We start from the raw sequence: 113,178 nt of genomic DNA on the forward strand, positions 1-113,178 counted from the left end.
GTGACCCTGGGCGGCCAGGAACGTGAAGACCATCCCGCCGCCGATCAGGAGCTTGTCGCACGTGTCGAGCAGGTTGTCGATGACGCCGAGCTTGTCGGAGACCTTGGACCCGCCGAGCACCACCACGTAGGGCCGCTCTGGAGACTCGGTGAGCCGCTTCAGCACCTCGAGCTCAGCCGAGACCAGGCCACCCATGGCGTGCGGCAGCCGAGTCGCGACGTCGTACACGCTCGCCTGCTTGCGGTGCACGACGCCGAACCCGTCGGAGACGAAGGCATCGGCCAGTGCCGCGAGCTCGTCGGCGAACGCGCCGCGCTCGGCGTCGTCCTTGCTGGTCTCGCCGGGGTTGAAGCGCACGTTCTCGAGGACCGCGACGCCGCCGTCGTCGAGACCCGCGACGATCTCCTGGGCAGAGGCGCCGACGGTGTCGGTCGCGAACGCGACGTCGGCCTCCAGCAGCTCACCCAGGCGCGTGGCCACGGGCCGCAGGGAGTACCGGTCCTCGGGCGCACCCTTCGGCCGACCGAGGTGGGCGGCGACGACGACCCGCGCACCGGCCTCGGCCAGGGCGCGGATCGTCGGCACGCTCGCCCGGATGCGGCCGTCGTCGGTGATCCGGTCGCCGTCCAGGGGCACGTTCAGATCGGAGCGGACCAGTACCCGCTTGCCCCCGACGCCCTGCTCGATCAGCTGGGCGAGGCCGGTGTACTCCCCCATCGACTCAGAGGCTCGCGCCGACGAAGTCGATGAGGTCGACGAGACGGTTGGAGTAGCCCCACTCGTTGTCGTACCAGCCGGCGACCTTGACCTGGTTGCCGATGACCTTGGTGAGCGGTGCGTCGAAGACGCAGGAGGCGGAGTCGGTGACGATGTCGGAGGAGACGATCGGCGCGGTGGAGTACTTGAGGATCTTGCCGTCGGCGGCGGCCTGGACCGCGGCGTTGACCTCCTCGACGGAGGTCTCCTTGCCGGCCTCGAAGGAGAGGTCGGTCAGCGACCCGGTCGGGGTGGGCACGCGCAGGGCGTAGCCGTCGAGCTTGCCCTTGAGCTCGGGCAGCACCAGGCCGATCGCCTTCGCGGCACCGGTGGAGGTCGGGACGATGTTGAGCGCGGCCGCGCGGGCCCGACGCAGATCCTTGTGGATGTTGTCCTGGAGGTTCTGGTCGGCGGTGTAGGCGTGCACCGTGGTCATCAGACCCTTGTTGATGCCGACGGCGTCGTAGAGGGCCTTGGCCATGGGCGCGAGGCAGTTGGTGGTGCAGGACGCGTTCGAGATGACGGTGTGCGCGGCCGGGTCGTAGAGCTCGTGGTTGACGCCCATCACGATGGTGATGTCCTCGTTCGAGGCGGGCGCCGAGATGATGACCTTCTTGGCACCGGCATCGACGTGCGCCTTGGCCTTCGTGGCGTCGGTGAAGAAGCCGGTGGACTCGACGACGACGTCGACGCCGAGGTCGCCCCAGCCGAGGTTGCCCGGCTCACGCTCCGAGGAGACCTTGATCTCCTTGCCACCCACGATGATCGCGTCGTCGGTGGCCTCGACCTCGTCGGCCATCACGCCGAGGATCGAGTCGTACTTGAGCAGGTGGGCGAGCACAGAGTTCGCGGTGAGGTCGTTGATGCCGACGATCTCGACGTCGGAGCCGGAGGCCTGGACGGCCCGGAAGAAGTTGCGGCCGATCCGGCCGAATCCGTTGATGCCTACGCGCACGGTCATGATGTCTCCTGGTCTCGGTGGTGGGCGTTCGGTCGCCCGCCTCGATCGGATGCCGGGGCGTTCAGTCGCGCCGACGCGCCACACCCTAGCCGCCGGGCGGCCCGGGTCGGGAGGGGGTCTCAGCCCTCGTCGGCCAACATCTCCGCGGTGATCGACGCCTCGGTGTCGGGGATGCCGAGATCGGCCGCGCGCTTGTCGGCCATCGCGAGCAGTCGGCGGATCCGGCCGGCGATGGCGTCCTTGGTCAGTGCCGGCTCGTGCAGCTGCCCCAGCTCCTCCAGGGATGCCTGCTTGTGTTCGAGCCGCAGCGATCCCGCTTGCTTGAGGTGGTCGGGCACCTCCTCGGCGAGGATCTCGAGCGCGCGCTCGACCCGGGCCCCGGCCGCCACTGCGGCGCGAGCGGAGCGACGCAGGTTGGCGTCGTCGAAGTTCGCGAGGCGGTTGGCGGTGGCGCGGACCTCGCGCCGCATCCGCCGCTCCTCCCAGGCCATGAGCGACTCGTGCGCGCCCAGGCGGGTCAGGAGCTGACCGATCGCGTCGCCGTCGCGGATGACGACACGGTCGACGCCGCGTACCTCGCGGGCCTTGGCCGAGATGCCCAGACGACGGGCCACACCGACGAGTGCGAGCGCCGCCTCCGAGCCCGGGCAGGTGATCTCCATCGAGGAGGAGCGGCCCGGTTCGGTCAGCGACCCGTGGGCCAGGAAGGCTCCCCGCCACGCCGCGACGGCGTCGCACGGGGCCGCGGACACCACGGCCGGCGGCAGGCCGCGCACCGGTCGGCCGCGCTGGTCGAGCAGCCCGGTCTGACGCGCGAGGGCCTCGCCGTCGCGCGCGATGCGGACGATGTAGCGGCTGCCCTTGCGGATGCCGTTGCCCTGCACCATCACCACGTCGGAGGCCGCGTTGAAGACGTCGGCGACGTCGCGCCGCAGCCGCCGTGCGGCCGCGCCGGTGTCGAGCTCGGCCTCGACCACGATCCGCCCGCCGACGATGTGCAGGCCGCCGGCGAACCGGAGGGTCGAGGCGACCTCCGCCTTGCGGCAGCAGGGTTTCGTGATGGGGGTGTTAGCTAGCTCCGCCTTCACCTGAGCCGTCATCGCCATGAGGCGATCCTCGCACGCGAGTCAACGACCCCCGTCGTCGCTCGACACCACGATCCGCTCGTACGCCGCCGCGAGCGCTCGAGCGTCGTGCCGGGCGCTGCCGTCGTCGGCCCGCAGCGCCGCGACCACGAGGCGGGCACCCGCGGCGTCCACCACTTCGTGCAGGCGGCGACCGTCGTCGGGCTCACCTGCCAGCGTGCCGGAATCGACCAGCACGGCGTCGATGCGCAGGTCGGGCGCGTGCTGGAGCAGCACCGCGAGGTGGTCGGCCGCGCCGAACCCGACCGTCTCCCCCGGCTGCTCCTCGAGGTTCAGCACCACCACCACCCGAGCCGGCGAGTCGACCAGGGCACGACGCAGCACGGGCACGAGGACGTGCGGGATCACCGAGCTGAACCACGACCCCGGACCCAGCACCAACCAATCGGCATCGGCGATCGCGGCCAGTGCCTCGCGACTGACCGGGGGGTCGCTGGGGTCGAGGGCGACGCTCTCGATCACGCCGTCGGTCGTGGCCACCTCGACCTGACCGCGCACCTCCGTGACGAGGTCGGGTCGATGGCGCACCGCGCCCCGGACGCGGGCGTGGATGTCCATCGGCGTCAGGGCCATGGGCAGCACCCGGCCCTTGGCACCGAGCAGGCGGCCGACCATGTCGAGGGCGGCGACGTGGTCGCCGAGCTTCTCCCACAGCGCCACGATGAGCAGGTTGCCGACCACGTGCCCGTTCATCTCGCCCTGCCCGGCGAAGCGGTGCTGGAGCACGGCCTCCCAGGTCGTGCCCCAGTGGTCCTCGTGACACAGCGCCGCCAGCGCCATGCGGAGATCCCCGGGTGGGAGTACGCCGAACTCGCCGCGCAGCCGGCCCGAGGAGCCGCCGTTGTCCGCGACCGTGACGACGGCCGTGAGCTGGTCGACGACGAGATCGTCGACCAGCAGGCGCAGCGCACGCAGCGAGGCGTGCAGGCCGTGTCCCCCACCCAGCGCCACGACCGCTTGAGCTCGATCACTCACGCCCGAGATCCCGGTGGGTCGTGGTCGCGTGGAACCCGTCGTCGACCAGACGGCGGGCGATCTCCTCGGTCATCGCGACGCTGCGGTGCTTGCCGCCCGTGCAGCCGATGGCCACGCGCATGAAGCGCTTGCCCTCCCGCGCGTAGCCGTCGGTGACGCCCCGCAGCACCGGGAGGTAGCCGTCGAGGAACTCCGCCGCGCCGGGTTGGGAGAGCACGTAGGCCGACACCTCGGGGTCTCGCCCCGTGCCCGGGCGCAGCTCCGGGATCCAGTGCGGGTTCGGCAGGAAGCGCATGTCGGCCATGAAGTCGGCATCGACGGGGATGCCGTACTTGAAGCCGAAGCTGATGACCCGGATGCGCAGCCGAGTGGACTCCTCGGATCCGAAGGCCTCCCTGATGCGAGCCGTGAGTTGGTGCACGTTCAAGGCGGTGGTGTCGATGACGAGGTCGGCCTCACCACGCAGGTCGGCGAGCACGGCGCGCTCGCGTTGGAGCCCGTCGAGCAGGCGTCCGGTGCCCTGGAGCGGGTGCGGACGCCGCGCGGCCTCCTGGCGGCGGACGAGTACCTCGTCACTGCTCTCGAGGAACAGCAGCGTGCTCTGGCGGCCCTCGATCCCCTCGGCCAGGGTGACCTGGAGCGACTCGAAGAAGGATCCCGACCGCACGTCGACCACGACAGCCACGGGCTGGCGGGGTCCGCGGGATCCGTCGACCAGGCGGACGACGTCGCGCAGTAGGGACGGCGGCAGGTTGTCGACGACGAAGAAGCCCAGATCCTCCAGCTCCTTGGCCGCCGTGCTGCGACCGGCGCCGGTCATGCCCGTGACAACGACGAGCGGACCGGTCTGCTCACTCATGGCTCGAGCACCTCTCCGGTGGCGGTGTTCACGATCACGGGAGCATCTTGCCCTGCCTCGTCGCCGGAGACCGGAGAGACCGCGGTCTTGATGGCAGCGGCCGTGCGTGGACCGATGCCCGGCACGGCCGCGATGTCGTCGACGTCGGCCCCGCGCAGCTTCTTCAGCGACCCGAAGTGCTTGAGGAGCGTCTTGCGGCGCACCTCCCCCAACCCCGGCACGTCGTCGAGCACGGACTCGACCATCGACTTCGAGCGCCGGTTGCGGTGGTGGGTGATCGCGAACCGGTGCGCCTCGTCGCGGACCCGCTGGAGGAGGTAGAGACCCTCGCTGCTGCGCGCGAGGATGACCGGATCCTCCTCCCGGGGAACCCAGACCTCCTCGAGCCGCTTGGCCAGGCCGCACACCGGGACGTCGTCGATGCCCAGCTCCTCGAGTGCCTGCTGGGCCGCAGCCACCTGCGGCGGGCCGCCGTCGACCACGACGAGGCCCGGCACGTAGGCGAACTTGCGGGGGCGTCCGGTCTCCGGGTCGACCAGCATCGGGCCGGACTCCGTCTCGACCGACTCCGAGCGGACCTGCTCGTCGAGCAGCCGCTTGAACCGCCGCGTGATGACCTCGTGCATCGATGCGACGTCGTTTTGACCGTCGACACCCTTGATGACGAACTTGCGGTACTCCCCCTTGCGTGGCAAGCCGTCCTCGAAGACGACCATGGAGGCCACCACCTCCGTGCCCTGGAGATTGGAGATGTCGAAGCACTCGATGCGCAGCGGGACGTCGTCGAGGTCGAGGGCGTCGGCGATCTCCTCCAGCGCCCGGTTGCGCGTGGTGAGGTCGCTGGCCCGCTTGGTCTTGTGCAACGCCAAGGACTGCGAGGCGTTCTGGGCGACGGTCTCGATGAGGGTGCGTTTGTCACCGCGCTGCGGCACCCGCACCTGGACCCGGCTGCCGCGCAGGTCGCTGAGGAGCTCCTCGATGGTCGCCGGCTCGGGCGGGAGCGCGGGCACCAGGATCTCGCGCGGGATGGAGTCGCGGTCGTCGGCGTGCGTGCCGCCGTAGAGCTGGAGCAAGAAGTCCTCGACGAGCTCGGCGGTCTCGCCGTCGTCCATCCGATCGGCCACCCACCCACGCTGGCCGCGGATGCGACCACCCCGCACATGGAACACCTGGACGGCGACCTCGAGCGGATCCTCTGCCAGAGCGACCACATCGGCGTCGGCACCGTCGCCGAGCACGACGGCCTGCTTCTCCAGCGCCCGATTCATGGCGCCGAGATCGTCACGCAGCCGAGCCGCGCGCTCGAAGTCGAGGGCGTCGGAGGCGGCGTACATCTGCTGCTCGATGCGCCGGATGAACGGGCGGGTCCGCCCCGCCATGAACTCGCAGAAGTCCTCGACGATCTCGCGGTGCTCGTCGGCGTCGACGTTGCCGACGCAGGGGGCCGAGCACTTGTCGATGTAGCCCAGCAGGCAGGGTCGGCCGATCTGGGCCGACCGCTTGAAGACACCGTTGCTGCAGGAGCGCATCGGGAAGACGCGCAGCAAGATGTCGACGGTCTCGCGAATCGCCCAGGCGTGCGAGTAGGGGCCGAAGTACTTCGTACCGCGACGCTTGGCCCCGCGGCCGACCATGACCCGCGGGAACTCCTCGCCGAGCGTGACCGCCAGCCACGGGTAGGACTTGTCGTCGCGGTACTTGACGTTGAACCGCGGGTCGAACTCCTTGATCCAGGAGTACTCCAGCTGGAGCGCCTCGACCTCGGTGTTGACGACCGTCCACTCCACCGACGCGGCTGTGGTGACCATCGTGGCGGTTCGCGGGTGCAGGTGAGCGACGTCTTGGAAGTACGACGAGAGCCGGGCCCGCAGGTTCTTCGCCTTGCCCACGTAGACCACGCGACGGTTCGGGTCGCGGAACCGGTACACGCCCGGGCTCGTCGGGATCGAGCCCGGGGCGGGCCGGTAGGAGAGCGGGTCGCGACGACTCACGCGGTGCTGATCTCCCCGTCCTTGACGTCGATGGCCACACTCGCCAACGCAGAGGGCGCTGGGCCGGCGGTGGGCGCACCGTCGCTGATGGCGAAGACGGACCCGTGGCAGGGACACACGATGCCGTCCGAGGAGATGCTGGTGACCGGGCACCCCTGGTGGGTACAGGTGACCGAGAACGCCTTGAAGTCACCCTCGGTCGGCTGCGTGACGACCACGCCTGGATCGGAGAGGATCACGCCGCTGCCGACCGGCACGTCGGAGGCGCTCACCAGCGCCGTGCCGTCACTGCCGTCGCTGCCGGAGGAGTCAGACGAGCCGGAGGAGCCCGAGGAGTCCGAGGTGGTCATACCGGTGGGAGTCGAGTCGCTCGCAGACTCGTCGCCACCCGAACCGCAGGCGGCGAGCAGAGGCAGGGCGAGGCCGGCTCCCGCTAGGCCGGAGAGGGCTTGACGACGGTTCACGGGCCGGGGTCGAGGGGCTTCGGGGTCCATGGTTCGAGGCTACCGGCGCGAACCTGCCGACCGGCTGGCTGCCGCCTTGGACCGTCGGGCCGTGGACTTCTTCGCAGCCCGCTCGTTGGCCGTGCGCGCAGCCTGCTGCCGTCGGGTGGCGCGGCCCGGTGCAGGGGCGCTCTCGGCGGAGAGCACGCCCTTCGGCTGCTCGGCCTCCTTGCCCTCGAGCAGCGGGGCGAGGAACTGGCCCGTGTAGCTGTCGGGGTGGGCCGCCACCTGCTCCGGCGTGCCCTCGGCCACCACCGTGCCGCCTCGCGATCCGCCCTCGGGCCCCATGTCGACGATCCAGTCGGCGCTCTTGATGACATCGAGGTTGTGCTCGATGACCAGGACAGAGTTGGCGTTGTCGACCAGGCGGCCGAGCACGCCGAGCAGCTTGCGGATGTCCTCGAAGTGGAGTCCGGTGGTGGGCTCGTCGAGCACGTAGACCGTGCGACCGGTCGAGCGCTTCTGGAGTTCGGCCGCGAGCTTCACGCGTTGGGCCTCGCCACCGGAGAGCGTCGTGGCGGGCTGGCCCAGCCGCACGTAGCCCAAGCCCACCTCGACGAGAGTGGTGAGGTGGCGCGAGATCGCGGGCACTGCGGCGAAGAAGTCGACCGCCTCCTCGATCGGCATGTCGAGCACCTCGGCGATCGTCTTGCCCTTGTAGTGCACCTCGAGGGTCTCGCGGTTGTAGCGGGCGCCGTGGCACACCTCGCAGGGCACGTAGACGTCGGGCAGGAAGTTCATCTCGATCTTGATCGTGCCGTCGCCCGAGCAGGCCTCGCAGCGCCCGCCCTTGACGTTGAACGAGAACCGGCCCTGGAGATAGCCGCGCATCTTCGCCTCGGGCGTGGCAGCGAACAGCTTGCGCACGTGGTCGAAGACCCCGGTGTAGGTCGCCGGGTTCGACCGCGGAGTTCGACCGATGGGCGACTGGTCGACATGGATCACCTTGTCGACGTGCTCCATGCCGGTAATGGCGCGGTGCCGGCCCGGCAAGGCGCGCGCGTTGTAGATCTGCTTGGCCAAGGCCGCATAGAGGATGTCGTTGACCAGAGTCGACTTGCCGGACCCGGACACGCCGGTCACGGCGAGGAACAGCCCGAGCGGGAACGAGACGTCGACCTGCTGGAGGTTGTGCTCGCGGGCGCCCAGCACCTTCAGCTCGCGACCCTGCGTGCGCGGACGGCGGATCTGCGGCACGGCGATCTCGCGGCGTCCGGAGAGGTACTGCCCGGTCATGGAGTCGGGGTGGGCGAGCAGGTCGGGGACCGTGCCGCTGTGCACCACCTGGCCGCCGTGCTCGCCGGCGCCGGGGCCGATGTCGACGACCCAGTCGGCGACCTTGATCGTGTCCTCGTCGTGCTCGACGACGATGAGCGTGTTGCCGAGCTCCTTGAGGCGCACCAGCGTCTCGATGAGCCGCTGGTTGTCGCGCTGGTGCAACCCGATGGAAGGCTCGTCGAGCACGTAGAGAACCCCGACCAGGCCGGCGCCGATCTGCGTGGCGAGGCGGATGCGCTGCGCCTCACCGCCCGACAGCGACCCCGAGGGACGGTCGAGGGAGAGGTAGTCGAGTCCGACATCGAGGAGGAACTGGAGTCGCTCGTGGATCTCCTTGAGGACGCGCTCGCCGATCTGCCGTTCCCGGGCCGTCATGTCGAGCTCGGCCAGGAACGCGGCCGCGTCGTTGATCGGCAGGGCACAGACCTCGGCGATACCGCGTTGCTCCCCCGAGGAGGCCACCAGTCGCACGGACTGCGAGACGGCCTTGAGGCGACTGCCCCGGCAGGTGGGGCACGGCACCTCGCGCATGAACGACTCGAATCGCTCGCGGCTGGTGTCGGACTCCGCCTCGCGATGCCGGCGCTCGACGTAGGAGCGGACGCCCTCGAACTGGGCGTCGTAGGCGCGCTCGCGGCCGTAGCGGTTGCGGGTGACGACGTGCACCTTGCGGTGGTGCCCGTCGAGGATCGACTTCTGCGCCTTGGCGGGGAGATCCTCCCAGGGGGTGTTGAGGTCGAATCCGAGCTCACCGCCGAGGGCGTTGAGCAGTCGCAGGAAGTAGTCGGCGATGTGCGCGTGCGACCACGGCTGGATCGCGCCCTCCCCCAGCGTCGCGGCCGGGTTGGGCACGACCAGCTCGGGGTCGACCTCCATGCGGGTGCCGATGCCGGTGCACGCCGGGCACGCGCCGTAGGGACTGTTGAACGAGAACGAGCGCGGTTCGAGGTCGTCGACGTCGATCGCGTGCTCGTTGGGGCAGGCCATCTTCTCGCTGAACCGCAGCTCGCGGCCCTCCGCGCCCTCGGCCAGGTCGACGAAGTCGAAGAGCACCAGGCCACCGGCCAGGTTGAGGGCCGTCTCGACGGAGTCGGTGAGGCGCCGCTTGGAGGACTCCTTGACCGCCAGCCGGTCGACCACGACCTCGATCGTGTGCTTGAGCTTCTTGTCGAGCGTGGGTGGGTTGTCGAGCGGGTGCGTCTCCCCGTCGACGCGCACGCGGGAGAAACCCTGCGTCTGGAGCTGGTTGAAGAGATCGACGTACTCGCCCTTGCGCCCGCGGACGACCGGGGCGAGCACCTGGAATCGGCGCCCCTCCTCGAGCGCGAGGACCCGGTCGACGATCTGCTGAGGCGTCTGCCGCTCGATGGGGGCGTCGCAGGTCGGGCAGTGCGGCCGGCCGGCTCGTGCGTAGAGCAGGCGCAGGTAGTCGTAGACCTCGGTGATGGTGCCGACGGTCGACCTCGGGTTGCGCGAGGTCGACTTCTGGTCGATCGAGACCGCGGGCGAGAGGCCCTCGATGAAGTCGACGTCGGGCTTGTCCATCTGCCCGAGGAACTGGCGGGCGTAGGCCGACAGCGACTCGACGTAGCGGCGCTGGCCCTCGGCGAAGATCGTGTCGAACGCCAGGGACGACTTGCCCGAGCCGGACAGCCCCGTGAAGACGATGAGGGAGTCCCGCGGCAGGTCGATCGAGACGTCCTTGAGGTTGTGCTCGCGAGCTCCTCTGATGATGAGCTGGTCGGCCACGGCCTGCTTCCTTCCCAAGGGTCGTACGTCGAGAGAGTCGAACACTCGTTCGCCATCGTACGGGGACGAGCAGCCGGGCCACTCACCTGCCCGGCAGCCTCTCACGCAGCACCGACAACCCCGCCCGGCGTCATGGCCATGGGGCAGGATGGGCCGCGTGAGCCGCACCGACGTCGTGAACCGCGTGCACGAGGCGAGCATTCCGCTGCTGCGCACGGTCGACGCACTGGCCGACGACGACTGGACCGCACCGAGCCTGCTGCCCGGATGGAGCCGCGCCCATGTGATCGCCCACCTGGCCCTCAACGCCGAGGGCCTTGCCGGATCACTGGCAGCCGCCACCGCGGGGGCGTCCGCGCCGATGTACGCCTCGCAGGAGGACCGCGACGGCGACATCGCGCTGCTCGCGCTCGCGACGCCGTCCGAGATCCGCGAACGGCTGATGACCGCCGTGACCCGCTTCACCGAGACCGCGGCCGAGGTTCCGGACGAGGCATGGGCGAGCACCGTGGCGCGGGTGCCCGGCGGTGCGACCTTCGCCGCCTCCGCCGCTCCGGCGATGCGGTGGCGCGAGGTGGAGGTCCACCACGCCGACCTCGACGCCGGGTACACGCACCACGACTGGCCGGAGCACTTCGCCGACGCGCTCGTCGATGCGCTCGCCGACCGGGTGGCCCACCGCGCGGGGTCCACGCCGCTCGGCTTCCGGGTGAGCCTCACCGATACCGGCCGCACCCGCGACGTGGGAGAGCATCTGCCGGACACGGCGCCCGTCGTCTCCGGGCCGGTGCGTGACATCGGATGGTGGCTGAGCGGTCGCCCCTCTCCACGGACCCCTCTTCGGATCAGTGTCGACCGCGGCGGCCTGCCGCAGATCGGAGCATGGTGATGAGCACGACCCAGCCCTACGACGGAGACGTGACCCCCGGCGGTGCCGCACAGACGCGCGACCTCGGTTGCCTCACCGTCGCCAAGGTCGCGGTGGACCCGGAGATGTCGAACAACTGCTACCTGCTGCGCTGCGCCGAGACCGGGGAGCAGGTGCTCGTCGACGCCGCTGCCGAGCCGGGGGTGCTGCTCGACCTCATCGGAGACGGTGGTCTCGCGGCGGTCGTGACCACACACCAGCACTGGGACCACCACCGGGCGCTCGCCGCGGTGGTGGAGGCGACCGGAGCCGACGTGCTGGTCGGCACCCCGGACGCCGATGCCGTCACCGAGCAGACCGGCGTCGAGGTGACGTGTCGGCTCGAGCAGGGCGACTCGGTGAAGGTCGGCTCGTGCACGCTCGAGGTCATCGCCATCGCCGGGCACACCCCCGGCTCGGTGGCCCTGGTGCACCGACCCGCCGAGGGCGGCCCGCACCTGTTCACCGGCGACACGCTGTTCCCCGGCGGTGTCGGCGCGACGTTCGGCGACGACGAGGCGTTCCGTCAGCTGATCGACGACGTCGAGACCAAGGTCTTCGGCACCCTGCCCGACGACACCTGGTTCTACCCCGGCCACGGCGGCGACGGCACGCTCGGTGAGGAGCGGCCGAAGATCGCCGAGTGGCGCGCACGCGGCTGGTGAGTCCCGCCGGCGGTTGAGCCGCCGGATGCCGAAGGCGAAGGCGTGTCGAAATCGACGAGCGCGTCACGCGGTGGTTGAGCCGTGAGGAGCGCCAGCGACGAGCGCGTCGAAACCCGGCGACTGTGAAGGCAGCGCTGCCTATCGCCTCACCGGGTTTCGACACGGTCTCGCCTGGCGGCTCGCCCGGCTCAACCACCGGTGGGCACGGGTCTCGGCTAGCGCCTCGCCCGGCTCCCGCGGTGGCCCCGGTGGTTGAGCCGTGAGGAGCGCCAGCGACGAGCGCGTCGAAACCCGGCGACTGTGAAGGCAGCGCTGCTTTCCGTCTCACCGGGTTTCGACACGGTCTCGGCTAGCGCCTCGCCCGGCTCAACCACCGGTGGGCACGGTCTCGGCTAGCGCCTCGCCCGGCTCAACCACCCGCGGTGGCCCCGGTGGTTGAGCCGTGAGGAGCGCCAGCGACGAGCGCGTCGAAACCCAGCAACCGTTCCTGGCAAGGCTGCTTGGCATCTCACCGGGTTTCGACACGGTCTCGCCTAGCGCCTCGCCCGGCTCGACCACCCGTGGGTCAGGAGTAGGTGGCCCTGACCTCGTCGGCGGCGGGCAGCGACTGGCACGCCAGGCGGATGCCGTCGGCGAGATCCTCGTCGTCGAGCACGTCGTTGTTGACCATCTTCACCTCACCCGAGAGCAGCCGGACGGCGCACGCCGAGCACTCGCCCTCGCGACACGAGAAGGGGGCGTCGACGCCCTTGGACTCCAAGAAGTCGAGCATCCGGGTCTCGGCGTCCCAGTCGTCGAAGCGGTGCGTCTGGCCGTCGAGCTCGACCTCGAGCACGGTGTGGGCACCCGAGGATGCCGGCGCGGCGCCGTCGGCGACCTCGACGCCCTCGGCCACCTCGATCTCGTGCTCGGCCTCGGCCTGCTCGATCGCGTCGCCGAACGGATTGCCGCCCAGGGAGACGAACTTCTCCTGGTGCCGGCGTGCCCGCGGGAAGTCCAGCTCCCGCAGGGCGGTGGTGGCGAGCTTCATGAACGGCGCCGGGCCGCAGACGAACGCGTCCCACTCGAGTCGATCGACGGCGAGAGCCTTCAGTTGCTCGCCCGTGGGCAGGCCCTGCACCGACTCCAGCCAGTGGATGACCTGGAGCCGATCGGGGTGCGCTGCGGCGAGCTCGGAGAGCTCACGGGCGAAGATCACGGAGCGCTCGTCGCGGTTGGCGTAGAAGAGCACGATGCGCCCCGAGCCCTCGGCGAGTGCGGTGCGCACGATCGACATCATCGGCGTGATGCCACTGCCGCCGCCGTAGAGGAGCAGATCGGCGTCGAGCGAGGCCGGGGTGAAGATGCCGGACGGCGGCAGCACCCTGATCGTCTCGCCCGCGACGAGGTGGTCGTTGACCCAGTTCGAGGCGTAGCCACCGTCGGTGCGTTTGACGGTGACCGTGAGCGGTCCACCGTCGTGCGGGCTGGAGGACAGCGAGTAGCACCGCGCGGCGACGCCGTCCCGGTCGCTCGGCACAGCGAGGGTGAGGAACTGGCCGGGCCGGTAGCGGAACGCCTCCCCGGCGCCCTCGGGCACGGCGAAGGAGACGGAGCGCGCGTCGGGGGTCTCGTCGACGACGTCGACCACCTCGACGACGTAGGAGTCCTGCTGGGTGCTCATCGAATGCTCAGTATCCGTCCTCTGCTCCGATCGGGAGCCGCCCCTCGCGGGCGGCCTCCTCGATGCTCGCGGTCATCCGGGGGCAGGCGTGGTGCGCCAGCCGCCCATCCTTGCTGCTCGCGCGCCGACGACTCAGGTCGGGGCAGTGCTCCATGGCCTCGCGGCTCCACTGCACCGAGGTGTGGTGGTCGCTGTTCTTCTTCACCCCGACCCGGGCCAGGCAGTCCAGGCAGCTGACCTGGGTCAGGCGCGCTTCGGTGTAGAGGCGCTGGTCCTCGAGCGTCTCGTCGCTCGTGGGCACGAAGGAGGCCATGGCTCAGGTGCCCGTCATGACGGCCGGATCGGCGTCGCCCCTCGTGGTGTCGCCCTGCTCCACGGAGTCGCGCCGGGCGAGATTGTCGGCGACCTCCTCCTGCCAGAACTCGTTGGCCTTGGTCGTGTCGACCTCGAACTCGAACCGGTCGACCATCTCCGAGGCGATGTCGGCGACGTCGACGTAGAACTGCTCGTACCAGCGACGCAGCTGGTAGACGGGTCCGTCGTCCTCGCACAGCAGCGGGTTCTGCACCGGCACCTTGTTCTGCCAGATGTGTACGTCTTGCAAGAAGCCCTCGCCGAACATGTCGGCGTACTTGGACCCGATGAACTCGGCAGTCTCGTCGTCCATCCCCTCCGGCTTGCGCACGATGATGCCGTAGTTGAGCGAGAAGGAGTCGGGGCCGGTGGGGAGGTGGGTGTTGAACAGCACCACCTCGGTCTCGAACCCCTTGTAGTCGGTCCAGAGCCAGTTGATCATGTACGACGGGCCGTAGTAGGTGGCCTCGGACTTCAAGAACAGCTGGTCGGTGCCGTAGCCGCCGGACACGTCGGGCCGCCCCTTCGACTCCATGTACTGGGTCGCCGTGGTGGCCTCGAAGACGTTGCGGAAGCTGGTCGGGAAGGCGAAGTGCACGTAGTAGAAGTGCGCCATGTCGACCACGTTGTCGATCAGCTCACGGCAGTTCGACCCCTCGATCGGCACGCTCTTCCAGACCCAGTTCGTGAACTCGTTGTCGGCGAGACCCTCGATCTCGGGCGGCAGGATGTCGTGGTCGGGCGCCGAGCCCTCGGGGTCGTGCCAGCAGAGCAGCTGCTGGTTCACCACGGTGGTGGCGTAGCGCTGCGTGCGGGCGCGGAGCGGAACGCGGCGCGTGTAGGGGATCTGCTGACACTTGCCGTCGCCACCCCAGCGCCAGTCGTGGAACGGGCAGGCCACCTCGTCGCCCTTCACGGTGCCCTGGGTCAAGTCGCCACCCATGTGCCGGCAGTAGCCGTCGAGCACCTGGAGGTCGCCTCGGCTGTCGGCCCACACGACGAGCTTGGTACCGAAGGCATGGACGGCGTGGGGCTTGCCGTCGGCGAAGTCGCGCGCCAACCCCAGGCAATGCCAGCCTCGGGCATAGCGCTGCGGCGCGATGCCGCGATCGAGCTCGCGGGCCGTGGTGGTGCCGCTCATGCGGGCCTCCTCGTCAGACGGTGGACCAAAACGAGAACAGGTTATAGTTTTCGGGGACGGAGGGCCACCTTCTCGAGGTGTGGCGCTCGCCCTCGATCCCCTCCATCATCGTCGATCGGAGCACGCATGCACCTGGGCCTGAGTCCTGAACAGAACGCGCTGCGCCAGGAGTTGCGCGAGTACTTCTCTGCCCTGGTGACACCCGAGGTGCGGGCCGGCCTGGCCGCCTCGACCGGCGAGTTCGGCGAGGCAGGCGTCTACAAGGGCGTCATCAAGCAGCTCGGCAGCGACGGGTGGCTCGGCATCGGCTGGCCCACGGAGTACGGCGGCCAGGACCGCTCGATGGTCGACCAGCTGATCTTCACCGACGTGGCCGCCGACCACGGCGTGCCGATCCCCTATCTCACGCTCAACACCGTGGGATCCACCATCATGCGCTACGGCACCGATGCGCAGAAGGAGTTCTTCCTCCCCAGGATCCTCGCCGGCGACCTGCACTTCTCGATCGGCTACTCCGAGCCCGGCTCGGGCACCGACCTGGCGTCGCTGCGGACCAAGGCGACGCGTGAGGGCGACGAGTGGGTCATCAACGGTCAGAAGATGTGGACCTCGCTCATCCAGTACGCCGACTGGATCTGGCTGGCCTGCCGCACCGACCCCGACCTGCCCCGGCACAAGGGCCTCTCGATGATCCTGGTGCCCGCCGATGCCGACGGCTTCTCCTACACCCCGGTGCACACCGTGGCCGGGGTCGGCACGTCGGCGACCTACTACGACGACGTCCGGGTGCCGGCGTCGAACCTGGTCGGCGAGCTCAACGGCGGCTGGTCGCTGATGACCAACCAGCTCAACCACGAGCGGGTGGCGCTCACCTCCTCGGCGCCGCTCGTGCAGTCGCTGGGGCTCGTGCGCGAGTGGGCCCAACAGACCAAGGATCCCGACGGCGGCCGCGTCATCGACCGTGAGTGGGTGCAGCTCGCGCTCGGGCGCGCCCAGGCCCGGGTCCGGATGCTCACGCTGGTGAACTGGAAGCTCGCCTCCGACGCCGACCTCGGTGTCGACCTCTCGCCGGCCGAGGCCTCGGCCACCAAGATCTACGGCTCCGAGCTCGCCACGGAGGTCTACCGATCCCTCATGGAGATCGTCGGACCGCACGCCGGGCTGGGCGTCGACTCCCCCGACGCCGTGGTCGCCGGACGACTCGAGCGGATGTACCGCTCGGCGCTGGTGATGACCTTCGGCGGCGGCACCAACGAGATCCAGCGCGACATCATCGGCTACGTGGGCCTCGGCCTGCCGGCGGCCAAGCGGTAGTCGCGGACACCAGGAGAGACCGACATGGACTTCACCTTCACCTCCGAGCAGGACGACGCCGCGTCACTGGCCGCGCAGATCCTCGGCGACCGCGTGACCCTCGAGCGGCACCAGGCGCTCGAGGCCGGCGGCGACCGGTTCGACGCCGACCTGTGGGCCTCGCTCGGCGAGGCCGGACTCCTCTCGCTCGTGGTGCCGGAGGCGCACGACGGCGCAGGGCTCGACCTGATCACCCTGGCCCGCGTGGTGGTCGAGGCCGGCCGGGTGCTCGCCCCCGTGCCGCTGGTCACCCACGGTGCTGCCACCCTGCTGCTGGGCGAGGCCGGCTCCGCGGAGCAGCGCGCCGCGTGGCTCGCCGGCGCGGGGACCGGCCAGCGGCTGCTCACCGTGGCGGTCTCCGAGGAGCGCGCACACCTGCCGGAGTCACCCGTCACCCGGGCCGTGGCCGCGCGTGACGGCTTTCGCGTCACCGGTTCCAAGTCCCTCGTGCGCGCCGGTTCGCACGCCGCGGCCCACCTCGTGACGGCCTCGACCGACGAGGGCACGGCGGTCCTCCTGGTCCGAGCCGACGCCCCTGGCGTCACCGCCACCACCATGCGCACCAGCGACGGCGACACGGTGGTGCGCCTCGAACTCGACTCCGCCCCGGCCGAGCTCGTCGGCGTGGCCGACGGGTCGACGGCCACGCGACTGGGTCAGCTGGTCACCGTGCTCGAGTGCGCCGAGCTGCTCGGCGTCACCGAGGGGGCGCTGGCGCTGACGGCCGCGTACGCCAGAACCCGCGAGCAGTTCGGTCGCCCGATCGGCACCTTCCAGGCCGTCTCCCAGCGGTTGGCCGACGGCTACATCGACGTGCTGGGCCAGCGGCTGACCCTGTGGTCCGCCGCGTGGCACCTCACCGAGCACGATCCCGCCGCCCCGATCGAGGTGGCCACCGCCAAGCTGTGGGCCGCCGACGCGGCGCACCGCCTGGCGCACACCACCGTGCACGTGCACGGGGGGGTCGGCATCGACCTCGAGGGTGAGGCGCACCGCTTCTTCACCACCGCCAAGCGGTTCGAGTTCGCCTACGGCTCGGCGACCGAGCAGGCGCTGGCGGTCGGGCGCGTGCTCGCCAACGAGCCTGCATGAGCACTGCTCCGACCGTCCGAGATCTCCTGCTCGGCCTCGGTGCCGCAGGCCACGACGGCCTGCGGCACGACTCCGGTACCTGCTCGTGGGCCCAGGTCGTCCAGGAGGGGGCCGACCGTGCTGCCGCCCTGCGCACCCTTCTCGACGACGACCTCCCACCGCACGTGGGCGTGCTGCTCGACAACGTCCCCGACTTCCTACTCACCCTCGGCGCCGCTGCCCTCGGCGGACTCGTCGTGGTCGGGCTCAACCCGACCCGCCGTGGTCCTGCACTGGCCGGCGACGCCCGGCGCACCGACTGCCAGGTGGTGCTCACCGACACGGCCCACCGACCCCTGCTCGAGGACCTGGACGGCGTCCGGGTGCTGTGCGTCGACGGGCCCGAGTGGCGCGACCTGCTCGCGCGCCACGCCGGCTCCTCCGTCCCCGACGTCGGCATCGGCCCCGACACGCTGCTGATGCTCATCTTCACCTCCGGCACCTCCGGCGATCCCAAGGCGGTGCGTGTGACCCACGCCAAGGTCGCCGGACCCGGCGTCATGCTGGGTGAGCGGTTCGGCCTCGGCCACGACGACGTCGCCTACCTCTCCATGCCGTTGTTCCATTCCAACGCCGTCATGGCCGGGTGGGCCCCGGCGCTCGCCCAGGGCGCGACCGTGGCGCTGGCGCGGTTCAGCGCGTCGGGTTTCATCGCCGACGCGCGTCGCTTCGAGGCGACGTACGCGAACTACGTCGGGAAGCCGCTGAGCTATGTGCTGGCCACGCCCGAGCAGCCCGACGACGCCGACAACCCGCTGCGACTGCTGTTCGGCAACGAGGCGAACGACCGGGCGATCGAGGAGTTCTCGCGTCGCTTCGGCTGCACGGTCGTCGACTCCTACTCCTCGACCGAGAACGCCGTCATCGTGCAGCGTCTCCCCGACATGCCGGCGGGCTCGCTCGGGCGGCCGCTGCCCGGCATCAAGGTGCTCGATCCCGAGACCGGCATCGAGGTACCCGATGCGCGCATCGATGCCGCCGGTCGGGTGCTGAACCCCGACGAGGCCACCGGCGAGCTGGTCAACACCGAGGGTGCCGGCGCCTTCGCCGGCTACTACAACGACCCGGACGCCGAGGCCGAGCGCATGCGCGACGGCATGTACTGGTCGGGCGACCTCGCCTACCGCGACGCCGACGGCTGGGTCTACTTCGCCGGCCGTAGCGCGGACTGGATGCGCGTGGACGGCGAGAACCTCGCAGCCGCCCCCCTGGAGCGCATCTGGCTGCGGCACCCGCGAGTGCAGCAGGTGGCCGTGTACGCCGTCCCGGACCCAGGGCCGCACGGCGTGGGCGACCAGGTGATGGCGGCCCTGCTCCTCGACGGCGACCCCGGCGACCCCGGCGACCCCGGCGACCTGAGTTCCTTCCTCGATGCCCAGCGCGACCTGCCGACCAAGGGCCGGCCGCGCTGGATCCGGCTGCTGGCCGATCTCGACGAGCTTCCGCGCACGGCCACCACGAAGATCCTCAAACGTGACCTCATCGCCCAGGGAGTGACACCCGGCCGCGGGCGACTCCTCGAACGCGAGGAGCGCGGCACCGACTACGAAACGACGACCGGAGAGCAGGGAACATGGCGGTAGAGACGGTGCAGCAGCAGCTGCGCGGACTACGCGAGGTCGACACCCCGGCGGTGTACACGACACAACGCACGCTGACCTGGCGCGAGCACCTCGACGAGGCCTCTGCCGAGGCAGCCGTTCTCGTCGCCCACGCCGCTCCCGATCGGGTGCTGCACGTCGCGACGCTGATGGGCAACCACGCCAGCATGCTGCGTGCCATGGCGGCGGCGGGCCTGGGTGGCTACGTGCTCTGCGGCATCAACACGACTCGTCGCGGCGAGGGCCTGCGCACCGACATCCACCGCTCGGAGGCGCAGGTGCTCCTGGTCGACGACCAGCACGCCCCGCTGCTCGAGGGCCTCGACCTCGGTGACGTCCGCGTCATCCGGGCGGAGTCGGCCGAGTGGGAGACCGAGCGCGCCGCGGCCGGTCCGCTCACCCCGCACCGCGAGGCCGAGATGATGGACACCTTCATGCTGGTGTTCACCAGCGGCACCAGCGGGGATCCCAAGCCGGTTCAGGTCTCCCACCTCCAGGTGCTGTTCTCCGGCACGCACCTCGTCGACCGGTACTCGATCACGCCGGACGACGTCTGCTACGTCGCGATGCCGCTGTTCCACTCCAACGCGCTCGTGGCCGGGTGGGCGGTGGCCGTCTTCGGTGGTGCCGCGATGGTCCCGACCCAGTTCAGCGCATCGCGCTTCCTCGCCGACGTGCGGCGCTTCGGCGTGACGTACATGAACTACGTCGGCAAGCCGCTGGCCTACGTGCTCGGCACCCCCGAGCAGCCCGACGACGCCGACAACACCCTGCGCGTCGCCTTCGGCAACGAGGCGAGCGACCACGACATCGACGAGTTCATGCGCCGTTTCGACTGCGAGGTCTGGGACGGCTTCGGCTCCACGGAGATGGCGATCATCATCATCCGCGAGCCCGGCACCCCCCGCGGCTCCATCGGCAAGGGCCTCGACGACAACGTGGCGATCTACCACTCCGAGACGGTCACCGAGTGCGAGGTGGCCCGCTTCGACGAGAACGGCGCGCTCGTCAACGCCGAGGCCGCCACCGGCGAGCTGGTCAACACCCAAGGTGGCGGCTACTTCCAGGGCTACTTCAACGACGAGAAGGCCAACTCCGACCGCATGCGCCACGGCATGTACTGGTCCGGCGACCTCGCCTACCGCGACGCCGAGGGGTGGATCTACCTCGCCGGCCGCACCGCGGACTGGATGCGCGTCGACGGCGAGAACCTCGCCGCGGCACCCATCGAGCGGATCCTCCAGCGGATGCCGCAGCTGAACCGGGTCGCCGTCTACGCGGTGAAGGACGAGCGCGTCGGCGACCAGGTCATGGCGGCCATCGTGCTCGACGACGACGCCGCGCTCGCACCGGAGGATCTGGAGGCCTTCCTCGCAGCCCAGCCCGACCTCTCTCCCAAGGCGTGGCCCCGGTTCGTGCGCATCGCCCCGGACCTGCCGAGCACCGCGACCAACAAGGTGCTCAAGCGCGAGCTGATGGCGCAGGGCCCGACCGCGGGCACGGGCCTGCTGTGGGTGCGTGAGGAGCGCGGCCGGGCCTACTCCCTCGCCTGAGCCACTGGCCGAGAGGACGGCTAACGCAGCAGCTTCGCGACGCCGTTGGTCAGCTTGACGTTGTAGAAGCCGGAGTTGGCGTCGGTGTACCAGACCTGCCCGCGCTTGCGGTCGTAGGCCGGGGCCGACATCGCGTAGGCACCGCCGTCCGAGACCGGCTTGGGCGTGGAACCGGGCACCATCGGCTGGTTGAAGTACGCCACCTCGCGTGGGTGGTGCACGTCGCGGATGTCGATCAGGCGCAGGCCCGAGAGGATCATCGAGCACCCGGCCACCTTCGGACGCCGATGGGTCGGCAGCGAGCAGTAGTGACCTGCGTAGCCCTGGGCCGGTGAGGCAGCGCCGGGATCGTTCTTCTGGGCTCCGGTGCGCCGCTGGGTCTCGTGCACCTGGAGGTGGATGTCGGAGACCACCTTCGGACGGTGGGCGTCGGTGACGTCGATGATCCGCGCGACCCCGACCGCCGACCCCGGATACTGCGCGATGCCGGTGAGCTCGAAGAAGTCGACGAACTCGTCGATCTCGAAGACGTAGTCGCGACCGCCGCGCTTGAAGGGCTCCGCCACCTGCGGGATGGAGTGGTTCGGCCACGTCAGCTTGGAGAGCACCGTGGGCTCGGCGCCGGGCACCCGGGCCTGCACATCGGAGACGTCGAGGATCGCGAGGCCCCCGTCGGCGACACCGGTCGGGCCGGGCTCGCCGATGTGGGCCGCGTAGAGGGTGTTCCCATCGGGCGAGAGCCGTAGCCCGTGGTAGTTCACGCCCGCCTGCGCGAACAGCACCTGGGGCGTGGTCGGGTCGCTCAGGTCGATGCCGACCAGCGTCGCCACGGTGCTGGCCGTGTAGAACGTCTTGCCGTCGCGGCTCCAACCGCTCTCGTGCCCCAAGAGCGCCGACGGCGTGGATGAAAGCAGCTCCGGGTGCCGGCAGTCCTGGCGGAGGTCGTAGACGTCGAGGATGCCCGGTGCCGTGGCCGGGTTGCCCAGGGTGCCCGCCAGCAGGCCTCTCCGGCGGTTCACGAGCAGCGACTCGTGCGGGCTGAGCATGGCCGGTGACGTCAGCGTCGCGGTCTGACGAGGCCGTCGAGGGTGGGTCATGTCGAGCACGATGACGCCCTGACCGGTGGTCAGGTTGCCGACGACATCGGTCGGGAAGAGCAGCGTGGAGTCGTAGTAGGCGCACGTGCGGCCCGCGGCGTCGGTGTAGCGCTGCACCTTGAAGCCACCCGTGCTGCCGTGATGCGCGAGCTGGCGGGTGTTGCAGGTGTAGCCCTTCGCCGCACGTCCGGTGTCGTAGTCGCGCTGGGGAACCCTGCCCTGGATCGACGTCTCGGGGCGCGACCCCGGCCCGCAGTGCGCCCGGGGCACAGCCGTGCCCGGACCCGACGGATCGGTGCCGGCGACACTGGTGGTGCCACCCAGGCTCATCGCTCCGGCCACGAGCGCCCCCGCGGCCAGCAGGGTCAGGGTCAGGCGACGCGCTCCGGGGCGCGCTGTGATGCTGCTCACAGGCGGCAGGCTACGCACTCCCATGCCGACGCGGGAGTCACCCGCTGATCTTGCCGAGCGCGTTCACGGTGGCCTCGAACTCCGAGACCAGGTCGGCCATGACGTCGGCGACGGGACGCACCTCGTTCATCCGTCCGACGATCTGGCCGACCGGCATCGAGATCACGTCAGGGTCGCCGCTGGCGTTGATGCGGTTGTGCGCGTCCGCGACGAGCAGGTTCTGCAGCGGCATCGGCAAAGGCTCCGGAGCGCCGTCCTCGGCCCAGGCCTGCGTCCATTTGGTCTTGAGCAGACGCGCGGGCTTGCCCGTGTAGACCCGGGTGCGCACCGTGTCGGCCGAGGTGGCGCGCAGGAACGCGGTCTCCCAGCCCTGGTTGTTGGAGAGGTTGCGGTACTCCTCGGTGCCGAGCCAGATCGATCCGGTCCACACCCCCTGAGAGCCGAGCGCCAGCGACGCCGCCACCTGGCGCCCCGACCCGATGCCGCCCGCGCCCAGCACGGGGACGTCAGGGCCGACGGCGTCGACGATGTCGGGGGTGAGCACCATGCTGGCGATCTCGCCGGTGTGCCCGCCCGCCTCGTAGCCCTGGGCGATGATGATGTCGACGCCGTTGGCCACGTGGCTGCGGGCGTGCTTCGGTGCCCCCGCCAGCGCACCGACCTTGAGGCCGCCTGCGTGGCACTGCTCGATCACGTCGACCGGCGGCGAGCCCAGCGCGTTGGCGATGAAGACGGGGCGGTGCTGGAGGGCTACGTCGACGTGCGAACGCGCCATCGAGTGCAGCCAGCCGAGCACGCCCTCGCGGCCCTCGCCCTCGGGCAGAGGCGGAACCCCCAGCTTCTGGAGGGTCTCGTCGACGAACCGCTTGTGCTCGTCGGGAATGTAGGACGAGAGGTCGGTCGAGGTGCCCTCGGTGGGGATCTTCATCGGCATGACGACATCGACGCCGTACGGCTTGCCGTCGGTGTTCTCGTCCATCCACGTGAGAACCCGCTCCAGCTCCTCGGTGTCGTTGAACCGCACGCAGCCGAGCACGCCGAGACCGCCGGCCCGCGAGACTGCGGCCGCCACGTGCTCGGACGGGGTGAAGGCGAAGATCGGGTGGTCGATACCGAACTCGTCGCAGAGGGGGGTACGCATCAGACGGTGCTCTCCAGGCTAGTCAGGGCGGCTTCACGGGCTTGGGCATATTGCGCCTTGCCGGTGGCATTGCGCGGGATCTGGGGCACGACGGTCAGCGTGCGGGGCAACTTGTAGCCGGAGAGGTGTGCGCGCAGGAACTCCCGCAGCTCCTCGAGCTCGACGGCCTCCCCCTCCCGCAGCTCGACGACGGCCGCGACCGCCTGGCCGTAGGTCTCGTCGGGCAGACCCACGACGAGGCAGTCGTAGACGGCCGGATGGCGCTTGATCGCCATCTCGACCTCCTCGGGGAAGACCTTCTCCCCACCGGTGTTCACACAGTTCGAGCCGCGGCCCAGCATCGTCACCCGGCCCTCGGTCTCGATGCGCGCCATGTCACCGGGGATCGAGTACCGCTCCCCGTCGATCTCGACGAAGGTGGCCGCGGACTTCACCTCGTCCTTGTAGTAGCCGACGGGCACGTGGCCGCCGCGGGCGAGCCGGCCGATCATGCCGACGTCTCGCGTGACGTCGAGCGGGCGGTTGGCGTCGTCGAGCACCAGCATGTGGGGGCCGAGGTTCACGATCGGGCCGTCGGACCCGATCTGGCCCGCCGCCTGGATGCCGGTGCCTTGGAAGCCGGTCTCCGAGGCGCCGATGGAGTCGGTGAAGATCGCGTGGGGAAAGGCGCTCATCCACCGCTCCTTGACGGCCGGGCTGAAGAGGGCGCCGCTGCTGGAGATCGCGAACAGCGAGGAGCCGTCGTAGGGAGCCCCCGAGGCGGCCTGGCGCTCGTACTCCTCGATCAGCGGCCGCCCGAGCGCGTCACCGGTGAAGAAGATCATCTGCACGTTCTCGCGCTCGATGAGCTCCCAGGTGCGCGCGGGGTCGAAGCGGGGCTCGAGGATCGTCGCGTGGCCGGCGAAGAGGTGCATCATCAGGCTGGCCTGGGCGGCACCGTGCATGAGCGGGGTCATCGGGAACGTGCTCATGCGACCCGGCAGCGCCGCCTGCTCGGCCTGGGCGCCCTCGACCACCGGCTCGCCGGTCATGAAGTCGATGCCGCCGCACAGCACGCGCCAGAAGTCCTCCTGTCGCCACATGACGCCCTTGGGGAAGCCCGTGGTGCCGCCGGTGTAGATGATGTAGAGGTCGTCGGGGCTGCGCTGGGCGAAGTCTCGCGCGTCGCTCTCGCCGGCGAGCGCGTCGTCCCAGAGCACGCCGTCGAACGAGGAGATGTCGGGTTCGGGCCCCTCACCGGGGATCGAGTCGGGCATCACCACGACGTGGTGGAGCTTGTCGTGCCTCGGGAAGGTCGTGGCCACCAGCGGGGCGTAGGTGCGCTCGGCCAGCAGGCAGGTGACGTCGGCGTTCTCGAAGAGGTAGTCGAGCTCGCCCTCGACATAGCGGTAGTTCACGTTGACGTTGACTGCGCGGATCTTGCAGATCGCGAGGATCGACACGGCGTACTCGATGCTGTTCTTGGAGTACACGGCGACGTGGTCGCCGGGCTGCACGCCCGCACCCTGGAGATGATGGGCGAGCCGGTTGGACTCGCGTTCCAGGTCACCCAGCGTGACGCGCCGATCGCCCATGATCAGGGCCAGGGCGTCGGGGGCGGCATCGACGGCGTGCTCGAAGAGATCAGCGATGTTGTGGGCCACGGCTGCGAGACTAGAACACGTTCTCGTTTTGGTCCAGGGTGCCTCGCCGGTGGTAGTTGAGCCGTGAGGAGCGCCAGCGACGAGCGCGTCGAAACCCGGCGACTGTGAAAGCAGCGCTGCTTCCACCTCACCGGGTTTCGACACGGTCTCGGCTAGCGCCTCGACCGACTCAACCACCGGCAGCCGCGCCTCAGCCGACGGCGCGGTCGCCGGTCCAGAAGCGAGCCCGCAGCGCCTTCTTGTCGGGCTTGCCGAGACCGGTGAGCGGCAGCGCGTCGGTGGCGATGACCTGCTTGGGCGACTGCACCGAGCCCTTCTTCTCCTTGACCATCTGCTGGATCTCGGCGATGACCTCGTCGGTGAGCTCCTGGCCCGCGCGCATGACCACGATGGCAGTGACGGACTCCCCGAACTTCTCGTGCGGGGTGCCGATCACGCCGACCTGGGCGATGGCGGGGTGCTGCGCGACGACGTCCTCGACCTCGCGCGGGAACACGTTGAAGCCGCCCGTGACGATCATGTCCTTGGTGCGGTCGACGATGTACCAGAAGCCGTCGGCGTCCTCGCGGGCGATGTCGCCGGTGTGCATCCACCCGTCGCGGAAGGTCTCGGCCGTGGGCTCGGGCAGGTTCCAGTAGCCGCCGGCCAGCAGCGGCCCGGCCACGCAGATCTCACCCGGCTCTCCCACGGCCACGCGGTGGCCGTCCTCGTCGAGCAGCGCCGTCCGCACGAAGGCCGAGGGCCGACCGCACGACGCCAGCCGCTCGTCGCCACCGCCGACGTGGTCCTTCTTGGCGAAGTAGGCGATCGCCATCGGCGCCTCGGACTGACCGTAGTACTGCGCGAAGATCGGCCCGAACCGCTCGATCGCCTCCTTGAGCCGCACCGGGTTGATGGCCGAGGCGCCGTAGTAGACGGTCTCGAGGCTGGAGAGGTCGCGCGTCGTGGAGTCCGGGTGGTCCATGAGGGCGTAGAGCATCGAGGGCACCAGCATGGTGGCGGTGATCTGCTGCTCCTCGATGGTGCGCAGCACCTCGGCGGGGTCGAACTTCGGCAGCACGAACAGCGAGCCGCCCTTGATCACGGTCGGGGCGAAGAACGCGGCCCCCGCGTGCGAGAGCGGCGTGCACATGAGGAAGCGCGGCTCCTCGGGCCACTCCCACTCCGCGAGTTGCACCTGGGTCATCGTGTTCATCGCCTGCGCGGTGCCGATGACGCCCTTGGGCTTGCCGGTGGTGCCGCCGGTGTAGGTGATCGACACGATGTGGTCGGGCGGCAAGACGACGGCCTCGAGCGGCTGCGGCTCGAACTCGGCCGCCTTGGCGTCGAGGTCGACGGCCACGTGGGCAAGCGCGTCGGGCACGGGTCCGATGGTGAGGACCTGGGTCAGCTTCGGGCACTTCTCGAGCAGGCCGAGAGCCCGCTCCACGAACATCGGGTTCGGGTCGATCGTGAGCGCCGTGATCTCGGCGTCGTTGATCACGTAGGCGTGGTCGTCGAGCGAGCCGAGCGGGTGCAGCGAGGTGCGCCGGTACCCCTGGGTCTGGCCCGCTCCGAGGATGTAGAGCACCTCGGGGCGGTTGAGCGCCAGCAGCGCCCCCGACGTGCCGCGGCCGGCGCCGAGAGCCTCGAAGGCCTGCACGTACTGGCTGATCCGCTCGGCGGTCTGGCCGCCGGTGAGCGTGGTGTCGCCGAGAAACATCACGGGCTTGTCGCGGTGTCGTCGCAGCGCGGCCGCCATGAGGTGGCCGTTGTGGGTGCCGGTGCGCATGTCATCGCTCATGAGGTCGACACTAGACCCACGACTAGAACGTGTTCCAGTTTTCTGCGCGAGTCAGGCGTGTGCCGAGGTTCCGCCGTCGTCCGACGCCGCCCACGAGGGCACGATGAAGACGCCCGCGGCGCGCACGCACACGGCGTCCACGGTCCCGATGGTGGCGTCGACGAGAACCTTGCGCCCCTCCTCGCCCGTGATCCAGCCCTCCAACACGACCTCACCCAAAGGCGTCGGCGCCTCGTAGCGACCCGACAGCGTGCCGGTGAGCGTGACCCGCGTGTTGCCGGCGCTGGCGACCTCGCCCATGAGGTGGTCGAGCAGGAGCATGGTGACTCCCCCGTGCACCAGGCCCGGCGGACCCTCGTACGCCGCGCCGAGGTTCAGCTGCGCGCGCAGACCACCGCCGTCGCGAGGCACCAGGTCGAGAGGCGGCGCGATCGCGTTGGCCCTCCCGACCACGGCGTTGCCCCAGTTCCAGGCGTGGAACTCGTCGTTGTAGCGCACCCCGAAGGGCCCCGGCGTCTGCTGGACGCGCAGTCGCGCGGTGAGGTCTCGGACACCGCGCTCGACATCGGCGATCTCGGTGTCGGCGACCGTGGAGCGGATCGTGGCGTCGACGAGGTCGCGCACCGCCTCGGCCAGGCCGACCCGGACGGCCTCGTGCTCGTGGACCTCGGCCGTCGGAGTGGGGTCTGGTCGGAACATCTCCATGCCCACGAAGCCCGCTGCACCGGGCGCCTGCCCGCTCACGCCAACAGCTCGGCGATCCGGCGCACCTCGTCGCCACTGGCGAGGCTGACCATCAGCGTGGTCACACCGGTCTCCTCCCACGCGGCTACGGTGTCGACGACCTCGGCGGCGGTGCCGATGATGTGCATGTCGCTCACCAGCTCATCGGGGATCAGCGCGGTCGCCTCGGCCTTCTTGCCCTCGAGGTAGAGCTGCTGCACCCTCGCCGAGAGCTCCTCGTAGCCCATGCGCACGAACACCTGGTTGTGGAAGTTCATCTCGGCGGCGCCCATGCCGCCCATGTAGAGCGCGACGACGGGCTTCATGCCGTCGATGACGCGCTGCCTCTCCTCGGCGTCGGCCACGATCTGGAGGTGGCAGGTGGCCGCGATCTCGAAGTCCTCGCGCGTGCGCCGGGCGCCGGGTCGGGCGAATCCCTCGTCGAGCCATGGCTGGTACATGCCGGCCGACTTGGGCGTGTAGAAGATCGGGATCCAGCCGTCGGCGATCTCGGCGGTCTGGGCCACGTTCTTAGGCCCCTCGGCGCCGAGCCAGATCGGGATGTCGGAACGCAGCGGGTGCGTGATCGGCTTCAGCGGCTTGCCGAGACCCAGCGACCCCTCACCGGAGAACGGCAGCGGGTAGTGCACGCCGTCGTTGGTGACCGGCCCCTCGCGGCGCAGCACCTGGCGGATGATGTCGACGACCTCGCGCGTGCGGGCCAGCGGCTTGCCGAACGGCTGGCCGTACCAGCCCTCGACCACCTGGGGGCCGCTCACGCCCATGCCCAGCACCATGCGTCCGCCGGAGAGATGGTCGAGGGTCAGCGCGTGCATCGCGATGGAGGTCGGAGTGCGGCCCGACATCTGCACGATCGAGGTGCCCAGCCGCACGCGCTCGGTCTCGCGGCCCCACCACGCCAACGGCGTGAACGCATCGGACCCCCACGCCTCGGCCGTGAAGATCGCGTCGAAGCCCGACTCGTCGGCGGCTGCGACGAGCTCGGCGTGGTTCGTGGGCGGCTGCGCCTGCCAGTACCCCAGCTGGAGTCCAAGTTTCATGGGGACACCCTGCCAGAGGCTTGCTTGTGTGTAGAACACGTTCTAGTTTCTGGGCATGGCAACCCTCCAGTCACCCGTGCGGGTGGCGTTCGACTACACCCGGTCCACCGGCCCCGTGGTGGGCCGGTTCTTCGCGGGCCTGCGCGACGGCGTCGTCGTCGCCGGGCGCACCAGCGACGGTGCGATCGTCGTCCCGCCCCCGGAGTTCGATCCCGTCACGCTCGAGCCGACCACCGACTTCGTCGAGGTCGCCGACGTCGGCACCGTGACGTCGTGGACCTGGGTGCCCGAGCCGGTGGAGGGCCAGCCGCTCGACCGCCCCTTCGCGTTCGCGCTCGTCACGCTGGACGGCGCGACGGCGCCGCTGCTGCACGCGCTCGACGTCGCCTCCCCCGACGAGGTCTCGACCGGCATGCGGGTGCGCATCCGGTGGGCGGCCGAGCGCACGGGCGCCATCACCGACATCGCCTGCTTCGAGCCGGCGCCCGAGAGCGAGCCCGCCGAGGTGACCCTCGCGCCGGCCGGTGCAGTCGACCCCGTCACCGGCATCGTCGTCCCGGTCGAACTCGACTACGTCTACGCCGCCAGCGAGTCGGAGTCCGCGTTCTTCCGTGGCCTCGCGGAGGGCAAGCTGATCGGCCAGCGCTGCCCGAGCTGCGGCAAGGTCTACATCCCGCCACGCAACGCCTGCCCGTCGGACGGCTCCCCCACCCAGGAGGAGATCGAGCTGTCGGAGACCGGCACGGTGACCACGTTCTGCATCGTCAACGTGCCGTTCCTGGGCCAGAAGATCGCCCCGCCCTACGTGTCGGCCTACATCCTGCTCGACGGCGCCGACATCGCCCTGCTGCACCTGATCCTCGACATCCCCGCCGAGGAGGTCCGCATGGGTATGCGGGTCAAGGCCGTCTGGAAGCCGCGGGAGGAGTGGGGCACCTCGGTGGAGAACATCAGCCACTTCGCACCCACCGACGAGCCCGACGCCGACTTCGACACCTACCAGCACCACCTCTGAGGAGCCACCACATGCGTGACGTCGCCGTCGTCGGGTTCGCCCAGCGGCAGATGGAGAAGTTCGAGGGGTCACCCACGTGCACCGAGTTGCTGGTGCCCCTCTTCGGCGAGTGCTACGAGCAGACCGGCTGGACCCGACGCGACGTCGGCTTCTGGTGCTCGGGCTCCTCGGACTACCTGGCCGGCCGCTCGTTCTCGTTCGTGCAGGCCGTCGACGCCATCGGCGTGATCCCGCCGGTCAACGAGTCGCACGTCGAGATGGACCTCGCCTGGGCGATGTACGAGGCCTGGCTGAAGATCCAGACCGGAGAGGTCGACACCGCACTGGTCTACGCGTTCGGCAAGAGCTCCGCGGGCACGCTGCGCCGCACGCTCTCGCTCCAACTCGAGCCCTACACGATGACGCCGATCTGGCCCGACACCGTGTCGTTGGCCGGGCTCCAGGCCCGCGCGGGCATCGACGCCGGCGCCTGGGACGAGCAGGCGATGGCCCAGGTCGTCGCCCGCTCGATGAAGGACGCCGAGGGCAACGAGCACGCGATCCGCAAGGGTGCGTCGTCCGTCGACGAACTGTTGGCCAAGCCGGTGTACGCCGACCCGCTGCGCAAGCACGACTGCGCCCCCGTGACCGACGGCGCCGCCGCGATCGTGCTGGCGGCCGACGACAAGGCGCGCGACGTGCGCGACCGGCCCGCCTGGCTGACCGGCATCAGCACCTACATCGATCCGATGAGCCTGGGCACCCGCGACCTCACCCGCAGCCCGTCGACCGCGCGTTGCGCCGAGAGGCTCGACCTCGCCGGCGTCGACACCGCCGAGCTGCACGCGCCGTTCAGCCACCAAGAGCTCGTGCTGCGCCGTGAGCTGGGCCTGGCCGACGACGTCCGCGTCAACCCGTCGGGGGGCCCCTTGTCGGGCAACCCGATGTTCGCCGCCGGCGGCATCCGGGTGGGCGAGGCGGCATCCCGCATCTGGGCCGGCGAGTCCGACAAGGCGGTGGGCCATGCGACCAGCGGCCCCGCCTTGCAGCAGAACATCGTGTGCACCCTGGAAGGACGCAACTGATGGCGCACCACAAGCAGCTCGCCGCCGTGGTCGGCATGGGTCAGACCCACCACCGGGCCAAGCGCGAAGACGTCTCGATGGCCGGGATGTGCCGCGAGGCGATCGATCGGGCGCTCGCCGACGCCGACATGTCGATGGCAGACATCGACGCCGTCGTGGTCGGCAAGGCGCCGGACCTCTTCGAGGGCGTGATGATGCCCGAGCTCTTCCTCGCCGAGTCGCTCGGCGCCGCGGGCAAGCCGCTCATCCGCGTGCACACCGCTGGCTCCGTGGGCGGCTCGACCGCCATCGTCGCCTCGACTCTGGTCTCCTCCGGCGTGCACGAGCGCGTGCTCACGGTGGCCTTCGAGAAGCAGTCCGAGTCCAACGCGATGTGGGCGCTCTCGGTCCCGGTGCCGTTCACCATGCCGGTGCACGCCGGCGCCGGCGGCTACTTCGCACCGCACGTGCGCTCCTACATCCGTAAGGCCGAGGCGCCCAACCACATCGGCGCCATCGTCGCGGCCAAGGACCGCACGAACGCCCTGAAGAACCCCTACGCCCACCTGCGCGAGGCCAAGACCGTCGACGACGTGCTCGCCTCGCAGATGCTGTGGGATCCCATCCGCTACGACGAGACGTGCCCCTCCTCGGACGGCGCCTGCGCGCTGGTGATCGGCAGCGAGGACGTCGCCAAGGCCTCGCCGAACCCGGCCTGGATCCACGGCACCGCGATGCGCTCGGAGGCCACGTCGGCGGCCGAGCGCAACCAGGTCAACCCGCAGGCACAGCGCGACGCGGTGGCCTACCTCTACCGCCAAGCCGGCATCACCAGCCCGATCGACGACATCGATGTCGCCGAGGTCTACGTGCCGTTCTCGTGGTTCGAGCCGATGTGGGTCGAGGCGCTCGGGTTCGCCGAGGAGTTGAACGGTTGGAGGCTCACCGAGGCCGGCGAGACGAACATCGGCGGCAAGATCCCCGTCAACCCCTCCGGCGGCGTCATGTCGTCGAATCCGATCGGCGCCTCCGGCATGCTGCGCTTCGGCGAGGCCGCTCTCCAGGTGCGCGGCGCCGCCGGGGAGCACCAGATCGACGGTGCGAAGCGAGCACTGGGCCACGCCTACGGCGGCGGCTCGCAGTTCTTCGCGCTCTGGGTCGTGGGCTCGCAGAAGCCGACCAGCTGACCTCCTTCTGCTCGGTCGCCGCAGTAGGCTCACGACATGGGAGACCTGCTGGCACTGCGTCCTGACCGTGCGGAGCCGTTGTGGCGCGAGGCGGTGGGAGCCGAGGTGCGGCGCGAGCGCCTCGACCAGCAGCGCACGCTGGCCGATGTCGCCGGCGAGGCCGGAGTGTCGGTGCAGTACCTCTCCGAGGTCGAGCGTGGCCTGAAGGAGCCCTCCTCCGAGATCCTCCGGGCCGTGGGCGGCGCCCTCGGTCTCGGCCTGGTCGACCTCACCTCACGCGTCGCCCGCTCCGTGACCTCACGGCCTGCCGGACCGGTCGCCCTGGCCGCCTGAGGTCTCCAGCACGCGGTCGGCCAGTCCGTAGGCCACCGCCTGGTCGGCGGTGAGGATGAGATCCCGCTCGGTGTCCTCGCGCAGTCGCTGCACCGACTGCGCGGTGTGGCGGGCCAGGATCTGCTCCATCTCCGCACGCAGCCGCACGATCTCGGCCGCCTGCACGGCCAGGTCCGGCAGCGCACCCTGGCCGCCACCGTGCGGCTGGTGCAGCACCACCCGAGAGCGTGGCAGCACCGTGCGGTGCCCCGCCTCTCCCCCGGCCAGCAGCACGGCCGCCGACGACGCCGCCTGCCCGACGCACGTCGTCCGTACCGGGCTGGCGACGAACTGCATCGTGTCGTAGACCGCGAGCATGGCCGTCACGCTGCCGCCGGGTGAGTTCAGGTACAGCTCGATCGGACTCTCCGGAGCCTCCGAGGTCAGGTGCAGCAACTGGGCGATGACGACGTTCGCCACACCGTCGTCGATCTCGGTGCCGAGGTAGACGATGCGGTCCGAGAGCAGCCGGCTGTAGACGTCGACCGCGCGCTCGCCGTTGCGGGTGCGCTCGATCACCGACGGGATCGTGTACTGGCTCATCGCGCACCGCCCGTCGTCGCGAAGGCCGCGGCCGAGCGACCCGGCACGAGCACGCGGACGTCGTCGAGCACCGCGTCGGCGAACCCGTACTCGATCGCCTCGTGGGCGGTGAACCAGCGGTCGCGCAGCGCGTCGTGGGTGACCTGCTCGACGGGTCTGCCGGTCTGCTCCGCGATGAGGCGCATCAGCACCTGCTTGGTGTGCTCGAGGTTCTCGGCCTGGATCTCGATGTCGATGGCGGCGCCGCCGATGCCTGCGGAGCCCTGGTGCATGAGCACCCGGCTGTGCGCCATGACGTAGCGCTTGCCCGGGGTTCCCGCCGACAGCAGGAACTGGCCCATGCTGGCAGCCAGGCCGAGGGCGACGGTGGCGACGTCGTTGGGCACGAGTCGCATCGTGTCGTGCACCGCCAGCCCGGCCGAGACCGAGCCGCCGGGTGAGTTGATGAGCAGCGTGACGTCGCGCTCGGTGTCCTCCGCGGCCAGGACCAGCAGCTGGTTGACCAGCCGCTGGGCGATGTCGTCGTCGACCTCCTGAGCCAGCACCAGCACGCGCTGGTGGAGCAGTCGGCCGAGCAGGTGGTCGTCGTGGGGTGTGGGTGCATGGGAACGGGTCATGGGCCGAGCCAAGCCCGGCGCAGGGCCCGGCTCCAGCGCATCTGCTCACGGCGGATCTGCCGCCGGCAGAACGGGTGGCTAGGGTCGAGTCATGATCGAGCTCCGGACCCCGACCCAGATCGACCAGATGCGCCCGGCCGGACGCTTCGTCGCGGACGTCATCACGGCCCTCGGCGAGAAGGCTGACGTCGGTGTGAACCTGCTCGAGCTCGACGCCCTGGCTCACCAGATGATCCGAGAGCGTGGGGCCGAGTCGTGCTACATCGACTATCACCCGAGCTTCGGCGCCTCCCCCTTCGGCAAGGTGCTCTGCACGTCGGTCAACGACGCCGTGCTGCACGGCCTGCCGCACGACTACGTGCTCGCCGACGGCGACCTGCTCTCGGTCGACTTCGCGTGCAGCGTCGACGGCTGGGTGTCGGACTCGGCGCTCAGCGTCGTCGTCGGGTCGCCTCGCGAGGAGGATCTGCGCCTCATCGAGACCACCGACCGAGCGCTGGCCGCGGGCATCGCGGCCGCTCGCGGTGGCAACCGGCTCGGCGACATCTCGGCCGCCATCGCCGAGGTGGCGCGGGCGGCGGGCCTCACCATCAACACCCAGTTCGGGGGTCACGGGGTCGGCCGCACCATGCATGGCGATCCGCACGTGCCGAACGACGGGCGACCGGGCCGCGGCCTGAAACTGCGACCTGGTCTGGTCATCGCCATCGAGCCGTGGTTCCTGCACACCACCGACGAGATCTACACCGACGACGACGGCTGGACGATCCGCAGCGCCGACGGCTCGCGTGGGGCCCACATGGAGCACACGATCGCGGTCACCGACGGTGATCCCATCGTGCTCACCGCACGGAGCTAGGGGTGGATGCTGCCCGGCTCGGGGGTCAGCGGTAGCCCACCTCGAGGCGCTTGATGCCGTGGATCCATGCGTGCCGTAGCCGCTCGGGGTCACTGATCGGGTGGATGTCCGGAGCGAGGTCGGCAAGCACGTCGAAGATGATGCGGATCTCCTGGCGTGCCAGGTTGGCGCCCAGGCAGTAGTGCGCGCCGTGCCCGCCGAACCCCAGGTGCGGGTTGGGGTCGCGGGTGATGTCGAAGGTGAAGGGGTTCTCGAACACCTCGGCATCGAAGTTGCCGCTGGCGTAGAACAGTGCGGCTCGCTGGCCCTTCGCGACCGGCACGCCGGAGATCTCGGTGTCCTCGAGCGCGGTGCGCTGGAAGACCGCCACCGGACTCGACCAGCGCACGACCTCGTCGACCATGGTCGCGGGGCGCTCCTTCTTCCACAGCTCCCACTGCTCGGGGTTGTCGAAGAACGCCTGCATGCCGTGGGTGATGGCGTTGCGCGTGGTCTCGTTGCCGGCCACGGCCAGCAGGATCACGAAGAACCCGAACTCGTCGTCGGTGAGGCCGCGGTCGCCCTTGTGGGCGTTGATGAGCTTGGTGACGATGTCGTCGCGCGGGTTCGCCTTGCGGTCCGCGGCCATCATCATGGCGTAGGAGAGGATCTCGACCGAGGCGGTCTCGGGATCGCCGTCGAACTCGGGGTCGTCGTAGGCCAGCATCTGGTTGGACCAGTCGAACAGCTTGAAGCGGTCCTCCTGCGGCACGCCGATCAGGTCGGCGATGGCCTGGAGCGGCAGCTCCGCCGCCACCTGCTGGACGAAGTCGCCCCGCCCGGAGGTCAGTGCGTCCTGCACGATGGTGTGGGCCCGCTGCACCATGACCTCCTCCAACTCGTTGACGGAGCGGGGCGTGAAGCCACGGCCGATGATGCCGCGCTGCTGCGTGTGACCGGGGGCGTCCTGGTTGATCAGGATCGCGCGCTGGAGTTCGACCTGGGCGCGCTCCATGCCCTCCTTGAACCGGATGATGGCGCCGTTCTCCTCCGTCGACCACACGCGCTTGGTGTCCTTGGAGATCGCGGCGATGTCGGCATGTCGAGTCACCGCGAAGTAGCCCGAGCCGGACGCGGCCGACATGCCGTCGTAGGCGCCCTGCTCCTGCTCGACCCAATGCACCGGCGCCGTCGCGCGCGCCGCCTCGAACTGCTCGTGCGGGATGCCGTCGAGCATCAGGTCGGGGGTCGTGAAGTCGATACCGGTCGGGCTCTGGGGGACGGCGGTGCTGGTCACGGGATTCCTTTCGAGGAGGGCAGGGACCTGTAGAGCGACTGGAACACGTTCTACGTGGCGAGCATTACATACTCCCGGTATGGAGGGAAGGTGCCGCGCGTCACGTCTTGCCGCTTGTCTTGTCGCATACGAGAACGTGTTCTAGTTTTTCGTCATGGGTACTCCTGCGATCGTCGACGCCGTCCGCACTCCCCTCGGCAAGCGCAACGGCTGGCTCGCCGGCGTGCACCCCGCCGTCCTGCTCGGCTTCGTGCAGCGTCAGGTGCTCGAGCGCACCGGCGTCGACCCCGAACTCGTCGAGCAGGTCGTCGGCGGATGCGTGACCCAGGCCGGTGAGCAGTCCAACGGCATGGTGCGACGGGCCTGGTTGCACGCGGGCCTCCCCCAGCACACCGGGGGCACCTCGATCGACGCCCAGTGCGGCTCCGGGCAGCAGGCCGCGCACCTGGTCGCCGACATGGTGACCGCGGGCACGATCGACGTCGGGATCGCGTGCGGCGTCGAGGCCATGTCGCGCATCCCCCTGGGCGCCAACGTGCCGCAGGGCATGGGCGACCCGCGACCCGCCGACTGGACCATCGACATGCCCAACCAGTTCGAGGCCGCGGACCGGATCGCGGCCCACCGAGGTCTCACCCGCGCCGATCTCGAGCAGTGGGGCCTGGCCTCGCAGGAGAAGGCGCGCGTCGCCGTCGACGAGGGCCGGTTCAAGCGCGAGATCGTGGCCATCGAGGCACCCGTGCTCGACGGCGAGGGTCAGCCCACCGGCGAGACCCGTCTCGTCGACACCGACCAGGGTCTGCGGGACACGACCCTGGAGGGTCTGGCGTCGCTCAGGCCGGTGCTCGACGGCGGCCTGCACACCGCCGGCACGTCGTCCCAGATCTCGGACGGCGCGTCGGCCGTGCTCATCATGGACGAGGCGCTGGCGCTCTCGCTGGGCCTCGAGCCGCGCGCGCGGATCGTCAAGCAGGTGCTCGTCGGCTCCGACCCGTACTTCCACCTCGACGGCCCCGTCGACGCCACGCAGCGCATCCTCGACAAGACCGGCATGAGCATCTCCGACTTCGACCTCTTCGAGGTCAACGAGGCCTTCGCCTCCGTCGTGCTCTCGTGGGCCGGCCAGCACCAGGTCGACCTCGACAAGGTCAACGTCAACGGCGGCGCCATCGCCCTGGGCCATCCCGTCGGCTCCACGGGCACCCGCCTCATCACCACCGCCATCCACGAGCTCGAGCGCCGCGACGCCTCCACCGCCCTCGTCTCCATGTGCGCCGGCGGTGCCATGGCCACCGGCACCGTCCTCGAGCTGATGTAGCCCCGGGCGTACTTGCTGGCGCGGGGAGATTTGTCGGCGCCCCGATAAATCTCTGAGTGCCCCGATGTTGCTTTATCGGAGAACCCGCAGATTCATCGGCGCCCCGATGAATCCTGCGCGGCGACGCCTGTGGATAGCCGCTGCAGAGTTCCCGACTCTGCCTCAGGCTGCTGGCCATGATCGCGCATTTGGCCAACGACCTCGGGGTGGTCCTGCGGCGTCGCATGGTGGCTGCTGGCATCGGCGACCGCGCCATCGCCCAACTGAAGAGGCGCGGTGAGCTGGTGCCGCTCCGGCAGGGTGTGTACGCCCTCACCGGCGCGTGGGAGCGCGCCGGTGGGGCCGACCGTCACCTGATGTTGGCCTCCGGAGTGATGGGGATCTATGGAGACTCCGTCGCCTTGTCTCACCTCAGTGCGGCGTTGCACCTGGGCGCTCCGGATTGGCAGATCGACACCTCTCACGTGCATGTCACGGCCTTCAACGCAGTCGGCGAGCGCACCCAAGCCCTCGTGCACCACCATCAGGGGCGACTGCACGTCGATGACCTCACCCTGCGCGACGGCACGTGGACGACGTCGCCGGCTCGGACGGCGCTCGACACAGCCGCGATGCTTCCGCGCGATCCCGCGGTCGCGCTGCTGGATTGGTTCGTGGCTTCGGGGCACACCACCACCGACGAGTTGCTCCACTTTCTTCAGCGCCGTCTGCACTGGTCCGATCACCTGCACCTCGCCTACTGGCTCTCCCTGGTGCGACCCGGCGCTCAGTCCGTTGGGGAATCACGGCTCCACTTGCTGATCGGCGATGCCGGACTTCCCGCTCCAGAGCTCCAGATCGAGGTCCGCACCCACCGAGGCGCACTGCTCGGCTACGTCGATCAGGGGTGGCGAGACAGAGGAGTGCTGGTCGAGTTCGACGGGATGGAGAAGTACCACCGGTTCCGTCGTCCGGGTGAAACGATCGAAGGGATGGTGGTCCGAGAGAAGCTTCGGGAGGACGCCATCCGCGAAGCAACCGGCTGCACTCTGATCCGTGTGATCTGGCGCGACCTCGACGATCCTGCCTCACTGGTTCAGCGTCTGCGCCACGCGCTGTTCCGTGCCGCCTGAACCGATGCTCCAGTGAGAAAGTGCGGGTTCCCGGTCAATGCAACATCGGGGAGGTCGCAGATTTATCGGGGAACCGATGAACCTCCCCGGGCAGCGCCTCACACCCCGTACACGGGCTCGGGGGTGGGGGCTGACGCGAGGAGATCGCGGAGGGCGGGGCCGACGTCGGCGGCCTGCCAGCGAGCTCCGGCGTCGGCGGAAGGCCCGTGGGCCCAGCCGTTCTCGACGGTGATGGTCGAGCCGTCGATCTCGATCACCCGGCCGGTGACGTCACCGGCGTCGACGGAGGCGAGCCAGGCGACGACGGGTGAGTTGTCCTCGGGCAGCGCCATCTGAGAGGTGTCGAAGGCGCCCTCGGTCATGCGCGTCTTGGCCACCGGTGCGATCGCGTTGACGCGCACGCCGTACCGGCCCATCTCCTGCGCCGCCACGAGGGTCAGGCCGGCCACACCGGCCTTGGCAGCGGAGTAGGCCGACTGCCCGACCGAGCCCTGGAGCCCTGCGCCCGAGGAGGTGTTGATGACCCGCGCCTCTCGCTGTCGGCCCTCCTTGGCCTCGGCGCGCCAGTAGGCGCCCGCGTGCCGCAGCGGCGCCCAGTGCCCCTTGAGCAGCACCCGGATGACGGCGTCCCACTCCTCCTCGGAGGTGTTGACCAGCATCCGGTCGCGCACGAACCCGGCGTTGTTGACCAAGATGTCGAGCCCGCCGTAGACCTCGATCGCCTGGCGCACCATGGCCTCGGCCTGGGCGAAGTCGGCGACGTCGGCGGTGTTGACGCATGCGGTGCCACCGGCGGCCTCGATCTCGGCGACGACCTCCTCGGCCGGGGTCTCCCCCGTGCCCTCCCCGGCCAGTGAGACGCCGTGGTCGTTGACGACGACCTGGGCGCCGTGGCGGGCGAGCTCGAGTGCATGGGCGCGGCCGATGCCGCGGCCGGCTCCGGTGACGATCGCGATGCGACCCTCCAGCAGGGAAGACACGTGCGTTGCTCCTTCGTGGGGTAGCGGATCAGGAGATGTGCAAGAACACGGGCGGCTCGCCGCCGCCGTCGCAGGAGAGGCGCGCACCCGAGACGTAGGAGGCCAGGTCACTCGCCAGGAACGCCGCGACGTTGCCCACCTCGCGCGGGGTGGCCATCCGGCCGACCGGGATCGTGGCCTCGATCGCGGCCACCCGGGCGTCGTCGCCGTAGTGGTCGTCGGTCTGCTCGGTGCGGCACAGCCCGACGTCGATCGCGTTGACGCGCACCTTCGGACCCCACTCCATCGCCAGTGAGCGGGTGAGGGAGTCCAGGCCGGCCTTGGCCGCCGCGTAGGCCGCGATGGTCGGGGCGGGCCGGTGCGCCGAGATCGAGGAGATGTTGACGATCGCGCCGCCGCCGACCTGGGTCTGCATCACCGTGTTCGCGGCCTGCGCGAACAGCAGTGGAGCGGAGAGGTTGAGCGCCACGATCTTGTCGTGGAAGCGCGGCGAGGCCGTGGCCGCGTCGGTGGACGGCGCTCCCCCGGCGTTGTTGACGAGCACGTCGAGACGGCCGTGCTCCGACACGACGGCGTCGACCGTGGTCGCCACGGCTTCGGGGTCACGGACGTCGCACACCAGGTGGGTGGTGCCCGGCACCGGCTCGATCTCCGAGCGCGAACACGTCACGACGCTCGCGCCTGCCTCGATGAGTGCCTCGGTGATGCCGAGCCCGATGCCGCGGCCACCTCCGGTGACCAACGCGACGCGTCCGGCCAGATCCAGTGCGAGCGCCATGACTGCTACCCTACCAAGCACTTGCTTGGTCGAGCGAAAGAGAGCCCGATGCCCATCACCTCCGAGCTGCGCGACGACGGCGTCCGCGTCGTCACGATGGAGAACCCGCCGGTCAATGCACTCGCCGTGCAGGGCTGGTACGACCTCGCCGCCGCCCTCGACGAGGCCGCCGACGACCTGGCGACCAAGGTCGTGGTGCTCCGCGCCGAGGGGCGCGGCTTCAACGCCGGCGTCGACATCAAGGAGATGCAGCACACCACCGGCTTCGATGCCCTCATCGGCGCGAACAAGGGCTGCTACGCCGCGTTCAAGGCGGTCTATGAGTGTGCGGTCCCGGTGGTGGCGGCGGTCAACGGCTACTGCCTGGGCGGCGGCGTCGGGCTGGTGGGCAACGCCGACTGCATCGTGGCCAGCGACGACGCGTTCTTCGGCGTCCCCGAGGTCAATCAGGGCGCGCTCGGCGCGGCCACCCACATGGCGCGCCTCGTGCCGCCGCACATGCTGCGCACGCTCTACTTCACCGCGCGCACCATCAAGGCGACCGACCTCGTGCAGTTCGGCTCCGTGCTCGAGACCGTGCCGCAGGCCGAGCTGTTCGACGCCGCGCTGAAGGTGGCCGGCGAGATCGCCCTGAAGGACACCCGCGTCATCCGCGCCGCCAAGGAGGCGCTCAACGGCATCGACCCGGTCGACGTCAACAAGAGCTACCGCTTCGAGCAGGGGTTCACCTTCGAGCTGAACCTCCTGGGAGTGGCCGACGAGCTGCGCGACGACTTCGCCGGCACCGACAAGAGCAAGAGGGGCAGCAAGTGAAGGGACCACGCGACAAGCAGATGTCGATCGAGGCGGTCATCGACTCCCTCGAGGACGGCATGACCATCGGGATCGGCGGCTGGGGTCCGCGCCGCAAGCCGATGGCCCTCGTGCGGGCCCTCTACCGCTCCGACCTCGAGGACCTCACGCTGGTCAGCTGGGGCGGCGCCGATGTCGGCCTGCTCAGCCGCGCCGGCAAGGTGCGCAAGCTCGTCTACGCCTTCGTCTCCCTCGACTCCGTGCCGTTGGAGCCGAACTTCCAGCGCGCCCGCCAGACCGGGAGCATCCCCGAGGTCGTCGAGCTCGACGAGGGCATGTTCAACGCCGGTCTCCAGGCCGCGGCCCAGCGGCTGCCGTTCCTGCCGATGCGTGCCGGGCTCGGCTCCGACGTACTGGTCAACAATCCGTCGATCCAGACCGTCACCAGCCCGTACGACGAGGGCTTCGGCCACGAGGAGCTCGTCGCCGTCCCGGCCCTCAAGCTCGACGTCGCCCTCGTGCACCTCAACCGTGCCGACGCCCACGGCAACGCCACCTACCTCGGCCCGGACCCGTACTTCGACGACCTCTTCTGCATGGCCGCCGACCGCGCGTACCTCAGCTGCGAGCAGGTGGTCGACACCGCGGGTCTCACCTACGAGACGCCGGTCCAGCGGCTGCTGCTCAACCGGATGATGGTCACCGGGGTCGTCGAGACGCCGCACGGCGCCCACTTCACGACGTGCACACCCGACTACGAGCGCGACGAGCCCTTCCAGCGGGCCTATGCGAAGGCGGCCTCGGGCACCGACGAGGACTGGCAGGCCTTCCACGACCGCTTCCTGGCCGGCGACGAGGCGAGCTACCAGGCCGCCGTCCAGGCCTTCGCCGAGGAGAACCAGCGATGACCGAGCCCAGCACCATCACGAGAGCCGACGTCTGCGCGGCTGCCATCGCCGACGCCTTCGCGGACGACGGCGAGATCTTCGCCAGCCCGATGGGGCTGCTGCCCATGCTGGGCGTGCGCCTGGCCCGACTCACCTCGAACCCCGACCTGGTGCTCTCCGACGGCGAGGCGCTGTTCCTGGCCGGCGTGCCGCCACTGTTCGCGAAGGCCGACAAGGTCGAGGGATGGATCCCCTTCCGCAAGGTGTTCGACGTCGTGGCCTACGGAAAGCGGCACGTGATGATGGGCGCCACGCAGATCGACGCGCACGGCAACCAGAACATCTCGGCCATCGGCGACTTCTCCCAGCCCACGCGGCAACTGCTCGGCTCGCGCGGCGCTCCGGGCAACACGGTCAACAACCGCACGTCGTACTGGGTGCCCAGGCACTCTCCTCGCGTGTTCGTCGAGGCCGTCGACATCGTCTCGGGCGTCGGCCCCCAGCGCGCCGAGCAGGCGGGCCCGGCCGCGTCACGCTTCAACGACATCCACAGGGTGGTCTCGAACCTGGCGGTTTTCGACGTCACCGGCCCCGACCACACGCTGCGGCTGCTCTCGGTGCACCCGGGCGTCACGGTGCCAGAGGTGCGCGAGGCGAGCGGCTGCGGCTTCCACGTCGAGGGCTCGGACGCCGACGTGCCCACCACCCGTGAGCCGTCGATGGAGGAGCTGGTCATCATCCGCGAGGTGCTCGACCCCCAGGGTCTGCGCTTCAAGGAGGTTCCCCGGCCAGAGAAGGAGCAGCAGTGATCGAGCAGCGCATCCGCACCCCGTTCACCGACCTGGTCGGGGTGCGGCACCCCGTCGTGCAGACCGGCATGGGCTGGGTCTCCGGCGCCCGGCTGACCTCGGCCACCGCCAACGCCGGCGGCCTGGGCATCCTGGCCAGCGCCACGATGGACTTCGCCCAGCTCGAGCAGGCGGTCATCGAGGTCAAGGGCCGCACCGACCAGCCCTTCGGCGTCAACATGCGCGCCGACGCCGGCGATGCGGGCAAGCGCGTCGACCTGCTCATCGAGCACGGCGTGAAGGTGGCGAGCTTCGCCCTCCAGCCCAAGCAGGAGCTGGTCGCCAAGCTCAAGGACGCCGGCATCGTGGTCATGCCCTCGATCGGTGCCGCCAAGCACGCGGTCAAGGTGGCGGGATGGGGCGCGGACGCCGTGATGGTGCAGGGCGGCGAGGGCGGCGGCCACACCGGCCCGGTGCCCACGACTCTGCTGCTGCCGAGCGTGCTCGATGCGCTCCGAGGCATCGGCAGCACCATGCCCGTCGTCGCGGCCGGTGGCTTCTTCGACGGCCGCGGCCTGGCCGCGGCGCTCTCCTACGGCGCCGCGGGGGTCGGCATGGGTACGCGCTTCCTGCTCACCGCCGACTCCGCCGTGCCGGACGCCGTCAAGCAGCTCTACCTCGCCCGCAGCCTCACCGACACCGTCGTGACCGCCAAGGTCGACGGCATGCCGCACCGCATGCTGCGCACCGACCTGGTCGCCGAGCTCGAGGAGTCCAGCGCACTCAAGCGGCTCGGCCCCACCACGCGCCGCACGCTGGAGTTCAAGCGCGAGTCCGGCATGAGCTGGCTCGACCTGGCCAAGGACGGCCGCTCCATGAAGAGGGCCTCGGGTCGCTCGCTGGGCCAGATGGCGCTGGCCGCCAACACCCCGCAGATGCTCAAGGCCGGGCTCGTGGACGGCGACACGACGGCCGGCGTCCTGGCGTCGGGTCAGGTCGTGGGCCTGCTCGACGACCTCCCGACCTGCGAGCAGCTGATCGACCGGGTCGTCACGGAGGCGGCCGACGTGCTGAACCGGAGCGCTACCTACCTGGTCTGAACTACTGCTTCTGGCCGGCGACGTACCCCGAGGGCACGGCCCACTCGCCGTCGTGGCTCAGCAGTTGTTGCCAGATGTCGTACTCGGGTGCGTAGTGCTCGCGCAGGCGCGCCCTCGTGGCCTCGGTGAGTTCCGGCTCGGCGCGTGAGGTCGACCAGTTCTTGGTCACCATCTCGACCTCACGCCCCAGCGCGCGGTCGATGTAGCCCTGCCAGGCGTCCGGTCGCTCGAGAGCGAAGATGCGGTCGACCCCGATCGTGAAGGAGTCGTCGAGGGAGACGAACCGCGCCTCGCGTCCGCTGATGCCGCCAGGCCGACCCTCGACGTGATCGATCGCGAACTCCTCGAACGAGGTGTCGCCGGTCCACTTGCCGTCGGCCTTGTCCTTCAAGGCCGGGCGCTGGCGGTAGCGCCACCACGACTCCAGCCACGCCACCGGCTCACGAAAGAGCGTCACCAACTCGTAGTCGGCGCGCCGGTAGCCGGCGTTCGCGAGTACGGGTGCCATCTTGTTCGTGAAGGTGCGGCAGTTCATGTGCTTGAGCTTCGGGTTGATCCGCATGAGGATCTCCGCCTCGCCCTTGAGCGTGGTGACCAACGTCGTCGAGGCGCACTTGGGCATCGAGAGCATCACGAAGCCGTGCGCGGGGAGGGCCATCACGGCCTCGAACCTACCTGCTGCGCACCGCGCGACGGCGCCGCCGCCCCGGGTATCCGAGACGACGGCGCCGTGCGGTGCTGCAGGTCGAGCAGTGCTCAGCTCAGCGTGAGCGCGGTGTCGTCGATGACGAAGTTCGTGGCGGCCGAGGAGTCCTCGGCGCCGGTGAACCCGATGGTCACCGTCTGACCGGCGTAGCTGGAGAGGTTGAACGACTTCTGCACGAACCCGGTGTTCTTGTTCAGGTTCGAGTAGGTCGCCAGCGTGGTGTTGCCGACCTTCACCGTGAGCTTGTCGTAGGCGGTGGAGGTGGTCGTCTCCGCCGTGTCGATGTGCACGTAGAAGGTCAGCGTGGCCGAGCAGCCGGTGGGGATGGCCACCGACTGGGTCAGCGTGTCGGTGTGGGTCGTGCCGTAGCCGTCGAGCCACGCCTTGTAGGAACCCGTGCGGGCCGCCTCACCGGAGTCGGTGGTGATGACACCGGACGACGCGCTCCACGTGGTGTTGCCGGACTCGAATCCGGGGTTCCCCAGCTTGTTGCCCGAGCAACTGGTGCCACCCGTGCCGCCCCCGCCCGTGGTGCCGCCGCACGTCGGGTCACCGGACTGCGCGGGCACGCTCACGGCGTCCCAGGCAGCCTTGACCGCGTTGAACTCGGTGCAGCTGTTCGGGTAGAGGTTCTTGGCCGCGGTGAGGGTCCAGGTGCGGTACTTCAGGTAGGACGAGCTCGAGGTCTTCATGAGCATCGCGTTGTACATGATCGTCATGGCCTTCTGGATGCCGATGCCGCTCAGTGTGGTGCTGTTGCACGTGGGGCTGGTCGGCTGGCCGTCGGTCGGGTTGGTGCCCTCGGCGAGCAGGTAGAACCAGTGGTTGCCGGGCCCGGCCGCGGCGTGCACCTCGGCAGTCGGGGTGGAGGAGGAGTAGCAGTTGCTGTCGCCGGCCAGCGAGGGCTTGTACATGTAGCGGATCGGGCCGCTGCCGACCAGGTCGACCTGCTCGCCGACCGTGTAGTCGGGCTTGTCGGTGGCGTTGTTGGCGTACCACTCGGTCCCGGCACCGAAGGTGTCGGCCACGAACTCCTGGGTGCCGTTGCCCGAGATGCCACCCGGCGTGTGGTCGTCGATGCCGTGGCCGAACTCGTGGGCCACCACGTCGATGGAGCCGATCCAGCGACCGCCGGACTGGCTGTGGCCGACCTGCACCTGGGTGCCGTCGTAGTAGGCGTTCACGTCGTTGAGCCCGACGCGGATCGGCACCCAGCCGCCGCTGCCGTCCATGCCGCTGCGACCCAGCCAGCTGCTGAGCATCTTGCGCTCCTGCTCGGCGGCGTAGAACGCGTCGACGCAGCCGGTCTCCTTGGAGGTGGCCGAGCCGTTGCCCCACGTGTCGGTCGACTTGGTGAGCGTGGTGTTGGTCGAGGCGTCCTGGCAGACCAGGCTCGAGGCGTTGGAGTTCTTCATCTGGTAGCCGGAGCCACCCGTGGACGTCGGGATGGTGACGGTGCCCGCGTAGGCCGAGCTTCCCGTGCCCTCCATGACGTGCTCCTGGGTGCGCACCACCTTGCCGGTCACGGCGTCGACGTCGACGGTGAGCCGAGACGCCTCACCGTCGCGCACACCGCGGACCGTCGTTTCCCACGCCAGGTGCGAGCCGCCCTGCTGCACGACGACCAGGCGGGTGGGCGAGTCGTAGGAGCCGGAGCTCACCTGCTTGCGGGCGGTCCGTCGTCCGACCGCCTTCGCGAGCTGCGGCTGCACGCTCGCGAGCTTGACGGCCTGACCCTGGGCGACGCTCGTGTCGACCACGGTGCCGGCGTCGTCGGTGACGACGACGAAGTCGCCGCCGACCACGGGCAGGCCGCGATAGGTGCGCTGGTAGGGCACGTAGGTCAGGCCGTGCGAGGTGACCGCCTTGGCGGCGGTGAAGCCGTCGTGCTTCGAGGCGTGCAACAGGGTGGGGCGCTGGGCGACCAGGTCGCGGGCGGCGGCGATGCCGTGGGCGCGGGCATTGGTCCGGTCGGCCCCGACAGCCTGCTTGGTCGGTGCGGCGTCGGGGTGCCGGGTCGAGGCGGTCGCGCTGCCGGCCGTGGCCATCGCGGCCAGGGCCATGGACGGAACGAGGGCAGCGCTCAGCGCCCCCGCGAGGAGTCGGTTCACGGGTTGTGCTCCTGGGGTGTAGGGGATGGTGCGGGCGCCGGCCCGATCGGGGTCGTGGCGCTCGGACCCGCGCTGGCCGGCGACATCGGCGGCCACTACCGGGGGAGGTACGTGGCGGGGTAACCAGGAATCTCGTGCAGGAAGGTTTGCCGGGTCAACCGAATCCATGTGCAGATACCTGCACTGCACAAAGGTGAGGAAACGATTCTTCCGGTTCGAGCGTCTCGTTCACGTGCTCGGTCGACGGCTCAGCCCATCGTCTTCTGCCCGTCGATGCTCTCGCGGATGATGTCGGCGTGGCCGGCGTGCTGTGCGATCTCGGCCACGAGGTGCCCAAACACCCGGCGCGCCGACCAGCTGGTGCCCGGCTCGAACCAGGGTGCGCTCGGCAGGGCCTGGCGTGACCCGAGATCGGCGGTGCGCACGAGCGCGTCCGTGGCTGCGGCGGCGCGCTCGTAGTCTGCGACGATGGCGGCCAGGTTCTCGCCGTCCGCCATCTGGAACTGCGCGAGGTACGCCAGCACGGGGCTCGGTGGGTTCGACCAGTCGACCTCGGCCCAGTCGACGTCGTCGCTCCAGGCGCCGTCGACCACGAAGCCCGACCACTGACGCTCGCCCGCCGCCAGGTGCTTGAGGATGCCACCGAGGCACAGGGCGCTGGCCGTGGGCGTCGCTGCGGCCTGCTCGTCGTTCAGGCCCTGGACGGTCTGGAGCAGAAGGCCGCGGTGCTGGGCCAGCAGATCGAGCAGGTCGGCGCGCTCGTCGGCCTGCGGGTCGTCGTTGTCTGGGCTCGCGTTCTCGATCGTGGTCATGCCAGCACCCTAGGGGCCCATCAGGTCAGGTTCGTTCCGCTTTCGATCACGGCATCGACCCCTCGCGAGACGATTCGCGACCCCTCGCGGGACGATTCGCGACCCCTCGCGGGACGATTCGCGACCCCTCGCGGGGCTCAGAGGCGCTCGATGATGGTCACGTTGGCCTGACCGCCGCCCTCGCACATGGTCTGGAGGGCGTAGCGGCCGCCGGTGCGCTCGAGCTCGTTCACCATCGTGGTCATCAGTCGGGCGCCGGTGGCACCGATGGGGTGACCCAGGGCGATCCCGCCGCCGTTGACGTTCACGCGGGCATGCGGGGCGCCGGTCTCCTTCATCCACGCCAGCACGACGGAGGCGAAGGCCTCGTTGCACTCGAAGAGGTCGATGTCGTCGATGGAGAGGCCGGTCTGGGCCAGGGCGTGCTTCGTGGCCGGGATGGGTCCGGTGAGCATCCAGACGGGGTCGTCGCCGCGCACCGAGAGGTGATGGATGCGAGCGCGAGGGGTCAGCCCGTGGTCGGCGACGGCCTGCTCCGAGGCGATGAGGAGGGCGGCGGATCCGTCGCAGATCTGCGAGGCGACCCCGGCCGTGATGCGTCCCCCCGGGGCGAGCGGGTCGAGGCCGGCCATCTTCTCCAGCGAGGTCTCACGCGGGCACTGGTCGACCTCGAACAGACCGTCGGCGGTCTCGACGGGCTCGATCTCACCGGCGAACCGCCCCTCGGCGGTCGCGGCACGAGCCCGTTCGTGGGAGGCCAGGGCGAAGGACTCCATGTCCTCGCGGCTGATGTCCCACTTCTCGGCGATCATCTCGGCGGAGTTGAACTGGCTGACCTCGACGTCGCCGTAGCGCGCCGTCCAGCCGGGCGACTCCGCGAACGGTGTGGTGAAGCCGTACTCCTGGCCGACGAGCATGGCGGCCGAGATCGGGATGGCCGACATGTTCTGCACTCCCCCGGCCACCACGAGATCCTGGGTGCCCGACATGACCCCCTGGGCGGCGAAGTGCACGGCCTGCTGCGACGAGCCGCATTGACGGTCGATCGTGACCCCTGGTACGTGATCGGGCAGCCCGGCCACGAGCCAGGCCGTGCGGGCGACGTCGCCGGCCTGGGAGCCGATGGTGTCGCAACAGCCGAGGATCACGTCGTCCACGGCCCCCGGGTCGACGCCGGTGCGACGCATCAGCGCGGCGAGCGAATGACCCGCGAGGTCGGCGGAGTGCATCGAGGCGAGGGCGCCGCGGCGCTTGCCGACCGGCGTGCGGACGGCGTCGATGAGGTAGGCCTCAGGCATGGGCTATCCCGTCTAGGAGGATGGTCAGGTACTGGTCGGCGACGTCGGCGATGGAGTGCGGGCCGCCCGGGCGATACCAGGCGACGGCCACCCACACGGTGTCGCGGATGAACCGGTAGGTCAGGGTGATGTCGAGGTCGGTGCGCAGAACTCCGGCGTCGACGCCCTCGGCGAGGAGGGTCAGCCAGATCTCGCGGGACTGCCGGTTCCGCTCGGCGAGGTAGGCGAACCGCTCGAAGGAGCCGAGGTAGGCGGCCTCGTTCTGGAAGATCGCCACCTCGTCGGCGTGCCGGTCGATCGCGTCGAAGGAGACCCGGACGGCGCGCTCGAGCTTCGCGCGCGGGTCGAGGGCGGAGCCGAGGATCTCGTCGTAGGTCGAGAACAGCTCGTCTTGGAAGCTGCGCAGGAGCTCGTCGACCATCGCCTCCTTGGAGTCGACGTGGTGGTAGAGGCTGCCGGAGAGGATGCCGGCCTCGTCGGCGATGTCGCGCACCGTGGTGTTGCGGTAGCCCTTGGTCGCGAACAGCCGCGCGGCGATCCGCAGGATCTCCGATCGTCTGGTGGGGGCGGATTCGGCGGTCATGGCACCACTCTCATGCCTGCTGGCTGGAGACGGCGACGACCTCGCCGGTCATGTAGCTGGTGTAGTCGCTGGCCAGCATCACCATCACGTTGGCGACCTCCCACGGCTCGGCGGCGCGACCGAAGGCCTCGCGCTGCTTGAGCTCGGCGAGCAGTTCGTCGGAAGTCACCTTGGCGAGGAAGGGGTGCATCGCCAGGCTGGGGCTCACGGCGTTGACGCGGATGCCGTGCGGCGCGAGATCGATGGCCGAGCACCGGGTCAGGGCCATCACGCCGGCCTTGGCCGCTGCGTAGTGGGCCTGACCCTCCTGGGCGCGCCAGCCGATGACGGAGGCGTTGTTGATGATCACGCCCTGGCGGCCGCCCGCGGCCATCCTGCGTCCGGCGGCCCGCACGCAGCGGAAGGTGCCGGTGAGGGTGATGTCGAGCACCCTGCCCCACTGCTCGTCGGTCATGTCCAGCACGCTGGCGGTGCCACCGAGCCCGGCGTTGTTGATCATCACGTCGACCCCGCCGAACTCCTCGGCCGCGTCGAGCAGTGCGGTGACCTGCTCCTCGTCGGTGACGTCGCAGACGAGCTGACGCACCCGGTCGGCGCCGAACTCGCCCGCCAGCGCCTCCTGGGCCTCGGCCAGACGCCGGGCGTGGGTATCGGAGAAGACGACGGCCTGGCAGCCCTCCTCCAGAACCCGGCGCACGGCGGCGGCGCCGATGCCGGCACCGGCCGCGGCAGTGACGACGACGACCTTGCCGGCCAGCAGGTCGTGGCCCGGCACGTAGTCGGGGGCGGGCTGCTCGGGTCGGTGCGTGCTCATCCACGGGCCTCTCTGGGAAGACCGAGCACCCGCTCGGCCAGGATGTTCTTCTGGACCTCGTCGCTGCCGCCGTAGATCGAGTCGGCCCGCGCGAAGAGGAAGATGCGTTGCAGCTCGTCGAGCTCGTAAGGCGCCCCGGCGGCCAGGAGACCGTCGGCGCCGAGCACCTGCATGGCGACCTCGCCGAGGCGCTTGTGCCAGGCGGCCCAGACGAGCTTGAAGATGGAGCCGGCTCCCCCGCCGGCCGCGGAGTCCTCGCCCCCGGTGACGGCCGACAGCCCGCGCAGACCCTGGTGGCGCATGACGGTGAGCTCGACGGCCAGGTCGGCCAACCGGTCGCGGACGACGGGGTCGTCGATGGCGCCGTTGGCGCGAGCCCGCTCGCAGACGAGCGCAAGCTCGCGGGCGAAGCCGACCACCTGGCCGAGTGTCGAGACGCCGCGCTCGAGACCGAGCAGACCCATCGCCACGCCCCAACCGCGACCGGGCTCGCCGACCACGAGGTGGGCGTCCGTGGTGGCACCGGAGAAGAACACCTCGTTGAACTCCGAGCCGCCCGTGAGTTGCTCGATGGGGCGCACGTCGACACCCTCCTGCGCCAGCGGCACCAGCAGGAACGAGAGCCCGTGGTGGCGTTGCGAACCTGCCTCGGTGCGGGCGACGACGAAGCACCACTGGGAGAAGTGGGCGTTCGAGGTCCAGACCTTCTGACCGTCGATCACCCACCGGGAGCCGTCCTCGGTCAGACGCGCCTTGGTCTGCACGCTCGCCAGGTCCGAGCCCGCGTTCGGCTCGGAGTAGCCCTGCGCCCACAGCTCCTCGACGTTGCGGATAGCGGGGAGGAAGCGCTGCTGCTGCTCGGGGGTGCCGAAGGCGATGAGGGTGGGGCCGAGCAGTTGCTCACCGAGGTGGTTGACCGTCGCGGGGGCGTCGGCGCGGGCGTACTCCTCACCGAACACGACCTGCTGCCAGAGGCTCAGGCCCCTGCCCCCGTGCTCGGTGGGCCAGCCGACGCAGGTCCAGCCCTCGCGGGCGAGGTAGCGGTTCCACTCCAGGCGCTCGTCGAGCGCCTCGTGATCGCGGCCGGGACCGCCGAGGCCGCGCAGCGGCGCCCACTCCCCGGCCAGGGAGTCTTCGAGGAAGGTGCGCACCTCGGCACGGAACGCCTCGTCGGCTGGGGAGTAGCTCAAGTCCACGAGTGTTACCCTACCAAGCACTTGCTTGGTTCAGGTCCGACGGCGGGAGAGGTACGCGTGGCAGCACCGCAGACGATTCCCGAGGCACTGCGTCGTGCCGCGGAGACGTTCGGCGACCGGCCGGCCTACATCGAGGGCGATCGCACCGTCACCTACACCGAGCTGCTCGACCGCGTGGAGCGCACGGCCGAGGTGTTCATCAACAACGGCGCCTGCTGCGGAGACCGGATCGTGCTGTGGGGCCCCAACAGCATCGACTGGGCCGTCACGGCGCTGGCCGTCACCGTGGCCGGGGGCGTACTCGTGCCGGTCAACTCCCGCTACGTCGGGCACGAGGTCGCCGACGTCGTGCGGCGCACCGGCGCCGCGGCCGTCGTCGTGCACGACGGCTTCCTGGGCCGCGACCAGCTGGCCGAGCTGCGCGAGGCGGGCGTCGAGCAGACCCCTTCCTCCACCCCGCGACTGCTCTCGTCCCTGCGAGACGTCGTCGCCGCCGCCGATCGATGTGAGGGCCAGGCGCACGACGGTTCTCTCGGCCCCGACTCCGTGGCCGACATCCTCTTCACCTCCGGCACCACCGGTCGCTCCAAGGGCGCGATGTCGAGCCACGCCCAGACCCTGGGCGCGGCGGCGGCGTGGGCCGAGCTCGGCGGCGTGCGGGCCGACGACCGCTACCTCGTCGTCAACCCGTTCTTCCACTCCTTCGGCTACAAGATCGGCATCATCGTCGGCCTGCTCACCGGCGCCACGCTCTACCCGGTGGCGACCTTCGACGTGGCCGAGACGATGCGGCTCATCGAGCGGGAGCGGATCACGGTCTTCCCCGGGGCGCCCACGCTGTACCAGTCGATGATCAGCTCACCCGACCGCGCCGGCATCGACCTCTCGTCCCTGCGCCTGGCGGTCACCGGCGCCGCCGTGGTGCCGGTCGTGCTCATCGAACGCATGCGGGCCGCCGCCCCCGAGGGGCTCGACATCGACCAGGTCGTCACCGCCTTCGGCATGACCGAGGCGGTCGTGGTCACGATGTGCCGCGAGGGCGACTCCGCCGAGACGGTGGCTGGCACCTGCGGGCGGGCCATCCCCGGCATGGAGACCCGCATCGACGCCCCCCAGAGATCGGGCGACGGGTCGAACGAGGGCGAGCTACTGGTGCGCGGCGAGTTCGTGATGCAGGGCTACCTCGACGACCCCGAGGCCACCGCGCAGGCGATCGACGCCGACGGCTGGCTGCACACCGGCGACGTCGGCCGGCTCGACGCCCGGGGCAACCTGACCATCACCGACCGAGTCAAGGACATGTACATCTGCGGCGGCTTCAACGTCTACCCCGCCGAGATCGAGCAGGCCTTGGCACGACTCGACGGCGTCGCCGACGTGGCCGTGATCGGGGTACCCGACGAGCGGATGGGCGAGGTCGGCGCGGCCTACGTCGTCCGTTCCCCCGGTGCGACCGGCGAGGCGCTCGACGAGAGCGCCGTGCGTGCCTTCGCCCAGGAGAGGCTGGCGAACTTCAAGGTGCCGCGTGCCGTGCGCTTCGTCGAGGCGCTGCCCCGCAACCTCGGCGGCAAGGTGCTCAAGACCGACCTGCGCGAGCAGTGGAACTAAGAGGAAGAACCCGTGGATCTCACCCTGACCGAGGCCGAGCAGGCCTTCCGCGACGAGGCGCGCGCCTGGCTGGCCGAGCACGTGCCTGCCGAACCGCTGCCCTCGATGGACACCGAGGCCGGCTGGGCGGCCCATCGGGCGTGGGAGAAGGAGCTCTCCGACGCCCGCTGGTCGGTGGTGTCGTGGCCGCGGGAGTTCCACGGCCGCGAGGCGTCGCTCATCGAGTGGGTCGTCTTCGAGGAGGAGTACTACCGCGCCGGCGCGCCGGGCCGAGTGAGCCAGAACGGCATCTTCCTGCTCGCGCCGATCGTCTTCGAGCACGGCACCCCGGAGCAGCAGCAGCGCTGGCTGCCGACCATGGCGACCGGCGAGAGGATCTGGGCGCAGTGCTGGTCCGAGCCCGAGGCCGGCTCCGACCTCGCCTCGCTGCGCTCGACCGCACGACGCGACGACGACCGCGGCGGCTGGGTGCTCAACGGACAGAAGACCTGGAGCTCGCGGGCCGCGATGGCGCACTGGGGGTTCGGGCTGTTCCGCTCCGACCCCGAGGCGGCCCGCCACGCCGGACTCACCTACTTCTGCTTTCCCCTCGATGCCGAGGGCATCACCGTGCGCCCCATCGCGCAGCTCGACGGCGAGGCTGGGTTCGCGGAGGTCTTCTTCGAAGACGTCTTCGTGCCGGACGCCGACGTGCTCGGCGCGCCCGGCGACGGGTGGCGCGTGGCGATGAGCACCGCCGGCAACGAGCGTGGCCTCTCGTTGCGCTCCCCCGGCCGGTTCTGCGCGGCCGCCGACCGGCTCATCGACCTGCACGGCCACGGCGCGAGAGGTCGGGTGACCGATGACGTCGTCGACGCCTGGGTCCGGGCTCAGGCCTACCGCCTCTACACCTGGGGCACCGTGACCCGACTGGCCTCCGGCGGCGACATGGGGGCCGCCGGCTCGGTGAACAAGGTGTGGTGGAGCGAGCTCGACATCGCCCTGCACGAGACCGCCCTCGACCTGCTGGGCCCGGCCGCCGAGGTCGAGTCGCCCTGGCTGGACGGCTACACGTTCTCGCTCTCGGGCCCGATCTACGCGGGCACCAACGAGATCCAGCGCAACATCGTGGCCGAGCGCGTGCTCGGTCTGCCCAAGGAGCCGAAGGGAGCGGGCAAGTGAGGTTCGAGCTCGACAGCGACCAGCGCGACTTCGCCGCCGCTCTGGAGTCCCTGCTCGCCGGTGCCGACACCGTGGCCGCGGCGCGCGGCTGGGCCGCTGGCGAGCACGAAGCGGGCCTGAAGCTATGGGACCGCCTCGGTGAGCTGGGCGTGCTCTCGCTGGCCACCGACGCCTCTCCGGTCGAGGTGGCGATCGCGTTCGAGGCGCTGGGCCGGCACGCCGTGCCCGGGCCGTGGGTGGAGTCCGCGGCGTACCTGCCCGTGGCCCTCGGCCGCGAGATCGAAGGCGTCGCCACGGTCGCCGTCTCGCCGCACGTGCCGTACGCGCTGGACGCCGACGTGGCCGAGCGGGTCTACGTGGGGTCGTCGCCGGTCGCATCGGTGGGCGAGATGGCGACCTCGGTCGACCGCACCCGGCGCCTCTTCGCCGTCGAGGGTGAGGGCGAACCGGATCGGGCCGCCTTCGACCTCGCCGTGCTGGCCACCTCGGCCCAGCTGCTCGGGGCCGGCGAGCGGGTGTTGGCCGACTCGGTCGAGTACGTCAAGCAGCGCACCCAGTTCGGGCGTGCGATCGGCTCCTACCAGGCCATCAAGCACCAGCTGGCCGACGTACGGATCGCGCTCGACTTCGCCAGGCCGCTCGTCTTCGGCGCGGCCCTGGGCGAGATCGACGTCTCGGCGGCCAAGGTCGCCGCAGGCGACGCCGCCTACCTGGCCTCCCGGGTCGGGCTCCAGGTGCACGGCGCGATCGGCTACACCGCCGAGTTCGACCTCTCGGTCTGGATCACCAAGATCCGGGCGCTGGTCACCGCGTGGGGCACCCCCGACTTCCACCGCGCCCGCCTCGCCCAGCAGTTGGGGCTGGACTGATGGAGTTCGCGCTCTCGGAGGAGCAGGCCGAGCTCGCTGCCACGATCCGCTCGCTGCTCGAGAAGCGCGCCGACTCCGCGGCCGTCCGGGCGGCGTCCACCTCGGACGATGGCTACGACCCCGAGTTGTGGCAGACGCTGTGCGAGCAGATCGGCGTCGCCGCCCTCGCGGTGCCCGAGGATCTCGACGGCGTCGGTGCCACGCTCATGGAGTCGATGGTCGTGCTCGAGGAGCTCGGTCGATCCCTCGCCCCCTCGCCCCTGCTCGCCTCGATCGTGACCGCCGAGGCCGTGCTCGCCGGAGCGGACGACGAGGCCAAGGCCCGGCTGCTCCCCCGACTCGCGAGGGGTGAGATCGGCGCCTTCGCCGTGCTCGACGCGGACGGCGCCGCGAGCGGCGTGCTCGACGTCGACCGCGCGGCGGTCCTCGTCGTGGCCGCCGACGAGGATCTCTACGAGGTCGACCCCGCATCGGCCGAGAGGGACTGGCAGCCCTCGATGGACCAGTCGGTGCGACTGGGCTCGCTGAGAGCCGACGTCGCGTCGGCCACCCGCATCGGTGTCGCCGGGCCCGCCGTGGAGCGGGCATCGCTGGTCGGTGCCGCCGGCGCCGCGGCCCTCGCGGTGGGCTGCGCCGCCCGCGGTGTGGACATGACGGTCGGCTACAGCAAGGAGCGCGTGCAGTTCGGCCGCCCGATCGGCTCGTTCCAGGCCCTCAAGCACCGGATGGCCGAGATGCTGGTGCTGGTCGAGATGGCGCGCTCGGCCTCGTGGGCAGCCTCGTACGCACTCTCCTCGGGCTCACCGCAAGCGGCCCAGCTGGTGCACGTGGCGAAGGCCTACGCCAGTGACGCGCTGGCGAGGATCGCCGCCGAGACCGTGCAGTTGCACGGTGGCATCGCCATCACCTGGGAGCACGACGCGCACCTGGTCTTCAAACGCGCGCACGCGCTGGGGCAGCTGTTCGGCGACGCGACCTCGCACCGAGCGCTCGTCGAGCTGCCCTGAGCGACCGGTCGATTTCGCGGCCCCGACTCAGACCGGGTCGGTGGAGCGGTACGTGCCGCGGAAGAACAGCAGCGGGTCGGCGGCGTCGTCGCCCACGGCGAGGTGCTCGACCCGGCCGATGACGACGAAGTGGTCGCCGGCCTCGTAGGCGGCGTGGATCCGACAATCGAGGTGGGCCAGGGTGCCCTTGAGCACCGGTGACCCGGTGACCTGCGCCGGCTCCCAGTCGACGCCGGCGAACTTGTCGGCGCCCTTGCTGGCCATCTGGTTCGAGAGGTCGGCCTGGCCTGAGGCGAGGATGTTGGCGCAGAAGGCTCCGGCCCGCTGGATCAGCGGCCAGGCGCGGGAGGTCTTCGCGGGGATGAACATCACCAGCGGCGGCTCGAGGCTGACGCTGGAGAAGGACTGGCAGGTCATCCCGACCGGTTCGCCGCCACTCAGGGTGGTGATGACCGTGATGCCGGACGCGAACTGGCTCAGCGTGTCGCGGAAGCGCCGTGCGCGCGCCAGGGCCTCGGGGTCGTCGGCGTCGATGACCACGTCGTCGCCAGGCCCCAGCTGCACGTCGTACATGGAGTCGCCGAGCCAGGACTCGATGAGCTCGGGGCTCGGCCAGGTCTCGCGGGCGTCGTCCCTCATGCCACCCGGGATCTCGGACCGATCCGTCATTCAGCTTCCTCCGGAGAAGTCGTGCCCCCAGTACGAGACGGCGGTCGACTCGCGCGCCACCCAGCTGCCGTCGTCGACCCGCAGGCCGTCGGTGCCGAACTCGACGTCGAACCCGGCCGGTGACCTGACGTAGAAGGAGACCATCTCGTCGTTCATGTGGCGTCCGAGTGTGGCAGACAGCTTCGCGCCGTGCTTGCGCACCCTCTCCAGAGCTCGGCCCACGTCGTCGAGGTCGGTGACCTCGAGCATGATGTGCACGCACTTGCTCGGGTTCGGCATCGGCAGGAAGGCCAAGGAGTGGTGGCGCGGGTTGACGCCGAGGAAGCGCAGCCAGATCTTCGAGCCGGGCTCCTTGCCCACGAACTCACCGGGCATCGACATCGAGTCGCGCAGCCGGAAGCCGAGCACGTCGGCGTAGAAGCGCAGCGCCTCGACGTCGTCGCTCACCGGGAGCACCACGTGGCCCATGCCCTGGTCACCCGTGACGAACTGCGCGCCGTAGGGCGGCACCACGGGTCGGGACTCGTAGCTGATGCCGTGGAAGACCTCGAAGACGTTGTCGAACGGGTCGCTGAACCGCACGAGCTCCTGCACGCGGCGCTCGTCGATCTCGTCGCGGGTGCCCTCCTCGAAGTCCACGCCGGCCTTCTGGAGGTGCTCGCGCACCTCCTGGAGCGCCTTGTGGTCGGCGACCTCCCAACCCACGCACGTGAGCTGGTCGACCTCACCGGGCACCACCACGAGCCGCGCCGAGACCTGGTCGATGCGGTAGTAGAGGTTGCCCTCGGTGGGCCCACGGGTCTCGGCGAGCCCGAGCACCTTGCCCGCGAACGTGCGCCACTGGTCGAGGTCGGTGCTCGACACGCGCACGTACCCCATGGACTTCAGGTCCATCAGTACATCCCGGGGTCGATCTTGTGGCCGAACTCGAGCGCGCCGTACATCTGGAGGGCCCGCTCGGGGTCGTTCGCGGCGTGCACGCGACCCGCGTGGGCGTCGCGCCAGGCGCGCTGGAGGTAGGTGCCGTTGGCCAGGGCTCGACCGCCGGAGGCCTCGAACAGCGCGTCGATGGCGTCGATGGCGCGCTGGGAGCCGAGCACCTGGTCGCGGCGGACCTTCAGACGCGTCTTGAGCGGGATCTTCTCGCCCTTGGCGACGTAGTCCTGCTCCTCGCGGATGTTGGCCACGAGCAGCGCCCAGGCGGCATCGATCTCGCTGGAGGCCTTGGCGATGCGCACCGCCGCGAACGGGTCGAGGCTGGCCTTCTCCCCGAGGTAGGCGGCACGGGTGCGCTTCTGCTGCATCTCGACGTGCTCGTCGTAGGCGCCCATCGCCAAACCGATGATCGGGGTGGTGATGGTGTTGGTGAAGATCGAGTGGAAGGGCAGCTTGTAGAGGTCGGAGGTGTTCTGCTCCTGACCGGGGCCCTTGCACTGGCCGGTCTGCCCCATCGAGAGCGTGAAGGCCTCGGGCACGAAGACGTCGTCGACGATGATGTCGTTCGAGCCCGTGCCGGCCAGGCCGACCATGTGCCACACGTCGACGATCGTGTAGTCGCTGCGCGGCAACATGAAGGTCTTGAAGTCGACGACGTTGCCCTCGCCGTCGAAGACCAGGCCGCCGAGGAGCACCCATGAGCAGTGATCACAGCCGGAGGAGAAGCTCCACTTCCCGCTGAGCTGGTAGCCGCCCTCGACCACGGTCGCCTTGCCGGTGGGACTGTAGGAGGACGACAGCCGGACGTTGGTGTCCTCGCCCCAGACCGCCTGCTGCGCCTCGTCGGCGAAGAGCGCGACCTGCCAGGGGTGCACGCCCACCACGCTGGAGACCCAGCCCGTGGAGCCGCAGGCCGAGGAGATCAGGCGCACCGAGGTGTAGAAGTCGATGGGGTCGGACTCGTACCCGTCGAAGCGCCGGGGTTGGAGCAGCTTGAAGTGCCCGGCCTCCTCGAGCTCCTTGATGTTCGCCTCGGGCACGACCCGTAGCCGCTCGGTCTCCTCGGCGCGCTCGCGCAGGCCCGGCAGCAGGTCGCGCACATTGTCGAGAACAGCCTGGGACATCGCTCTCTCCTCATTCCGTCGGCCGCCAGAGATGGGCCTGGCGCACGTTCAGGAACCAGACTAGAACACGTTCTCGTTTTGGGCCACTGGACGCCGGTGGCCGCGTGTCACTCGCCCGGCTGATAGCGGGTCAGGATGCAGAACTCGTTGCCCTCGGGATCGGCCAGCACCGCCCACCCCTTCTCTCCGTCACGCCGGTCGTCCAGCATCGTGGCGCCCAGGCCCAGCACCCGTTCGACCTCCTCGTCGCGGGAGCGGTCGATCGGACGCAGGCACGGGTGCACCCGGTTCTTGACCGCCTTGCCCTCAGGCACCTCGAGGAACAGCAGGTACCGCTCCTCCGGCCCCTCCAACCCGGACTCCGCGGCTCCCTCGTGGTTGAAGCCGGGCTCGGTGTCGGTCGGGTCGAGGGTGAAGTCGTCGAGCACCTGGTCCCACCAGCGGGCCTGGGCGAAGGTGTCGTGTGCGTCGAAGCAGAGGTTCGAGAGTCGAGAAGCCATGGATGCACCCTGCCCGGTGGGGCCGACACGCGTCACGGCAATTCCCGCCCGGCGGTGCTTGAGCCGCCGGATGGACGAAGGCGAAGGCGTGTCGAAACCCGCTGCCCCCGGTGGTTGAGCCGCCGGATGCCGAAGGCGAAGGCGTGTCGAAACCCGCTGCCCCCGGTGGTTGAGCCGCCGGATGCCGAAGGCGAAGGCGTGTCGAAACCCGGCGACCCCGGCGGTGGTTGAGCCGCCGGATGGACGAAGGCGCAGGCGTGTCGAAACCCGGCGACCCCGGTGGTTGAGCCGCCGGATGCCGAAGGCGAAGGCGTGTCGAAACCCGGTGCCCCGGTGGTTGAGCCGCCGGATGCCGAAGGCGAAGGCGTGTCGAAACCCGCTGCCCCCGGTGGTTGAGCCGCCGGATGCCGAAGGCGAAGGCGTGTCGAAACCCGGTGAGGTGCCAAGCAGCCTTGCTCTCACAGTTGCTGGGTTTCGACGCGCTCGTCGCTAGCGCTCCTCCCGGCTCAACCACCGGCGGAGCGGTCGCTAGCGCTCCTCACGGCTCAACCACCGGCGAAGGCGTGTCGAAACCCGGCGCCCCGGTGGTTGAGCCGCCGGATGCCGAAGGCGAAGGCGTGTCGAAACCCGGTGAGGTGCCAAGCAGCCTTGCTCTCACAGTTGCCGGGTTTCGACGCGCTCGTCGCTAGCGCTCCTCACGGCTCAACCACCGACGGAGCGGTCGCTGGCGCTCCTCACGGCTCAACCACCGGAGGGTCAGCCGTCCCATCCACTGGGTGGGGGCAGCGCCTCGGTGGCCTCCATCGGATCCATGCCGGTGGCCGCGAGCAGGTCGGCGATGATCGAGCGCAGCTGAGCGAGCACGACCTCGGCGCTGAGGTACTGCGAACGCTCCACCTCGCCGGACATCCGGGCAACCTCCAGCAGGGCGGGCTGTGCGGCGACCGCCTGGAGACCCGCGGCGAGCTCGTCGCCCATCGCATCCGCGGCCGCGGCGAGCTCGCGCGCGAGCACCGCGTACGAGGCGGGCACCGGGTATCCCAGATGCGTCGTCACGGCCACGCGACGCACCACGACCCGGGTGTTGCGCAACGCGAGGTCCAGCGGCTCGATGAGCTCGCGCAGCGACCGCACGTCACTCTTGTGCCGCACCCGGAACGGGGAGGACGCCGTGACCGAGAGCCCCTCGTCGGCAGCGATCTGGAGGTCGCGCACCAGCACCTCGGTGGCACGCGCGTCCTGGAGTCGGACCAGTGCGCCCTCGGCGTCGCCTCCCTCGATGCCGGTCGCCACGCCGCGCAGCAGCTCGGCGACCTTGCGGACCACGACCGCGGCGCGTTCGCGCGGGCGCCGCAGCGGCGCTCGCGGCACCACCGTCGCGGCCACGAGCGCTACGCCACCGCCGATCAGGGCGTCGGTCCACCGCAGGAACGCATCGCCGGAGCTCGGCAGCAGGGTGCTCACGATGATCGCCTGCACGGCCGACTGCGTGACCAGCAACGCACCGTCGTCCAACAGCAGGGCCGCGCTCATCGCCAGCGCCACGATGAGCCCGATCTGCCACGGACCCGAGCCGAGCACGTGGATGAGCAGGTCGGAGACGAACACGCCCACGGCCACGCCGATCGTCACCTCGGCCACTCGCTGGAGGCGCTGACCGTAGGAGATGCCCAGCGACACCACCGCTGCCACGGGCGCGAAGAACGGCGCCGGGTGCCCCGCGACGTCCTTGGCGAACCACCAGGCGACGGCCGCGGCCACGGCACACTGACCGATCTGCCACGACCGGCTCCGCAGCCGGGCCCACCGTTGCCGCCACGAGGTGCGACTGCGCGTGCGGGCACGATCCAGGGCAGCCAACGCGCTGCGCACCTTCGTGGGATCGGGTGGGCTCATGCCCCTATCGTGACCGACGCGGTCAGGAATTCGCGGCGGCCTTGTCCTGCTCGGCCTTGAGCAGCAGGGCGATGTCGATGAGCTGGTCCTCCTGGCCACCGATGAGCTTGCGGCGTCCGGCCTCGAGCAGGATCTTCGCGCCCGAGACGCCGTAGCGCTCGGCCGCGTTACCCGCGTGCTTGAGGAACGAGGAGTAGACGCCGGCGTAGCCCATCATCAGGGTCATCCGGTCGAGCTGGCACTCCTCGGGCATCGCCGGCTTGATGACCTCCTCGGAGGCGTCGACGATCTGGAGGAAGTCGACGCCGGTGCGCCAGCCGAGCTTGTCGCACACGCCGATGAACGCCTCGAGCGGCGTGTTCCCGGCGCCGGCGCCGAACCGACGCACGGAGCCGTCGATCTGGGTGGCGCCCGCGCGGGCAGCGATGATCGTGTTGGCGACGCCGAGGCCGAGGTTCTCGTGGCCGTGGAAGCCGACATCGGCCACGTCGCCGATCTCGGCGACGACGGCGGAGACGCGGTCGGCGGTCTGCTCCATGATGAGCGCGCCGGCGGAGTCGACGACGTAGACGCACTGGCAGCCGGCGTCGACCATGATCCGCGCCTGCTTGGCCAGCACCTCGGGGCTCTGGGTGTGGCTCATCATGAGGAAGCCGACGGTCTCCAGCCCGAGCTCGCGGGCCAGGCCGAAGTGCTGGATCGAGGTGTCGGCCTCGGTGCAGTGCGTGGCGATGCGGCAGATCTGGCCGCCGCCCGCCTGCGCAGCCCGGATGTCGTCCTTGGTGCCGACGCCCGGCAGCATCAAGAACGCGATCTTGGCGCGCTGCGCGGTCTCGGCCGCGATCTTGATGAGCTCCTGCTCCGGGGTGCGGGAGAAGCCGTAGTTGAACGACGAGCCACCGAGCCCGTCGCCGTGGGTCACCTCGATGACCGGGATGCCGGAGGCGTCGAGAGCCTCGACGATGTCGTGCACCTCGGTCGCGGTGAACTGGTGCCGCTTGTGGTGCGAGCCGTCGCGCAGGCAGGTGTCGGTCAAACGCAGGTCGAGCTCGCCCCACGGCTCGGTGCCGTGCGTGCCGTGCCAGGTGCGGGCCAGAGCATTGATGTCGGTCATGAGGCTCCTCCGGTGGTCGAGCGGGCGCCCAGATGACGGGCAACGGCCTGGCCGACCTGCGTTGCGGCGGCGGTCATGATGTCGAGGTTGCCGGCGTACGGCGGCAAGAAGTCACCGGCGCCCTCGACCTCGACGAAGATCGAGACCTTGAGGTTGCCGCGCGTGGCGTCGCTCGGGTCGTCGATCTGCGGCTCCTGGAGCAGCCGGTAGCCGGGCACGTACTCCTGCACGGCCTGCTCCATGGCGAAGACGGAGGCCACGATGGCGTCGCGGTCGGCGTCGGGGTCGGCGGCGCAGAAGATCGTGTCGCGCATGATCATCGGCGGCTCGGCGGGGTTGAGGATGATGATCGCCTTGCCGCTCTCGGCGCCGCCGATGGTCTCGACGCCGGCCGAGGTGGTGCGGGTGAACTCGTCGATGTTGGCCCGCGTGCCGGGGCCGGCCGACATGCTCGAGACCGAGGCGACGATCTCGGCGTACGGCACCCGGGCGACTCGCGAGACGGCGTTGACCATCGGGATGGTCGCCTGACCACCGCAGGTGATCATGTTGACGTTCATCTCGGCCACGTGCTCCTCGCCGTTGACCGGCGGGATGACGGCCGGGCCGATGGCGGCGGGCGTCAGGTCGATGGCCCGGATGCCGGCCTCCTCGTAGCGCGGCGCGTACTCGCGGTGCACGTAGGCGGAGGTGGCCTCGAAGAGCAGGTCGGGCAACTGGTCCTGCTTGAGCAGCCAGTCGACGCCCTCGTGGGTGGACTCCAGGCCCTCCTTGGCGGCGAGCTTGAGGCCTTCGGAGGACGGGTCGACGCCGATCATCCAGCGCGGCTCGATGCTGCCTCCCTCCTGGGCGCTGCGCAGGAGCTTGTACATCAGGTCGGTGCCGATGTTGCCGGGCCCCACGATGGCGGCGGTGAGCTTGCTCATGACTACTCCTCAGTCCTCACGAAACGAGACGGTCAGCGGGGCGAAGCCCGAGATGGTCGCGGTGACCTCGTCACCGGCGACGAAGGGCACGAACGGGCCGAGCGCTCCCGAGAGCACCACCTGCCCGGCGCGCAGCGGGTCGCCGAAGCGCCGGCACTGCACGGCGAGCCAGCGCAGCGCCTCCAGCGGGTCGCCGAGGCAGGCCGCGCCGTTGCCCGACGAGCGCACCTCGCCGTTGATGGTGAGCGACATCTCGACCTCGCGCGGCTCGAGCTCGCTCAGCGGCACGCCGTCGCTGCCCACGACGTAGAGCCCGCTCGAGGCGTTGTCGGCGACGGTGTCGGTGAAGGTGATGTCCCAGTCGCCGATCCGCGAGTCGACGATCTCGAGCGCCGGCAGCGCGACCTCGACGGCGTCTCGGACGCTGTCGATCGTGATCTCGGCGTCGTCGACGTCGCGGGCCAGGCGGAACGCGACCTCGGCCTCGACGCGCGGCTGCACGAGCGTGGCCATGCCGATCGGGTCGGCACCCTCGGCGGCCCCGGCGCTGACGTCCATGTCGGAGAGCAGGTAGCCGAAGTCGGGCTGGTCGACGCCGAGCTGGTCCTGCACGGCCTTCGACGTGGCGCCGATCTTGCGGCCCACGACGGTGACGCCCCCGGCGATGCGGGCCTGCACGAGCCCCTGCTGCACCGCATAGGCGGCGTCGAGGTCGTCGGTGCCGATGAGATCGCGGACGGCGGCACACGGCACCCGGGTCGCCTGGGCCTCGGCGAGCCGCTGCACGGCGGCGTCGATCGCGCTCTGGGAGGTCACTTCGCCGATACTAGAACCTGTTACAGTTTCGCGCCATGACGGGTGCACCGACCGGCTCCGCGCCGGCCCCCAGCGAGCAGTTGCCCACCGAGGTCGACGTGATCGTCGTCGGCGCCGGCGGCGCGGGGATGAGCGCGGCATTGCGCGCCGGCAGCCACGGCCTCGACACCGTGCTGCTGGAGAAGAGCGAGTACTTCGGCGGCAACACCGCGCGCAGCGGTGGCGGTGTGTGGATCCCGGGCAACTATGCGTTGCAGAAGGCCGGCCAGGTCGATGCCGGGGACGCGGAGCAGGCGCGCGCCTACCTCGACTCGATCGTGGGCGACGTCGTGCCCAAGGTGCGTCGCGACACCTACCTCGAGGCCGGCCCCGGGGTCATGGACTTCGTCCGCGAGAAGACGCCGCTGCGCTTCCAGTGGGTGCCGGACTACGCCGACTACCTGCCGGAGTCCCCCGGCGGCCGTCTCGCCGGGCGCAGCGTCGAGCCCGACCCCATCGACGGCTCCATCCTGGGCCAGGAGCTCGAGCGGCTGCACCCGCAGTACACCAAGGCCCCGGCCAACATGGTCGTGCTCCAACGCGACTTCCGGAAGATCAGCCTCGGTCTGCGCACCTTCGGCGGCCCGCTGACGATGATCCGCGTCCTGCTGCGCCGCTTCGTCGCCGGACTGCGCCGTCAGCGCCTGTACGGCATGGGCAACGCCATCGCCATCGGGCTGCGCAAGGGCCTCGTGGACGCCGGGGTGCCGGTGCACTACGGCTGCGACCTCACCGACCTCGTGATCGAGGACGCCCGCGTCGTCGGGGTGCGCGTGCAGCGCGCCGACGGCGAGCACGTCGTGCGGGCGCGCCGCGGCGTGATCCTGGGCAGCGGCGGATTCGAGCGCAACCTGGCGATGCGCGAGAAGTTCGGCCCCAAGCCGGCGTCCATCGACTGGACCACGGGCTCGGTCAACAACACCGGCGGCGGCATCGAGGCGGGCGCCGCCGCGGGAGCGCGACTAGACCTCATGGACGACGCGTGGTGGGGGCCGACCATCCCGCTGCCGTCGGGCCCGTGGTTCTGCCTGGCCGAGCGCAACCTGCCCGGCTCGATCATCGTCAACCAGGCCGGCGAGCGGTACATGAACGAGGCGCTGCCCTACATCCAGGCCACCCACGCGATGTACCGAGGCGAGGCGACCGGGGTCGGCCACGTGCCCAGCTGGATGATCATCGACACCCGCTACCGCAATCGCTACCTCTTCGCCGGGCTGTTCCCACGTCAGCCCTTCCCGGGCCGTTGGTACAAGTACGGCACCATCAAGAAGGCCTCGAGCCTGGAGAGGCTGGCGGCCGAGATCGAGGTGCCGGCCGACGCGCTGGCCGCGACGATCGAGCGGTTCAACGGCTTCGCCGAGGCCGGTGTCGACGCCGACTTCGGGCGCGGCGAGTCCGGCTACGACAAGTACTACTCCGATCCCACGGTCAAGCCGAACCCCTCCCTGGCCCGCATCGACGAAGCCCCGTTCTACGCGGTGAAAATCGTGCCGGGCGACCTCGGTACGAAGGGCGGTCTGGTGACCGACGAGCACGCCCGCGTGCTGCGCGAGAACGGCTCGGTGATCGGCGGCCTCTACGCCGCAGGCAACGTCTCGTCGGCCGTCATGGGGCACAACTACCCAGGCCCCGGCGGAACCCTCGGCCCAGCGATCGTCTTCGGGGCGCTGGCCGCCGACGACATCGCGCAGTCCGCGCCCTCGCACGCCCAGGAGACCGCCTGATGCCCATCGACCCCTCCGTCGCCATCGGCGCCGACCTCGGCGAGCGCTCGTTCTCGTGGGGCGCCAGCGATGTGTTGCTCTACCACCTGGGCATCGGTGCCGGGCAGCGCGCGGGCGACCATCTCTCCCCTGCCGCCCTGCGCTACACCCTCGACGACGAGAACCTGCATGTGCTGCCGTCGTTCGGCGTGGTGGCCCCGACCTTCCACGAGACGGCCCCGCCGCCGCTGGACCTGCCCGGCTGCGACATCGACCTCGCCCAGGTCGTGCACGGATCCCAGTCCGTCACCGTGCACCGACCGATCCCGACCTCGGGCACCGCGACGCTGCGCAAGTCGATCACCGACGTCTGGGACAAGGGCAAGGCGGCGGTCATCTGGGACGAAGGCACCGTGGTCTCGGATGCGGGCGAGGAACTGTGGACCGTGCGCTCCTCGATCTTCGTGCGCGGCGAGGGCGGCTTCGGTGGCGACCGCGGGAGCTCGACCTCCGTCGAGCTGCCCGGCCGCGACCCCGACTGCGAGGTCACCTACACCGTCACCGAGCAGCAGGCCCTGCTCTACCGACTCTGCGGCGACCGCAACCCGCTGCACGCCGACCCGCAGTTCGCGCGGGACGCCGGGTTCCCGGCGCCGATCCTGCACGGACTCTGCTCCTACGGCATCGTGCTGCGCGAGCTCACCGACGCCCTGCTCGGCGGCGACGCCTCGGCCGTGCGCGGCTTCGGCGCGCGGTTCGCCGGTGTGGTGTTCCTGGGCGAGACCATCGGGGTGCGCGGCTGGCGCACGGATGAGGGCATCGTGGCGTCGGCGAGGATCGTCTCCGACGACGAGCAGCGCGACGGGGCACCCGTGCTCGCCGACTGCTCCCTGACTCTTTGAAGGCGGTCAGCTTCGGACGGCGGCCCTCACCTGGGCCGGTGGCGGGTTGGTGAGCACCGACCCGTCGGGGAACCACACGGTCGGCGTGGTCACGTTGCCCCCGTTGTGGGCCGCGACCCAGGCTGCGGCGTCCTCGTCGGTCGTGACGTCGACCCACACCACCGGGGCACCGACGAGGGCCGCCCGCATGCGCACGCACCACGAGCAGCCCGGCTTCCAGCACACCAGCGGCACACCGCCCTCGGCCGCGCGGCGGCGTCCTTCGTCGTAGCCGCGCGAGCGTGGGAAGGCCAGCGGTGAGAAGGCCACGGCCAAGAACAGCAGGAACATCGTCCACAGCCACCCGAGTGCGCCAGGGCCGGACGCCGCCATCGCCACCGCGCAGAGCACCAGTAACGCCGGGGCGAGCCAGCGGAACACCAGCGCCCTCACGGCTTCGAGGCGATCAGGTAGAGCCGCTCGCTGGTCTCGCCCCGGTGCGCGAGGGCGCCACGGCGGTACCACTCCACCTCGACGAGCCCCGCCTGCTCGACGAGTCTCACCACCTCGTGCGGCTCGTGCAGCACGACGTCGAGCGTCGGGATCTCGAGGTCGAACCAGCTCGACGCGGTGCGCACCTCGGTGCCGGCATGCAGGGCCAGCACGAGCCGGCCGCCGGGGGCGATGGGTCGCGCGAGGGCCGCGACGGCCCCGGGCAGCTCGGAGGCGGCGAGGTGGATCAGCGAGTACCACGCGAGCACCGCACCCCAGCCCGGCGCCGCCTCGGGACGCATCAACCGACGGAGGTCGCCCACGTCGTAGCGCACGTCGGGGAAGCGCGACCGCGCCTCGCTCACCATGCCGGGGCTGAGGTCGAGGCCCCGGGCATCGGCGCCGCGCTCGTGCAGGTGGGCGGTCACGTGGCCGGGGCCGCAGCCGACCTCGACCACGGGCAGCCGCTCTCGGCAGGCGTCGTCGGCGACGCGGTCGAGTAGCCAGCGCTCGAACGGCAGCTCGTCGAGCTCGTCGACCAACCGCTCGGTGTAGGTCGCGGCCACGATGTCGTACGCGCCGCGGACCCGGTCGTCGCGCGCCGCCGGAGAGTCGGCGACGGGCTGCTCTCGGTCGACCGCCGCGGGTGTCGGAGCCGACTCCTCGGTCTCGGCATCGCCGAGCAGGTGGATCCACCGATGGTCGCGGTCGCCTGGCCGCCTCGCCAGGCGGCGCACCAACCCGGCCTGCGCCATCTCGCTCAGGCAGGTCTCGACGTCGTCGCGATGGGCGAAGTGGTGCAGCCGATCGGTTCGGCTGCGCAACTCACCTGGTGCCTGGGGGCCGCGGAGCAACAGCACGGTGAGCAGGGCTCTGCGATCGGGATGCTCCTCGAGCCCCAACGCATCGCTGAGCACCTGGTGGTACTTCAGGGTGCGGCGGCCGCTGTCGGACCACACGATGCGCAGCAGCCCGGCGTCCTTGAGCGCCTTGGCAGCGTGCTCGAGGGTGTGCTCGTCGTAGTCGCTGACCGGCTCACGGCTCGAGGTCTGGTTGCAGGCGCTGCGCAGCCCGCTCAGCGTGAGCGGGTAGGAGGCCGGCACCGTCACCTGCTTCTCCAGCAGCGAGCCGAGGATGCGCTGGTCGAGGGCGTCGAGCTCGATCTCTGGCATGGGCCCAGTATGTCGGGCCGGCGGGGACCTGGAAGGGTCGCGCTGTGCCCACACCCGCCTCCAACCCGGTCGTCGCCGAGGTGCTGCGCTCCGGCTTCGTCGAGGGACACCACCACGGCGCCGTCGTCGCGCTGGACGCCGACGGCGAGGTCGCCTGGTCGGTGGGCGACGTCGACTCCCCGATGTTCCCTCGCTCGTGCAACAAGCCGCTCCAGGCCGCTGCGATGGCGGCGACCGGTCTCGACCTGCCGCCGGACCTGCTCGCCATCGCGTGCGCATCGCACTCGGGCGAGGCGCTGCACGTCGAGGCGGTCCGACGGCTCCTCGACTCCGTGGCGCTCGACGACACGGCCCTGCAGTGTCCACCCGACTGGCCGCTCGAGCCTCGGGTGCGCGACGACGTGCTGCGGGCGGGCGGGCGGCCGTTGCGGATCCTGATGAACTGCTCGGGCAAGCACGCCGCGATGCTGGCCACCTGTGTGGTCAACCGGTGGCCGGTCGAGTCCTACCTGCACCCCGAGCACCCCCTCCAGCAGCGCATCGCCGCCACCCATGCCCGCCTCACCGGCGCGCCTGCAGCGCACGTGGCGGTCGACGGGTGCGGGGCGCCCCAGCTGTCGGCCTCGCTCACCGGACTCGCTCGCGCCTTCGCGGCGCTGGCCACGGCCCGGTCCGGCGCCGAACGCCGCGTCGCGGACGCCGTCCGGGCCCATCCCGAGCTGGTGTCGGGCACCCAGCGCGACGAGCGCCGGTTGCTCGAGCGACTGCCTGGGGCCATCGCCAAGCTGGGCGCGGAGGCCTGCTACGCGGTGGCACTGCCCGACGGCCGCGCGTTCGCCCTCAAGATCGACGACGGCTCCGATCGCGCCCGGCCCGTGGTCATGGACGCCGTGCTGGCCCGCGCGGGGGTGTTGCCCGCCCCTCCACCGCACGACCTGCTGCGCGCCACCCTGGGCGCCGGAGGCACCGGATGAGCCCTGGCCGAGGAGACGCCGTACTGGCACGGTCGGGTAGGGCGCCGCAAGAAGATCTCGGCTAGGACACCCGGATGACGAGCTTGCCGACGTTGCGCCCGGCGAGCAGCCCGCGGAACGCCTCGGGAGCGTTCTCGAGCCCGTCGACGACATCCTCGCGGTAGCGCACCGACCCGTCGGCGACCCAACCGGTCATATCGCGCTGGAACGCCTCAGTGTGGGTGGGCACGAACTCGTCCTGGATGAACCCGCGCACGGTGAGGCTCTGGGTGAGCACGCGCCCGAGATAGGCCGGGAGTCGGTCAGGGCCTTCGGGCGCACTCGTGGCGTTGTAGCCGGCCACCAGGCCACACACGGGCACCCGGGCGTAGGTGTTGAGCCGTGCGGTGACGGCGTCGCCCACCGGGCCGCCGACGTTCTCGAAGTACACGTCGACGCCCTCGGGCGTGGCCGCCTTCAGCTCCTCTCCGAAGGTGGCCGAGCGGTGGTCGATCGCCGCGTCGAAACCGAACTCCTCGGTCAGCGCCCGCACCTTGTCGGGCCCCCCGGCGATGCCGACGGCGCGAGCGCCCTTGATGCGGGCGATCTGACCGACGGCCGAGCCGACCGGACCCATCGCGGCCGCGACCACGACGGTCTCACCCGGCTGCGGCCTGCCGATCTCGAGCAGACCGGCGTAGGCGGTGAAGCCGGGCATGCCGAGCACGCCCAGCGCCGTACTCACCGGTGCGGCATCGGGGTCGAGACTCCGCATGTGGCGGGCGTCGGCCACCGCATGGGTCTGCCACCCCGTGTAGGCGAGCACCAGGTCGCCCACGGCGCGCCGGTCGCTGCGACTCTCGAGCACCTCGCACACGGTCGCACCGACCATCACCCCGCCGACGGGGACCGGCTCGGCATACGACTTCGCGGCGCTCATGCGGCCGCGCATGTAGGGGTCGAGGGAGAGATAGCGGGTCGCGAGCAGCACCTGCCCCTCGGCGAGAGCGGGAAGCTCCTCGGTCGTCGTCTCGAAGCATGCGTCCGTCGGCTCGCCGACGGGTCTGTGGGCTAGGCGGATCTGGGTCGTCAACACGGACTCGAACCTAGTCGCCGAGACCCAACTCCCCCAGCACCAGGTGCACGCCCGCCAGACGGCTGCGGGCGAAGGCCGGCATGGTGTCCCAGTAGTAGGCGAGGCCGGTGAGGCTCGGGGCGAGAACCCAGCCGAGGCCGCGCAGCCACAGGGCGTCGTCCTCGTCGTCGACGGCCTCTCGGAAGGCCGCCCGGGCATGGGCGGGCACCACGCTCCAGTACGGCTTGAGATCGGGGGCAGGGTCGCCGACACCGAGGCCGCCCCAGTCGATGACCGCGCCGAGTCTGCCGTCGCGCACGAGCATGTTGCCGGGCAGCAGGTCGGCATGCATCCACGATGGCGGACCCTGATGGTCAGGAGCCTCGAGGATCCGCTCCCAGGCGAGGGTCACCCGCCGCGTCGGGATCCGGTCGCCGGCCGCCTCGATGCCCCGTCGCACCGCGTCGTCCCACGTCCTGGGGTGCGTACCGCGGTCGGCGCCCCTCTTCGCGGGCCCCCCGGCGGCCGGGACGCCGCGCAGCATGGCCACGAAACCGCCCAGGTCGGCCGCCAGCACGGCCCAGTCGGTGTCGTCGTCGAGATTCTGCTCGGTCGGGGTCACGCCGGGCAGCCACGGCACCACCGACCAGGGGTGCGGGTAGTCGTCGGTCGGCTCGCCCAGGGCCAGCGGTACCGGGAGGTCGACGCCGACGCGCGCGGCGTGCGGCGCCAGGTGCGGCAGCCACGCGGCGTCTCGCAGGGCCTGCCCGGCCGCCCACTCGACGCGCGGCATGCGGGCCACCAGTTCCTCACCGAGGCGGAAGAGACAGTGGTCGGTGCCCTGCTCGGTGACCGGCGCCACCGGCAGGTGGGCCCACTGGGGCATCTGTTCGGCCACGAGTGTGGCGACCTGCTCGGCGGTCGTCGGGCTGTCGTCTCGATGCATCGGCCCCGACGCTAGACGGGTTCGCCTGGCCGGAGCGAGCGACTTTTTCGGACTACATTCCTGGCGTGGACCACGTCGACACCTCACCCGAGTCCCCACCCGACCCCGATCACGGCACCGCCCACCCGGCGAGGATCGGACGTCGCCGGTGGCTGGCCTACGCGGGCGCCGCGCTCGGTGGCGCCGCCCTGGGTGCCGGCGGGGTCGGTGGCGCCGTCGCTCTCGGCGACGACGACTCCGGCGGCGGCGCCGCCAGCACCGCAGAGGACACCGAGGAACTGCCGCCCGTGCGCACCTACGTCAGCACCCAGCTGGTCGCTCCGGACGTCGAGGTCGAGTCGTTCGGCGCCGGGCCCTCCGAGGGGCTGCTGTTCACCGGGGGCCGGGTCGACACCTTCCGCGGAGCCGTCTACGACAACGAAGGCGAGCCGGTCTGGATCGAGCCGTACGGGCGACCGGTCGCGGGTCTGCGCGTGCAGCGCTATCGCGGGGAGCCGGTGCTGACCTATTGGGCCGGTACCGTCGGCCTCGGGTTCGGCTGGGGGCAGGGCGTCTTGCTCGACCGCTCCTATCGGCAGGTGGGCACGGTCGACGCCGGACACGGCGTCCAGGCCGACCTGCACGAGTTCGAGCTCACCGACCGGGGTACCGCTCTGCTCACGGCCTACCCCACGCATCGCGCCGACGTGTCCTCGCTCGGCGCACCGACGGACGGCTGGATGCTCGACAACCACCTCCAGGAGATCGACGTCGAGACCGGCGAGGTGCTGCTGGACTGGGTCGCCTCGGAGCACCTCGACCTCGACGAGAGCAACCAGCGGGCGGGCGGGGCCCGACCGGGCGACACCCCCGAGGGCGCCATCGACCCCTTCCACCTCAACTCCGCGCAGGCCCGCGGAGACGCCGTGCTGCTGAGCTTCCGCCATACCGACGCGCTGGTGCTCATCGACCGACGGACCGGTGAGATCCGGTGGCGCCTGGGTGGCACCGCGAGCGACTTCGAGGTGCCCGACGAGTGCGGCTTCCGCTACCAGCACGACGCCCGGTTCCTCGACGGCGGCGAGGACGGCACCAGTACGACCGGCAGGCTGAGCATCTTCGACAACAACGGCAACGGCAGCGAGGGCAGCGGCACGTCGTCCGCGCTCTTCCTCGACGTCGACGAGAAGGGGCGCAGCGTGAGCCTGGTCCGGCGGCTCGAGGACGGGCAGAAGACGCAGGCGATGGGCTCGACGCAGCAGCTGGCAGGCGGCAACGTGGTCGTCGACTGGGGCACTGCTCCGGTCATCAGCGAGATCACGCCCGACGGCGACGTCGTGTGGCGGATGACGAGGCTGGGAAGCGGCTCCTACCGCGGCCTGCGGCAGACCTGGACGGCGCGGCCGACCACCACGCCCGATGTCGCCGCGGTGACCGACGGCGGCTCGATGACGGTCTACGCCTCGTGGAACGGCGCCACCGAGGTGGCCCGCTGGCGAGCGCTCGCCGGCGACCGGCGCGACGCGCTGGTGCGAGCCGAGGAGGCGGAGCGCAGCGGGTTCGAGACGTCGCTGGAGGTCGAGGCGGCACGGTATCTCGCGGTGGTGGCTCTCGACGCCGAGGGCCAGGAGCTGGGGCGCTCGCGCACCATCACAGTGCGGTGACGTGACCCCGGTCGGGGTTCCAGCGACGCAGCTCGGCCAGCACGACCCGTTCCGGCGGGCCGCACTTCGCGAGCACGGCGAGCGCCCGCGGCAGATCCTCCGCCGGCAGCCTGCGCGCCAGGGTGAGGTGGGGCAGCCATCCGCCGTGGGCGCGGTCACGCACCTGGGCACGGACGGCGAGCGCGCGGCGCTGCACATCGTCGTCGAGGCCGACGGGCCGGGCGAGGGTGACCCGTGGGCCGGTGCCCAGGACGAGCACTCCCCCGACCCGCACGGTCACCGGGAGCAGCCCGGCGAGGCGCACGCGTGCGACGTCGATCGCCTCGTCCGGCAGCCGGGCCGCCTCGACCACGCTCACGTGCGGCGCGTTGCTCGGGCTGCGGTGCTGAGCCTGCGACGGCAGACCGGCGTCGAGCAGCGCCTGCCACTGGGCGCGGACGGCCTCCTGCCCCTCGTCGTCGGGCACCAGCTCGAGGGAGTGCAGCTTCGGCATCGACCTCTCCTGCTCAGTCCGCCAGCCACGGCGAGGCCGCGCGCGTGTGCGCGGCCTTCGTGGCGGCGTCCATCTTCTCGTACGCGCGGGTCACGAACTGTGAGCGACCGTTGCGGGCGAACACGTCGTGGTGGTCACGCACGAAGGTCCAGTAGAGGCCGTCCCAGGCCTGCTCCCACTCGCCGCGGGGCAGGTCGCTCATCTTCTTGAGGTAGTTCGAGCCCGACACGTAGGGCTTGGTGGTGATCGCCTCGCCGCTGGCGAACTGGCTCATGGCGTACACGTTGGGCACCATCACCCAGTCGTAGGCGTCGACGAACATCTCCATGAACCACTCGTAGACGGCATCGGGGTCGCTGCGCAGCAGGCACATCGCGTTGCCGAGCACCATGAGCCGCTCGATGTGGTGCGCGTAGCCGTGCTCGAGCACCCGCCCCAGCACGTGGTCGACGGGGTCGAGACCGCTGTCGGCCGTCCACCATCCCTCGGCCAGCGGGCGGCCGTGCTCGAGGTGGTTGCGGCTGCGCAGGCGGCGCCCCCAGAGCACGTAGGCGGCGCGCATGTACTCCCGCCAGCCGATGACCTGGCGCACGAAGCCCTCGAGGCTGGCGAGGGGGACGTCGTGCTCTTCGGCCGCGTCGAGGGCGGCATCGACGACGCGCCGGGGGTCGAGCAGGCCGATGTTGAGGCCGGGCGTGAGCAGGGAGTGGAAGAGGAAGGGGTGCTCGACCGAGATGGCGTCCTCGTAGGGGCCGAAGTCGATGAAGCGGTGCTCGAGGAACGCAGTGAGGCCGCGCTCGGCCTCGGCGTGACTGGTCGGCCAGGCGAAGGCGTCGGCGTTGCCGGGATTGTCGGGGAAGGCGCGCTCGACCCAGGCGATGGCCTCCTCGACGTGCTCGTGGCGCCGCGGGGTCTCGGGGCTTGGCACCTCGTAGCCCCTCGGGAGCTTCTTGCGGTTCTCCTCGTCGAAGGACCAGCGACCACCGACCGGCTGGTCGCCCTCGACCAGCACGTCGAGCCGCCGCCGCTGCCAGGCGTAGAAGTCCGCCATCCGGGCGCGTTTGCCGCGCGGCCCGGCCACGCCGTCGAAGTACCCGGCGAGCTCGTCGCGACTGGTGAGGAAGTTCGGGGTGTCGAGCACGTCGTCACGGGTGAGCTCGTAGCCGCCGTCGGCCAGGGCCGCGGTGAGGTCGCGGGAGAGCCAGTCGTCGACCACGTCGTAGGCCGTGACTCGGGTCGGGTCCAGACGGTCGATCACCTTCGCGAGCGCCGATCGACTGGTGGTGCGGCCATCGGTCTCGATCGTCTCGACGTCGAAGCCCGCCTCGCGCAGCCGGTCGGCGAAGCGGCGCATCGAGGCCCGGTGGAGCACCAGCTTCTGGGTGTGGAACCGGTACTGGCGGAAGAGGAGATCGTGCTCGACGAGCACGAACGTGGTGTCGGCATCGACGCGACGCTTGTCGAGGTGCTCGGTGAACAACTGATGCGGCAGCACCAGACGCACGTGTCGCTCGCGGCTCATGTCGCGAGGCTAGGCAGATCACTCACCGTCTCGGTCACCCTAGGGTGGGGCCATGGCGGCGCGACGCGGACTCTTCGTGGCACCTTTCGACGCCCTCGCCGATCCGCGGGTGGTCGGCGAGCTCGCCGCGCGGGCGGAGGCCGCGGGGTGGGAGGCATTGTTCGTCTGGGACCACGTGCAGTACGGCGAGCGGGTGCGCGACGTCGCCGACGTGTGGACCTGCTGTGCAGCGGTCGCGATGCGCACGACCACCATGCTCACCGGACCGATGGTCACGCCGCTGGCACGGCGTCGTCCGCACGTGCTGGCCCGGCAGGCGGCGAGCCTGGCCGTGCTCTCGCAGGGGCGCTTCGTGCTCGGTATCGGGCTCGGCGACGACTGGGTCGGCGAGTTCGGGGCGTTCGGCGACCAGACCTCTCCGTCGGTGCGCGCGTCGATGCTCGACGAGGGTCTCGAGGTGCTCACGGGCCTGCTGTCGGGCGAGAGCGTGCACCACGACGGGGAGCACTACCGGGCCCACGGCGTCCGCTTCTCCCCCGCACCCAGGGTGCCGATCTGGATCGGAGGCCGCTTCCGCAACGCCCGCCCGATGCGTCGTGCCGCACGTCACGACGGCTTCTTCGTGATCGGTCAGTCGACACCCGACGACATCGCGTCGGTGCGCGTCACGCTCGACGAGCACGGCGTCGACGACGATTTCGCCGTGGTGCTCGACCTCCAGCCCGACGTCGACCCCACACCGTGGCTCGACTCCGCGGACTGGGTGCTCACCCGCGTCGGCCCCTTCGACATCGACCTCGACGCCGCGTTCGCGCTCGCGGACGCGGGGCCCGCGTCGTAGCGCGACGGCGGCGTTGCTGCGGGTGCGCCACCGCGAGGTCTCCGGCGTGGATGCGGGGTCACGGAACCCCGGGCAGGGAGCACTCTCAGGTGAGGTGTTCGGTGCCGTCGGGGTCGACGAGGAAGGTCCGGCCGTGGGGGCTGGTCCAGACGTAGGTGCCGGGGCGGATGCGGCGGTAGCGCCAGCGTCTCTCGGACCGGCCTGGCTGGTGGCTGGGGCTGGGGTGGGTCTTGGCGCGGTGGTGGGTGCGGCACAGCGGGGCGAGGGTATCGGTGGAGGTCTGGCCGGGTGGCCCGCCTTCGGTCATGGGGACGTATTCGTCGATGTGGTCGAGGTCGGCGCGCATGGCTGATCGTTGACAGAAGGGGAAGGCGCAGGTCTGGCGTTGTTCCTTGACTCGGTAGGCGATGCGGTCGGGGATCTCGTAGGCATCCACCGCGGCCGTGTCGGCCAGATCGACGACGGGCTTGACGATGACCTGGGTGTCGGGGTTGCCGGCCCAGGTCGCGACCTGGGCGGCGGTCACCGTGGCGCGGTGTGCACCGGTGGCGGTACAGACGCGGGCGAGGTGGAGGCCCAGGGCGCCGGTGGCGGGGTCGATGCTCGGCGTGCCGGTGATGGCTTCGCTGGAGAGGCGCACGTGGAGCACGAGTTGGCGGGCGGGCACGCTTGCGGGGACCGTGGTGGGGAGCGTGGTGGGTTGGGGTGGTTTCGACACGCCTTCGCCTTCGGCATCCGGCGGCTCAACCACCAGCAGGGCCGGTGGTTGAGCCGTGAGGCCGTTCACGGCCGAGCGCGTCGAAACCACCACCGCCGAGGCTGGTGGTTGAGCCGTGAGGCCGTCCACGGCCGAGCGCGTCGAAACCACACCACCGGTGAGCTGACCACCGAGGTCGAGCATGGTCTGGGTCCGGGCGAGTTGGCCTAGGGCGGCGGCCCGGCGTTCGCCGAGATCCAGGGGTGATCCGAGGACTGCTTGTTCGGCGGCGAGGTGGCGGAGGGCGTGGTCGAGGTCTTCGGCATCGGCCCGGTCCAGGAGCCCGTCGAGGCGGACGAGGCCGTCGAACGCGCAGATGGCACCCGGGGTAGTCGATCGGCCGGGCTGGTCGAGCTCGATCGTCACGTGCTTGGCGGCGTGGGCGTCGGCGAGGTCGGCCTCAGCGGTTTCGGGTTCGTAGCGGGCGATCGCATCCGCGACGAGACCGTCCAGGGCCCGCAGGCCGGTCTTGTGCGCGACCGGGGTGATCATCCGGTCCACGAACCCAGCAGCCTCAGGCCCGAGGCGCATGGTCTCTTCGGCGATGCGGCGTACTCGCCAGGGTGCGACGCGCCCGGAGGTCATGGCCTCCCAGAGCAGTGGGAGGCGGAACCGGGTCTCCATCACCGCCCCCACGAACGCCCGACCCGACGCATCCGATCGCCCGAGTGCGGTGGCGAGTTCGATGATCGCGAACTGAGCCACCAACGGCGTCCCCGGGCCACCGGCCCCAATGAGCCGGTCACCACCCTCGACCTCATAGGCGGCCAGCAGCTCGTCGGTCACGACGCCCAGCGGACCACCGGCGACACAGTCGGGCACGTGGCCCTCGGCGTGCGCGGCACACCACTCCGCGGCCGCCTCCCAGAGCCGCACCTCGGCGGCCTGCGCGTCGCGTTGCGCCGACACCGCACATGCCAGCAGCCCTGAGGGCTGGGGTGCGGGAGCCGTGGTCATGACCCGATTCTAGTCGAACATCTGTTCTATAAGAAGGTCTGGCGGTGAACTGTGGAGGAGATGTTGCCTTGCCCGTTACGGGGTTTCGACGCGCTCGTCGCTGGCGCTCCTCACGGCTCAACCACCGGACGACGCGCTCGTCGCTGGCGCTCCTCACGGCTCAACCACCGGTGCATCAGCGCCGTGCGGGGTTTCGACGCGCTCGTCGCTGGCGCTCCTCACGGCTCAACCACCGGTGCGCCAGCGCCGTGCGGGGGTTTCGACGCGCTCGTCGCTGGCGCTCCTCACGGCTCAACCACCGGCGGGTCAGCATCGTGTGGGGTTTCGACGCGCTCGGCCGTGGACGGCCTCACGGCTCAACCACCGGACGACGCGCTCGTCGCTGGCGCTCCTCACGGCTCAACCACCGGCAGAGGACGTCCGACCACCCGCCCCTGCCTGCCGGCACCTCTACGCTGAGCCGCGTGGCCCTCCTCGACACCTGGCAGCGCTCCGACTTCGCGGCGGACGGCATCACCCACCCGATCTACCGCAAGGGCACCGGTCCGGGGGTCATCGTCATCCACGAGGTGCCCGGTCCGACGCCGAGCGTGATCGGGTTCGGCCAGGAGGTCGTCGACGCCGGCTTCACCGTGGTGCTGCCCCACCTCTTCGGTACACCGGAGGCGCCGATGAGCGGGGTGACCGTCGCGAAGGCGATGAGGCAGGTCTGTGTCAGCGCGGAGTTCACGAAACTGGCCACCGGCGTCACGACCCCGATCGCGGGCTGGCTCCGCGCGTTGGCGCGCGACCTGCACGGTGAGCTGGGTGGGCCCGGTGTCGGAGCACTCGGCATGTGCTTCACCGGCGGCTTCGCGCTGGCGATGATGGTCGACGACGCCGTCGCGGCGCCCGTGCTCTGCCAGCCGTCGGTGCCCTTCACTCTCGGAACGAAGCGCAAGGCCGACCTCAATCTCTCCGGCGACGACCTCGCCGCGGTGAAGCGACGAGCCGCCGGCGGGTGCGCCGTCCTCGGCCTCCAGTACGCGGGCGACCCGCTGACCGGTACCCGCTTCGACACCCTCGACCGCGAGCTGGGCGAGGCGTTCATCCGCGTCGACCTGCCGGGCAAGGGGCACAGCACGGTCACCGAGCACCGGGATCAGGGCGCCGTCGAGCGGGTGCTCGGCTTCTTCGTTGAGAAGTTGCGTGTGCGGAGCTGATCAGCCCTTCGCCTGGTTGACGAACATCCGCTTGATCACCACACCGGCGCCGCCCCGCTTGGTGCACGACGTGAGGCCGTAGGGCTGGTCGCGGAACCTCGCGAAGTTCTTGATCATCGACTGGTTCACGTCGAAGGCGAACCCCACCAGCCCGACGTCGTTGCGCCGCACGTACTTGACGAACTGGTCGGCCAGGTCGATGCCCGAGTGCCGGCACCAGGTGTTCGTGGTCTTGCCGTTCTTGTGCTTGACCAGAGGCGTCGCGTTCCAGGCAGTGAGCACCACCGGACGCGTCCGGGCGAGATCCCCGAAGCGACGCCGCCAGTTCGCGTCGCCGCCGCCGGTGCGAACGCCGTCACCCAGGAACGGGTGGGAGGAGAAGATCATGTTCTCGTCGGTGATCTTGCCGACCGGCAACTGGCTGAGGTCGGCCCACTGGGTGATGAGAGGTGTCGTGACCCCGGCGTCCCTGGCCTTCTCGGCCAGGCGATTGATGCCGGAGATCCGCGGCGTGGACTTCTGGTCTCCGTTGACGTAGGTGGTGACCGTCTGGCCCTTCTGCGTGAACGGCTCGTTGTAGAGGTCGATCAGCACCTCCTTGTCGGAGCCGAACCGTTCGCCCAACGTCGAGACCGCTCGGGCCGTGCGGTTGGTGGGCAGGCCCGACTTGGCGTCGTAGGAGAGCAGCGTCTTGCCGTCCACGGTCACGAGCCCGGCCTGGGCGTTGCGGTGGTTGAACACGGCCAGGATGACGACCATGCCGTTGGCCTCGGCCTCGTGCACGGCCGCGACCAGCCGCTGCATGTAGGTCTGGCCCCAGGTCGTGGAGGAGCCGGACAGCGTCTTCTTGTACAGCGTCGAGGCGGGGTCAAGCATCGCCTGACTGAGGTTGAAGCGCACCGTGTTGGCCTTCCAGTGCCGCCGTGCCCGCTGCATCGCCGTCAACGAGTCCTCGGCGTAGTCGCCGGTGTGGTCGAAGTAGTCGATGGCGTCGAGATGGCGCTCGCAGAAGCGATCCGCCTTGTCCGTGCCCTTGTGCCCGAGCCCCGCCTTCTTCTCACACGCCTGCATCGCCTCGACGGGCCACTGGAACCCCTCGACGATGACGCCGCGCGTCTTGAACCGGTAGCTGCTCGTCCCGTCGCCGTTCCAGTGACGCACCTGCTTGCCTCGCACGAAGACGCCCGTCTTGGCGGCGGCCCGCGCGCCCTGCCCGGTGTCGCCCGTGCCGGTCGCGTCGGCGGACGCCGCAGGGAGCACGGTCGCGGCGAGGGTGAGGGCACCCGCTACGGCGAGAGCCAGGCGGGCCGGACGGGCAAAGAGAAGGTGACGGTGCATGGGATCTCCGAGCAACGAGAGGGTCGGGCGTGACAGCGACCGTGCCCCTCAGGTCCGGGCCCGAAACACTGGCCCGAAACACGGGAACCTCGACCAGGGCTCGTGGTGTCGTAGCGGGTGAGGAGGGACCGTGACCGATACCGACGACTTCGACCACTGGGTCGCTGCGCACTGGACGAGACTCGTGCGCACGGCCGTGCTGCTGGGCTGCGCTCCCTCGCGTGCCGAGGACGTCGTGCAGGACGCCCTGCTGCGCTGCCTGACCAAGTGGCGTCACGTGCAGCGCGCAGACAACCGCGAGGCGTACGTGCACCGCATCCTCGTCAACGCAGTGGCCACCGCACACCGGCCCCGCAAGTTCCGTCTCGTGCCCACCGCGGACACCCCTGACGGCCACCGCCCCGACGACACGCACGACGTCGACACCCGAGATGCCATCCGGCGCGCTCTCGCCGCGCTCCCCCACGACCAATGCCAAGCCGTCGTCCTGCGGCACTACGCCCACCTCACCGAGGCGCAGATGGCCATGGTGCTCGGCGTGTCGAGCGGCACCGTCAAGAGCCGCCTCTCCCGCGCCATGAAGGCCCTGCGCGTCGACCCCCACCTCTCCGACCTCGGAGGCACCCGATGACCGACCACGATCAGGCCGACCAGCTCGAGCAGGCTCTCGCCGACAGCGCGGAGCAGATCTCGGTCGGTCCTCCTCCGCTGGTGGCGCTCCACGCCCAGCATCTCCAGGCTTCGCGCCGGCGACGAGTCACGATGCTGGCGGCAGCCGCTGCCGTGGTCGTCCTCGCCGTGGCGTTGCCCACCGCGCTCCTCGCTCATGACGACGCCGCGCCCCAGCCGGCCGACAGCCGGAGCGACGAACTCGCACATCACGACGGCAGACCCTGCCCGACCAGCTTGGTCGAGCCGGGCAGTCCCCGCCTCCGGGGTGGCGACATCCCGCCTGTCCCCGACCTCTCCGGCGCGACCCGCGCGTGGGTCTGTCGATTCGGACCAGCGCACCTGGGTCGCGACAACGTGACGTGGCCCGCCCTCGGAAATCCCGTAGAGCTGCAACCGCGCCAGCTCAGCCGGCTGGTCGGGCTGGCCGCGAGGTTGAAGCCGTACGGCGGCACCGCCGCGTGCAACGGGCCAAACACATCGCAACGATGGATGCTCACGACGGCCACCGCGGACGGCGACCTGACCTCACTGGTCGTCGACGACTACGAGTGCCGCGAGACGACCTTCCGAGCCGATCCCTGGAGTCCGCAGCCGATCGTCGGGCCCTACTCCGGTAGCTACTGGAGGTCGGCGCGGCTGCTGGACGCCCTGCAGGGCGCCTACGCCCAGGAGACCACCGAGCAGGAGACCACCGAGCAGGACTCGTCCCCGTCGGTGTCGTCTGCCCCGACGTGTCCGACTGCCCTGCCCCGCACGGCCGACACCGTGGGCACGGATCCCGCTGACTCGGCTGTCGGTGTCACCAACGTCACCGGAGCGGTCGTGTGCCGCTTCGTCCGGACCGATCGGGGATTCGCCCTCGCGCCCCGTCGCGGCCAGCGTCCCGTTCCGGAGGCGCAGCTCGGCGTCCTGTCGTCGAAGCTGGCCGATCTCGAACCGGCCGAACACCCGGACGCCTGTGAGTACCTCTCCGACCGCTACGCCGTGATCGTGACGACCAGCGATCGTGACCACGCCGTCGGCATCTTCCCCGACGTGTGCAGCCATGTGCAGTTGACCGCTTTCCCCGGTACAACGCCCCCCGGACAAGGTGCCCTGGGCGGGCTGTACCAACAGCCCGCCGGCCTCGACGACCTCGTTCGCAGCCTCTACCTGGACGGCTGACGGCGCGCCATACTGCAAGATATGCTCTGACATATGCGCACCACGATCCGACTCTCCGACGAGTTGTATGCCCGGGTACGCGCCGCCGCGCAGGAGCGCAAGAGCACCGTCACGTCCTACATCGAGCAGGCCCTCCAGCAGGCCCTGATCAGTAGCACAGACACCACCCCCGCCTATCGCATCGACCCCATCCACGGCGCGGGTCTCCAGCCCGGCGTCGACCTCGACGACTCCGATCGCCTATCGGACCTCATGGACGACCGTGCTGGCCGTTGACGTCAACGTCTTGGTGTCGGCTTTCCACGCCGGCGCCCCGGATCACGACGCGATGCGCCGCTGGGTCGAGGACGCCGTCGACGCACCCGAGCCTCTGGGCATCAGCGATGCGGTGCTCATCGGTGTCGCCCGGGTGCTGACCCACCCACGGGTCTTCTCGCCCCCCGCATCCCTGGACGACGCATGGACGCGGATCGGTTCCCTCGCGGCCGCCGAAGGCACGGCTCGCCTGACACCGGGGCCACGCCATCTGCAGATCGTGGAGCGGCTGTGCCGAGGGGCCGATGCTCGCGGCAACCTCGTCGCCGACGCACAGCACGCAGCGGTGGCCATCGAACACGGCGCCACCTGGATCTCCAAGGACCGCGACTTCGCGCGGTTCCCCGAACTGCGCTGGCGACATCCCTCGGACGCCGGCTGACGTCAGGCCTCTCGCCCCAGGATCAGGCCGGACGTCGGCACGCCGGTGCCGGCGGTGACCAGCACGTGCGGCCGGTCGTCGAGGGAGACCGGGTTGACCGAGGTGCCGCGCACCTGACGCACCGCCTCGGCGATGCCGTTCATGCCGTGGATGTAGGCCTCGCCCAGCTGACCGCCGTGGGTGTTGAGCGGAAGCCGACCGCCGACCTCGATGGCGCCGTCCGCCACGAACCCGGGGGCCTCGCCGCGACCGCAGAAGCCCAGCTCCTCGAGCTGCATGAGCACGTAGGGCGTGAAGTGGTCGTACAGCACCGCCATCGGCATGTCGTCGGGCGTGAGCCCCGACTGGCGCCACAGCTCACGGCCGACCACGCCCATCTCGGGGATGCCGATGTCGTCGCGGTAGTAGGAGGTCATGACGAACTGGTCCGGGCCGCTGCCCTGCGCCGCGGCGGTGACGTAGGCGGGCGGCTGCGGCAGATCGCGTGCCCGCTCGGCGGAGACGATCACGAACGCCTGCCCGCCGTCGGACTCCTGGCAGCAGTCGAGCAGGTGCAGTGGCTCGACGATCATCTTCGAGGCCTGATGGTCCTCGATCGTGATCGGCTTGTCGTAGAAGAAGGCGTTGGGGTTGGACGCCGCGTGCCTGCGGTCGGCGACCGCCACCGCGCCGAAGTCGGCCGAGGTGGCACCGTAGGTGTGCATGTAGCGCCGCGCCTGCATCGCCACCGTGGCCGCGGGGGTGCCGAGGCCGAACGGATAGGTCCAGGCGTTGTCGAGACCGTTGGTGTTCACCTGCTGCGCCACGCCGGCCGAGTACTGCCCGAACCGGTTGCCGGAGCGCTCGTTGAACCCCCGGTAGGCCACCACCACGTCGGCCACACCGGTGGCCACCGCCATCGCCGCCTGCTGGACCGTCGCGCACGCCGCACCGCCGCCGTAGTTGATGCGGCTGAAGAACCGCAGCTCGGGCACGCCCAGCTCGCGTGCCAACGCGATCTCGGAGCTGGTGTCCATGGTGAAGGTGACCAGGCCGTCGACGTCGCATACCGCGAGCCCGCAGTCGCTGAGCGCCGCCTGCGTCGCCTCGACGGAGAGCTGGAGCTCGGATCGGCCCGAGGCCTTGGAGAACTCGGTGGCGCCGATGCCGGCGATGGCCGCCTTGCCGCTCAGCGTGCGGCTCATGCCTCGGCCCCCGCACGCACGGCGACCGTCACGGTGCCGATGACGTGCGCACCCAGGGACACCGAGCCCGTCACCTTCACGATCGCGATGCCGTCGCGCACCTCGGCGACCTCACCGGAGAATGTGAGCGTGTCGTAGGGGTAGGCAGGTGCGCCGAGTCGGATCGAGATGCCCCGGATCTCGACGTCATGGCCCAGCGTGTCCTCGACGTACTTCTGGCACAGGGCGGTGGAGGTGAGGATGTTGACGAAGATGTCCCGACTCCCCGCCGCCTGCGCGATGTCGCGGTCGTGGTGCACGTCTTGGAAGTCGCGGGTCGCGATCGCCGTCGAGACCACCATCGTCGGGGTGATCGGCAGTTCCCACTCGGGAAGCTTCGTACCCGTCTGGATGCTCACTGGGCTCATGCCTCCGCCTTCCGCCACACCGGCAGCGCCAGCTCGTCGTCGATCCGGTTGAACCCGACCTGCAGCCGCAGGCCGATCCGGAGCTCCTCGGGTGCCAGGTCGACGACCTCGCCCACCATCCGCACACCCTCGTCGAGGTCGATGAGCGCCAGCAGGATCGGCAGCTCCTTGTCAGGGATCGGCGGGTGCCGGTGCACCACGAAGCTGAACACCGTGCCGGTGCCGGCGGCGACGACGAAGCCGCGGTCGAGCGCTCCACAGTCCGGACACGCGGGGCCGGGTGGGTGCCGTAGCGCACCGCAGTTGTTGCACCGCTGCAGGCGCAGCTGGTCGGCCAGCGTGCCCTCCCAGAAGTAGGTCGAATCGAGCCCGACCATCGGACGCACGGCCATCAGGCGTCCTCCCCCCGGCCAGCGACCGTCTCCTTCGGCACGAACTTCAGCACCCGGAACAGCATCGTGGCCACGACCTCGGCCTCCGGTCCGTCTCCGACGTACCAGGTGTTGCGCGAGGTGACGAAGTACCCCACGCCCATACCGGTGGCCTTGGGGCCGACGACGGACTCCAGCCGGGTGGTCACTCGGACGCGCTCGCCGACGCGCAGCGAACGGGCGTACTCCTGCTCGCAGTTCGTGCCGAGCACGGCGGTGAACCCGAGATCGGTGAGCACGCGCATCATGCCGTGCAGGGGGTCGTCGGCCGGGGGCCTGCCGCCCAGGCCGTACATGGTCCAGACCTGGGCCATCGCCGGCGGCGCTTCACCGCACTGCCAGCGCGGGTTGTCGATGCCCATCGCCTCGAGCCAGTTGTTGATCGTCGGCTGATTGACCTCGTCGCGCGCCGACCGCTCAGCGGCCTCCCCCAGCCCCTTGATGCGCTCGGCGGTGGCCATCACCTGGTCGTGCACGCCCTGGTCGACCAGCGGCTCCTGCGCCGTCCCACTCATCGCGGCACCCGCGGCAGTCCAAGGCCGAACATCGCGATCAGCTCGCGCTGCACCTCCTGCACGCCACCGCCGAAGGTGAGCACCAGGTTCCGCTTGGCCTGGGCGTCGAGGTAGGCCATCAACGCCTTGGTGCGCGGCTCGCTGGGGTCGCCGTAGCGGTGCACGATGCGCACCAGGTCGGCCGAGAGGTGCTGCACCTGATCGGCGGCGAACACCTTCGAGGACGACGCGTCGCCCACCGAGATCTCACCCTGGGCCGCCGCCCGGGCGACCTCCCAGTTGAGCAACTCGTTGACCCGGAAGACCGCGTTCACCCGGCCGAGCGCCTCGGTGACGTCCGGCCGGTCGAGCACGCCGGCCTCACGCGCCCAGGCGAGGACCTTGTCACGCAGGCCCTCGATGCGGCCGGCCGGGCCGAGCATGACCCGCTCGTGGTTGAGCTGGGTGGTGATGAGCTTCCAGCCGGCATTTTCCTCCCCGACCAGCATGTCGACCGGCACCCGCACGTCGTTGTAGTAGGTGGCGTTGACGTGGTGCGAGCCGTCGGCGGTGATGATCGGCGTCCAGGAGTAGCCCGGGTCGCTGGTGTCGACGATCAGGATCGAGATGCCGCGGTGCTTGGGCGCCTCGGTGTCGGTGCGCACCGCGAGCCACACGAAGTCGGCCTGGTGGCCGCCGGTGGTCCACAGCTTCTGGCCGTTGACGACGTAGTGGTCGCCCTCCCTCCTGGCCGTGGTGCGCAGCGAGGCCAGGTCGGTACCGGCGTCGGGCTCGGAGTACCCGATGGCGAAGTGCACGTCACCGGCGAGGATGCGGGCGAGGAACTTCTCCTTCTGCGCCGGCGTGCCGTAGCGGATCAGCGTGGGGCCGACGGTCTGGAGGGTCACCGCTGGCAGGTGCACGTCGGCCCACTGCGCCTCGTTGGCGAAGATGGTCTGCTCGATCTCGCCCAACCCGTGACCGCCGTACTCCTGCGGCCAGCCGACGCCGAGCCAGCCGTCGTCACCCATCTTGCGGATGAGCCGCTGATAGGTCTCGCCGTGCCGGTCGCGGGCACCCTCGGCCACAGAGTCGCGTTCCTCGTTCTGCTCGGCCAGGCTCGTGAAATACGCGCGCAGCTCGGCCTTGAGGCTGCGCTGCGCCTGGGTGAGCTCGAGGTTCTTCGAGGCCGCACTCTCCACCGGCACGTCGCTGGGCAGGGTGTCGAGGTCGTGGGTGAGGTCGGTGATCCACGAGAAGTAGTGGTGCAGCGGGTAGGTCTCGTCGACGCCCACGCCCCCGTGCAGGTGGTGGCACGTGCGCAGCGCCTTCGGGCCTTCGGCACACACCCAGTACGACGCCACCGCGAGGTCGTCCGCGGCGTCGAGGCCGGCGGAGACTCGCCAGGCCACGTTGTCGGCAGCGAGGTCGGTGAGGCGAGAGACGATGTAGACCTCGGCGATCTGCATGGCCACGGCCTGGAACTCCGCCAGGCTCCGACCGAACTGCGTGCGGCCCTTGACGTAGGACGCCGTGAGGTCGCGCGCCCCGGCCACGACACCGGCCGCCTGGACCGCGAGACCCGCGACCGCGATGTCGAGCAGGGTACGGGCCGCCGTGCGGTCGAGCGCGTCGTCGAGCAACTCCGCGGGAGCGCCGTCGAGCACCACGGTGTGCCGCGTGCCGCGCTCGGAGCAGCTCGACTCCTCCAGCACGACGCCGGGACCGGTCGGGTCGACCAGCGCGACGATCGTGCGGTCGCCGTCCGTCGCCGTGACGAGCAGACGGGTGGCGCGGTCGGCGTAGGTCACCGAGATCTTGCGACCCGAGACGGTGCCGTCGTCGAAGGTGGTGGTCGGGGTGGCTCCCAGCCGGGATCCGGCCTCGCGGATCGCGGGCGACAGCAGGGTCTCGCCCGTCGCGACTCCGGGGAGCAGATCCTTGGCCTGGGCGTCGGTGCCGTGGGCCGCGAGCGTGAGGGCTCCGCACGCCAGCGTCTCCCACACCGGCAGGTGCCGCGCCCGTCGACCGACCTCGCGCAGCAGGGCGGCGAGCTCGACCAGGCCGAGTCCCTCACCCCCGTGCTCCTCGGGCACCGGTAGCGCCAGCAGCCCGGCCGCTGCCAGGTCGGACCACGCCGCGTCGCGCTCCAGGGCCTCCACGGCCACCGCGCGCACCGCCTCGACCGACTCAGCGTGCTCGGTGGGGTCGAACCCGGTCACGTCGTTGCTCACGCCGTTGTGCATGCCCAAAACTGTAACGTGTTCTATTCAGCCTGGCGAGGCGTGGTTGGATGACGAGCATGTCGTTCCTGCGTCGACGAGCCGTCACCGCCGCCCTCACCGCGAACGCCCTCCACCCCCTCCCGGGCTACGGCCCCGCGGTCCCCTCGTTCTTCGCCGGCTGGCTCACCGACGAGCTGGCCCCCCACTGGCTGGCCAGCACCGTGCTCGACACCGGCGTCCAGCTCGCCCGCGGCAAGCGCGATCCGCTCGCCCTGGGCCTGGCGGTTGCGAGCGTGGCCGGCCTCGGCTACCTCATCGACCAGAGTGGCCGCGTGCGCGAGGAGGTCGAGACCGCCCTGACCGAGTCGATCGGGGCCGACTACGCCGAGCAGCTCGACGCCGCCCCCACACCGGCCGAGCTCGCGGTGCCGTGGCGCAAGCTGGTCAACCCGTTCCGCATGCGCGACGCCGGCGTGCGCGTCGAGAAGGACATCGCCTACGACGACACCACGGGCAAGCGGGGCCTGCTCGACATCTACCTGCCCGCGGCCGGGTCGGTCGAGAGGGCCCCCGTGCTGCTCCAGGTGCACGGCGGGGCCTGGACCGTCGGCAGCAAGGAGGAGCAGGGCATCCCGCTCATGCACCGCCTGGCCAGCAAGGGCTGGGTCTGCGTGGCGATCAACTACCGCCTCTCCCCGCGCGCCACCTGGCCCGAGCACGTCGTCGACGTCAAGAAGGCCATCGCGTGGATCAAGCAGAACATCGCGGCCTACGGCGGCGACGCCGACTACCTGGCCATCACCGGCGGCTCGGCCGGCGGCCACCTGGCCTCCCTGGCCGCGCTCACGCCGCACGTGAAGGAGTGGCAGCCCGGCTTCGAGGACGCCGACACCTCGGTCGACGTGGCCGTGCCCGTCTACGGCGTCTACGACTTCGCGGGCGTGCAAGGCACCAAGGCCTCTACCCAACTGCGCGACCGGTTCCTGGCCAAGCGGGTCATGAAGACGACCTTCGCCGCGCGTCCCGAGGTCTTCGAGCAGGCCTCACCTCTGCTCCAGGTCACCGCCGAGGCGCCGGACTTCTTCGTGCTGCACGGTCGCTACGACACCCTCGTGCCGGTCGCGCAGGCCCGGGCTTTCGTCGAGGCGCTGCGCAGTGTCTCCACGGCGACCGTGGCCTACGCCGAGCTGCCCGGAGCGCAGCACGCCTTCGACATCTTCTTCTCGATCCGCAGCTCGCACACGCTGAATGCGGTCGACCGATTCCTGCACTGGCACTGGAACCGGCACACCCGCGGTGTCGACGTGGCGGCCGGCTGAGCCGGCCCCCACGGGGTAGGCCCGTCGAGGGTCAGCCTTCGCTGTCGGGCGGCGCCTCGCCGAGGGCCTTGCGCTCGAGGTCGAGCACCAGCGTGCCGACGCGCCCGAGGGCCGACTCGAACCTCTGCCACGGCACGGCGAGTTCCGACGGTGCGGCGGAGTCGTCCTGACGTGCCACTCGGCTGCGCACCACGTGCAGGGCCAGGCGCAGCGCGGTGAGCGCGTTGTTCACGTCGTGGGCGGCCTGACGGATGCCCACCTCGTCCGGGTGCGCCCGGCTCGGAAGAACCTGCCCGTCGGGGTCACCCACGGAGTCCAGTCCGTCGTCGGCCGTCGCCGCACCCGCGATCAGTGGCGCACGCTCGGCCTCGAGGGCGATCCATCGGTATCCGGCGCCGCTCTCGGTGGCGATGTAACGCGGCGTCTGGGCATCGTCTCCGATCTTGCTGCGCAACGACCGCAGGTGGGCGCGCAGGGCAGCGCGCGTCTCGTCGCCGTGGCCGGAGTCCCACACCGTGTGCAGTAGCCACCGGTGGGTGAGCAACTTGCCGGGATTCGTCACCAGCGCCTCGAGCAGGCGGCGCTCGGTGGGCGTCAGGTGCACGGACTCCCCCTGGCGCGTGACGATCTGGTCGCCCAGGTCGATGGCGAGTTCGCCGAAGGTCCGCATGCGGCTGACCTCGTCGTCGGCGGCGGCCTGGGTGCGACGCAACAGCGCCCTCAGCCGCGCGACCAGCTCGTCGAGGCCGAACGGCTTCTGGAGGTAGTCGTCGGCACCTGCCTCCAGGGCGGCCACCTTGCGGGCGGCGTCGGTCATGCCCGAGAGGATGAGCACGGGCACGGTGGTCCAGGTGCGCAGAGTGCGTACGAGATCCAGGCCGTCGGTGTCGGGCAGTCCCAGGTCGAGCACGACCACGTCGGGCGCGGCGGTGGCGAGGGTCTCGAACCCCTCGCGCCCGTCGGCAGCGAGCAGGACGTCGAAGCCGGCGCGGGCCAGGGCCCCCCGCAGCGCCAGGCGCACCTGCGGCTCGTCGTCGATCACCAGGACTCGCGTCATGGGGCCAACCCTAGGGGTGCGAGACCTTCGCCCGGCACACGACCTTCACGACTTCTTCACTCCCTGGTGCCCAGGCTTCATGTCGGCCCGGCGGCGTATGGGGCAGGCTCTGTCACGGGTTCTGTGCCGGGATCCCCCCGATCCGACACCGAACCCACCTACTTCGAGCACCATGGGGTTGCGTATGGCACGAGTGCTGGTCGTCGACGACGACGACGACATACGGATGCTCATCGCGCTCACCCTCGAGCGGGCCGGCTACAGCGTGACCAGCGTCGCCGACGGCAACGATGCGCTGGCCGAGCTCGTGGCCGAGCACTACGACCTCACGGTGCTCGACGTCTGCCTGCCCGGGCTCGACGGCATCGAGGTGGCTCGGGCCCTGCGCTCCGCGAAGCCCGAGACGTCGCCCACCGTGGTCATGGTGTCGGCGATGACCTCGGCCGCCGACCGAGCGGCCGGCCGGGCCGCCGGCGCCGTCACCTACATGACGAAGCCCTTTCGTCTCGGAGACCTCGCCGACACCGTCGCGTCACACGTGCCCCCCGTGTGACCCCCGGCCATCGCCGTGCACCCGGCGGCATCCCGGCGCGATCGCCCGGTGACGTCGCCCTCACCACTGCGCCCGACTCTGGGGGGTGGCGGACTCGTCCTGCTCTCGGGCGTCCTGGTCGTGGTGGCGCTCTCGCTCACCGTCTCCGGCACCACCGTCGCCGTCTGGTGGCCGGCGTGCTCACCGAGCGCCAGCGGGCGCTCGACCGACTGGCAGAGCTCGACCGCGCCCAGTCCGAGTTCGTCACGACCGTGAGCCACGAACGGCGCACCCCCATGACGAGCGCCTACCACGAATCCGCAGGCCTCCTGCGCGACCGGAGCCTCGACGTCGAGCTTCGCCTCACTCCGCGAACCCACGTGCGAGGCGACCGCGACCAGCTGGTGCGAGCCGTGGTCGTCCTCTCCTCGAACGCGGTCAAGTTCACCCAGACGGCGGCCGGATCACGGTGGTCGTCGAGCGTCGCCACGACGACGCTCAGGCGGTCTCGGTCGTGTCCGTGACGGACACGGGCGCCGGAATCCCCGTCGAGGATCCTTTCCCGCGTGGCCGAGCGCTTCTATCGGGCCGAGCAGGCCGTCGTCGTCTCCACCCAGGGCACCGGCCTGGGCCTGGCGATCGACGTTTCGGTGCTCGAGGCGCGCGGCGCTCAGCCGCTGTGCCAGGCGGCGCTCACCCCGCCGTCGACGAGCAGGTTGGTGCCGGTGACGAACGATGCGTCGTCGCCGAGCAGGAAGTCGCACGCGGCCGCGACGTCGTCGGCCGTACCGATCCGCCCCGTACCGGACGCCTCGATCATGGTGCGCATGATCGCACCGCTCGGCCCCTCCAACTCGGCACGCCCCAGCGCCGTGGCGATGACGCCCGGCGACACCGCGTTCAAGCGCGTGCCCCGGCGGCCCCAGTCCAAGCTGCGCGCCGCGACGCGGGCGATGTTGGCCTGTTTGGCCAGCGCGTAGGCCTCCTCGCGACCGAGCGTGGCGGCCTCCAGGCCGGGGTGCGAGAGCAGCTCGCCGGTGGGCGCCAGCGCCAGATGACGGCGCAGATCCTCCGTCGGCTGAGGGAAGATCGACGCGGCCACGGAGGCGATCACCACCGCAGCGCCGCCCCCGCGCATCACCGGCTCGAAGGCGTCGAGCACCAGCGCGGTGCCGAGCACGTCGACGACGAGGATCTGCTCGACGCTGGCGTGCACCGGCGAGACTCCGGCCGTGTGCACCAACGCCACCACCGCGCCGAGGTCGGCGCACGCCGCGGCCAGAGCGTACACGGAGCTCGCATCGGCCACGTCGACCGCGAGCGGCGTCACGTCGTACCCGGCGTTGCCGAGCTCGGCCGCCCCCCGTTCGAGGATGCTCGCCGACCGATCGGCGATCAGGAGCCGGCGCCCGCGACCGATCCGGCGAGCGATGGCCAGCCCCATCTCGCCGACGCCGACGACGACGGCCGCGTCACGAGCCCTCGCGAGCGGACCGGGGGCGCAGTCCGTCATCGCGGACCCCGTCACGCCGCCGAGGTCGTGAAGGCGCCGCGTCCGCTGCCGGCCAGCCACTGGGTCCAGGGCACGTCGTAGTCGGCGTAGCCGTTGTCGCCCTCGGCCTTGCCGCGGGGCGAACCGGTGATCGTGACCGGATCACCCTGCTTCGACAGCTCGTAGAACCACTTCGCGTTGTCGTAGGAGAGGTGGATGCATCCGTGTGAGCCGTTTCCCGAGCCCGGGGACGGGTCGCCGGTGGAGTAGTGCAGGAAGGTGCCGGAGTTGGTGATCCGCACGTCCCACGGGAGCGTCAGGTCGTAGTAGTTCGGATCGTTCGGATCGCAGGCGATCTGGACGCTGCACGAGGTCATGCGGACCTCCGCCGCCTTGCTCACCACTGCCATGGTCCCGTCCCAGGACGGGAACTCGGGGCTGCCGGCATTGCTCGGCATGACCCGCAACACGTGCCCGTCGCGGCTGACGGTCGTGGTGTGGTGCACGACGTCGACGCGCGTGCGCACGTCGTCGCCGATGGTGTAGTCGCGGGTGTAGCTGTGCGTGCCGTAGCGGCCGTACCCGTCGGGCACGTGTGCGAAGTCGGCCACCATCGACACGTGCGTGTGTGCCGGCCAGAAGCCGCGCGGACGGAAGTCGACCCGACGGTCGCCGAACCAGTGCCAGGCGCCGCGCACCGGCACCGAGGTCTCGAGGTGGATGTGCCGCTCGATCTCGGCGCGAGCCGAGGCCTTCACCGGATCGGTGAACACGATGGAGAGGGGCATCGCGACGCCGACCGTGGTGTCGCTGAGCGGCGCGATGCTGTCGAGCAGCATCGGCGGCCCCGTGGGTGTCGGGCTGGCCGTCTGACTGGGCGTCTGACTGGGCGTCTGACTGGCCGTCTGACTGGGCGTTGCGTCGGGGGTGGGCGTCGCGGATGCCGACGCGTGCGGGTGCTTGCGGTGGGTGGGCACCGTCTGGCCGGCCGACCGCGCCTGCGCCGGACCGTCTCCGGGCAGGTCGCAGCCACTGAGCCCGGCCAGGGCGAGCAGCAGGACGGGGACGAGGAGCACTCTTCGGGTTCTCACGACTGGTGAGACGTTCACGCCTCGATTTTAGTTGTCTCGATCAACCCGAGAGGTGCGCCACGCTGGGCCAGGTCGGGGCTCAGCGTGGCAGGCCGAGAAGCCGCTCGCCCGCCACGTTGCGCAGGATCTGCGTCGTGCCGCCCGCAATGGAGAGGCAGCGGGTGTTGAGCTGTTCCCAGACTTCCGCGCCGAGAGGATCCTCGCCGCGGTCGCGGGTGTCGGCGAACAGCAGGCCATCGCCCCGGAGTCGCACCACCAGCTCGGAGGCGTCCTGGCGGCTGCGCACACCGAGCAGCTTCGAGACGCTCGACTCGGCTCCCGGCCCCTGCCCTGCGAGACGACGCAGTGTCGAGCGCACGCTCAGCAGAGAGCACACGGTGGCCAGGGCCACCGACCTGCCCACCTCGACCATCTCCGGGATCGACAGCTCCTGCTCCGCTGCGATCTCGACGGCCCGCTCGGTCGACGACGAGAGCCGCACGGTCGCCATCGCGACCCGCTCGTTGGCCAGCGTGGTGCGAGCCAGTCGCCACCCGTCACCCGGTGCGGCCACGACGCACTCGTCCGGCACGAACACGTCGTCGAGGAACACCTCGTTGAACAGCGCCTCGCCCGTGATCTCGCGCAGCGGTCGCACGTCCAGGCCGTCGCTGTGCGCCATGTCGACCAGGAAGTAGGTGATGCCCTGGTGCTGTGGCGCGTCGGGGTCGGTGCGGGCCAGGCAGATGGCCCAGTCGGCCTGGGTCGCCATCGAGGTCCACACCTTCTGGCCGGTCAGCCGCCAGCCGCCGTCGACCCGGACGGCCTTCGTGCGCAGCGACGCGAGGTCGGAGCCCGAGCCGGGTTCGCTGAACAGTTGGCACCACACCAGCTCGCCGAGCAGCGAGGGCCGTACGAACCGCTCCCGCTGCGCCTCGGTGCCGTGCTCGAGGATGGTGGGCACGGCCCAGGCCGCGATGACCAGGTCCGGGCGCGTCACACCGACCCGGGCCAGCTCCTGGTCGATGACGAGCTGGGTCACCGCGTCGGCCGCGCGGCCGTACGGCGTGGGCCAGTGCGGCGTGAGCAGCCCCGACTCGACCAGCGCCGCCCGGCGCTCGCCGTCGGGCAGGGCGGCGATGCGTTCGGCGTCCTCGCGCACGCCGGGGCGCACCGGCGCGTCGCGGCCCTCGAGGTCGACCTCGACCTCTCGGCGCACCCCTGCCGCCGCGCGGTCGGCCAGGGCCAGCGCGGAGGTGTCGGAGCCGGGCACCAGGGCGCGCGAGGCGAGGGCACGCCTCAGGTAGAGGTGCGCGTCGTGCTCGAAGGTGAAGCCGATGCCACCCAGGACCTGGATGCACGTCTTCGCCACGTCGACGGCGCCGTCGAGGCAAACGACCGCCGCCACGTCGGCGGCGAACGACCACTGCTGCTCCCCGGCTGCGGAGGCGGCACTGACGTCCCAGGCGGCGGCCGTGATGGCCTCGCAGGTCTCGAGCATCTCGACGCAGAGGTGCTTGACGGCTTGGAAGCTGCCGATCGGGCGCCCGAACTGCTCGCGCACCTGGGCGTAGTCGACCGCCGTGGCCAGGCACCACCGCGCCGTCCCGCTCGCCTCCGCCGCGAGCGCCGTCACGAGCAGCCGCCGGACCAAGGCGGTGTCGACGCTCGGCAGGGGCGCACCCTCGCCCGTCACCGTGCCGCGCGCATAGCGACGCGTGAGGTCGGGCCCGACGCAGGACTCCACGTCGAGGGCGTCGGCTGGCAGCAGGTGCCAGGCGTCCCCGACGGGCGCGATGACCTGCTCGGCGCCCGGCGCGTCGAGCACGGTGAGCCCGGAGGACGTCGGCACGGCCACCGTCACGAGCGATCCCACAGCCAGGCCGGCGAGCGCCGCGTGGGCGTCGTCGGTGCCGGCTCGCTCCAGAACCCCGGCGGCGACGGTCGGTCCGAGCAACGCGCCGGGCACGAGCTCGTGAGCGCACGCCTCGAGCACCACCGCCAGGTCGAGCGCGCCACCGCCACCGCCGCCGGAGGACTCCGCGACGGCGATCAGCGGGAGCCCCATGTCGGTGGCGCCCTTCCACGCGTCGGCGAACGCGGCGCCGGGCTCACCCTCGGCAGCACGCGCCAGGGTGGAACCGTCGAGGCTCGCCGCCCAGGAGCGCATCGTCGACGCCAGCTCGGCATGCTCGTCTGAGATCGCGATCGACATCCGTGCGCCTTCCCGTGGGCCGGCCGACCAGCCGGCAAAACTAGAACGTGTTCTCACTCTAACGTCTCGGCCGCCGGTCGCGACCGCTACTCTCGCCCGGTGACAGACGACTGGCTGACCCACGCCCGCGCCGCGAAGGGCTTCATGCCCGAGGACGAAGGCCTGCTGTTGCACCGCACCGCCCTGGCCCGCCTCCAGCACGGCCCGATGCTGGAGGTGGGCAGCTACTGCGGAAAGTCGGCGGTGTACTTCGGCGCCGCGGCCCGCCTCGTCGGCGGCCCGCAGGCCGTCGTGTTCACCGTCGATCACCACCACGGATCCGAGGAGAACCAGGCCGGCTGGGAGCACCACGACACCACCCTGGTCGACCCGAGCACCGGCCGCATGGACACGCTGCCCACCTTCCGGCGCACCATCGAGGCGGCAGGCCTCGAGGACGTCGTCGTAGCCGTCATCGGGCAGTCGACGACCGTCAGCGCGCACTGGCGCACACCGCTCTCGCTGCTCTTCATCGACGGCGGGCACGCCGAGGTGCATGCGCAGAACGACTACTCCGGGTGGGCGCACCACCTCATGGCCGGCGGGGCGCTGGTCATCCACGACGTGTTCGCCGACCCGGCGGACGGCGGCCAGGCGCCGTACCACGTCTACCTGCGAGCCCTGGAGTCCGGCTGCTTCACCGAGGTCGAGGCGCTCGGTTCGGTGCGGGTGCTGGCGCGGACCTCAGGGGCGGCCGGAGAGCCGGTCGGCTGACTCCGGCGAGGGGCACCCGCATTCCAGGGCGATCTCGGGGAACGGCCCCGCGAGCGAGGTGCCGCGCATGATGCCCGACCCGGGCGTCGACCCGCCGTGGGTCTCCCCCAAGGCGTCGACGGCCAGCACGACCGCTGCCGCGGTGTAGGTCGTCTGCTCATAGGGCCAGTAGACGTCGCTCGGCTCGTCGGTGCGACCGGTGTCGTAGACCCAGCCGGTCCAGTAGCGCCCATCACGCTCGCGCAGGATCTGCATGTCGCGCACGAGCTCGAGGGCGCGTCGTTGGTCCCCGATCGCATCGAGGGCCATGGCCAGCTCGCAGGTCTCAGCGCCCGTCACCCAGGGATTCGTGTCGACGCAGTGGATGCCCAGCCCGGGCACGACGAAGTCGCTCCACCGGCCGGCGATCCGATCGTGGGCGGGCGCCCCCCGCAGCGCGCCGCCGAGCACCGGGTAGTACCAGTCCATCGAGTAGGTGGACTTGTCGGCGAAGAGGTCGGTGTGGCTGCGCACGGCGTGGCCGAGCCGACCGCCCGCGAGCTCCCACTCCGGTTGCGGCTCACCCAGCAGCTCGGCCAGGGCGACCCCGGCGCGCAGCGAGTGGTAGATGCTCGAGGAACCCGTGAGCAGGCAGAAGTCGTCGACGGGCGTCCAGTGCATGCCGCCCCACTCGGTCTGCAGCGAGCAGACGAAGTCGAGCCCGGCCCGCACGCAAGGCCAGTAGCGCCGCACGAAGTCGAGATCGCTGCGCACCAGCCAGTGGTGCCAGAGCCCGACGGCGAAGTAGGCCGACATGTTGGTCTCACCGCGCGCGTCGTCGACGGCGTTGTCGACGATCTTCATGGGCCATGAACCGTCGGCGCGCTGCATGGTCGGCACCCAGGCGTAGGCGCGCTCGGCCGCATCGACCTGACCGCCCACGAGCATCGCCATGGCCGCCTCGACGTGGTTCCAGATGTCCACGTGCTCGCCCGTGGTCCACGGCACCGCCCCGCAAGGCTCCTGCATCGCGGCGATCGCCGCGGCCGTGTCGGCCACCTGCTGGGCGCTCAGGAGCCCGTCGACGTAGGGCAGGCGGCTCAGCGGCACCTCGGGCACGGCACTCACGCAGCCTCCGGCTTGCGGAAGTACAACACCATGCTCTTGCCGATCATCGGGTCGAGCACCTTGCCGGCCCACTTCAGGGCGGTCGGCTGCTTCATGATCTCCCAGACCAGCAGCCGGTGGTACGCCTTCGCCAGCGGGTGCTCGTCGTTCTCGACACCCACGGCGCACTTGATCCACCAGTACGGCGCGTGCAGGCCGTGCGTGTAGTCCTTGCCCTCGAAGACCATCGCGTCACCGGGCGTGCCGTCGTTGAAGCGCCCCGCCTTGGTCACCTTGTCGATGAGCTCGTGGTCGGTGTAGATGCGGATGTGGCCGCCCTCGGCGTTGTGGTAGTCCTCCGAGAGCTTCCAGTTGATGACCTCCGGCAGCCAGCGCGGCACCGAGATCGCCAGCGTGCCGCCGGGGCGCAGCACCCGCACCAGCTCCCTGATCGCATCGACGTCGGCGTGGATGTGCTCGAGTACCTCGGCCGCGACGATCCGGTCGAACTCACCGTCGGCGAACGGCAGTGCGAGAGCATCGCCCTGCTTGACGTCGGCCTCGGCGCCCGCGGGCACCTCGCCCGCCTCGGCCATCGCGACGAAGAGATCCTTGACGCCGGACAGCTCGTCGGCATCGAGATCGAAGGCGATCACATCGGCGCCGCGGCGGTACATCTCGAAGCTGTGGCGGCCGGCACCGGCGCCCATGTCGAGCACGCGGTCGCCCGCCTGGAGCCCGAGTCGGTCGAAGTCAACAGTCAGCACAGCGCATCCCTACCATCGTGGGTGTTCGAGTGTCTAAGCCGGGTCTTAGTGGGTCTGAGCCGGATTCAGGCGCGGGAGGACCACCGCGGTGCGCGGCGCCCCTTGCGGCCCATCCGGGGCATGGGCCCCTCAGCGTGCCAGGCGTCGACGACCTCCTGGTAGGAGGCCGCCACCTTGGTGGCCACCGCCTGCCAGCTGAAGAGCTCCTCGACCCGTCGTCGTCCGGCGAGGCCGTAGCGCTGCCGGCGCTCGGGGTCGTCGAGCAGCGCGGCGAGCGCGGCCTCGAGCTCGCCCACGTCGCCGGGCGTCACGAGGTCGGCGCACTCCCCGTCGGCGCCCACCACCTCGGGGATGGCCCCGGCCCGCGAGACCACCAGCGGCGTGCCGCAGGCCATCAGCTCGGCCGTGGGCAGCGAGAACCCCTCGTAGAACGACGGCACGCACGCGATCTCGGCGGACCCCATCAGCGCGACGAGTTCGGCATCGGAGATGCCGTGCACGAACCGCACGGAGTCGCCGATCGACAGCTTGTCGATGAGCTTCTCGGTGCGTCCCCCCGGCTTGGGCTTGGTGACGAGCAGCAACTCCACGTCGCGCTCGGTGCGCAGCTTCGCGAACGCCTCGAGCAGGGTCGCGATGCCCTTGAGCGGCGCGTCGGCACTGGCCATGGCGAGGATCCGACCCGGCACGCGCGGCGCAGTGGGCGGCCGGAACCCCTCGTCGACTCCGAGCAGGATCGTGCGCATGCGAGCGGGGTCGACGCCGAAGTCGGTCGAGATGTCGCGCTTGGAGGTCTCCGAGGGCGTCATGATCAGCCGCGCGGAGCGCGCCACCCGGCCCTGCATGCGCAAGAAGCCGTACCAGCGGCTCAGCGTGAACTTGCGCCAAGGGTTGCGCACCGAGGAGATATCGATGCGCCGGTCGAAGGTGATCGGGTGGTGCAACGTGGTGATCAGCGGCAGGAACTGCTCGATGTCGAGCATGCCGTAGCCGAGCACCTGGTTGTCGTGCACGATGTCGAAGTCGCCGGCCCGTTCGCGCAGGATGCGCGCCACCCGACTGCTGAACGTCTTGGGCTCGGGGAAGCCCGCGGCGCACATGACCGCGAACTCCTCGACATCGATGCGGTCGCGGAACTCGCGCGGCTTCGGCACCCGGAACGGGTCGGGCTCGCGGTAGAGGTCGAGGCTCGGCACCTTGGTGAGTCGGACCCCCGGGTCGAGCTCGGGGTAGGGCTGGCCCGAGAGCACCTCGACCTCGTGACCCTGCGCGACGAGCTCGCGGCTGAGGTGTCGGATGTAGATGCCCTGGCCACCGCAGTGCGGCTTCGAGCGATACGAGACGAGCGCCACACGCACTTCGGTGGTCTCCCTTCACCCGGAACCCGGGGAGCTTCTTCTCAGGCGAGCCGGACCCACCTGGGGCGACACACGAGCGGAACACGATAGGAACTGGAACGTGTTCTGATCCTAGAGCATGGTCCGCTACCCTCGCAGGGACGATCACACCAGGTCAGGAGTACACCCGCGGTGACCACCAGCAACGCCCTCACCGGCGACGACCTCGGCTCGGCCTCGCAGCGCGAGCGCCGTCGCCGCATCCTCGACGCCACCATCGACCTCGCCTCATCAGGCGGTTTCGACGCAGTGCAGATGCGTGGCGTAGCCGACCGCGCGGACGTCGCGCTCGGCACCCTCTACCGCTACTTCCCCTCCAAGATCCACCTGCTCGTCTCGGCGCTGAGCGTCGAACTGGAGCGCACCGAGGAGATCCTCTCGACGCGATCGCTCGAAGGCGACACCGCCGCCGACCGGGTGATCGAGATCCTCAAGCTCGTGAGCCGCGGACTCCAGGGCGACCCGCACCTCACCGAGGCCCTCACCCGCGCGTTCATGTTCGCCGACGCCTCGGTGCAGACCGAGATCCACCGGGTGGGCCTGCTGATGACCTCGATGCTCGCCCGGGCCATGCACCCCGAGTCCCCGGCCGCCGACCAGCTCTCCGACGACGACATCGCCATCGCGCGCGTCATCGGCGACGTGTGGCTCTCCGCGCTCGTCGCCTGGGTCACCGGTCGTTCGACGGCACGCGAGACGGCCGGGCAGATCGAGGTCGCCGTCCGACTGCTGCTGCGCGACTGACCTTCGTTCCGAAGCCGGGCCTGTCTCACACCGCCGCGACCGGTCGGTCGACCAGCGGCAGCCGCACGACGACGTCGGTGCCGCCGTAGCGACCGGCCTCGATCGCCACAGCGCCCTGCTGCATGCCGACGAGATGGCGCACCACGGAGAGCCCGAGCCCGAAGCCACCGTCCTTCTCGGCGCGCCGTCCGCGCTCGAACTCCTCGAAGATGGTGGCGAGGTCGGCGGGGTCGATGCCGCGGCCACGGTCGGCCACCACGATCTCGGCCCACCCGTCGCGGACGCCGAGGTGCACGTCGATCTGGGATCCCGCGGGTGAGTACTTGGCCGCGTTGCCGATCAGGTTCACGAGCACCCGCGCCAGGGCGTCGCGGTCGATGCGCGCGACGACGTCGGTGTCGTCGACCCGGACCGTGTGCTCGGCGATCGCCGCGCCGAGGTCGGCGACCGTGTGGCGGACGAAGTCGCCGAGAGGGACCGGTCGGAGGTCGACCCTGAACCGGCCGGACTTCAGCCTCGAGTAGTCGAGCATGAGGTCGACCAGCCGCATCAGCCGCACGGCGTTGGAGCGGATCCTCTCGGAGAAGTCGCGCAGCATCGGATCCTCGAGCTCGGAGGAGATCAGGGAGGCATAGCCCTCGATGCTCGTCAGCGGGCTGCGGAAGTCGTGCCCCACGCCCGCGAGGAACGTGGCACGCGCCTGCTCGAGCTCGTGCTGCTCGGAGAGGTCACGCGTGACCTTGATGAATCCGAGCAGGGTGCCGTCGTCGCTCCTCAACGCGGTGATCACGACGTCGCCCCAGAAGCGGGTGCCGTCCTTGCGGACTCGCCAGCCCACGTGCTCGACGCGTCCCTCGGCGGCGGCCTCGGCGAGCAGTCGGTCGGGCAGGCCGTCGTCACGATCGTCCTTGGGGTAGAACACCCGGAAGCTCGAGCCGATGATGTCGTCGGCGGCGTAACCCTTGACCAGCTCGGCCCCGGCGTTCCAGGAGCGCACCACTCCCTCGGGATCCAAGGTGATGATGGCGTAGTCGCGCACCTGACCGATCAGGTCGAGCTGGTGCACGCTCATCCGCCAGGCGTCGGTGTCCACAGGGCTACGCTAGCCAGACACGGGCGAACGCGTGCGGAGTCGCGGCAAATCCACCCACTCTCATGTGGTCTTCATCCGTGCACTCACCCGCCGAAGGCGTGCGTGGCGGTGACACCGCCGTCGCATGCGATCTCGGCGCCGTTGATGTAGGTGGACTCGTCACTGGCCAAGAACACGTACAGCGGCGCGACGTCGTCGGGGAAGCCGACGCGTCGCAGCGGGATCTTGGTCGCGCCGTACTCCATCGCGGCGTCACCGCCGTGCACCCGGGTCATCGGGGTGTCGATCATCCCGGGGTGCACCGAGTTCACCCGGATGTTGTGCGGCCCGAGCTCGTGCGCAGCACCCTTGGTCATGCCGCGGATCGCGAACTTCGTGGCGCCGTAGGCCACGCACCCACTCATGCCGCCGAGCCCCTCGATCGAGGAGGCGTTGATGATCGAGCCTCCCCCGGCCTTGCGCATGCCGCGCGCGACGGCGCGCATGCCCAACATCGTGCCGCGCTGGTTCACCCGGTACATCAGGTCGGCGTCGTCGAGATCCTGACGCTCCACCTGGCCGAACCGCAAGATGCCGGCGTTGTTGGCGAGCACGGTGACCGGGCCCCACTGCTCGGTGGTCTCGGCCACCAGCGACGCCCACGAACCCTCGTCACTCACGTCGTGATGGGCGAAGCGCGCCATGCCGGGGTGGCCCTGCGCCAACTCCTCAGCCAGTGCCTGGCCGGGCTCGTCGGCCACGTCGGCGAGCACGGTGCGGGCGCCCTCCTCGACGAAGGACCGCGCGATGGCGGCGCCCTGCCCCATGGCGGCACCGGTCACGATGGCGACCTTGCCGGTCAGCCGTCCTGCTTGCGTCATCACACACCCAACTTCATGATCGAGTCGGCCGAGAAGCCGACGGAGGGGTCACGGTCGGCGAAGTAGCCCCCGAGCTGTGCGTCGAGGTCGTCGGCGTCCCAGAGTCTCCCGGTCTTGTCGAAGCGCCGCTCGACGACCGGTGCGGCGACGAGGGCGACCATGCCGCCGTAGACGATGAACACCTGACCGGTGATACGCGACGCCGCGGGCGAGGCCAGATAGGCCACCACCGGAGCGACGTGGTCGGGCGAGTAGGGGTCGACCTCCTTCCCGGACTCGTCGACACCGAACACGTCGGCAGTCATCGCCGTCCGGGCCCGTGGGCAGATCGCATTCGCACGCACGCCCGAGGACGCCAGGGCGCGCGAGGCCGAGACGGTCAGGGCGGCGATGCCGGCCTTGGCCGCGGCGTAGTTCGCCTGGCCCGGAGGGCCGGCCAGGAAGGCCTCCGAGGCGGTGTTCACGATGGCTGCCTCGACCGGGGCACCCGTCGACTTCGCTTGGCCGCGCCAGTGCGCGGCCGCGTTGCGGGTGAGCAGGAAATGCCCGCGCAGGTGCACCGCGAGCACGGCGTCCCACTCGTCGTCGGACATGTTGAACAGCATCCGGTCGCGCGTCATGCCGGCGTTGTTGACGACGATGTCGAGCGAGCCGAACCCCTCGACCGCGGCCCTCATCGCCGCGTCGGCGGTGGCACCGTCGGACACGTCGCCGGCCGCTACGTCGGCCTCGCCACCGAGGGACCGGATCTCCTCGGCAGTCGCTTCCGCTGCACCCGGCAGGTCGTTGAGGACGACGCGTGCACCGGCGCCCGCCAAGGCCAGGGCCTCCGCCCGGCCGAGGCCGGCGCCCGCGCCGGTGACGATGGCGACCTTGCCCTCCAGTGAGGTGGTGCTCATCTGGCGCTCAGTCCTCCTCGAGGGAGATGGCGGCGCGCGGGCAGGCCGCGACGGCCCGCTTGACGTCCTCGAGCGTCTCGGACGTCGTGTGCTCGGCCTTGACCACCAGGTAGTCGTCGTCGTCGAGCTCGAACACCTCCGGGGCCATGGCCTCGCAGAGCGCGTTGGACTCGCACAAGTCGAAGTCGACCTTGATCTTCATGGGACTTCCTTCCCTCGGGATCGCGCAGAAGTGAAACGTGTTCTAGTTCTGGGCTCGGCGCGAGCCTAGCGAGGGCCACTCAGCGTGTCCACCACCTGCGGCCGTCCTCAGGTGTCGGGCGCGTCAGAGCGCCTTGACCGCGCTGACCAGCCAGCGATCGCCCACCCGGAGCATGGTCATCTCCACCCGGTACTGGACGGCGTTCACGCCGTCGGCCGGCTTGCTGCGCGACGTGGTCTGCGTGAAGAAGAGCAGCGTGGTGACCTCGTCGGACGCGGCGCGCTCGACCCCCTGCGCCGACACCTGGACGGTCACGTCGGTGCCGCGCGCCACGAACTGCTTCTTGACGTCGGCCTTCGTCGCACGGAACTCGCGAGCGAACGAGGTCGTCATCAGCGACGCCGCCTTGTCGATGTCGGCGTCGTAGGTCTTGCTCGAGGCGGAGAAGATCGTGGTCGCGGCATCGGCGGAGAGCTGCACCACGCGTTGGGTCTCCAACGGGCTCAGCTTGACCGGCGCCGACTCGGAGGCGGGACCACTCGCGACCGTCGGCGCCTGGTGGTGGAGGTACCAGACCTCGGCTCCCACCAACGCCAGCATCACGACGAGCGCCGAGGCCACGACGACGAGCAACCGCCGGCTCGGCGCGCTCGCCTCGGCCGCAGGGCTCGCGGGCGGGCTCACGGGCGGGGTCGCGGGCATGAGCTGCGGGCGCTGGTCCGCGCTCACGCGTCGCGAGCGGGGGCGCCCCTTCGGCTGCTCCGCCGGCCCCGACGGCTGCTCCGGAGGTTCTGGCGGTGCTGCGGGGGTGCCGCCGGCGACCTTGCGTGGGCGGCTGGTCGGCGTCCGCGACGAACGCGGCGCGCTCATCCGACGAACTCCAGGTCGGTCGTTCGCCAGCTGCCGTCGTCCTGTTGGGTCACGGTCACCTTCACCCGGTAGGAGCGACTCTGCTGCTGCTTGCCCGTCTGCACGTTCTGCACCGTCGCGTCGGCCGACACGAGGACCGCCGCCGAGTTCGCGTCGATGGTCGACACCGCGGTGGCGTTGACCTGTCCGGTCTGCTCGGCCTTGTACTGGGTCACGAGCTTCTTCAGCGTGTCGTAGGACTTCTTGTAGTCGTCGAGGAAGCTGCCGGTCGCGGTCTCGGCGACGGCGTCGTAGCTGTCCTCGGGGCTGCGGTAGTCGATGTTGATGAGGCCGTTCACGGTGGCATCGGCCACCTTCATCACCTCGGCGTAGGCCTCCTGCTGAGTCTGCGAAGGCGCCAGGTCGACCGCCTCGATCGACGTCTCGGCCTGACGGTGCCGCACGCAGAGGACGCCGAGGACGACGGCCGCGCCCAGCGCCAACACGAACGCGACGTAGAGCGTCGACACCAGGCGAGGCCGGACCACGGCGGACGCGGCCGTCTCCGGGCCGGTCACGGGTGCGTCACCGGGTCGATGAGGAGGTACTTCCAGGAGTCGTCCCCGAGGAGAGCAGCGCCCCGTGCGGCCGTCAACGTGTACCCGCCCTTCCCTGGGGTGTCCTGGCCCGAGATGCGCCCGTCGCGCGGATCGTAGTCGCCAGCGTAGTAGCGCGGCGGCGAGGGCGGCGCCGCGTTGTTCTTGGTGCCTGGCACGTAGCGGGGGCCGCGGAAGATCTTGTTCTTCTCCTTGCACGTGGCCGGGTAGGGCTCCTTGTCGGAGACGTCGTTCGGGCTGCGCCACTGGTCGACGGGCAGGTAGCCCTTGGTGCACGCAGGCGAGTTGCGAGTGAACTGGAAGTTCACGTAGGCGTAGCCGTCCTTGTCGGTACCCGACGGGCCGCCAGCGATGATCCGCGGGAACAGGACGAGCGTCTCCTCCAGACCGTTGAGGTGCGAGACCAACACCTGGTTCGTGAGCACGAGGTCGTTGAGGAGCACCGGCAGGGTCGGCGAGAGGCTGCGCAGCAGCTTGGTCAGCTGCACCGCCGCCGCAGGCGTCTTGTCGAGGACACGCCGCAGGTCGCCGTCGGAGTTCTTCAACGTGGCCGTGAAGTCGGCGAGGTCACGCGAGAAGGAGGTGATGTTGTCGCCCTCGTCGGCCTGCGTCGAGAGAACCTGGCGAGCACGGGTGATGAGGCGGATGGTGTCGGCCGTGTGGGCCGAGGCCTCGTCGACGAACTGTCCGCCGCTGTCGAGGATCTGCTGGAGCGGCTGGCCGGTGTCGGCGAAGCCGCGACCGAGCTCCTTCACGACCGTGCGCAGGCTCGGCTTGTCGACCGACTGCACGAGCGCGTTGAGATCGACCAACAGAGCACCCTCGTCGACCGGCACCGACTTCTGCGTCGTCGTCAGGGTGCCCCCGTCGCTCACGTAGGGCCCGGAGTCGCTGGTCGGGGTGAAGTCGAGGTACTGCTCACCCACGGCCGAGAGGTTGTGCACCGACATCGGCGCGTCGACGGGGAGCCGGGTCTTGTCGTCGAGCGACAGCGTGAGCTTGACGCCGTCGCGAGAGGTGCTCATCTTCGACACCGAACCGATGCCCACTCCTCGGTAGGTCACCTCACTGCCCTCGTAGAGGCCGCCGGACGTGGGCAGCGTGGCGTAGACGGTCAGCCCGCGCCCGAGCACGGCGTCGACGAGACCCAGGTAGCGGGCCGAGACGTAGGTGAGGCCGACCGCGGCCAGCACCACGAACACGAGGAGCCGGATCCGGATGGCGCGTGTCACGGTTGCCCCCTGAAACTCGACCCGGTCCACAGCGACTCGTCGTCCGTGGGCGGTTCGGAGTCACCGCTGGCCAACGAGGCCGAGAGGCGACTCAGCCCCGGCAGCAGCGGCAGGTTCAGGCCGGAACCGGACGACCCCGACGACGCCCCGCCCTGGCCCAGCAGGCCGAGTGCCTGGCACACGGCGTTGTTCTTGTTCGCCTTCTTCTTGCACGCCTTCATCAGGTCGGTGATCGCCGAGGAGCCGAGAACCTTCGAGCAGGACTTGCTGGAGATGTCACCGCTTTGCAGGCACTTGGTGACCTGGTCGATCGCGTCGGGCAGGCTCGGCAGACTCGGGACGCCGCCCCCGCCGTCTCCGGAGCCGCCGGTCGTGACGTACTTGGTCAGCGACTTCAGGTCGATGTCGAGCAGCGTGATCGTGTTGGCGTAGTCGCCGAACACCACGTCGGAGGCCGAGACCGGGAACGGGAAGCTCACCAGGAGGTTCAGCCCGGGGCCGATCGCGTTGCCCGCGTCGGCGAGGCGGTTCAGCACCGGCCTGAGGTCTGCGAGCTGCGCGAGCAGATCGTCCTTGGTCGCCCCGATCACGCGGGTGCCCACCTTGCCCAGTTGATCGAGCGAGGTCAGCATCGTGACCAGCTCCTTGTTCTGCTGGTCGAGCACGTCGACGGCCGGCCCGGTGACCCGCAGGGCCCGGGTGATGACGCTGCTCTGCCGGTTCAGCGTGGCGCTGAGGTCGTTGACCGCCTCGAGCGCACGCACGATGTCGCCGCGCTGGTCGTTGAGGGTGCCGACGACGTCGTCGAGGTTGCCGAGCAGCCCGCGCAGGTCGGCCTCGTGGCCGTCCATCGCCTCGTTCAGCTCTCGGGTGATGGTGCCGAGCTGGGCCACGCCCCCGCCGCTGAGGAGGAACGAGAGCGCTCCCAGCACCTCCTCGACCTCGGGGTTGCGGCCCGTGCGGTCCAGGCCGATGTTGTCGCCGTCCGAGAGCCGGCCCTCGGGCTTGCCGTCACCCGGACCGATGAGCGCGATGTACTTCTCACCGAGCAGGCTGGTCTGGCGGATCTCCGCGCGGGCGTTCTCGGGGACGTCGACGTCGTCGCGCAGGTTGAACGTGACCCGGGCGTGCCAGCCCACCCGCTCGATGTCGGTGACCTCCCCCACCGTCACGTCGTCGACCTGGACGGTCGAACGGGGTACGACACTCACGACGTCACGGAAGTCGGCCGTGACGGTGATCGCGTGGTCGGAGTCGACGGGCGAGCCGGGCAGCGGGAGGTCGTAGGCCCCGTCGAACGAGCATCCGGCCAACGTGGCCAGCACGAGACCGGCACCCAGGAGTGCCGCGCCCCGGCGGCGGAACGAGCGCAGAACCCCCCTCACGAGGCACCTCCGGCGATCAGGTCACGCAGCGTGGGCGTGGACGCCGGGGTCACGCCGGCGGGCGAGCCGGAGGCCGTGGGCTTCCGGGTCACGACCTTGCTCTGCGAGGCGCCCCGCACGGCCGCACCGGTGGCAGCACGTGCCGGGCTGTTGATGATGGGGCCCTGGATGGGTCCGATGATGGCCGAGAAGATCGCGCACGCGAGATCCTTCGTGACCTTCGGAAGGTCCGTCTGCGTGACGAACGAGCACAAGAACTGGTCGGCGGAGGCCACGTTGCCGCGGAAGCCCGGTCGGGCTCCCACCGACCGGGAGAGGTCGTCTTGGAGCAGCAGCAGGTTCTGGAGGCTGGCCGGACCCACCGCCAGTGCGTCGTCGAGGCTGTCTCGCTGGGAGGCCAGGGCACGGGTCACCCGGGTGAGCTTCTTGAGGTCGCCGCTGAGAGCACCACGGTTCTTGCGGACGAAGCTCTCGACGATCTGCACCGTCGAACCGAGGCTCTTCAGCAGGGCCGCCAGGTTGGCCCGCTCACCCGACAACTGCTTCGAGACTCCGGCGAGCCGCTCGGTGAAGGTGCGCACGACCTGGTCGTTGTCGGCCAGGGTGGTCGTGACGTCAGCCAGCTGGGAGACCGTGTCGAAGAGATCACCGCTGCCGTCGCCGAACGTCTTGGACGCCTGCGAAAGGTCCGTGATCATCTGGTTCAGGCGCGCGCCCTGCCCGTCGAGCGCCGTCGCGCCACCCTCGAGCAGGTGGTTGAGGGTGCCGTCCTTGTTCAGCCCGTTCGGCCCGAGCGTGGTGCTGAGATCCTTCAAGGTGGAGTAGAGCTGGTCGAGCTCGACGGGTACCGCGGTGTCGGGCAGCGGGATGTCGGCTCCGTCGGCCATGACGTCGTCGCCCTGGGCGAACACCGGCGTCAGCTGCACGAACCGGTCGGAGACCAGGGTCGGGGTCACCACGACCGCCTTCGCGTCGGCCGGCACGTCGTACTTCGCGTCGTAGGTCATGTCGACCCGCACCGACTGGCCTTCCGGGGTCACACTCGTCACCTTGCCGACCGTGACCCCCAGGATGCGCACGTCGGAACCGACGTAGAGGCTCACCGCGCGGTCGAAGTGCGCGGTGACGGTCTTCGGCGGCGTGCCGCTGGCACGCACCACGAAGAAGGCGCCGACGGCCACCAGCGCCAGCACGAGCAGGACCGGCAGGCGCCGAGCCCAGGGACCATCGAGGGCAGCCATCAGCCATCACCACCCGTCGAGGGCGACTGCTGCGGAACGAACTCACCGGTGAAGAACCCGAGCACGTTGCCGAGATAGGCGTCGAACCATGGCCCGGTGCCGATGATGTTGCTGAGCAGGCTGGCGTAGGGGCCGAAGCGCTTGAGCAGTTCGCGCAGCTCCTTGTTGCGGCTGTTCAGGGTGTTCAGCAGCTGATCGACCTGGGCCAGCGCCGGGCCGATCTGCTGCTGGTTGTCCTGGGCCAGGCCGCGCAGCTCGTCGGAGAGCGTGCGGGCGTTGACGAGGAGAGCGTGCACCGACTGCTTGCGGGTCTGCAGCTCGGCGAAGACCTGGCTGGCGCTGCGCATCAGCTTCACGATGTCGCCGCGTCGGTTCGCCAGGGTCTTGGTGACGTGCTGCGAACGCGAGAGCAGTTGGCGCAGCTCAGTGTCACGCGAGGCGACGGTGCGCGAGAGACGGGAGATGCCGGTCAGGGAGCCCTGGATCTCCGGCGCCGCCTGGTCGGTGATGTCGCCCAGGGTGTCGAGAGCCTGCTTGAGCTGGCTCTTGTCGATCGCCTGCGTGGTGTCCACGAGGTCGGAGGTGACTCCGACGATGTCGTAGGCGGACTCGGTGCGATCGAGCGGGATCGGCGTCTTCGGGTCGAGTTCGCCACTGCCCTCAGGAGTGATCTTGAGGTACTTCTCGCCGAGCAGGTTGAAGACCTCGATCGAGGCACTGCTGTCGGGCCCGAACTCGACACCGTCGTCGACGGAGAAGTCGACCAGCACCTTGCCGTCGTCGAGATCGACCGACGAGACACGACCCGACCGGATCCCGCCGATGAGCACCTGGCTGCCGCGGTGGAGTCCGCTGGCGTCGGCGAAGTAGGCCTGGTACGTCGTGCCGCCCATGCCCGGGAACTTGGAGAGGTTGAACGTGGCCGCCAAGATCACGCCCATCAAGACGAGCAGGATGGTGCCGGCGCGCAGGATCCTCGCCTGGGAGTAGTCCCTCAACTGATCGGCACCCCCGCACAGCGCTGGGCCGTCGACTTCATGCGCACGTTCGTGAACGACTTCGTCAGCTGGTCGGTGATCTGCTTCGGCAGCCCGGGGATCTCCGGGAAGTGGATCGTGAGGCCGAAGGAGCAGAGGTACTGGTTGTACCAACTGCCGTAGCTGCCGGTGCGCGTGTAGTCCTCCATCGTGCCGGGCACCCGGTCGAAGATGTCGAGCAGCGCCTTCGTGCTTCCGGGACGGTTCAGCCGTGACGCCAGCTTGCGCAGGGCTGCGACATCGTCCTTCACCAGGGGGCGTCCGTCTCGGAGCAGGTCGGCGAGCACCGTACTCAGGTTCGAGATGGAGTCCAGCGAGCTGCCGATCACCTTGCGATTGGCCGAGAGGTCGCCCAGCCACCGGCGCAAGGAGACGATGAGGTCGTTGAGCTGGGTGTTGCTCGAGTCCAGCGTGCCCACGGTCGTGTTGAGGTTGGTGATGACGTCGCCGATCAGCTCATCCCGGTTGGCGAGGGTGTTCGTGAGGGACGCGGTGCGCGCGAGCAGCGACTGCACGGTGCCCCCCTCGCCCTGGAGCACTTGGAGGATGTTCATGCTCAGCTCGTTGACCTGCTTCGGCGCGAGCGCCTCGAACAACGGCTTGAACCCGTTGAACAGCACGGTGAGATCCAGTGCGGGCTTGGTGCGCTGGACGGGCATGGTGTCGCCGTCCTCCAGCGGGTCGCCGGGCGTGCCCTCGTCGAGAGCCAGGTAGCGGTCGCCGACGAGGTTCAAGAAGCGGATGGCCGCCGTGGAGCCGGTCGTGAGCGGCACGTCGGAGTCGACGTTGAACGTGACCAGCGCCTGGGTGCGCTCGTAGTGGTCGACGCCGGTGACCTCGCCGACGTTCACGCCGGCGACGCGGACGTCGTCGCCCTTCTTCACCGACGAGGCATCGGTGAACACCGCCTTGATCGACATGGTGTCGCCGAACCCGATGTTGCCCATGATGACCGCGAGCAGCCCCGTGACCAGGAGTGAGACCACCGTGAAGACGGTCAGCTTCACCGCCGCCGCATAGAACTCGCGGTTGCGCTTGTCGAGAGCACTCATCGCCGGTCCCCCGCCGACGTGTGGACGACGCCGCGCACGACGGGGCCGTAGAGCAGCGAGCCGAGCGAGCCGTAGTGGGCGTCGCTGCGCCGGGACCGCTCCGCGAGAGCCGCGTTGAGGACCATCTGCTCGGCCGGGCTGCCCGCGGACCCGCTGGACATGCCCTCGTGGAACCCCTCCTTGAGGGCCCAACCGGGAAGGGCGCGGGGCGAGGAGCCGACTCCGGGCAGCCCTCCGAGGATGCCGCCGAGGTCGATGCCGTTGGCGGCCAGCGAGTCGAGGATCGTGGCGGGGTCGATGAGGACCGGGATCGGGGAGTACTTGTAGCGGGTCTCGTCGAGGTCGGTGCCGTTGTCGAACTGGGCGGGCGGGAAGTCGCCGAAACCCGGCAGCGTCAGGCACCACGGCCCGTGCCCCACATCGCCGTACACGGGCTTGTCGTCGCGCGTGTAGGGCTGGTACTGGCGAGCGCCGATCGAGTAGAACTGCCGAGAGCCACCGCCCTCGAAGGTCTTGTTCAAGATGGGCGCGTAGCGCGCGGCTCCCTTGAGCAGGCAGGGGAACTCGGGACTGTAGGTCGCGAGCAGGTCGAGCACCGGGCGCTGCACCTTGCCGAGCCGGATCAAGTCGGCCTCGTTGCGGGCGAGCACCTGCCGCGAGACGGTCGAGAGGCCCGTGACGTCGGAGAAGAAGACGTCGAGCTGTCGACGCTTGTCGAGCACGGTCGAGAACGTGGTGCTGGAGTTGCGCAGCACGTCGAGGAGATCCGGAGCCGCGATGTCGTAGGTGCGCGCCACCACGGCGAGCCGCTGGAGGTCGGTGCGCACGGCCGGCAGCACCGGCTTGATCTCGTCGAGGTAGGAGTTGAGCTTGCTCAGGGTGTCGCCCAGCTGCTCGCCCCGCCCCTCGAGGGCCGTCGCGAGCGCGTTGAGCGTCATGTTGAGGTCGGCGGGTCGCACGGTGCGCAGCAGGGGGAAGAGCCGGGCCAGCACCTGGCTGAGCTCCACGTTGGTCGTGACCCGGGACGCCGGGATCACCGTGCCCGCTTCGAGCTTGCCCTCGGGAACCTTCGGGTCGACGATCGACACGAACTTCTGCCCGAACAGGGTCGTCGGGATGATCTGGACGCTCACGTTGGCAGGCAGGTCGGCCGCCGCCTTCGGCTGCAGCGCCACCTCGATCGAGGCCTCGTCGCCGTCCTGACTCACCTGCCGGACCTGGCCGATCAGCACACCGTGTCGGCGCACGTCGCCGAACTTGACCAGTTGGAGGCCGGCCCGGTCGGCCTTGATCGTGATCATCTCGACCCGAGCGAACTTCTTGTCGTAGATGGCGATCGAGAGCCCGATCAGCAGCGCGATCACCAGCACGTAGACGATGCCGGCGACGAGCAGCCGGAGGTGCTCGCGCGCAGAGTCGTGGTGGATGTTGACGAGCATCAGCCAGTGATCCTCACCGTCGTGGTGGAACCCCAGATGGCGAAGCTCAAGAAGAAGTCGGCGACGACGACGGTGACGATGCTGCTGCGGATCGCGCGCCCGACGGCCATGCCGACCCCGGCCGGGCCGCCGGACGCCGTGTAGCCGTAGTAGCAGTGGATCAAGATGATGAGCGTCGCCAGGATGAGCAGCTTGGCGAACGACCAGAGGATGTCGATGGGCGGCAGGAACTGCTGGAAGTAGTGGTCGTAGGTGCCGACGGACTGCCCGTAGATGAACACCGTGATGAGGCGTGGCGAGAGGTACGCCGCGCTCAGCGCAACCACGTAGAGCGGGATGACCGCGAGGAAGGCGGCCACCACGCGGGTGCTCACCAGGTAGGGCAGCGAGGGGATGCCCATCACCTCGAGGGCGTCGATCTCCTCGGAGATGCGCATGGCACCGAGCCGGGCGGTGTAGCCGCACCCGACCGTGGCCGCCAGGGCGATCGAGGAGATCAGCGGCGCGACCTCGCGGGTGTTGAAGTATGCCGAGATGAAGGCGCTGAACTTGGCGACGCCGATCTGGCTCAGCGAGGCATAGCCCTGGATACCCACTTCGGTGCCGGCGAAGAACGAGAGGAACGCGATGACGCCGACGCTGCCGGCGATGAGGGCCAGACCGCCCGCTCCGAAGGTGACCTCGGCCAGGATGGCCGCGACCTCTCGCGGATAGGCCCTGACCACCTTGGGCATCCAGAAGACGGCCTTGGCGTAGAAGAACAGCTGGTCGCCCCGTTCCTCGATGCGCGCGCGCTGCTCACGCACCACCGACCCGCCGAGGGACACCAGGTTCGCCATGCCAGCCGCCCTCAGATCCCCGCCGGCGGGACGACCTGGAAGTAGATGGCGGTGATCACCGCGTTCATGAAGAACAGCATCATGAAGGCGATGATCACGGCCTCGTTGACCGAGCGGCCGACACCGCTCGGGCCGCCGCCGGCGTTGAGGCCCTTGTAGGCGCCCACGACGGCGGCGATGCCGCCGAAGATCACGGCCTTGACGATGGCGATGACCAGGTCGGCCAGCGAGGCGAGTGCGGTGAAGTTGGAGAGGAAGGCTCCCGCGGACCCGCCTTGGACGATCACGGTGAAGAAGTAGCCGCCGCCGATGCCGGCGCCGATGACGATGCCGATGATCATGAAGGCCACGAACATGGTCGCGACCACGCGCGGAGCCACCAGACGCTCCAACGGGTCGATGCCGAGCACCTCCATGGCGTCGATCTCCTCACGGATCTTGCGCGCACCGAGGTCCGAGCAGATGGCCGAACCCGCGGCTCCCGCGATGATCAGGGCCGCGGCGATCGGCGCGGCCTCACGCACGACCGCGAGCACTGCGGTGGCTCCGGCGAAGGACTGGGCGCCGAGCTGGCCGGTGAGGTTGCCGACCTGGAGTGAGATCACGGCGCCGAACGGGATGGAGACGAGCACGGTGGGCACGAGCGTCACGCTGACGATGAACCAGGCCTGCTCGACGAATTCCCGGAACTGGAACGGAGTGGTGAAGATGCGCTTGACGACCTCGTAGGTCATCAGAGCGATCTCACCCGGGCCACGCACGATGCCCGCTGCACTCAGAGCCACCGGACACCTCCCCATGTCGTTCTCGGTGCTGCCTGCTCGAACTCCACGCCCTCACCACGGAGTGTTGCGGCCGTCACAAGGTAGAACGCGTTCTCGTTTTAAACAACTGAGCGCTGTCTTACCTGCTCAGAGGCCGACGCGGCATCCCGGCTCGTGATGCCGGGTGGAGCATAGACACGGCGACTCGGCCCGGAGTCGGTTTCGGCGCCGGTCTTGACGGGATCGTGATCCGTTCAGGCCGAGACGATGCGGTAGGCCGTACCGCGCACGACCTCGACGACGTCGCGATCGGTCGCGGACCGCAGTTTGCGCCGCAACCCCGCGACCTGCACGTCGAGACCGAAGTCGGACTCGATGAACTCGCCGGCCCACACCTCGCGACCGAGCTCGACGCGCTCCCAGGCCCGCCCCGGTTGCGAGACCAAGAGCGCCAGCAGCCGCTGCTCGGTCGGGGCGAGCGCCACGGGTTGCTCGCCGACGCGCGCCCGACCGGTGCCCTCCTCGACCAGGAGCCCGGCGCCCAGGTCGGTCTCCTGGGCCGGCTGCTCGGCGGCCGACGCACCCAGCCGCGGACGGCGTAGCAGCTGGGTCGCGCGGGCGCGCAACTCGCGAGGCGAGAAGGGCTTGACGAGGTATTCGTCGGCCCCGACCTCCAGGCCGACCAGCCGGTC

Annotated in this window: 108 protein-coding genes (2 of these 108 cut by a window edge); 36 read left to right on the forward strand and 72 right to left on the reverse strand. The window is 70.4% G+C overall.

What is annotated here, in order from left to right; translation table 11 throughout:
* The 8 genes from ISG29_RS10120 to uvrA all read right to left on the reverse strand — a co-directional run.
* Positions 1–717, reverse strand: partial view of a phosphoglycerate kinase gene (locus ISG29_RS10120; protein WP_194503308.1) — the 5' portion only. It extends 498 nt beyond the left edge of the window; 717 of the gene's 1,215 nt are visible here — the first part of the coding sequence; it begins with the start codon at positions 715–717; its stop codon lies off the left edge, out of view.
* 4 nt (positions 718–721) lie between these two features.
* Positions 722–1,717: a type I glyceraldehyde-3-phosphate dehydrogenase gene (gap, locus tag ISG29_RS10125; protein WP_194503309.1), complete on the reverse strand. Its 996-nt coding sequence runs from the start codon at positions 1,715–1,717 to the stop codon at positions 722–724.
* Positions 1,718–1,836: 119 nt separating this feature from the next.
* Positions 1,837–2,823 (reverse strand): DNA-binding protein WhiA, encoded by a 987-nt coding sequence (whiA, locus tag ISG29_RS10130; RefSeq protein WP_194503310.1) that lies wholly within the window; start codon positions 2,821–2,823, stop codon positions 1,837–1,839.
* Positions 2,824–2,844: 21 nt separating this feature from the next.
* Positions 2,845–3,837 carry a gluconeogenesis factor YvcK family protein gene (locus ISG29_RS10135; RefSeq protein WP_328828697.1) on the reverse strand — a complete coding sequence of 331 codons (993 nt, stop codon included), beginning with the start codon at positions 3,835–3,837 and terminating at the stop codon, positions 2,845–2,847.
* Positions 3,830–4,696, reverse strand: a complete 867-nt coding sequence (gene rapZ, locus ISG29_RS10140) for an RNase adapter RapZ (protein ID WP_194503311.1) — start codon at positions 4,694–4,696, stop codon at positions 3,830–3,832. Before rapZ ends, ISG29_RS10135 begins: the two co-directional genes overlap by 8 nt.
* Positions 4,693–6,687: an excinuclease ABC subunit UvrC gene (gene uvrC / locus ISG29_RS10145; protein ID WP_194503312.1), complete on the reverse strand. Its 1,995-nt coding sequence runs from the start codon at positions 6,685–6,687 to the stop codon at positions 4,693–4,695. The genes rapZ and uvrC overlap by 4 nt, the downstream gene beginning before the upstream one ends.
* On the reverse strand, positions 6,684–7,181 hold the full coding sequence (locus tag ISG29_RS10150; RefSeq protein ID WP_194503313.1) for a Rieske (2Fe-2S) protein: 498 nt from the start codon (positions 7,179–7,181) through the stop codon (positions 6,684–6,686). Before ISG29_RS10150 ends, uvrC begins: the two co-directional genes overlap by 4 nt.
* 9 nt (positions 7,182–7,190) lie before the next feature.
* Positions 7,191–10,217 carry an excinuclease ABC subunit UvrA gene (gene uvrA, locus ISG29_RS10155; RefSeq protein ID WP_194503314.1) on the reverse strand — a complete coding sequence of 1,009 codons (3,027 nt, stop codon included), beginning with the start codon at positions 10,215–10,217 and terminating at the stop codon, positions 7,191–7,193.
* Positions 10,218–10,374: 157 nt separating this feature from the next.
* On the opposite strand from uvrA, the gene ISG29_RS10160 reads away from it, so the two are divergent.
* On the forward strand, positions 10,375–11,106 hold the full coding sequence (locus tag ISG29_RS10160; protein WP_194503315.1) for a maleylpyruvate isomerase family mycothiol-dependent enzyme: 732 nt from the start codon (positions 10,375–10,377) through the stop codon (positions 11,104–11,106).
* Complete coding sequence (locus tag ISG29_RS10165; RefSeq protein WP_207792980.1) at positions 11,106–11,789, forward strand: MBL fold metallo-hydrolase; 684 nt, start codon at positions 11,106–11,108, stop codon at positions 11,787–11,789. The genes ISG29_RS10160 and ISG29_RS10165 overlap by 1 nt, the downstream gene beginning before the upstream one ends.
* 565 nt (positions 11,790–12,354) lie before the next feature.
* Here ISG29_RS10165 and ISG29_RS21610 read toward each other — a convergent pair.
* From ISG29_RS21610 to ISG29_RS10180, 3 genes are read right to left on the reverse strand one after another with little or no spacing between them, the layout of a single operon-like run.
* Positions 12,355–13,452, reverse strand: a complete 1,098-nt coding sequence (locus ISG29_RS21610; RefSeq protein ID WP_194503317.1) for a ferredoxin--NADP reductase — start codon at positions 13,450–13,452, stop codon at positions 12,355–12,357.
* 7 nt (positions 13,453–13,459) lie between these two features.
* Positions 13,460–13,765, reverse strand: a complete 306-nt coding sequence (locus ISG29_RS10175; RefSeq protein ID WP_194503318.1) for a hypothetical protein — start codon at positions 13,763–13,765, stop codon at positions 13,460–13,462.
* A 3-nt stretch (positions 13,766–13,768) separates the two neighbouring features.
* On the reverse strand, positions 13,769–14,947 hold the full coding sequence (locus ISG29_RS10180) for a Rieske 2Fe-2S domain-containing protein (RefSeq protein WP_194503319.1): 1,179 nt from the start codon (positions 14,945–14,947) through the stop codon (positions 13,769–13,771).
* A gap of 126 nt (positions 14,948–15,073) precedes the next feature.
* On the opposite strand from ISG29_RS10180, the gene ISG29_RS10185 reads away from it, so the two are divergent.
* From ISG29_RS10185 to fadD1, 4 genes are read left to right on the forward strand one after another with little or no spacing between them, the layout of a single operon-like run.
* Complete coding sequence (locus ISG29_RS10185; protein ID WP_194503320.1) at positions 15,074–16,261, forward strand: acyl-CoA dehydrogenase family protein; 1,188 nt, start codon at positions 15,074–15,076, stop codon at positions 16,259–16,261.
* Positions 16,262–16,285: 24 nt separating this feature from the next.
* Positions 16,286–17,392: an acyl-CoA dehydrogenase family protein gene (locus tag ISG29_RS10190; RefSeq protein WP_194503321.1), complete on the forward strand. Its 1,107-nt coding sequence runs from the start codon at positions 16,286–16,288 to the stop codon at positions 17,390–17,392.
* Positions 17,389–19,014, forward strand: coding sequence for a long-chain-fatty-acid--CoA ligase (locus ISG29_RS10195; protein WP_194503322.1), 1,626 nt, complete (start codon positions 17,389–17,391; stop codon positions 19,012–19,014). Before ISG29_RS10190 ends, ISG29_RS10195 begins: the two co-directional genes overlap by 4 nt.
* Entirely contained in the window at positions 19,005–20,585 is a 1,581-nt protein-coding gene (fadD1, locus tag ISG29_RS10200) for a fatty-acid--CoA ligase FadD1 (RefSeq protein WP_194503323.1), read from the forward strand. The genes ISG29_RS10195 and fadD1 overlap by 10 nt, the downstream gene beginning before the upstream one ends.
* Before the next feature lie 20 nt (positions 20,586–20,605).
* Here the strand turns inward: fadD1 and ISG29_RS10205 are convergent, their stop codons facing one another.
* The 6 genes from ISG29_RS10205 to ISG29_RS10230 form a co-directional block, all read right to left on the reverse strand.
* A complete protein-coding gene (locus ISG29_RS10205; protein WP_207792981.1) occupies positions 20,606–22,093 on the reverse strand; it encodes an LVIVD repeat-containing protein in 1,488 nt (495 codons plus the stop codon).
* Between the two features lie 37 nt (positions 22,094–22,130).
* On the reverse strand, positions 22,131–23,234 hold the full coding sequence (locus ISG29_RS10210) for an NAD(P)H-dependent flavin oxidoreductase (RefSeq protein ID WP_194503324.1): 1,104 nt from the start codon (positions 23,232–23,234) through the stop codon (positions 22,131–22,133).
* The gene (locus ISG29_RS10215) at positions 23,234–24,877 is read right to left on the reverse strand and encodes an acyl-CoA synthetase (RefSeq protein WP_194503325.1); all 1,644 of its coding nucleotides are present in this window, start codon (positions 24,875–24,877) and stop codon (positions 23,234–23,236) included. The genes ISG29_RS10210 and ISG29_RS10215 overlap by 1 nt, the downstream gene beginning before the upstream one ends.
* A gap of 190 nt (positions 24,878–25,067) precedes the next feature.
* Positions 25,068–26,660, reverse strand: coding sequence for a fatty-acid--CoA ligase FadD8 (gene fadD8 / locus ISG29_RS10220; protein WP_194503326.1), 1,593 nt, complete (start codon positions 26,658–26,660; stop codon positions 25,068–25,070).
* A 51-nt stretch (positions 26,661–26,711) separates the two neighbouring features.
* Positions 26,712–27,404: a PaaI family thioesterase gene (locus ISG29_RS21290; RefSeq protein WP_194503327.1), complete on the reverse strand. Its 693-nt coding sequence runs from the start codon at positions 27,402–27,404 to the stop codon at positions 26,712–26,714.
* Positions 27,401–28,444 carry an LLM class F420-dependent oxidoreductase gene (locus tag ISG29_RS10230; RefSeq protein WP_194503328.1) on the reverse strand — a complete coding sequence of 348 codons (1,044 nt, stop codon included), beginning with the start codon at positions 28,442–28,444 and terminating at the stop codon, positions 27,401–27,403. The genes ISG29_RS21290 and ISG29_RS10230 overlap by 4 nt, the downstream gene beginning before the upstream one ends.
* A gap of 55 nt (positions 28,445–28,499) precedes the next feature.
* Here ISG29_RS10230 and ISG29_RS10235 point away from each other — a divergent pair, with 55 nt between their 5' ends.
* The 4 genes from ISG29_RS10235 to ISG29_RS10250 are packed head-to-tail and all read left to right on the forward strand — an operon-like array spanning position 28,500 to position 32,022.
* On the forward strand, positions 28,500–29,459 hold the full coding sequence (locus ISG29_RS10235; protein ID WP_194503329.1) for a Zn-ribbon domain-containing OB-fold protein: 960 nt from the start codon (positions 28,500–28,502) through the stop codon (positions 29,457–29,459).
* 11 nt (positions 29,460–29,470) lie between these two features.
* Positions 29,471–30,523, forward strand: coding sequence for a thiolase domain-containing protein (locus ISG29_RS10240; RefSeq protein ID WP_194503330.1), 1,053 nt, complete (start codon positions 29,471–29,473; stop codon positions 30,521–30,523).
* Positions 30,523–31,689, forward strand: a complete 1,167-nt coding sequence (locus ISG29_RS10245) for a thiolase domain-containing protein (protein ID WP_194503331.1) — start codon at positions 30,523–30,525, stop codon at positions 31,687–31,689. Before ISG29_RS10240 ends, ISG29_RS10245 begins: the two co-directional genes overlap by 1 nt.
* 36 nt (positions 31,690–31,725) lie before the next feature.
* Positions 31,726–32,022, forward strand: a complete 297-nt coding sequence (locus ISG29_RS10250; RefSeq protein ID WP_194503332.1) for a helix-turn-helix domain-containing protein — start codon at positions 31,726–31,728, stop codon at positions 32,020–32,022.
* On the opposite strand, the gene ISG29_RS10255 is transcribed toward ISG29_RS10250, so the two are convergent.
* Both ISG29_RS10255 and ISG29_RS10260 read right to left on the reverse strand, forming a co-directional pair.
* Positions 31,987–32,604 carry a ClpP family protease gene (locus ISG29_RS10255; protein ID WP_194503333.1) on the reverse strand — a complete coding sequence of 206 codons (618 nt, stop codon included), beginning with the start codon at positions 32,602–32,604 and terminating at the stop codon, positions 31,987–31,989. The genes ISG29_RS10250 and ISG29_RS10255 overlap by 36 nt on opposite strands.
* Positions 32,601–33,221, reverse strand: coding sequence for a ClpP family protease (locus tag ISG29_RS10260; protein ID WP_194503334.1), 621 nt, complete (start codon positions 33,219–33,221; stop codon positions 32,601–32,603). Before ISG29_RS10260 ends, ISG29_RS10255 begins: the two co-directional genes overlap by 4 nt.
* 91 nt (positions 33,222–33,312) lie before the next feature.
* Between ISG29_RS10260 and map the strand changes: the two genes are divergently transcribed.
* Positions 33,313–34,080, forward strand: coding sequence for a type I methionyl aminopeptidase (map, locus tag ISG29_RS10265; protein ID WP_194503335.1), 768 nt, complete (start codon positions 33,313–33,315; stop codon positions 34,078–34,080).
* A 25-nt stretch (positions 34,081–34,105) separates the two neighbouring features.
* Here map and ISG29_RS10270 read toward each other — a convergent pair whose 3' ends face one another.
* Positions 34,106–35,356, reverse strand: a complete 1,251-nt coding sequence (locus tag ISG29_RS10270) for a cytochrome P450 (protein ID WP_328828713.1) — start codon at positions 35,354–35,356, stop codon at positions 34,106–34,108.
* A gap of 154 nt (positions 35,357–35,510) precedes the next feature.
* On the opposite strand from ISG29_RS10270, the gene ISG29_RS10275 reads away from it, so the two are divergent.
* Together ISG29_RS10275 and ISG29_RS10280 are read left to right on the forward strand one after the other, a co-directional pair.
* Positions 35,511–36,674: a steroid 3-ketoacyl-CoA thiolase gene (locus ISG29_RS10275; RefSeq protein ID WP_194503336.1), complete on the forward strand. Its 1,164-nt coding sequence runs from the start codon at positions 35,511–35,513 to the stop codon at positions 36,672–36,674.
* A gap of 176 nt (positions 36,675–36,850) precedes the next feature.
* Complete coding sequence (locus ISG29_RS10280; RefSeq protein WP_194503337.1) at positions 36,851–37,786, forward strand: type IV toxin-antitoxin system AbiEi family antitoxin domain-containing protein; 936 nt, start codon at positions 36,851–36,853, stop codon at positions 37,784–37,786.
* A gap of 98 nt (positions 37,787–37,884) precedes the next feature.
* Here ISG29_RS10280 and ISG29_RS10285 read toward each other — a convergent pair whose 3' ends face one another.
* Both ISG29_RS10285 and ISG29_RS10290 read right to left on the reverse strand, forming a co-directional pair.
* Complete coding sequence (locus ISG29_RS10285; RefSeq protein ID WP_194503338.1) at positions 37,885–38,766, reverse strand: SDR family oxidoreductase; 882 nt, start codon at positions 38,764–38,766, stop codon at positions 37,885–37,887.
* Positions 38,767–38,794: 28 nt separating this feature from the next.
* Positions 38,795–39,544, reverse strand: coding sequence for an SDR family oxidoreductase (locus tag ISG29_RS10290; protein WP_194503339.1), 750 nt, complete (start codon positions 39,542–39,544; stop codon positions 38,795–38,797).
* Between the two features lie 48 nt (positions 39,545–39,592).
* Between ISG29_RS10290 and ISG29_RS10295 the strand changes: the two genes are divergently transcribed.
* From ISG29_RS10295 to ISG29_RS10310, 4 genes are read left to right on the forward strand one after another with little or no spacing between them, the layout of a single operon-like run.
* Entirely contained in the window at positions 39,593–40,357 is a 765-nt protein-coding gene (locus ISG29_RS10295) for an enoyl-CoA hydratase family protein (RefSeq protein WP_194503340.1), read from the forward strand.
* On the forward strand, positions 40,354–41,244 hold the full coding sequence (locus ISG29_RS10300) for a CoA transferase subunit A (RefSeq protein WP_328828719.1): 891 nt from the start codon (positions 40,354–40,356) through the stop codon (positions 41,242–41,244). Before ISG29_RS10295 ends, ISG29_RS10300 begins: the two co-directional genes overlap by 4 nt.
* Complete coding sequence (locus tag ISG29_RS10305) at positions 41,241–42,032, forward strand: CoA-transferase subunit beta (RefSeq protein WP_194503341.1); 792 nt, start codon at positions 41,241–41,243, stop codon at positions 42,030–42,032. The genes ISG29_RS10300 and ISG29_RS10305 overlap by 4 nt, the downstream gene beginning before the upstream one ends.
* On the forward strand, positions 42,029–43,111 hold the full coding sequence (locus tag ISG29_RS10310) for an NAD(P)H-dependent flavin oxidoreductase (protein ID WP_194503342.1): 1,083 nt from the start codon (positions 42,029–42,031) through the stop codon (positions 43,109–43,111). The genes ISG29_RS10305 and ISG29_RS10310 overlap by 4 nt, the downstream gene beginning before the upstream one ends.
* 1 nt (position 43,112) lies before the next feature.
* Here the strand turns inward: ISG29_RS10310 and ISG29_RS10315 are convergent, their stop codons facing one another.
* From ISG29_RS10315 to ISG29_RS10345, 7 genes are all read right to left on the reverse strand, one after another.
* Positions 43,113–43,772, reverse strand: a complete 660-nt coding sequence (locus tag ISG29_RS10315; RefSeq protein ID WP_194503343.1) for a sulfotransferase family protein — start codon at positions 43,770–43,772, stop codon at positions 43,113–43,115.
* 95 nt (positions 43,773–43,867) lie between these two features.
* On the reverse strand, positions 43,868–45,928 hold the full coding sequence (locus tag ISG29_RS10320) for a M4 family metallopeptidase (protein WP_328828721.1): 2,061 nt from the start codon (positions 45,926–45,928) through the stop codon (positions 43,868–43,870).
* Between the two features lie 248 nt (positions 45,929–46,176).
* On the reverse strand, positions 46,177–46,740 hold the full coding sequence (locus tag ISG29_RS10325; RefSeq protein ID WP_194503344.1) for a DinB family protein: 564 nt from the start codon (positions 46,738–46,740) through the stop codon (positions 46,177–46,179).
* A 137-nt stretch (positions 46,741–46,877) separates the two neighbouring features.
* On the reverse strand, positions 46,878–48,038 hold the full coding sequence (locus ISG29_RS10330) for an acetyl-CoA C-acetyltransferase (protein WP_194503345.1): 1,161 nt from the start codon (positions 48,036–48,038) through the stop codon (positions 46,878–46,880).
* Entirely contained in the window at positions 48,031–48,621 is a 591-nt protein-coding gene (locus ISG29_RS10335; protein ID WP_194503346.1) for a TetR/AcrR family transcriptional regulator, read from the reverse strand. Before ISG29_RS10335 ends, ISG29_RS10330 begins: the two co-directional genes overlap by 8 nt.
* Before the next feature lie 10 nt (positions 48,622–48,631).
* The gene (locus ISG29_RS10340; protein ID WP_194503347.1) at positions 48,632–49,435 is read right to left on the reverse strand and encodes an SDR family oxidoreductase; all 804 of its coding nucleotides are present in this window, start codon (positions 49,433–49,435) and stop codon (positions 48,632–48,634) included.
* Positions 49,432–50,631 (reverse strand): acyl-CoA dehydrogenase family protein, encoded by a 1,200-nt coding sequence (locus tag ISG29_RS10345; RefSeq protein WP_194503348.1) that lies wholly within the window; start codon positions 50,629–50,631, stop codon positions 49,432–49,434. Before ISG29_RS10345 ends, ISG29_RS10340 begins: the two co-directional genes overlap by 4 nt.
* Before the next feature lie 57 nt (positions 50,632–50,688).
* On the opposite strand from ISG29_RS10345, the gene ISG29_RS10350 reads away from it, so the two are divergent.
* From ISG29_RS10350 to ISG29_RS10365, 4 genes are read left to right on the forward strand one after another with little or no spacing between them, the layout of a single operon-like run.
* On the forward strand, positions 50,689–52,239 hold the full coding sequence (locus tag ISG29_RS10350) for a FadD3 family acyl-CoA ligase (RefSeq protein ID WP_194503349.1): 1,551 nt from the start codon (positions 50,689–50,691) through the stop codon (positions 52,237–52,239).
* Between the two features lie 12 nt (positions 52,240–52,251).
* Positions 52,252–53,400, forward strand: a complete 1,149-nt coding sequence (locus tag ISG29_RS10355) for an acyl-CoA dehydrogenase family protein (RefSeq protein WP_194503350.1) — start codon at positions 52,252–52,254, stop codon at positions 53,398–53,400.
* A complete protein-coding gene (locus ISG29_RS10360) occupies positions 53,397–54,269 on the forward strand; it encodes an acyl-CoA dehydrogenase family protein (RefSeq protein ID WP_194503351.1) in 873 nt (290 codons plus the stop codon). Before ISG29_RS10355 ends, ISG29_RS10360 begins: the two co-directional genes overlap by 4 nt.
* Positions 54,269–55,276, forward strand: a complete 1,008-nt coding sequence (locus ISG29_RS10365) for an acyl-CoA dehydrogenase family protein (protein WP_194503352.1) — start codon at positions 54,269–54,271, stop codon at positions 55,274–55,276. The genes ISG29_RS10360 and ISG29_RS10365 overlap by 1 nt, the downstream gene beginning before the upstream one ends.
* Before the next feature lie 27 nt (positions 55,277–55,303).
* On the opposite strand, the gene ISG29_RS10370 is transcribed toward ISG29_RS10365, so the two are convergent.
* The 8 genes from ISG29_RS10370 to ISG29_RS21615 form a co-directional block, all read right to left on the reverse strand.
* Entirely contained in the window at positions 55,304–55,945 is a 642-nt protein-coding gene (locus ISG29_RS10370) for a flavin reductase family protein (RefSeq protein WP_235959212.1), read from the reverse strand.
* Positions 55,946–56,839, reverse strand: coding sequence for an iron-dependent extradiol dioxygenase HsaC (gene hsaC, locus ISG29_RS10375; protein WP_194503353.1), 894 nt, complete (start codon positions 56,837–56,839; stop codon positions 55,946–55,948).
* Positions 56,839–58,005, reverse strand: coding sequence for a 3-hydroxy-9,10-secoandrosta-1,3,5(10)-triene-9,17-dione monooxygenase oxygenase subunit (gene hsaA / locus ISG29_RS10380; protein WP_194503354.1), 1,167 nt, complete (start codon positions 58,003–58,005; stop codon positions 56,839–56,841). Before hsaA ends, hsaC begins: the two co-directional genes overlap by 1 nt.
* Positions 58,006–58,112: 107 nt before the next feature.
* Positions 58,113–58,505, reverse strand: coding sequence for a VOC family protein (locus ISG29_RS10385; protein WP_194503355.1), 393 nt, complete (start codon positions 58,503–58,505; stop codon positions 58,113–58,115).
* A gap of 756 nt (positions 58,506–59,261) precedes the next feature.
* Positions 59,262–60,401 carry an FUSC family protein gene (locus ISG29_RS10390; RefSeq protein WP_194503356.1) on the reverse strand — a complete coding sequence of 380 codons (1,140 nt, stop codon included), beginning with the start codon at positions 60,399–60,401 and terminating at the stop codon, positions 59,262–59,264.
* 22 nt (positions 60,402–60,423) lie between these two features.
* Entirely contained in the window at positions 60,424–61,515 is a 1,092-nt protein-coding gene (gene dmpG / locus ISG29_RS10395; RefSeq protein WP_194503357.1) for a 4-hydroxy-2-oxovalerate aldolase, read from the reverse strand.
* On the reverse strand, positions 61,512–62,441 hold the full coding sequence (locus ISG29_RS10400) for an acetaldehyde dehydrogenase (acetylating) (RefSeq protein ID WP_194503358.1): 930 nt from the start codon (positions 62,439–62,441) through the stop codon (positions 61,512–61,514). The genes dmpG and ISG29_RS10400 overlap by 4 nt, the downstream gene beginning before the upstream one ends.
* Before the next feature lie 9 nt (positions 62,442–62,450).
* On the reverse strand, positions 62,451–63,257 hold the full coding sequence (locus ISG29_RS21615; RefSeq protein ID WP_328828730.1) for a 2-keto-4-pentenoate hydratase: 807 nt from the start codon (positions 63,255–63,257) through the stop codon (positions 62,451–62,453).
* 35 nt (positions 63,258–63,292) lie between these two features.
* On the opposite strand from ISG29_RS21615, the gene kstD reads away from it, so the two are divergent.
* A complete protein-coding gene (gene kstD, locus ISG29_RS10410; protein WP_194503360.1) occupies positions 63,293–65,020 on the forward strand; it encodes a 3-oxosteroid 1-dehydrogenase in 1,728 nt (575 codons plus the stop codon).
* Complete coding sequence (locus tag ISG29_RS10415) at positions 65,020–65,901, forward strand: MaoC/PaaZ C-terminal domain-containing protein (protein WP_194503361.1); 882 nt, start codon at positions 65,020–65,022, stop codon at positions 65,899–65,901. The genes kstD and ISG29_RS10415 overlap by 1 nt, the downstream gene beginning before the upstream one ends.
* Positions 65,902–65,907: 6 nt before the next feature.
* On the opposite strand, the gene ISG29_RS10420 is transcribed toward ISG29_RS10415, so the two are convergent.
* Together ISG29_RS10420 and ISG29_RS10425 are read right to left on the reverse strand one after the other, a co-directional pair.
* A complete protein-coding gene (locus ISG29_RS10420) occupies positions 65,908–66,333 on the reverse strand; it encodes a glutaredoxin domain-containing protein (RefSeq protein ID WP_194503362.1) in 426 nt (141 codons plus the stop codon).
* Complete coding sequence (locus tag ISG29_RS10425) at positions 66,330–67,544, reverse strand: DUF480 domain-containing protein (RefSeq protein ID WP_207792983.1); 1,215 nt, start codon at positions 67,542–67,544, stop codon at positions 66,330–66,332. Before ISG29_RS10425 ends, ISG29_RS10420 begins: the two co-directional genes overlap by 4 nt.
* 44 nt (positions 67,545–67,588) lie before the next feature.
* On the opposite strand from ISG29_RS10425, the gene ISG29_RS10430 reads away from it, so the two are divergent.
* Positions 67,589–68,518 carry an asparaginase gene (locus ISG29_RS10430; protein WP_194503363.1) on the forward strand — a complete coding sequence of 310 codons (930 nt, stop codon included), beginning with the start codon at positions 67,589–67,591 and terminating at the stop codon, positions 68,516–68,518.
* Between the two features lie 61 nt (positions 68,519–68,579).
* On the opposite strand, the gene ISG29_RS10435 is transcribed toward ISG29_RS10430, so the two are convergent.
* Together ISG29_RS10435 and ISG29_RS20825 are read right to left on the reverse strand one after the other, a co-directional pair.
* Positions 68,580–69,593, reverse strand: a complete 1,014-nt coding sequence (locus ISG29_RS10435; protein WP_194503364.1) for an NADP-dependent oxidoreductase — start codon at positions 69,591–69,593, stop codon at positions 68,580–68,582.
* A gap of 10 nt (positions 69,594–69,603) precedes the next feature.
* Positions 69,604–70,518: an aminoglycoside phosphotransferase family protein gene (locus ISG29_RS20825; protein WP_194503365.1), complete on the reverse strand. Its 915-nt coding sequence runs from the start codon at positions 70,516–70,518 to the stop codon at positions 69,604–69,606.
* 65 nt (positions 70,519–70,583) lie between these two features.
* Here ISG29_RS20825 and ISG29_RS10445 point away from each other — a divergent pair, with 65 nt between their 5' ends.
* Positions 70,584–72,161: an arylsulfotransferase family protein gene (locus ISG29_RS10445; RefSeq protein WP_194503366.1), complete on the forward strand. Its 1,578-nt coding sequence runs from the start codon at positions 70,584–70,586 to the stop codon at positions 72,159–72,161.
* Here the strand turns inward: ISG29_RS10445 and ISG29_RS10450 are convergent.
* Positions 72,148–72,654, reverse strand: a complete 507-nt coding sequence (locus ISG29_RS10450; RefSeq protein WP_194503367.1) for a 2'-5' RNA ligase family protein — start codon at positions 72,652–72,654, stop codon at positions 72,148–72,150. The two genes, ISG29_RS10445 and ISG29_RS10450, sit on opposite strands and share 14 nt — an antisense overlap.
* A gap of 13 nt (positions 72,655–72,667) precedes the next feature.
* Positions 72,668–74,176 carry a cryptochrome/photolyase family protein gene (locus ISG29_RS10455; protein WP_194503368.1) on the reverse strand — a complete coding sequence of 503 codons (1,509 nt, stop codon included), beginning with the start codon at positions 74,174–74,176 and terminating at the stop codon, positions 72,668–72,670.
* A 52-nt stretch (positions 74,177–74,228) separates the two neighbouring features.
* Between ISG29_RS10455 and ISG29_RS10460 the strand changes: the two genes are divergently transcribed.
* A complete protein-coding gene (locus ISG29_RS10460; RefSeq protein ID WP_194503369.1) occupies positions 74,229–75,017 on the forward strand; it encodes an LLM class flavin-dependent oxidoreductase in 789 nt (262 codons plus the stop codon).
* 85 nt (positions 75,018–75,102) lie between these two features.
* Here the strand turns inward: ISG29_RS10460 and ISG29_RS10465 are convergent, their stop codons facing one another.
* A complete protein-coding gene (locus tag ISG29_RS10465) occupies positions 75,103–76,731 on the reverse strand; it encodes an HNH endonuclease signature motif containing protein (RefSeq protein WP_194503370.1) in 1,629 nt (542 codons plus the stop codon).
* A gap of 464 nt (positions 76,732–77,195) precedes the next feature.
* Here ISG29_RS10465 and ISG29_RS10470 point away from each other — a divergent pair, with 464 nt between their 5' ends.
* Positions 77,196–77,933, forward strand: a complete 738-nt coding sequence (locus tag ISG29_RS10470; protein ID WP_194503371.1) for a dienelactone hydrolase family protein — start codon at positions 77,196–77,198, stop codon at positions 77,931–77,933.
* Here the strand turns inward: ISG29_RS10470 and ISG29_RS10475 are convergent, their stop codons facing one another.
* Complete coding sequence (locus ISG29_RS10475; protein WP_194503372.1) at positions 77,934–79,271, reverse strand: cellulase family glycosylhydrolase; 1,338 nt, start codon at positions 79,269–79,271, stop codon at positions 77,934–77,936. It abuts the gene before it with no gap.
* A 130-nt stretch (positions 79,272–79,401) separates the two neighbouring features.
* On the opposite strand from ISG29_RS10475, the gene ISG29_RS10480 reads away from it, so the two are divergent.
* The 4 genes from ISG29_RS10480 to ISG29_RS10495 are packed head-to-tail and all read left to right on the forward strand — an operon-like array spanning position 79,402 to position 81,804.
* The gene (locus ISG29_RS10480) at positions 79,402–79,902 is read left to right on the forward strand and encodes a SigE family RNA polymerase sigma factor (protein WP_194503373.1); all 501 of its coding nucleotides are present in this window, start codon (positions 79,402–79,404) and stop codon (positions 79,900–79,902) included.
* Positions 79,899–81,107 carry a hypothetical protein gene (locus ISG29_RS10485; RefSeq protein ID WP_194503374.1) on the forward strand — a complete coding sequence of 403 codons (1,209 nt, stop codon included), beginning with the start codon at positions 79,899–79,901 and terminating at the stop codon, positions 81,105–81,107. The genes ISG29_RS10480 and ISG29_RS10485 overlap by 4 nt, the downstream gene beginning before the upstream one ends.
* Before the next feature lie 33 nt (positions 81,108–81,140).
* Positions 81,141–81,383: a ribbon-helix-helix protein, CopG family gene (locus ISG29_RS10490; protein WP_194503375.1), complete on the forward strand. Its 243-nt coding sequence runs from the start codon at positions 81,141–81,143 to the stop codon at positions 81,381–81,383.
* Positions 81,370–81,804, forward strand: coding sequence for a TA system VapC family ribonuclease toxin (locus ISG29_RS10495; protein ID WP_194503376.1), 435 nt, complete (start codon positions 81,370–81,372; stop codon positions 81,802–81,804). Before ISG29_RS10490 ends, ISG29_RS10495 begins: the two co-directional genes overlap by 14 nt.
* Positions 81,805–81,806: 2 nt before the next feature.
* On the opposite strand, the gene ISG29_RS10500 is transcribed toward ISG29_RS10495, so the two are convergent.
* Genes ISG29_RS10500 through ISG29_RS10515 form a run of 5 tightly spaced genes read right to left on the reverse strand, consistent with a single transcriptional unit; the run spans position 81,807 to position 86,566 of the window.
* On the reverse strand, positions 81,807–82,988 hold the full coding sequence (locus tag ISG29_RS10500) for a lipid-transfer protein (RefSeq protein ID WP_194503377.1): 1,182 nt from the start codon (positions 82,986–82,988) through the stop codon (positions 81,807–81,809).
* Positions 82,985–83,395: a MaoC family dehydratase gene (locus ISG29_RS10505; protein ID WP_194503378.1), complete on the reverse strand. Its 411-nt coding sequence runs from the start codon at positions 83,393–83,395 to the stop codon at positions 82,985–82,987. The genes ISG29_RS10500 and ISG29_RS10505 overlap by 4 nt, the downstream gene beginning before the upstream one ends.
* Entirely contained in the window at positions 83,392–83,787 is a 396-nt protein-coding gene (locus ISG29_RS20830; protein ID WP_235959216.1) for a Zn-ribbon domain-containing OB-fold protein, read from the reverse strand. Before ISG29_RS20830 ends, ISG29_RS10505 begins: the two co-directional genes overlap by 4 nt.
* Positions 83,787–84,341 (reverse strand): FAS1-like dehydratase domain-containing protein, encoded by a 555-nt coding sequence (locus ISG29_RS20835; protein ID WP_235959218.1) that lies wholly within the window; start codon positions 84,339–84,341, stop codon positions 83,787–83,789. Before ISG29_RS20835 ends, ISG29_RS20830 begins: the two co-directional genes overlap by 1 nt.
* Positions 84,338–86,566 carry an acyl-CoA dehydrogenase gene (locus ISG29_RS10515; RefSeq protein ID WP_194503379.1) on the reverse strand — a complete coding sequence of 743 codons (2,229 nt, stop codon included), beginning with the start codon at positions 86,564–86,566 and terminating at the stop codon, positions 84,338–84,340. Before ISG29_RS10515 ends, ISG29_RS20835 begins: the two co-directional genes overlap by 4 nt.
* A 56-nt stretch (positions 86,567–86,622) precedes the next feature.
* On the opposite strand from ISG29_RS10515, the gene ISG29_RS10520 reads away from it, so the two are divergent.
* Positions 86,623–87,864 carry an alpha/beta hydrolase gene (locus ISG29_RS10520; RefSeq protein ID WP_194503380.1) on the forward strand — a complete coding sequence of 414 codons (1,242 nt, stop codon included), beginning with the start codon at positions 86,623–86,625 and terminating at the stop codon, positions 87,862–87,864.
* A gap of 31 nt (positions 87,865–87,895) precedes the next feature.
* On the opposite strand, the gene ISG29_RS10525 is transcribed toward ISG29_RS10520, so the two are convergent.
* Positions 87,896–88,921, reverse strand: a complete 1,026-nt coding sequence (locus tag ISG29_RS10525; protein ID WP_194503381.1) for a response regulator transcription factor — start codon at positions 88,919–88,921, stop codon at positions 87,896–87,898.
* 184 nt (positions 88,922–89,105) lie between these two features.
* Between ISG29_RS10525 and ISG29_RS10530 the strand changes: the two genes are divergently transcribed.
* Positions 89,106–89,474: a response regulator gene (locus tag ISG29_RS10530; protein ID WP_194503382.1), complete on the forward strand. Its 369-nt coding sequence runs from the start codon at positions 89,106–89,108 to the stop codon at positions 89,472–89,474.
* Between the two features lie 167 nt (positions 89,475–89,641).
* Positions 89,642–89,977, forward strand: coding sequence for a histidine kinase (locus tag ISG29_RS10535; RefSeq protein ID WP_194503383.1), 336 nt, complete (start codon positions 89,642–89,644; stop codon positions 89,975–89,977).
* A 146-nt stretch (positions 89,978–90,123) separates the two neighbouring features.
* Here the strand turns inward: ISG29_RS10535 and ISG29_RS10540 are convergent, their stop codons facing one another.
* From ISG29_RS10540 to ISG29_RS10550, 3 genes are all read right to left on the reverse strand, one after another.
* Positions 90,124–90,966: an SDR family oxidoreductase gene (locus ISG29_RS10540; RefSeq protein WP_194503384.1), complete on the reverse strand. Its 843-nt coding sequence runs from the start codon at positions 90,964–90,966 to the stop codon at positions 90,124–90,126.
* Positions 90,967–90,977: 11 nt separating this feature from the next.
* A complete protein-coding gene (locus ISG29_RS10545) occupies positions 90,978–92,021 on the reverse strand; it encodes an Ig-like domain-containing protein (RefSeq protein WP_328828744.1) in 1,044 nt (347 codons plus the stop codon).
* A 94-nt stretch (positions 92,022–92,115) separates the two neighbouring features.
* Positions 92,116–94,230, reverse strand: coding sequence for an acyl-CoA dehydrogenase (locus tag ISG29_RS10550; protein WP_194503385.1), 2,115 nt, complete (start codon positions 94,228–94,230; stop codon positions 92,116–92,118).
* A gap of 99 nt (positions 94,231–94,329) precedes the next feature.
* On the opposite strand from ISG29_RS10550, the gene ISG29_RS10555 reads away from it, so the two are divergent.
* The gene (locus tag ISG29_RS10555; RefSeq protein WP_328828746.1) at positions 94,330–94,983 is read left to right on the forward strand and encodes a class I SAM-dependent methyltransferase; all 654 of its coding nucleotides are present in this window, start codon (positions 94,330–94,332) and stop codon (positions 94,981–94,983) included.
* Here ISG29_RS10555 and ISG29_RS10560 read toward each other — a convergent pair.
* The 3 genes from ISG29_RS10560 to ISG29_RS21620 form a co-directional block, all read right to left on the reverse strand.
* Entirely contained in the window at positions 94,954–96,090 is a 1,137-nt protein-coding gene (locus tag ISG29_RS10560) for a prenyltransferase (protein ID WP_194503386.1), read from the reverse strand. The genes ISG29_RS10555 and ISG29_RS10560 overlap by 30 nt on opposite strands.
* Positions 96,087–96,836 carry a class I SAM-dependent methyltransferase gene (locus ISG29_RS10565; RefSeq protein ID WP_194503387.1) on the reverse strand — a complete coding sequence of 250 codons (750 nt, stop codon included), beginning with the start codon at positions 96,834–96,836 and terminating at the stop codon, positions 96,087–96,089. Before ISG29_RS10565 ends, ISG29_RS10560 begins: the two co-directional genes overlap by 4 nt.
* A 65-nt stretch (positions 96,837–96,901) precedes the next feature.
* Entirely contained in the window at positions 96,902–98,188 is a 1,287-nt protein-coding gene (locus ISG29_RS21620) for a glycosyltransferase family 4 protein (protein WP_328828749.1), read from the reverse strand.
* A 177-nt stretch (positions 98,189–98,365) separates the two neighbouring features.
* Here ISG29_RS21620 and ISG29_RS10575 point away from each other — a divergent pair, with 177 nt between their 5' ends.
* On the forward strand, positions 98,366–98,977 hold the full coding sequence (locus tag ISG29_RS10575; RefSeq protein WP_194503389.1) for a TetR family transcriptional regulator: 612 nt from the start codon (positions 98,366–98,368) through the stop codon (positions 98,975–98,977).
* A gap of 25 nt (positions 98,978–99,002) precedes the next feature.
* Here the strand turns inward: ISG29_RS10575 and ISG29_RS10580 are convergent, their stop codons facing one another.
* The 15 genes from ISG29_RS10580 to ISG29_RS10650 form a co-directional block, all read right to left on the reverse strand.
* Complete coding sequence (locus ISG29_RS10580; protein ID WP_194503390.1) at positions 99,003–100,070, reverse strand: PAS domain-containing sensor histidine kinase; 1,068 nt, start codon at positions 100,068–100,070, stop codon at positions 99,003–99,005.
* 83 nt (positions 100,071–100,153) lie between these two features.
* On the reverse strand, positions 100,154–100,930 hold the full coding sequence (locus tag ISG29_RS10585) for an SDR family NAD(P)-dependent oxidoreductase (protein ID WP_194503391.1): 777 nt from the start codon (positions 100,928–100,930) through the stop codon (positions 100,154–100,156).
* Positions 100,930–101,829, reverse strand: a complete 900-nt coding sequence (locus ISG29_RS10590) for a 3-oxoacyl-ACP reductase (protein ID WP_194503392.1) — start codon at positions 101,827–101,829, stop codon at positions 100,930–100,932. Before ISG29_RS10590 ends, ISG29_RS10585 begins: the two co-directional genes overlap by 1 nt.
* 7 nt (positions 101,830–101,836) lie before the next feature.
* On the reverse strand, positions 101,837–102,031 hold the full coding sequence (locus ISG29_RS10595) for a ferredoxin (RefSeq protein WP_194503393.1): 195 nt from the start codon (positions 102,029–102,031) through the stop codon (positions 101,837–101,839).
* 123 nt (positions 102,032–102,154) lie between these two features.
* On the reverse strand, positions 102,155–102,760 hold the full coding sequence (locus ISG29_RS10600; RefSeq protein WP_194503394.1) for a hypothetical protein: 606 nt from the start codon (positions 102,758–102,760) through the stop codon (positions 102,155–102,157).
* A 137-nt stretch (positions 102,761–102,897) separates the two neighbouring features.
* Positions 102,898–103,458, reverse strand: coding sequence for a hypothetical protein (locus ISG29_RS10605; protein ID WP_194503395.1), 561 nt, complete (start codon positions 103,456–103,458; stop codon positions 102,898–102,900).
* Positions 103,455–104,729, reverse strand: a complete 1,275-nt coding sequence (locus ISG29_RS10610) for an MCE family protein (RefSeq protein ID WP_194503396.1) — start codon at positions 104,727–104,729, stop codon at positions 103,455–103,457. Before ISG29_RS10610 ends, ISG29_RS10605 begins: the two co-directional genes overlap by 4 nt.
* The gene (locus ISG29_RS10615) at positions 104,726–106,114 is read right to left on the reverse strand and encodes an MCE family protein (RefSeq protein ID WP_328828755.1); all 1,389 of its coding nucleotides are present in this window, start codon (positions 106,112–106,114) and stop codon (positions 104,726–104,728) included. The genes ISG29_RS10610 and ISG29_RS10615 overlap by 4 nt, the downstream gene beginning before the upstream one ends.
* Positions 106,111–107,355: an MCE family protein gene (locus ISG29_RS10620; RefSeq protein WP_194503397.1), complete on the reverse strand. Its 1,245-nt coding sequence runs from the start codon at positions 107,353–107,355 to the stop codon at positions 106,111–106,113. Before ISG29_RS10620 ends, ISG29_RS10615 begins: the two co-directional genes overlap by 4 nt.
* The gene (locus ISG29_RS10625) at positions 107,355–108,353 is read right to left on the reverse strand and encodes an MCE family protein (protein ID WP_194503398.1); all 999 of its coding nucleotides are present in this window, start codon (positions 108,351–108,353) and stop codon (positions 107,355–107,357) included. Before ISG29_RS10625 ends, ISG29_RS10620 begins: the two co-directional genes overlap by 1 nt.
* Positions 108,350–109,444, reverse strand: coding sequence for an MCE family protein (locus tag ISG29_RS10630; protein WP_194503399.1), 1,095 nt, complete (start codon positions 109,442–109,444; stop codon positions 108,350–108,352). Before ISG29_RS10630 ends, ISG29_RS10625 begins: the two co-directional genes overlap by 4 nt.
* Positions 109,441–110,883 carry an MCE family protein gene (locus ISG29_RS10635; protein ID WP_194503400.1) on the reverse strand — a complete coding sequence of 481 codons (1,443 nt, stop codon included), beginning with the start codon at positions 110,881–110,883 and terminating at the stop codon, positions 109,441–109,443. The genes ISG29_RS10630 and ISG29_RS10635 overlap by 4 nt, the downstream gene beginning before the upstream one ends.
* Complete coding sequence (locus ISG29_RS10640) at positions 110,883–111,722, reverse strand: ABC transporter permease (protein WP_194503401.1); 840 nt, start codon at positions 111,720–111,722, stop codon at positions 110,883–110,885. Before ISG29_RS10640 ends, ISG29_RS10635 begins: the two co-directional genes overlap by 1 nt.
* 11 nt (positions 111,723–111,733) lie before the next feature.
* A complete protein-coding gene (locus ISG29_RS10645; protein WP_456237961.1) occupies positions 111,734–112,507 on the reverse strand; it encodes an MlaE family ABC transporter permease in 774 nt (257 codons plus the stop codon).
* A gap of 233 nt (positions 112,508–112,740) precedes the next feature.
* Positions 112,741–113,178, reverse strand: partial view of a response regulator transcription factor gene (locus ISG29_RS10650; RefSeq protein ID WP_194503403.1) — the 3' portion only. Its footprint extends 261 nt past the window's final position; 438 of the gene's 699 nt are visible here — the last part of the coding sequence; its start codon lies beyond the right edge, outside the window — the gene reads right to left on this strand; the stop codon is at positions 112,741–112,743.

The organism is Nocardioides acrostichi (assembly GCF_015319165.1).
GTDB classification, from domain to species: domain Bacteria; phylum Actinomycetota; class Actinomycetes; order Propionibacteriales; family Nocardioidaceae; genus Nocardioides; species Nocardioides acrostichi.

Bases quoted from the DNA above. Each gene is read 5' to 3' on its own strand.
- ISG29_RS10185 (WP_194503320.1), top strand. From the start codon at position 15,074: ATGCACCTGGGCCTGAGTCCTGAACAGAACGCGCTGCGCCAGGAGTTG.
- ISG29_RS10635 (WP_194503400.1), bottom strand. From the start codon at position 110,883: ATGCTCGTCAACATCCACCACGACTCTGCGCGCGAGCACCTCCGGCTG.
- ISG29_RS10425 (WP_207792983.1), bottom strand. From the start codon at position 67,544: ATGCCAGAGATCGAGCTCGACGCCCTCGACCAGCGCATCCTCGGCTCG.
- ISG29_RS10190 (WP_194503321.1), top strand. From the start codon at position 16,286: ATGGACTTCACCTTCACCTCCGAGCAGGACGACGCCGCGTCACTGGCC.
- ISG29_RS10490 (WP_194503375.1), top strand. From the start codon at position 81,141: ATGCGCACCACGATCCGACTCTCCGACGAGTTGTATGCCCGGGTACGC.
- hsaC (WP_194503353.1), bottom strand. From the start codon at position 56,839: ATGGACCTGAAGTCCATGGGGTACGTGCGCGTGTCGAGCACCGACCTC.
- ISG29_RS10150 (WP_194503313.1), bottom strand. From the start codon at position 7,181: ATGGACCCCGAAGCCCCTCGACCCCGGCCCGTGAACCGTCGTCAAGCC.
- ISG29_RS10465 (WP_194503370.1), bottom strand. From the start codon at position 76,731: ATGACCACGGCTCCCGCACCCCAGCCCTCAGGGCTGCTGGCATGTGCG.
- rapZ (WP_194503311.1), bottom strand. From the start codon at position 4,696: ATGAGTGAGCAGACCGGTCCGCTCGTCGTTGTCACGGGCATGACCGGC.
- ISG29_RS10500 (WP_194503377.1), bottom strand. From the start codon at position 82,988: ATGAGCCGCACGCTGAGCGGCAAGGCGGCCATCGCCGGCATCGGCGCC.
- ISG29_RS21610 (WP_194503317.1), bottom strand. From the start codon at position 13,452: ATGAGCACCCAGCAGGACTCCTACGTCGTCGAGGTGGTCGACGTCGTC.
- ISG29_RS10525 (WP_194503381.1), bottom strand. From the start codon at position 88,921: ATGACGCGAGTCCTGGTGATCGACGACGAGCCGCAGGTGCGCCTGGCG.
- dmpG (WP_194503357.1), bottom strand. From the start codon at position 61,515: ATGACCGACATCAATGCTCTGGCCCGCACCTGGCACGGCACGCACGGC.
- ISG29_RS10540 (WP_194503384.1), bottom strand. From the start codon at position 90,966: ATGACGGACTGCGCCCCCGGTCCGCTCGCGAGGGCTCGTGACGCGGCC.
- ISG29_RS10240 (WP_194503330.1), top strand. From the start codon at position 29,471: ATGCGTGACGTCGCCGTCGTCGGGTTCGCCCAGCGGCAGATGGAGAAG.
- ISG29_RS10260 (WP_194503334.1), bottom strand. From the start codon at position 33,221: ATGACCCGTTCCCATGCACCCACACCCCACGACGACCACCTGCTCGGC.
- ISG29_RS10290 (WP_194503339.1), bottom strand. From the start codon at position 39,544: ATGGCGCTCGCACTGGATCTGGCCGGACGCGTCGCGTTGGTCACCGGA.
- ISG29_RS10325 (WP_194503344.1), bottom strand. From the start codon at position 46,740: ATGACCACGATCGAGAACGCGAGCCCAGACAACGACGACCCGCAGGCC.
- ISG29_RS10450 (WP_194503367.1), bottom strand. From the start codon at position 72,654: ATGCCGAAGCTGCACTCCCTCGAGCTGGTGCCCGACGACGAGGGGCAG.
- ISG29_RS10230 (WP_194503328.1), bottom strand. From the start codon at position 28,444: ATGAAACTTGGACTCCAGCTGGGGTACTGGCAGGCGCAGCCGCCCACG.
- ISG29_RS10250 (WP_194503332.1), top strand. From the start codon at position 31,726: ATGGGAGACCTGCTGGCACTGCGTCCTGACCGTGCGGAGCCGTTGTGG.
- ISG29_RS10295 (WP_194503340.1), top strand. From the start codon at position 39,593: ATGCCCATCACCTCCGAGCTGCGCGACGACGGCGTCCGCGTCGTCACG.
- ISG29_RS10335 (WP_194503346.1), bottom strand. From the start codon at position 48,621: ATGACCGCCGAATCCGCCCCCACCAGACGATCGGAGATCCTGCGGATC.
- ISG29_RS10455 (WP_194503368.1), bottom strand. From the start codon at position 74,176: ATGAGCCGCGAGCGACACGTGCGTCTGGTGCTGCCGCATCAGTTGTTC.
- ISG29_RS20830 (WP_235959216.1), bottom strand. From the start codon at position 83,787: ATGGCCGTGCGTCCGATGGTCGGGCTCGATTCGACCTACTTCTGGGAG.
- ISG29_RS10485 (WP_194503374.1), top strand. From the start codon at position 79,899: ATGACCGACCACGATCAGGCCGACCAGCTCGAGCAGGCTCTCGCCGAC.
- ISG29_RS10275 (WP_194503336.1), top strand. From the start codon at position 35,511: ATGGGTACTCCTGCGATCGTCGACGCCGTCCGCACTCCCCTCGGCAAG.
- ISG29_RS10180 (WP_194503319.1), bottom strand. From the start codon at position 14,947: ATGAGCGGCACCACCACGGCCCGCGAGCTCGATCGCGGCATCGCGCCG.
- ISG29_RS10460 (WP_194503369.1), top strand. From the start codon at position 74,229: ATGGCGGCGCGACGCGGACTCTTCGTGGCACCTTTCGACGCCCTCGCC.
- ISG29_RS10165 (WP_207792980.1), top strand. From the start codon at position 11,106: ATGAGCACGACCCAGCCCTACGACGGAGACGTGACCCCCGGCGGTGCC.
- ISG29_RS10235 (WP_194503329.1), top strand. From the start codon at position 28,500: ATGGCAACCCTCCAGTCACCCGTGCGGGTGGCGTTCGACTACACCCGG.
- ISG29_RS10390 (WP_194503356.1), bottom strand. From the start codon at position 60,401: ATGAGCCCACCCGATCCCACGAAGGTGCGCAGCGCGTTGGCTGCCCTG.
- ISG29_RS10515 (WP_194503379.1), bottom strand. From the start codon at position 86,566: ATGCACAACGGCGTGAGCAACGACGTGACCGGGTTCGACCCCACCGAG.
- ISG29_RS10590 (WP_194503392.1), bottom strand. From the start codon at position 101,829: ATGAGCACCACCTCACTGGAGGGCAAGGTCGCCATCGTCACCGGCGCG.
- ISG29_RS10640 (WP_194503401.1), bottom strand. From the start codon at position 111,722: ATGGCGAACCTGGTGTCCCTCGGCGGGTCGGTGGTGCGTGAGCAGCGC.
- ISG29_RS10530 (WP_194503382.1), top strand. From the start codon at position 89,106: ATGGCACGAGTGCTGGTCGTCGACGACGACGACGACATACGGATGCTC.
- kstD (WP_194503360.1), top strand. From the start codon at position 63,293: ATGACGGGTGCACCGACCGGCTCCGCGCCGGCCCCCAGCGAGCAGTTG.
- ISG29_RS10305 (WP_194503341.1), top strand. From the start codon at position 41,241: ATGACCGAGCCCAGCACCATCACGAGAGCCGACGTCTGCGCGGCTGCC.
- ISG29_RS10255 (WP_194503333.1), bottom strand. From the start codon at position 32,604: ATGAGCCAGTACACGATCCCGTCGGTGATCGAGCGCACCCGCAACGGC.
- ISG29_RS10400 (WP_194503358.1), bottom strand. From the start codon at position 62,441: ATGAGCAAGCTCACCGCCGCCATCGTGGGGCCCGGCAACATCGGCACC.
- ISG29_RS10385 (WP_194503355.1), bottom strand. From the start codon at position 58,505: ATGGCTTCTCGACTCTCGAACCTCTGCTTCGACGCACACGACACCTTC.
- ISG29_RS10195 (WP_194503322.1), top strand. From the start codon at position 17,389: ATGAGCACTGCTCCGACCGTCCGAGATCTCCTGCTCGGCCTCGGTGCC.
- ISG29_RS20835 (WP_235959218.1), bottom strand. From the start codon at position 84,341: ATGAGTGGGACGGCGCAGGAGCCGCTGGTCGACCAGGGCGTGCACGAC.
- ISG29_RS10210 (WP_194503324.1), bottom strand. From the start codon at position 23,234: ATGCGTACCCCCCTCTGCGACGAGTTCGGTATCGACCACCCGATCTTC.
- ISG29_RS10595 (WP_194503393.1), bottom strand. From the start codon at position 102,031: ATGAAGATCAAGGTCGACTTCGACTTGTGCGAGTCCAACGCGCTCTGC.
- ISG29_RS10280 (WP_194503337.1), top strand. From the start codon at position 36,851: ATGATCGCGCATTTGGCCAACGACCTCGGGGTGGTCCTGCGGCGTCGC.
- ISG29_RS10550 (WP_194503385.1), bottom strand. From the start codon at position 94,230: ATGTCGATCGCGATCTCAGACGAGCATGCCGAGCTGGCGTCGACGATG.
- ISG29_RS10415 (WP_194503361.1), top strand. From the start codon at position 65,020: ATGCCCATCGACCCCTCCGTCGCCATCGGCGCCGACCTCGGCGAGCGC.
- fadD1 (WP_194503323.1), top strand. From the start codon at position 19,005: ATGGCGGTAGAGACGGTGCAGCAGCAGCTGCGCGGACTACGCGAGGTC.
- ISG29_RS10245 (WP_194503331.1), top strand. From the start codon at position 30,523: ATGGCGCACCACAAGCAGCTCGCCGCCGTGGTCGGCATGGGTCAGACC.
- ISG29_RS10340 (WP_194503347.1), bottom strand. From the start codon at position 49,435: ATGAGCACGCACCGACCCGAGCAGCCCGCCCCCGACTACGTGCCGGGC.
- ISG29_RS10620 (WP_194503397.1), bottom strand. From the start codon at position 107,355: ATGGCTGCCCTCGATGGTCCCTGGGCTCGGCGCCTGCCGGTCCTGCTC.
- ISG29_RS10175 (WP_194503318.1), bottom strand. From the start codon at position 13,765: ATGGCCTCCTTCGTGCCCACGAGCGACGAGACGCTCGAGGACCAGCGC.
- ISG29_RS10370 (WP_235959212.1), bottom strand. From the start codon at position 55,945: ATGACGGATCGGTCCGAGATCCCGGGTGGCATGAGGGACGACGCCCGC.
- ISG29_RS10365 (WP_194503352.1), top strand. From the start codon at position 54,269: ATGGAGTTCGCGCTCTCGGAGGAGCAGGCCGAGCTCGCTGCCACGATC.
- ISG29_RS10585 (WP_194503391.1), bottom strand. From the start codon at position 100,930: ATGACGCAAGCAGGACGGCTGACCGGCAAGGTCGCCATCGTGACCGGT.
- whiA (WP_194503310.1), bottom strand. From the start codon at position 2,823: ATGGCGATGACGGCTCAGGTGAAGGCGGAGCTAGCTAACACCCCCATC.
- ISG29_RS10630 (WP_194503399.1), bottom strand. From the start codon at position 109,444: ATGAGTGCTCTCGACAAGCGCAACCGCGAGTTCTATGCGGCGGCGGTG.
- map (WP_194503335.1), top strand. From the start codon at position 33,313: ATGATCGAGCTCCGGACCCCGACCCAGATCGACCAGATGCGCCCGGCC.
- ISG29_RS10330 (WP_194503345.1), bottom strand. From the start codon at position 48,038: ATGCCTGAGGCCTACCTCATCGACGCCGTCCGCACGCCGGTCGGCAAG.
- ISG29_RS10475 (WP_194503372.1), bottom strand. From the start codon at position 79,271: ATGCACCGTCACCTTCTCTTTGCCCGTCCGGCCCGCCTGGCTCTCGCC.
- hsaA (WP_194503354.1), bottom strand. From the start codon at position 58,005: ATGTCCCAGGCTGTTCTCGACAATGTGCGCGACCTGCTGCCGGGCCTG.
- fadD8 (WP_194503326.1), bottom strand. From the start codon at position 26,660: ATGAGCGATGACATGCGCACCGGCACCCACAACGGCCACCTCATGGCG.
- ISG29_RS10505 (WP_194503378.1), bottom strand. From the start codon at position 83,395: ATGAGCCCAGTGAGCATCCAGACGGGTACGAAGCTTCCCGAGTGGGAA.
- ISG29_RS20825 (WP_194503365.1), bottom strand. From the start codon at position 70,518: ATGCATCGAGACGACAGCCCGACGACCGCCGAGCAGGTCGCCACACTC.
- gap (WP_194503309.1), bottom strand. From the start codon at position 1,717: ATGACCGTGCGCGTAGGCATCAACGGATTCGGCCGGATCGGCCGCAAC.
- ISG29_RS10520 (WP_194503380.1), top strand. From the start codon at position 86,623: ATGTCGTTCCTGCGTCGACGAGCCGTCACCGCCGCCCTCACCGCGAAC.